The organism is Luteibacter sp. 9135 (assembly GCF_000745005.1).
Classification (GTDB): domain Bacteria; phylum Pseudomonadota; class Gammaproteobacteria; order Xanthomonadales; family Rhodanobacteraceae; genus Luteibacter.
The window spans coordinates 2,531,539-2,646,881 of record NZ_JQNB01000001.1 but is presented as its reverse complement, the minus strand read 5'-3'; the positions used below and the strand labels follow the sequence as shown (position 1 = coordinate 2,646,881).

Genomic DNA, 115,343 nt, shown 5'->3' with positions numbered 1-115,343 from the left:
CGACGGCATCCGGCTGCCGGTCGACGCAGCGCTCGAACGCCGTGTGCAGGCACGTATCCGGGTAAGCAACATCGGTCGCGTTCCAGGCCGCCAACTGCGTCCGTTCGCCCGCGAGCACGACGGGTATCGAGGCCAGCGGGGCGTGGGCGTCCGCGAGCAGCGCCTCCATGAAGACGATGAACCGCTCGCGCAGCGTGGCGATCTCACCATCGTCGAAGTACGCGCGACCGAAGATGAAGAACATCGTCGACTCGCCGGCGCCCAGGTCGTCGCGGACACACAAACGAAGCGGCGTGCCCTCGTGATCGTTCGTGCACTTCACGACGAGTGCGCGGACCGTGCCGAAGAACAGCTCGGTGCCGCCATGCTCGTAGGAGATGGAAAGGTCGTAGAGCTGTGCGCGATGGCTCCGGAAAAGGTCCAGGCCCTCGTTCAACGCGCCGACGGGGAAACGCTGGTGTCGATACGCCTGGCGCAAGGCCGGCGCGATGGACGCGATCAGGGCGACGAACGAATCGCTCGTATCGAACGCCAGGCGCATCGGCAGGACATTGGTGAACATGCCGGCGGTGCGCCGCGCCGCGGCGTCCTTGCGGTTCAGCACGGACATACCGACGATCAGCTCGTCACGCTGCTCCAGGCGCAGGAAGAACGCCTGGAACAGGCCGAGAAATACCTGGAATCGCGTCGAACCATGCGCGGCGACCAAGGCGTCGATCTTCCCGTCCAGATCGCGCGACAGCCGCCACGAACATTCACCGGTCAAAAAAGGCTGGCCGACGACCGTGTCCCGATGGCGCGGCGAGAGCAACGGATCGGGCACGTCCGGGTAGGTACCGAGCCAGTGACCGCGATCCCTGGCGAACGACGTGGATGCCAGGTAAGCGGCATCGTTGGCTACGAACGCAAGATAGGACGGTGCCTCGATATCCGGCGCCTCACCGTTCTCCAGCGCGCTGTACAGGCTGGCGACGGACTGGATGATGGTATCGATGCCCCAGCCATCGACGGCGATGTGGTGGGCGCAGATGAACCACTGGAACCGGTTTTCCGAAAGCTTGATGAGCGCGCAGCGAAACAGTGGCCCGTCGAACAGATCGAACGGCGTGTTGATGCACTCGCGAATCCACGCCCGCGCGTGCTGCTCGGGCGCCTCGTGACCGGAAACATCCAGCAAGGGCAGCGACATCGCAAGTTCTTGCGCCATGACCTGCCCGGGTGTGTCATCGCCCCTGGAAACCAGGCGCAAGCGCAGGCAATCGTGCTTGCGCACCGCGAGCTGCAAGGCCTTTTCGAAGCGTACCGCGTCCACGCCACCGAAGAGGTCGACGTACCCACCGATGTTGTACGTGGGCGTACGGCCCTTCATCAGTTGATCGTGGTAGATATCCCGTTGCGGGCTGGAAAGCGGATGGACAGCCGCGCTTTCGCATGCATGGCGCGATTCAGCCGATGACATGATGCATTATCCTGCGTGGGAAATGCGCAAAATAGTACACAGCGGTGATGGGCCAATTGTGATGGCAGCGGGCATCGCGTCGCGCAGCGCCCTCGCACACAGTTGCACCGGTTATGCAAGATTGAACGTGTGACGGCGAAGCCGGACAATCGCCGCTGTGTTCCACAAGCCCTCCCCCCCATGAACGAACGTATCGGCACGGAAAGCGATTTTTACCTCAAGGCATTCCAAGGCCTGGACTATGCCGAAAGCACCCTCGCCTCGCTCACCTTCGAGGAATGCACGTTCACCCGCTGCGCCTTCAGCGAGGCAACGTTCGACCATTGCAAGTTCATCGACTGCACCTTCGCCGCGTGCGACCTGAGCAACATGAAGATCAAGGCCAGCAAGTTCCAGGGCGTGACGTTCAACGAATGCAAGGTCATCGGCGTGGACTGGACCCGCGCCGACTGGCCACGCTATGCCGCGCCGGCCAAGCTCGCTTTCCGCAAGTCGGTGGTGAACTACTCGTCATTTTTTGACCTCAACCTGCAGGAGCTGGTGCTTGAAGAGTGCAAGGTCCGCAACGTCGACCTTCGGCAGGGCGATTTCTGTCGGGCCAACTTCACTTACTCCGATTTTGCCGAAAGCCTGTTCGGTAAAACGAAACTGATCGGCGCGGACTTCACCGAAGCCACCAACTACGTCATGGACATTCGCGAGAACCAGGTCAAGGGGGCGAAGTTCACGCGCACGGAAGCGGCCGGACTACTGCACGGCTTGGGCATCGAGCTTGTGGATTGAGTAGAGCCCCGATAGCGAAGCATCGAATCGGGTCATCCCAGGCTATGGCCGATGCTGCTCGGTGCGACCCGATTTCAGGAACATAACGGTGAACAGCGCAACGGTCAGAACGACGGTGCTTGCGCCGATTAGCCAGGGGTGGGATGCCCCGGCCATTATTCGCACCGCCATCATCATCACCGTATAGATTGCGATGACCAGCCAGCCTTGCCAGCTTCGCGGGCCGATGCCCCAGCCGATACGCTTCTTGCCGAACCAGGCGTTCGTGTTCGCTTTCATATGAACATCCATGGATGCCAAGCGATCAATCTACTCCCGACTCATCGAAATAAGTTGCGATAGAGCCATGCGCTACGAGCAAGAAGCGCCCCGCGATGAGCGGCTTTCCGACAGGCCACGTGGCACGGCTTTGCGCACGCTTTGCCGATAACGCGTCCGCAGTACACCTACGGACCGCGAAGATAGTGACTGCGCTTCATAGTCCTGCCCTATGGATTCGATAGGATCAATCAGTTTCCGAACCGTCATAGGGTCAGCGTACACTCCTTCACAGGTCTTCCACAGGTCGCGTCATGCCCCTCGCCCGTCGCGCTCCCGTCGCTGTTGCCACGCTTCCCGCAAGCGATGCAGCGGCGCCCTGGTCGGCCTCTCGGCAGCTCCGCTGCCCACCATCGTTGTCCCCGTGGCGCATTGTCGCCGCACCTCCGTGCAAGCCCGACGCACCGTAATGCCAGCCATTGGGACTATCCCAAGGAGAGAGAGCGCATGACCAACGAAGCCAAGTGCCCGTTCAACCACACCGCCGGCGGCGGCACCACCAATCGTGACTGGTGGCCGAAACAGCTGCGTGTGGACCTGCTGGCCCAGCATTCGAACAAGTCCAACCCCCTGGGTGGCGACTTCAACTACGCCGAGGCCTTCAACAGCCTCGACCTGTCGGCCGTGAAAGCGGACCTGACCCGCCTGATGACCGATTCGCAGGAATGGTGGCCGGCGGACTTCGGCCATTACGGCGGCCTGTTCGTCCGCATGGCCTGGCACAGCGCGGGCACCTACCGCGTCGGCGATGGCCGTGGCGGTGGTGGCCGCGGTCAGCAGCGTTTCGCCCCGCTGAACAGCTGGCCCGATAACGTCAGCCTGGACAAGGCGCGTCGCCTGCTCTGGCCGATCAAGCAGAAGTACGGCCAGAAGATTTCCTGGGCCGACCTCTACATCCTCACCGGTAACGTCGCCCTGGAGAGCATGGGCTTCAAGACCTTCGGCTTTGCCGGCGGCCGCGAGGATACGTGGGAACCCGACCAGGACGTTTACTGGGGTAACGAGAAGACCTGGCTGGGCGGCGATGTGCGCTACGGCAAGGGCAAGGCCGGCGATGACGACGACGGCGGCGTGCTCGTGGCCGATGCCGAGAAGCACGGCGAGGAACAGAGCCGCACCGACGGCGGTCGCCACCTGGAGAGCCCGCTCAGCGCGGTGCAGATGGGCCTGATCTATGTAAATCCGGAAGGCCCGGATGGCAACCCGGATCCGGTCGCCTCGGCGCACGACATCCGCGAGACGTTCGGACGCATGGCGATGAACGACGAAGAGACCGTCGCGCTGATCGCCGGTGGACACACCTTCGGCAAGACGCACGGTGCCGGTCCCGCCGACAACGTGGGTGACGAGCCGGAAGCCGCGGACATCGCGAACCAGGGCTTCGGCTGGAAGAGCAGCTTCGGCAGCGGCAAGGGCGCGGACACCATCACCAGCGGCCTGGAAGTGACCTGGACGAGCACCCCGACCCAGTGGGGTAACGGTTTCTTCGAGAACCTGTTCGGCCACGAATGGGAACTGACCAAGAGCCCCGCTGGCGCGCATCAGTGGGTCGCCAAGGACGCCGAGGAGACCATCCCGCACGCCTACGATCCGTCGAAGAAGCTTCGCCCGACGATGCTGACGACCGACCTCGCCCTGCGTATGGATCCGGCTTACGAAAAGATCTCGCGCCGCTTCCTCGAAAACCCCGACCAGTTCGCGGATGCGTTCGCCCGCGCGTGGTTCAAGCTGACCCATCGCGACATGGGCCCGCGTGCCCGTTACCTCGGCCCTGAAGTCCCGGCCGAGGTGCTCGACTGGCAGGATCCGATCCCGGCCGTCGATCACGCCCTGGTCAGTGACTCCGACGTGGCCTCGCTCAAGGAAAAGATCCTCGCATCGGGTCTGTCGGTTGCCGAGCTGGTCACCACGGCCTGGGCGTCCGCCTCCACCTTCCGTGGCTCGGACAAGCGCGGCGGTGCCAATGGCGCTCGTATCCGCCTTGCCCCGCAAAAGGACTGGGAAGCCAACCAGCCCGAGCAGCTGGCCAAGGTGCTGGGTGTGCTCGAAGGCATCCAGAAGGACTTCGAAGGCAGCGGCAAGAAGGTCTCGCTGGCCGATCTGATCGTGCTGGCCGGTAATGCGGGCATCGAGAAGGCCGCACGTGACGCCGGCCATTCCGTGGATGTCCCGTTCGCGCCGGGCCGTGGCGATGCCACGCAGGCGCAGACGGATGTCGAATCGGTGAACGCGCTGGAGCCCAAGGCCGATGGCTTCCGCAACTACCTCAAGCGCAAGTGGAACGTGCCTGCGGAAGCCCTGCTGATCGACCAGGCGCAGCTGCTCACGCTCACCGCACCGGAGATGACCGTGCTGGTCGGCGGCCTCCGTGTACTGGGTGTGCGCACCGGCAACGACACGCATGGCCAGTTCACGCAGAAGCCGGGCACGCTGACCAACGACTTCTTCCGCAACCTGCTCGACATGGGCACGGAATGGCGGGCGATGTCCTCGGCGCAGGACATCTTCGAGGGTGTCGATCGCAAATCGGGCGAGCGCAAGTTCACCGGTACGCGTGTCGACCTGATCTTCGGCTCGCACGCCCAGCTGCGCGCGCTGGCCGAGGTGTACGCCACCGAAGACGCCCAGCCGAAGTTCGTGAGTGACTTCGTCGCGGCCTGGACGAAGGTGATGAACCTGGATCGGTTCGATCTGAAGAAGTAAGTCTCAGCGTTACGCACTTGGAAGCCCGTCGCGACTACGTCCGGCGGGCTTTTCTTTGCAAGGCGAACTGTGGCGCTGAGATCCCACGTGTTCAAATCGATGGCGAGACACCGCGTGATGCCGCCATCAGGTACGAACGACACATCACCGGCAACTGCGCGCGCAACATCGCCATCGATGGCGGCGAGGCATCGGTCTCCAGCACGGCGCGCACCGTGCCGACCAGCAGCGTGCGCAATGCGAAGGTGACTGTCGGCAAATCGTCGAAGGTCGTGTCGCGGGCGCTTGCCAATACACGTGTCAGGGCGCTGTCGACGCGTCGCATGACGTCGCCTATGAGATCGGCCGTGTCGAGTTCCGCCGCCACCGCATAAAGCGCGCGTGAGCCCGGCATATGGCGCAGCTTTGCCTCCAGATACGCATGCGCAAGACCATCAGCGATCTGGTGTAGCGGTTCGCCCTCGTGGCGCAGGCAGGCGTCCTCCAGCGCCACCACCACTTCCTCCAGATAGAGGTCGAGCAAGGCGTAAAGCAGTGCCTGTTTGTGCGGGAAGTACTGGTACATCGTGCCGACGGACACGCCGGCCCGCTCGGCCACGCGAGTCGTGGTCAGGCGCACCAGGCCATCGGTCAGCAGAACCTGAAACGTCGCTTCGAAAATCGCCGCTACAGTAGCCGCCGAACGGGCCTGACGTGGGGTTTTACGCGGCTTCAAGGGGTCGGAGGGGATCACGGACATATGCGAATTCAAAAGCCGAAGGATGGTTCATATATTAAACCCAGTCCCACTCTCCAGCGTCATCACCAAGGAACACCATGACCACTCCAGACCGTCGCATCTCCCTCGTCACCGGCGCCAACAAGGGCATCGGCTTCGAAGTCGCCCGTCAGCTCGGCCAGGCCGGCCATCGTGTCCTGCTTGGCGCCCGCGATGTATCACGCGGCCAGAAGGCTGCGACGATCTTGCAGGCCGAAGGCCTCGACGTGCGCTACATCGCCCTGGACCTCTCCGATCCCGCCTCGCTGACGGCCGCTGCCACCGACATCGAAGCCAACGAAGGCCGGCTCGATGTACTGGTCAACAACGCGGGGATATCCCTGCAGGGCGACGGCCTGCCGGGCACCGCCGACCTGGCGGTCGTGCGACAGATCTTCGAGACCAACTTCTTCGGCGCCGTCGCCGTGACGCAGGCCCTGCTGCCGTTGCTCAAGAAATCGCGCGCCGGCCGTGTCGTCAACGTCTCCAGCGGCCTGGGCTCCATCACGCTCAACAACGACCCGACCTGGGACTACGCCGCAGTCAAACTGCTCGGTTACAACGGGTCGAAGGCCGCGATGAACATGTTCACCGTGTTGCTGGCGGCCGAACTGAAGGAACACGGCATCAAGGTCAACGCCGCCAACCCGGGCTACACGGCCACCGATTTGAACGGCCATAGCGGCCCGCAGACCGTCCCGGAAGGTGCCGCCGAGACCGTTCGCCTCGCCCTGCTTCCGGACGACGGCCCGACCGGTAGTTTCTCCGCCAACGAGGGCGCCGAGCCTTGGTAAAAAAATTGATCAGCCAGCCGGCCCACTGCCGCTGAACATCTCGACCAGGCTGTCGGGTGCGCGATCGCCGAAACAGACCTCGCGAAGGGCGACGGCATCCGCTGCCGCCAGCCCGCTACGCCGGAACAGTGGCTCCTCGTAATGCGCGAGCGCCGCTTCGACGTCGCCCGGCTGCGCGACCAGCGCATGCGCCAACTCGGCCCCGTCCCACATCGCCAGGTTGGCGCCCTCGCCGGAGGGCAACATGACATGGGCCGCGTCGCCGAGCAACGTCACGCCCGGCACGCGTTCCCATCGATGATCGGCTGGCAGGGCGTAGAGGCGCCGGATCACCGGCGCCGTGTCGCTGTCGGTCACCAGTGCCCGGAGGCTTTCGTCCCAGCCGTCGAACTCCGCGGCGACACGGGCGATCGTCGTCATCGGATCGTGGCTGTCGAGGTGGGACATCCACGCCTCGGAACGCACCAGGGACACGTAGCAATGCAGGATGCCGTCCGGCTCACGGTGGGCGAGGATGCCCTTGCCCGGTGCCACGGCGAACAGCGCGCCGCCGCCGACGGTAGCGGCGCTGGACGCATGACGATGGTCGACGTCCTTCAGCCACGTCTCCACATACGACATCCCCGTGTAAACGGGCATCTCGGCGGAGAGTAACGGCCGCACTTTCGACCATGCCCCATCGGCACCGACGAGCAGGTCGGTGGTGACGATCGAGCCGTCGGCGAAGCGAAGCTCGTGCCGGCCGTCACCCGACGACACGGCTTGCGTTAGCTTGCTGCCCCAGCGGATCGTCCGCGCCGGCAACGCATCGATCAGAAGGCGCCGTAGTGAACCTCGGGGCACTTCCGGTCGATCGCCGGAACCGTCGTCCCCGTTGGCGAACAGCACGGTGCCGTCACGGCCGACGACACGGGTTGCCTGGCCACCGGGGTGAACGAGGTCCAGGAAGGACTCGTAAAGCCCGGCCGCCTTGAGCGCCAGTTGGCCGGTCTCGCCATGGATGTCCAGCATGCCGCCCTGGCTGCGAACGGTGGCCGAGGCTTCGGCTTCGAAAACCGTCGCGGCCATGCCGTGGACATGGAGAACGCGCGCCAGCGTGAGGCCGCCGAGACCGGCGCCGATGATTGCGATGGAAGGAGGCATGGTTGCTCCGGGAGTTGTTTTGAGAGGCCGACCGAACCGCAAATGGAACGTCGTTCCAGATTGGAACGCCATTCCATTTATGTCAATATGGGCCATGGTCGATTCGTCCTCCCGCCCCCCGCGACGCGAACGCTCCCTCACCCGGGACCGCATCATCGACGCCGCCATTGCCTTGCTCGACAGCCGCGGCGAGGGCGGCCTCACCTTCCGGGCATTGTCCGAGCGCCTGGCGACCGGGCCCGGGGCCCTCTACGGGCATATCGCCGACAAGGACGACCTACTGACCGCGGCCTGCGACGCCATCGTCGCTCGCACGCTGGATCCCGCGACCGACGGCACAGCACATCAAGCAACGACACCCGGCGACAGGATTCGAGCCATCGCGCTGGGCATGTTCGACGCCATCGACCGGCACCCGTGGGTGGGCACCGCCCTGGGACACAGCCCGGGGCAGCTGCCAGGCATTCGCCTGCTGGAAGCGCTGGGTACGCAGATCCAGGCGTTAGACGTACCGCCGGCGGCGCAATGGTCCACCGTGCTTGCGGTATGGAGCTACATCCTCGGCGTGGCCGGGCAGAACGCCGCCAATGCACGCTACGGCCAGGCACGGGGAGTCGACCGCGAGGCCTTCCTGGCAACCATCGCAGCCACCTGGACCGCGCTGGACCCGGCCGCCTACCCCTTTACGCGCAGCATGGCCACGGCGTTGCACGCCCATGACGACCGTGCCGACTACCTGGCAGGGATCGATCTGCTCCTCAACGGTATACGGTCGCGAAAAGACATCATCCCTGGCCCCGGCTCTGTATAATCGTTCGCAGCAACACCCGGTGGGAGAAGCGGAAGGACCCGCTGCCGAAGGCGCAACGCCCGTAATCGCTCAGGCTCCCATGACCACCGACGTGCTTCATCACTCTGGAGAGACCGGTTAGATCCGGCGCCGAAGGTGCAAGAGGCCACACGCCTCCAAACTCTCAGGCAAAAGGACAGAGGGGCGCCCCACGTGCCGGCACGGCACGTTCTTCCGGATGCCTCCAAAGCCATGAGCCAGAAAAACTCTCCGTCGCTGCGCGAACTCGAGAACCACGGTGCGTTCATCGAGCGTCACATCGGTCCGAACGATGCCGAGATCGACGCCATGCTGGCCGTGGTCGGCCACGCCAGCCTCGACGCCCTCACCGACGCCATCGTGCCGGGCTCGATCAAGTCGCCCGCGCCGCTGTCGCTGCCCACCGCTGTGACCGAAGAGGAAGCGCTGGCCAAGATCCGCGCCATCGCCGACCGCAACACGGTGTTCCGCAGCTTCATCGGCCAGGGCTACTACGGCACCCTCACGCCGAACGTCATCCTGCGCAACGTGCTGGAGAACCCGGCCTGGTACACGGCCTATACGCCGTACCAGGCTGAGATCTCGCAGGGCCGCATGGAGGCCCTGATCAACTTCCAGACCATGGTCACCGACCTGACCGGGATGGACATCTCCAACGCCTCGCTGCTGGACGAGGCCACGGCCGCGGCCGAGGCGATGACGCTGGCCAAGCGGTCCGCCAAGTCGAAGTCCAACGTGTTCTTCGTCTCGAAGGACGTCCATCCGCAGACGCTGGAAGTGCTGCGCACGCGCGCCGACGGCATCGGCATCGAACTGCATGTGGGCGCGGACGGCGACGCCGGTTCGGTCGACAGCTTCGGCGTGCTGCTGCAGTACCCCAACACCTTCGGGCGGATCAACGACTACACCGCGCTGGCCGACGCCACGCACGCACGCGGCGGCATCGTCTGCGTCGCCACCGACCTGCTTGCCCTCACCCTGATCGCCGCGCCCGGCAGCTGGGGCGCGGATATCGTGGTCGGCAACACGCAGCGGTTCGGCGTGCCCTACGGCTTCGGTGGCCCGCACGCGGCCTACCTCGCCTGTCGCGATGCCTATAAGCGCTCGATGCCGGGCCGCCTGATCGGCGTCTCCGTCGACAGCGAGGGCAAGCCGGCCTACCGCCTCACCCTGCAGACGCGCGAGCAGCACATCCGCCGCGAGAAGGCCACGTCCAACATCTGCACCGCGCAGGTGCTGCTCGCCGTCATGGCCAGCATGTATGCGGTCTATCACGGCCCAGACGGCCTGGCCCGCATCGCACGCCGCACGCACCGCCTCACCGCCATCCTCGCCGACGTGCTGGGCAAGGCCGGTGTCACGGTGGGCAACGATTTCTTCGACACGCTGCACATCACGGGCGTGGATGCCGCGGCATTGCACGCCAAGGCTGCGAAAGCCGGCCTCAACCTGCGCGCGATCGATGCGGGCAGCGTGGGCATCAGCCTCGACGAGACCACCACTCGCGCGGACATCGCGGCGCTGGCCGGCGTGTTCGGCGCAGAACTGGGTGACATCGACGCGCTGGATGCGGCCACGGCCGACGCGCTGCCGTCTGCCCTGCTTCGTGACACCGCCTTCCTGCAGCACCCGGTGTTCAACACCCACCACAGCGAGCACGAGCTGCTGCGTTACCTGCGTGGCCTGGCCGACAAGGACCTGGCGCTGGATCGCACCATGATCCCGCTGGGCTCGTGCACCATGAAGCTCAACGCCACCGCGGAGATGATCCCGGTGACGTGGCCGGAGTTCGCCAACATCCATCCGCTGGCCCCGGCCGACCAGGCCCAGGGCTACAAGCAGCTGATCGACGAACTGGAAGCGATGCTGGTGGAATGCACCGGCTACGACTCGGTCAGCCTGCAGCCCAATTCCGGTGCCCAGGGCGAATACGCCGGCCTGCTGGCCATCCGCGCGTACCACCGCTCGCGCAACGAGGGCCACCGCGACATCTGCCTCATCCCGGAATCCGCGCACGGCACCAATCCGGCCTCGGCCCAGATGTGTGGCATGACCGTGGTGGTCACCCGCTGCGACGCCAACGGCAACGTGGACGTCGACGATATCCGCGCCAAGGCCGAGAAGTACTCCGACCGGCTTGCCGCCATCATGATCACTTACCCCTCCACGCACGGCGTGTTCGAGGAAGACGTGGTCGCCATCTGCGACGTGGTGCACCAGAACGGCGGCCAGGTGTACACCGACGGTGCCAACATGAACGCGCTGGTCGGTGTGGCCAAGCCCGGCAAGTGGGGCTCGGACGTCTCGCACCTCAACCTGCACAAGACCTTCTGCATTCCCCACGGCGGCGGCGGCCCGGGCGTCGGCCCGTGTGCGGTCAAGTCGCACCTGGCGCCGTTCCTGCCCCGCGGCTTCGGCAACGAGGGCGACGTGGGCATGGTGAGCGCAGCCACGTTCGGTTCGGCATCCATCCTGCCGATCTCGTGGATGTACATCACGCTGATGGGCACCGAGGGCCTGCGCAAAGCGACCCAGGTCGCCCTGCTCAATGCAAATTACATCGCGCGTCGCCTGGCCCCGCACTACAAGACGCTGTACACCGGCCGCAACGGCCTTGTGGCGCACGAGTGCATCCTCGACCTGCGCCCGCTCAAGGACGCCACCGGCGTGGGCGCGGAAGACGTCGCCAAGCGCCTGATCGACTTCGGTTTCCATGCCCCGACCCTGAGCTTCCCGGTCTCCGGCACGCTGATGGTGGAGCCGACCGAAAGCGAATCGCAGCACGAGCTGGATCGCTTCATCGACGCCATGATCCAGATCCGTGAAGAGATCGCCGCAGTGGAAGATGGCCGTCTGGATCGCGAGGACAACCCGCTGCGCCGTGCCCCGCACACGGCCGCGATGGTCACGGGCACGGAGTGGACCCACGCCTACCCGCGCGAACTGGCTGCCTTCCCGCTGCCCTCGTTGAAGTTCAGCAAGTACTGGCCGCCGGTATCCCGCGTGGACAACGTGTACGGCGACAAGAACGTGATGTGCGCCTGCATCCCGATCGATGCCTACAAGGAAGACGCGGAGGCCTGAGCCCCCGGATGGTGCGCGGGTCCGTCCGGTATATCCGGACGGTGCGTCGTAGGAGCGCACGATGTGCGCGACATGTTTTGAGGCCATGCCTCCAACCTGGCGCGTGAACCCGGTGGGGTCGACGCGAAACCATGTCGCGCACCGCGCAATGATTTCGCGCACATCGTGCGCTCCTACACCCGTCACCGTCACCGCCGCCGCCACCACCCCCAACCCCGCTCCTGCGGGTTTCCATACCCGCGCGAATTTCTTTGGCCTCGTGTTGTCCTAAACTGCGTGCCGGACAGCCGCCCGCCCGGGCGGCGCACTTACCAAGGCCATGCGCATGACCCAGGAAACCCCACGTAACGAAAGCCTGCTCGGCCTTCTCCGCGGCGTCGAGGACTTCAGCGACAAGGTCTTCCCGGAACCGGGAAACCGCAAGCTTTTCGGCGAACTGGCCGAGGGCCAGAGCCCGCACACGCTTTTCATTACTTGTGCCGATTCCCGCGTCGTTCCAGAGATGATCACGCAGACCCAGCCGGGCGAGCTGTTCGTCTGCCGCAACATCGGCAACATCGTTCCCGGCTACGGCGAAATGCTCGGTGGCGTCTCCGCGGTGGTCGAGTACGCGGTGGCGGTGCTGGGCGTGCGCCACATCGTCATCTGCGGCCATACCGACTGCGGCGCGATGAAGGGCCTGCTCAACCCCGAATCCACCCGCGACCTGCCCACCGTGGAGGCCTGGCTGCGCAACGCGCAGGCCGCTCGGAGCGCCGTCTTCGCACGCAAGCTGGAAGGCGCCGAAGCGATGCAGGCCGTGATCGAGGAAAACGTCCGCCTCCAGCTCACCCATCTGCGCACCCACCCGGCCGTGGCCGCCGCGCTGGCCAACGGCACCATCGCCCTGCAGGGCTGGGTCTACGGCATCGGCGACGGCAAGGTGGCCGTGCTGGACGAAGACTCCCTCAAGTTCATCCCCCTGGCCGAGGCCATCCAGCGGGAACACAACGCGTGATCCTCCCCGGCCGGGCCCATGTGGGGCACATCCTGCGTTACGTGGGCAAGCCGCTGATCTGGCTGCTGGCCTGGGATGTCGTGGTCACGGCATTCTGGTACGTGATCCATCCCCGGCTCACCGCGGAATTTCCGGCCCTGCCGCTCACCCTGCTCGGCTCCGCCGTCGCGGTGTACCTGAGCTTCCGCAACACCACGGCGTACGCGCGCTGGTGGGAGGCCCGCACCTTGTGGGGCGCGATGGTGAATGCCTCGCGCACCCTGGCCCGCGAAGCCGGCACCATGCTGCCGGATCGCAGCGTGGGTGCCACCGTGGCGCATCGCCAGATCGCCTATGTGCACGCGCTGCGCATGCATCTTCGCCGGCAGGCGCCGTGGGACGAGTTGACGCCGCGCCTGCCCGCCGACGAGATCGAACGGCTGCGCCACGTCACCAACTTGCCCAATGCCATCCACGCGCGCACGGGCGTGCTGATCGCCGACGCGCGCCCCGACCCGATCCTGCTGGCCAGCCTTGCACGCACTCTGTCGGACATATCCAACGCGCAAGGCGGCATGGAGCGGATCAAGAACACGCCGCTACCACAGCAGTACGCCACCTACCCCGCCATCTTCACCCACGGTTTCTGCATCCTGTTGCCGCTGGGCCTGGTCGAGACACTCGGCCTGTATACCCCGCTGGGTTCCACGATGGCCGGCTTCCTGTTCCTCGCATTGCTGCAGATCGGTAACGACATGCAGAACCCGTTCGAGAACCTGGAAGACGACGTACCGCTCACCACGCTCACCCGCGGCATCGAGATCGACCTGCGCGATTCGCTCAACGAAGCGCACGGGCTGAAACCGGTGCAGCCGGAGAACGGCATCCTCTGGTAAGGATTGCTGCGCTGCATCCATGACCCCTGGCACAGGTCCGCACGCGCGATAGGGATTTCAATCGATATAAATATCGATCCGGAGATCGGCCCTTGCGCGTGATGCCCCCGCTCGTCCTTGCCCTCGCCCTGTCGCCCGTGGTGGTTGCCGCGACCTCCAGGCCCGCCGACCTGGTCAATCCGCTGATCGGCACCACCAACGGTGGCAACGTGTTCCCGGGGGCGGTAGTGCCTTTCGGAATGGTGCAGTTCAGCCCCGAGGCCTCGCCGTTGCCGGGCAAGAAGGCGCCCATTGCTGCGCCCGGCGGCTACGAGTACCGCGCCGGGTCGATCCGCGGCTTCAGCCTGACCAACGTCGAAGGCTGGGGGTGCGCGGGCGGCTCGGGCGATGTACCGCTCATGCCGATCACCACGGAGGTAACGACCTCGCCCTCGGCCGACTACCGCACCGCGTACGCATCCACGTTCAGCCACGCGAAGGAGGTGGCCAAGGCGGGCCATTACCGGGTGGCGCTGGACAACGGCGTCACCGCCGACTTGACCGCCGCCCTGCACTCGGGCGCCGCGCGCTTCGCCTACCCCGCCGGCAAGCCGGTCAACCTCCTGGTGCGCGCGTCCGATTCCGAAGTGGGCTCGGAGAAGGCCAGCGTGGTGGTCGACAAGGCGAACCGGCGGGTCACCGTCGAGGTCACCAGCGGCAACTTCTGCGGCTATATCAACGAGGCCGACCGGCGCAGCTATTACACCGTGCATGTGGTGGCCGAGTTCGACCAGCCATTCGCCGCCACCGGCACCTGGACCGACGGCACCGTCACCCGCGGCGGGACGAAAGCCGCTGGCGGCACCGGTTACGGCGAGGGGTTCCCCGATGCGGGCCACGGGTCCGGCGCGTGGCTGGGGTTCGCGGCGGGCACCCGCGAGGTCAACGTGCGCGTCGGCGTCTCGTACGTCAGCGCCGCCAACGCGAAGGCCAACCTGGACGCGGAAAACCCGGCCGGCACCGCCTTCGAGGCACTGCGCGACAAAGCCGTGCAGGCGTGGAACACGCGGCTTTCGCAGATCGCGATCGAGGGCGGCACGACCGACCAGCGCACGGTGTTCTACACCGCGCTCTACCACGCGCTGATGACACCCAACGTCTTCAGCGACGTCAACGGGGAGTACCGCGGATTCGACCAGCAGGTCCACACGGTAACCGGGAAGCAGAAGGCGCAGTACGCCAATTTCTCCGGCTGGGACGTCTATCGTTCGCAGCTGCCGCTGGTGGCGTGGCTGGATCCCGGCATCGCCAGCGACATCGCACAAAGCCTGTACAACCAGGCACGACAGAACCACGGCGTGTGGGATCGCTGGACGCACAACAACGGCGGCACGCACGTGATGAACGGCGATCCGTCCGCCGCCGCGCTGGCAGGCATGTATGCCTTCGGGGCACGCGACTTCGATGCCGCCGGCGCACTCGCTTCGCTGGTGCATGCCGCCGATCACCCGACCGCGCTGGATACCTCACACGACGGCTGCGAGGTGGAGTGTGTCGGCCAGCGCCCCGGACTGGACGCCTGGCTGAAGCTGCATTACATACCGGTCGGCGCGCCCGCATGGGGACCCGCCGCGGACACGCTGGAGACCGTCGCGGCGGAATTCGGCATCGGCACACTGGCCGGGCGCCTGGGCGACGCGGCCACGGCGCAGCGGTTCATGGCGCGGGCACAGTACTGGCGCAACCTGTTCGACCCGAAGGCGACGCCGGAAGGCGGTTATATCCGCAACCGCAACGCGGACGGTAGCTGGGCCCTGGTGAAGGACGACGACGCCCAGCCACCCCACGCGTTCACACCATCCACCGAGGACGGCTTCGTCGAAGGCAGCGCCGCGCAGTACGTATGGATGGTGCCCTTCAACGTGGCCGGCTTGTTCGACGCCATGGGCGGCCGGGACAAGGCGCGTGCACGCCTGGACGCGTTCTTCTACCAGCCCGACGGCGCGTTCGCCGTCACCAAATCCGGCCCGCTGCATGCCGAACTGGACAACGAACCGTCCATCGGCACGCCCTGGCTGTACAACTTCGCCGGCCAGCCGTGGAAGACGCAGGAGCTGGTGCGCCGCGTGCTCGACACCCTCTGGCTCAATGAGCCCAAGGGCATTCCCGGCAACGACGACCTCGGCCAGATGTCATCCTGGTACGTATTTGCCGCGCTGGGCGTCTATCCGTCCATTCCCGGCCGCGCGGAAATGGTCGTGGGTAGCCCGCTGTTCACCCGCGCCACCATCCACCGCGCCGCTGGCAACATCGTGATCGAGGCGCCGGATGCCGGGCCGGGCAAGCCGTATGTCACGGCGTTGCGCGTCGACGGCAAGGCGTCGTTACGCGCTTGGCTGCCGGAGTCGTTCGCACTCAAGGGTGGCACGCTGCGGTTCGATCTCTCGGCCACACCGGACAAGGCCTGGGCCACCCGACCGGAGGATGCCCCGCCGTCGTTCGACGCGCCTCGCTGAACACGGGGCACGTTGTCAGATCGGCGCACGACGAAGCCGCAACGCGTTGACCACGACCGAGACGGAGCTGAGGCTCATCGCCAGCGCCGCGACCATGGGCGACAGCGTCCAGCCGGTCAGCGGGTACAGCACGCCCGCCGCGACCGGCACGCCCACGCCGTTGTAGACGAAGGCGAAGAACAGGTTCTGCCGGATGTTCCTCACCGCGGCATCGGACAGCGCACGCGCCCGTGCGATGCCGGCCAGGTCGCCCTTGAGCAGGGTGACCGACGCGCTACGGATCGCGATGTCGCTGCCGTTACCCATGCCGATACCGATATCGGCCGCGGCCAGGGCCGGCGCGTCGTTCACGCCGTCGCCGGCCATGGCCACCGTGGCGCCGGCAGCCTTCAACCCGGCGACGATGCGCGCCTTGTCTTCCGGTGACGCGCCAGCGTGCACCTCGTCGATCGGCAAGGAGGCGGCCACGGCGTTCGCCGTCGCCGCGTTGTCGCCGGTCAACATGACGCAGCGTACGCCAGCCTCGCGCAGCGCCTGCAGCGCGGGTTGCGACGAGGCCTTGATCGGGTCGGAAAGCGACAGCACCGCGGCCAGCCGGCCGTCGATCGCCAGGTACATGGCGGTCGCACCCTTGGCGCGTGCCTTCGCGGCCACCTCCTGCGCCGCGCCCAGTTCGACCCGCTCGTGGTCCATCAGCCGGCCGTTGCCGACCATGACGTCGTGCCCATCGACACGGCCGCTGACGCCGCGCCCCACGTAGACCTGGAAGCCGGACATCGCGGGGATCGCGAAGCCCTCGGCTTCCGCCGCCGCGATGATCGCGCGCCCCAGCGGATGCTCGCTCGCGCGCTCGACCGCCGCGGCCATGCGCAGCGCCGTCCCCCGGTCGCCGCCAAAGGTGCGCACCTCCGTCAGCATGGGCCGGCCTTCGGTCAGCGTGCCCGTCTTGTCGAAGACCAGCGTATCGATGTCGCGAAGCGTCTCGATGGCGGTGGCATCGCGGAACAACACGCCGGCCTGCGCGCCCCGCCCGCTCGCCACCATGATCGACATGGGTGTGGCCAGACCCAGCGCACACGGGCACGCGATGATCAGCACGGAGACGGCGGCGACCAGGGCATGCGCCGGCACCGGTGCCGGCCCGAAAACCCACCACGCCGCAAACGCGACGATCGCCGCCACCACGACGAGGGGTACGAACCATGCCGCCACGCGGTCGGCCACGCGTTGTAGCGGCGCGCGCGATCGCTGCGCGTCCGCCACCAGGGCGACGATGCGGGAGAGCACGGTGTCCGCACCGAGATGGTCCACGCGCAGGGTGACGGCCCCGTGCCCGTTGAGCGTACCGCCGGTCAGCCGGTCACCGGCACGCTTGGCCACGGGCACGGCTTCGCCCGTAAGCATGGCCTCATCGACGTGGCTTTCGCCGTCCAGCACCGTACCGTCCACCGGTACGGTCTCACCGGGACGCACGCGCAGCGTATCGCCCACGCGCAGGCTGTCGATGGCGACATCGCCCTCATGGCCATCCGGGTCGATACGCCGCGCCGTCTTCGGCACCAGGCCCAGCAACGCCCGAAGGGCCTCGCCCGTGCGGCGACGGGCCCGCAACTCCAGCAGATCGCCCAAGGTCACGAGCGTGACGATGACAGCGGCCGATTCGAAATAGACGGCCACCTGGCCATGCATGTCGCGCATGGACGGCGGGAACGCCGACGGCACCGCGAACGCGATGGCGCTGTAGAGCCAGGCCACGCCGCTGCCAAGCGCGATCAGCGTGTACATGTTCGGCGACCAGGGTCTCAGCGAGCGCCAGCCGCGTGCGAAGAACGGCGCGCCACCCCACAGCACCACGACAGATGCCAGTAGCGCCTCCGCCCACCCCAGCAAGGCCGCCCACGGCTGGTGCCACGCCTGCCCGGCCACGTGGGGAATCATGGCGATCAGGAACACCGGTAGCGTCAGCCCCACCAGCGATGCCAGGCGCCGGCCGAGCGCCCGGGCTTCGCCGCCGTCGTCGTCATCCAGGCTCGGCATGGCCGGCTCCAGCGCCATGCCGCACTTCGGGCACGCGCCTGGACCTTGCTGGCGAACCTCCGGATGCATCGGACAGGTGTAGATCGTCCCCGCGGGCAGCGGTGCCGACGTTGCCGCCGTCGCGTGCGGGGTCGGGGCGCCGTGGGAGCAGCAATGGCTCATGCGCCCGGCTCCGCCAATGCCTTGAGGATCGGGCAATCTTCCGGGGCGCCATGCCCGGGGCAGGCGTCGACCAGTTCCGACAACCCGCTGCGGACTCGCTGCAGCTCGGCGATGCGCTCATCGATCGCGTGCAACCGCGCGGCGGCGCGCTCGCGCACCCCTTCCACGCCGCCATGGCGGTCAGCCGACAGGGCGAACAGCTCACGGATCTCCTCGAGGGTAAACCCGAGGTCTTTCGCGCGACGGATGAAACGGAGGCGGGTCACGGCGGACTCGTCGTACTCGCGGTAGCCCGAAGGCCGGCGCTTTGGCGCCGGCAGCAGGCCTTCTCGCTCGTAGAAGCGGATCGTGTCGATGGCGACGCCGGCGCTGTGGGCGATGCGGCCGATGGTAAGGGAGGTGGATGAGGTCATAACGTAAGTCTAGACCCTTTATCCAGGTCTAGAGTCAAGCCCGCATGACACGTGCCTAGCGAACGACCATCCGGTAGATCACGCTGCCGAGGAACACGCCAAAGGCTCCCAGTATCCCGGTCAGCGTCGGCGGCGCCGGCAGCGGCAGCTTCAACCATGAGAACAACATGCCGACGGCGAGGCCGGCGGTTACGGCAAGGATCGGTTCCATACGCGCACCTCGTGGGTGGTCAGACCGTCGCATCGGTGACGATGCCCGAGACGAAGCGCGCCAGATGCCGGCGCAGGAAGACCTGCGACGCTTCATCGGTCAACAGGCCCTCAGTCACTTTGGACCCGATGTGCGGGAACACGATCTCCGGCGACGGCGGAAGCTGGCACAGCATCGACGACAGCGTTTCACGAAGCTGACCCTGTGCCCGCACACCACCTAGCGCCCCTTCGGACAAGGTCATGAAGAGCACCGGTTTGCCGACCATGCCACTCTGAAAGGCCGGCCGGGACAGCCAGTCCAGGGTGTTCTTCAACACCCCCGGTATCCCGTGGTTGTACTCGGGCGTGACGATGATGACCGCGGCAGCCGCGGCGACGGCCGCCCGTGACGACGCAACGTATTCGGGCAAGGCCTCGCGCTCCAGGTCTTCGCTGTAATGCGGAAAGCGGCCGATATCGAGGGCGCGTCCGGCGAAAGGCAATGGGAGGTCGTGGAACACCGACCGCAGCACGGCCTGCGAATACGAGGCTTCGCGAAGGCTGCCTGCGATGCCGATGATGTCGAGATGGGTCATGGTCGTGGGCCGTCGGCGTGGAGTGGGTGTATGTTCCACGAAATATTTACCGATTTCTTTCGTCAAAATGCCAACTGATTTTGAGGAACCGCCATGCGAGTCGATAGCGCCGTGGGTACCGGCCCGGACGCCGAACCGATAGCCGCAGCCCGCATCGACCATCCGGCCGGCAGCACGGTCGCGTCCCACCACCACGCCTCCGGCCAGCTTTCCGTCGTGCGGCAAGGCACGATGACCGTGACGGCGGACGAGGGCTGGTGGCTTGCGCCGCCAGGACTGGCCATCTGGGTGCCGCCCCACCTGTCGCACGGTGCGCGTTATAGCGAATCGTCCTCGCTTATCAACGTCCACATGCCGGTCAGCCTTTCGGGCGGCCTGCCGGTGACATGCGAGGTGCTGCCCGCCTCGGAACTGCTGCTGCAACTAGCCCTCGAAGCCGAACGGGTGACCCGGGCCGCCGATGCTTCCACCCACCGCCCCATCGCGGTCCTGATCGGCGCACTGATGGTGGAGCACCTGCGAGCGCCATCGACGCGCCCTCGCCTCTTCGTACCCCATGGCCACGACCGACGCCTGCGCGCTGTCACCGACCTGTTGCGCCTCCATCCCGGCAGCGACTGGACGCTGACCCGGCTGGCCGCCCATGCGAACACCAGCGCACGCACGCTTGCACGGCTTTTTATCGAGGAAACCGGCATGCCGTTCGGCCGCTGGCGCGAGCACCTTCGCATCGTCATGGGCGTGGACATGCTCGCGCGCGGCGAGACGATTACGACGACGGCCATGGCGCTGGGCTATGCCAGCGCAAGCAGTTTCACGACGCTTTTTACCCGCTTGCTGGGTGCACCACCGCGCCGTTATATGGCATCGGTCACGTCGTGAAAGGGCCACGGGATGCACGGACGGCCATCAAAAGTCCATGCATCCATAATATATCAGTAATAGTGAATAACTAAGATCGAGCCGCGTTTGCAGCTGCAAGCAGGTGTGGCACTCAACCGCGCATGAGCAAGTTATCGCGGCTCATGCGTCGACCGACTTTCTGTTATTCACCATGAGAAAAGCCCATGAAACCCTACACACGACGTCGCGTGACGGCAGCGCTTGCCCTGTTCATCGCCGCGGGATCCCTTGCGCAGGCATCCCATGCGGCATGCGCCCCGACCAGCACCCGGATGGCCATGCTGCTGAAAACAGTACCCACCCATCAGGTATCCGTACTTGCACATCGCGGACTCTGGGGCAAGTTCTCCCCCAGCGGCGACACCCCGGAAAACTCACGGGCGGCACTGCAGCAAGCTGACGACCAATGCATGGACGCGGTGGAACTGGACGTCAAGATGACGTCCGAAGGTGTTCCCGTACTGATGCACGACATGAACCTCGGCCGCACCACGGACGTCTATACCGCGTTCCGTGGCGGCACGAAGTACGACCCGAACACCAACGTCGGCACCAACCCCAGCGTCGCCTCAGTCAGCTGGAACACGATCCAGAACCTCCACCTGCTCAGCCCGGGACGCACCCAGGTGACCGGCTACTTCGTACCCGATGTCACGGGCATCTTCACCTACTGGAACCAGCACGGCCTCCGGACACCGATGATCTTCGACACCAAGACCAAGGATGCGGTCAAGGCCATCGACCGCCTCGCGCAGGAAAATTTCTCTGCACCATCGCGTGTCGTCGGTGCGAAGGTCAACGCCACGCTGTATCCCTCGTACTCGGCGTTCAAGGCTGATGCCCCCACGATCGTCGGTATTCCCGTGTTCACCACCAACATGCTGACGATCATCGACGTGCCTGCCGTGCGCCGAGCGTGGACCGGCTCCCCCGCGGTCGAGATCAACGTCAAGCAGCCGAACGGCTTGCTGCAGGGCCAGCTGGACCTGGCAAAGGGTGACAAGAAGGCCGTGGGCGTGTTCAACGCCCTGCCCGATGCGCCGGGCAACGGCAATTTTTACAAGAACACCGGCGTGTGCTGCTACACGCTGGCAAGCATCTACTTCTCCTACCCCGGCGGCAGGGATACCGCAGACGACCGCGGCGACTGGAACTATCTGGTCAAGCAAGGCTTCACCTTCATCACCACGGACGATCCGAGGGGCCTGATCGGCTTCCTCAAGTCACGCGGACTGCACTGACGTAGCCGGAGGGGGATGCAAGACATCCCCCTCTTCCGCTGCCGCCTTCTTCCACAGGGTCATGCCACCATGTCCATCCGTTATCGCTTCACCACCGCTGCGCTCGTCCTCGGCGGCGTACTTTCTACGTTGCCAGCGGTGTCCCAGGCTTCCGTACCGACACCAGCCCATGCCGCACACGCGATCACGCCGGCTGCCCAGTTCCCGACCGAAGCGTCACCAGCGAAACGCGACCGCATGCGGGCTTCGGTCACCATCACGCCCGACGACGTGAAAAGGAAACTATCCGAGCATCCCTATGCCTACGACGAGTTTTCGTTGAGCCACATCTTCGTGGCCGTGGGTCCCACGCGGGATGGCAGCCAACGATCGGAGGGCGAAGCGCTCGCCAAGGCCAACGCGCTCCGGGCAAAGCTACTGGCCGGTGCGGATTTCGCGGCCGTGGCGCAAGCGGAGTCCGACGATGCGCAGACGGCCGGCGATGGTGGCGAACTGCAGCCGATGCTCGGCATGTACGTTGCCGCACAGTTCATCTCCGCCGTCAGCCAACTGCACGAGGGAGAGGTCTCCGAACCCGTACGCGGTCCGCAGGGTTACCACCTGATCCTGGTGCAGCAGCACGTGATCGCCACCTATGAAAACTCGCACAAGATCATCGAGGCCCTGCTTCGCGACGAGGCCGTGGACGCCATACTTGCGAAGTCGGCTGTCCCGACAGTGGGCGCATCGGGCAAAGCGCCCTCCGGCGCGCCGGGACGTCGTTAGTCGTGCGCTCCATTCTTCTCCGTCGCCACGCGACCTACCTCGGGGTCGGATCGATCGCCGCGGTCGGGCTGCTTTGCGCCGTCGTGGGTTTATCGCACCCGCACCCCATGGAAAAGGTCGGCAGGCTTCGAGGGGCAGTGGGCGGGGCTTCGCGCTCCCCCATGCAGCTACGGCCGACCGAGAGCACCCAGCCGGTCGCCCCGCCGGGCCGTTCAAGCGGCGACTCCGCAAACAGCGCCACCGCTCGAGCCGAAGCCGACGCCACCACCGGCCTGTTGTGCCGGCAGCTCGCGCGGCAACAGGCAGACACGGCGGGAGATGCAGGTACCGACCATGACGAACCAGGCGAGCCTCGGCGCCGATGGATCGCGACGTGCGCAAACCAGCCGATCGCCTCCGATGACGACGTGGATATCCTGCTGCGTACGGCGGCGGACGCGGGCAGCCCCCGTGCGAGACGCGAGCTGCTGGAAGCCAGGCTGAGACAGGATGAACAGGACACCGATGCGGTGACACCGGGTCTGCCCGATCCCGACCGTGCATCGGTGCGTGCGTACTATGCCGACGATGTGCAGGCGATACGCGAGCTGGCACTGAAAGGCGACACCGAGGCGGCGAACGTCATGGCGCAGCTTGCGGACGACGGCCGGCTGGTCGATGGGGACCCCATCGCCGCCGCGGCGTGGCGGCTGTTCGCGAGTGCACTGGCCGCGCGCTCGCTACCGGGCGACGCGACCCTCTCGACCGACCCCGCGCTCGACGACTTCGGCGATCGGGAACGCGCCATGGCCGTGGCGCAGGCAAAGGATCTCTACGCACAGCGGCACTGATCGCAGCGCCGCGTCAGGCGGTCCTTCAATCGCGCCTGGGCGGCAATGCCCAAAGCAGGCCACGGGTAATGACGGCCGGGAAGACGGTCATATGGTCCTCATCCGCCACCGTGGTCATCTTGATATGCAGCCCCGGATAGTGCTTCGCCTTCAGCTCGGCCACGAACCGCTGCGCATTGGCGACCATGTCCGTGCTGTGGTTGAACCGGGGATCGGACGAGCCCGGCGAAAGCGCCTCGTAGCCGCCCAGCACGATCAAGACGTTGGCCGGCAGGTCGCGCAGCCTGGCGGTCGCCTCGTGGAGACGCGCGAACTCCACGTCGTTGCCGAACTGCAACGACGGGCTACCCAGGATGTAGTACTGGAACATGCCCGGGTCGTGGATCAGCATATCGATTCCCAGCAGCCCGCCGTACGAGTGGCCCGCGTAGATCTTCCGTTGCATGTCGGCGCGGTAGTGCTGCGCGATCAGCGGAAAGACCTGATCCTTGATGAACCGGGTATAGACCTCACCGCCGCCGTGGACCACGGCGCGGCCGGGCATGTCCGAGGTCAGCTCCGGATCGCCATCGGGGGTCGGGGTGTAATCGCGGCGTCGACTGTACTCCGGGGTGTCTCCCACGGCATACGACAGGCCCACCAGGATGAACGCCTCGGTGCCGCCCTCGTGCTCGCCCACGCGACGCGCGATGCTGCGAATGAGCGGGAACGCATAGTTGGCGTCGGTGACGAACAGCACGGGGTAGCGACGCTCGGGATGGTCCGCGTAGTCACGCGGCAAGCTGACGAATACCTGGTAATCGCGATCCGTACCATCGGCATGCAACGTACGCACCTCGGTACCCTCGAGTACGTAAGGTTGCGGCATGGCTTCGGCGGGCGCCGTTGGCGCCATCGCCAGCGGGGCCGTAGACGCGGGGGGCCGGAGGGGTGTCGCCGATGGCTCGGCACCGGGCCGTGAGCAGGCAATCATCACGGCGCACAGCGCCAGCAGTCCAAACGTGGTGCGATAAGCCATCCGTTGCATTTCCCCTGATCGACAGCGGCCATTGACGCACGAACGGCGCAGCCTCGGCAACCGACGCCGCTCGGTGCTATCCATGTCCGTCGCAAGTAGAGTCGTTCGAACAAGCTTGCCGACGGCAAGCGAAACTACATGCCTCGAAGGAGAGCCGCACGGCGACGGTCTTTATCCCGACCGAACAGATGGAGCACGCGTCGCAGTTCCGCCGGTGAAGGCAGGCGAAGACGCGCGGCGTGCCCATCCAGGGGGCACGACTCATCGATGCGCACGGATTGCCACGCGTCCTCCACACACACCTCCAGGCCGCCCATGATCTCCACCGGCATCGCCGTGAACGCGTAACGCGCGAAGCGCGAGCGAAACAACCCGCCGTCCGACGGCAGGTAGTCGTGCAGTCGGCGGGACTGCCACACCTGTTCCAGACGCCTGGCATCGTCGGTCGTGGTGAGGATATCCAGGTCGGCGACGTCGATGTCCGCACCGACGAGGCATACGGCGGCGCTGCCGATCACGAAGGCATCGCTTGTCAGTTGTCGGCCGAGGTCGTGTTCGATGTCGGCGAGCGCGGCGCGGATACGCATGTCGTTGTTCGTCATCGCGTCAGCTTAATGAAGTGAGCATCACGTCGCACTTTTCATGCGTGATTTTTTGCGGCGCAGCGTGACACGCCAACACTTTGACGGCTTAATTCCTGCCAGGGGATTTAGATCGATCCAATTAAGAGAACTCGGGCCATGTCGTGAAGACGGGCCCGCGGGTTTCGTGCAGGAAAAATTTCGTCGGCAACACGTGTCGCAGGTGCCGCCTGTCGCTCGGGATGTTGTCGGGTTGTCGGTTCGGGTCCGAAAGGACAAGGGGGAACGCGTGCAGACATAGGTCATGTACAGGGCATTGATGATCGGGGGATCTCCACGCCGCCGTCGCGGCGCACACGACTCGAGGGAAGTTCATTCACATGACCTATATGCCACGCTTGCTCACGCGCAAGCCGCTTTGCGCCGCCTTAGCCACTGCCACACTGTCCGTCGCCGGCTGCCTTGTCCTTCCTGCGCCGGCGTTCGCACAGGCATCCACGCCATCTGCCGCACCCAGCAAAGCACCGGCGCAGGCAAAGCCCAATGACGACACCCGCAAGACGGATAAACCCAAAGCCGGCGAGCCCGGCAGTCCCACCACCATGGATGCCGTGGTTGTCACCAGCTATCGCCAGTCCATCGACCAGAACGTGCAGGACAAGCGCGAGGCCAACTCGATCGTCGAGGTGATCAACGCGCAGAACATCGCCCAGTTTCCCGCCAAGAACATCGCCGATGCGCTGGCACACGTGCCCGGCGTGGTCATCAGCCGCGAATCCGGCGAAGGCAAGACGGTGAGCATCCGCGGCCTCGCACCCGAGCTCACCCTCACCCAGTTGAACGGCAACTATGTCGCCTCGGCCGACACCTCGGCCGGCCTCACACGCTCGTTCAACTACACCTTGTTCCCCGCCAACATGTTTTCGGACATCAAGCTCTACAAGAGCCTGGAAGCCCGCCTGGATGAGGGCGGCATCGGCGGCAACGTGGACCTGCGTACGCGGCGCCCGCTGGAAATGGCTGCGAACGAGGGCTTCGTGACCGGCACCGCCGCGGGCTCGGACACCAGCAGCAAGCTGGAACCGCAAGGCTCCGCGCTGTGGTCGTGGAAGAACAAGGACGAGACCTTCGGCGTGTTGGTGGCCGGCTCGTACCAGAAGCGCCATGCCACCACCCACTCCGCCGACGCGGGAAGCTGGCACTGGTGGTCGGACAACTGTACCGACCGCGATGCGTGCACGCAGCCGCCGCGCAACGTCCATGGCGGCACCTACGGCGCGGACGTCAACTCGAACATCGACCTGTGGCCGGGCGGTGGCGTGGTCGACCAGGCCGGCAACGTGTCCAACGGCTTCTGGATGCCGCAGCAGTTCTCCACCACCCGCAACGAGCTGGACCTGAAGACCAAGGGCGCGCAGGCGACCATGCAGTTCAAGCCCAGCGACCATTTCCTGCTGACCGGCAACTACTTCCGCTTCGAGCGCCAGCAGACCCAGATCACCAACACGCTGGAAGTGCCCGAGTGGGGCCTGCCAAGCAGCAGCAACTACGCCGACCAGCAAGGTCGCCTGCTCGCCCCTGAAGGGCTCACCTTCGACCCCTCGCACACGATCGTCACCGGCGCCAACTACCGGCTGCCCGCCGCGGGCGTGGGCTGCAACGCCACCGTCAATCCGTCCACCGGCGCGATTCGCCAGGCCGTGGACGTCTGCAACACCGAGATTCCGTGGTTGAACGGCAACTACTCCGTCGAGAAGGCCACCTCGCAGACCCTGAACCTGGAAGGCGAGTGGGACAACGGCGGCAGCCTCAGCGGCTCGTTCAATGTCGGCCGTACCTGGGCCAAGGGGGGCCCCTCGGTAGAGCTGGGCATGGCCGCCAAGCCGCGCAACTTCGTCGACGGCCAGTGGGTCAACGGCAGCAACGGCGCCGCGTGGACGCTCAACGGCAAGCCGACGCTCAGCGCCGACGGGCAGACGCTGCAGAACATGCAGAACGGCGCCGGCCAGGTGGACCTGGGCTCCACCGGCTCCAACATGGTCAACACCACCAACTCGCAGAACTTCGCGCAGGCCGACTTCACCTGGGCCTTCGACTCGCACTGGATGCAGTCGCTGCAGTTCGGCGTGAAGACCTCCGATGCCCATGCCGAACAGCAGAGCAACGAAGTGCGCTGGTACTGCAAGGGCACCACCTCGCAGTTCCAGACCTGCGACCCGAACGCCGGCCAGCTGCCGCCGGGCTTTTTGCTGGCCAACTCGCTGGACGGCAGCAGCGAGGCCTACAATGACAGCACCTTCCCGGCGATCAACTTCCCCGCCTACTACAACCATCTCAACTCGACGTACGACCGCGTGCTCTACAACAAGCCGCAGAACAAGTCGTCGATCGGCGAGAAGATCGCCGCGGCCTACGTGCAGGCCAACTTCGATACGGGCACCGTGCGTGGCAACGTGGGCGTACGCTTCGTCACCACGAAGCAGGACCTCACCGTGGCCAACCAGGTCACCACCAACAACGCGGTGTATTACCACAACGCGGCGGGCAACATCCTGATCTGCCCCGCCTCGGGCGTGAATGCGGGCGGCGGCGCCTGCGCACCGGGTGATTTCCAGTACCTGCCGCGGGAGGTAGCGGTCATCGAGGACTTTACCAACTCCAGCACCACCAAGCGTTACAACAAGTTCCTGCCCAGCTTCAACGTCGCCTGGACCGTCGCCGATGACATCATCATCCGTGCCGCCGGCTCGCAGGCCCTGGCCCGTGCCAACTACACCGACCTCGCGAAGCTGGGCAGCCTGACCAACAACACGCAGGACTACTACAACGACCGCAAGCAGTTCGGCGCCCCGCTGCCGGGCTGGTACGGCAGTGGCGCCAACGCGGACCTGAAGCCGTTCACGGCCACGCAGTTCGACCTGGCCGGCGAGTGGTACTACGCCGAGCACTCGGTGGTCGGCATCGACCTGTTCAAGAAGGAAGTGAAGAACTTCGTCGTACCGGTGACGGTGAACAACGTCGACGTGAACGTCGGCGGCACCCAGACCAACTTCATGCAGTACAGCACCAATGCCAACGGTCGCTCGGGCACGTCCAAGGGTATCGAGCTCTACACGCAGCACACGTGGGACTCGGGCTTCGGCTACATCGGCAACTACACGCTCAACAAGACCAACGAAACACCGGTCTCGCTGGGCGACACGCAGGTGGGCAAGTCCGAGCTGATCGGCAGCGCGAAGTACGCAGCCAACGTGTCGGTGTTCTACGAGAAGAACGGCCTGCTGCTGCGCGCCAGCGAAAACTGGACCGGCCGCACGATGCAGGGCCTGGCCTCGGGCCTACCCATCTACGCGCAGCCCTACCACCAGATCGACGTGAACGGCGACTACGAGTTCAACAAGCACTTCATGGTCACCGCCTCGGTCATCAACCTGACCAAGTCCACGCCGCATACCTACCTGGGCGGCGATACCCGCGCCCGGCTGGTCCAACTGCTGTATCCCGGACGTCAGTACTACGTAGGTGTGACTTACAAGTTCGGTGCGGATAGCTGAGCACGATCGTACGAGCGGGGCCGGTGCGTCATGCCCGGCCCCGCAACCGTTTCGCCTGCCTGGACCCGACCATGATGCGCTCCCCTGCATGCCCCCGCGGGCCGTTTCCCCACGGTCGCACCCTTATGCTCCTGATGCTGGCGGGCCTTGCGCCCGCCGGCATCGCCGCGAACCGAACCGCTGTCCAACCGCCCGTGACCGCACGGGTCACCCAGGCGCCGGCCCCCTCGCCCGTGGACCTGGCCAACCCGCTCGTCGGCACCGCACCGCTCGATCGGCAGGACCTGATCGGCAATGCGCCACCGCCGGGCGAGCCGCTGTACACCGGCATGACCACGCCCGGTGCCAGCCTGCCGGAGAGCGCCACGGAGGCTGCGCCGGTCAACATCAACACCGACCTGGGTTTCGCCACCGGCGTACCCGTGGCCTACGATTACCGTCGTCCCACCATGATCGGGTTCACCGGCGGCGGCTCCACGTACGGGGCTCGCGGCGCGCCCGTGGTGATGCCCGTGGTCGGCGACTGGACCGTGCCACCGGACTACGCCACCGCCGCGTACGACAAGTCGACCGAGAAGGCGTCGCCCGGTTACTACACCGTGGACCTGGATACGTTCCACACGAAGGTCGAGCTGACGGCCACGCAGTGGACCAGCCTCATGCGTTTCACCTTCCCCGAGAGCCACCGCGCCAACGTCGTGCTCAACCTGCGCAGGGACGGCGGTGACGTGGAGGTGATCGGCGATCGCACGATCCGCGGCGTGGCCAAGGCCGGACGGCACGATCGCGACGCGGACGGTCCGTTCTTCGTCGCCGAGTTTTCCCGCCCGTTCACCGTCTTCGGCAGCTTCCACGCCGAGGTGAACCACCAGGGCGAGGGGCTGGGACGCGAGGATGTGCAAGCCGGCCGCCGCACGGTTTCCGGCGACTATGCCGGCGCCTACGTCACCTTCGACACGAAAGCCGGTGACCAGGTGGTGCTGCGCATCGCCCATGGCCACAGTGCGGCCGAAGCCGAACAGCGCCTGCATGCGCAGGACAGCGACACGGATTTCGACCGTGTGCACGCGAAGGCACGCGAGATCTGGGCACGCCTGTTCGATCGCGTGCAGGTGGAAGGCGGCACGCCGAAGCAGCGCATGCTTTTCTATTCGACGCTTTATCACTCGTTTGCAAGCCCGCGGATGATCGCGCGCAAGGGCGAGCACTACACCGATAGCACCGGGCACGACCGGCTCGCGACGTACGACCAGTACGGCCCCGTGCCGTTCTGGGATACCGGACGCAACCAGGTCGCCCTGCTGATGCTGCTCCAGCCGGAGGTGGTGAAGGACATCATGCGCTCCGAACTGGATCGCGCGCGCGAACGGGGCTACATGAACACCTCGTTCCACGGCGATCATGCGGTGTTGCTCTACGACGGTGCCTGGCAGCGCGGCATCGATTTCGACTACGCCGCCGCGTACGAGTACCTGCGCAAGAACGCCACGGACCCGAAGGGGCCACGCGGTTACCTGGCCGAATACGATACGCAGGGCTGGATCGCCGACACCGTGCCGGAAGGCAGTCCCAGCCCGCCGTATGCCGGCGGCAAGGCGGGCGTGGCTACCACGCTGGAATACGCCTGGGACGACCACGCGCTGGCCGACGTCGCGCGCCGCCTGGGCAAGACCGACGATGCGGCGATGTTCAAGCGGCGCGCGGGCAACTACCGCCACGTGTTCGATCGCTCCACCGGCTTCTTCCGTGGCCGCACGGCCGATGGCGCCTGGATCGCGCCGTTCGATCCCGGCGAGCCCTATTACAACTTCATGATGAAGGAAGCCTCCGGCTGGTCCACGCTGTGGCTGGTACCGCACGACGTGCAGGGGCTGGTGGACCTGCTGGGCGGCCGTGACGGATTCAACGCGAAGCTCGACGCATTCTTCGCCACGCCTTATACGGCCAAGGGCATCTGCCGCGATTGCACCGGCCTGATCGGCCAGTACGTGCAGGGAAACCAGCCGGACCAGCAGGCGGCGTATCTCTACGCCTGGAGTGGCCAGCCGTGGAAGACCCAGGCCATGGCACGTCGCATCCTCAGCCAGATGTACGGCAGCGACGCCACCGGCTACGGGTATCCCGGCATGGACGACCAGGGCTCCACGTCGTCGTGGTACGTGCTCGGCGCGATGGGCTTCTATCCCGTGGATCCGTCGCGGCCGGAGTACATCATCGGTAGCCCGATCTTCGACCGCGTGCGTCTGCGCCTGGGCAACGGCAAGGTGTTCGAGATCGTCGCGCGCGACAACACGGACGCCAACCCGTATATCCAGTCCGCCACGCTCAACGGCAAGCCCTGGAACAAACCCTGGTTCAGCCATGCGGATATCGCCGACGGCGCCACGCTGGTGCTGACGATGGGCCCGAAACCGAACACCGCCTGGGGCAGCGATCCCGGGGATGCGCCACCGTCCATGAGTGCCACGGGCGCCAAGGCCGCCACATGGAGCGGCAAGGTGCCGCCGCTGGCGACACCTTGGACTGCGGAGGTATCGCCTGACAACGCGCTGCCCGAGTACCCGCGCCCGCAACTGGCACGCCCGTCACTGGAGCATCCGCAGTGGTCCAGCCTCAACGGCCTCTGGGAGTACGCGGCGAGCGACGTGGACACACCGCCCGTGTTCGGACAGGCACTGAAGAACCGTATCCTGGTGCCCTACCCCGCCGAGTCCGTGCTCTCCGGCGTGCAGAAACATGCGGACTTCATGCAGTACCGCCGCCTCGTGGACGTGCCGGCCACGTTCTCGGCGAACGGCCAGCGCGTCCTGCTCCATTTCGGCGCAGTGGCCCAGGACGCCACCGTGTACGTCAACGGCACGCAGGTAGCACGACACACGGGCGGCTATACGTCCTTCAGCGCCGACATCACGGCCGCTCTGAAAGCCAGGGGCCCACAGGAGATCGTCGTCACCGTGCACGCGCCCGTGGATGGCGCCAACGTCATGGTCGGCAAGCAGCGGCTGAGGCCCGAGGGTATTTTCTACACCGCCGCCTCCGGCATCTGGCAGACGGTGTGGCTGGAACCGGCACCGGCCGTCCACCTGGCACAGCTGGATATCCTGCCGGCCACCGGCCTGGACGCCTTCACCGTGAGCGCGACGCTCGCGGGTGACGCGGCAGGCGCCACGTTGCACGTCACCGCCTATGCGGACGGCGCGCCGGTGGGCGAGGCCAGCGGACCCGCCGGCACACCGCTGCGCCTTGGCATCGCGCACCCTCGGCCGTGGAGTCCTCAGGACCCGTTCCTCTACACGTTCAAGGCCACACTGGTCGCGGGCAGCACGCGCGACGACGTAACCAGCTATGCCGGCCTGCGCAGCATCGGCATCGCGACGGTGCATGGCCGCCAACGCGTGGTGCTCAACGGCAAGCCCACCTTCCTGCTGGCAACGCTGGATCAGGGCTACTGGCCCGACGGTATCCACACCGCGCCGACCGACGAGGCGCTGCGGTTCGACATACAGAAGACCCGCGATCTCGGCTTCAACACCATCCGCAAGCACATCAAGGTGGAACCGGCACGCTGGTACTACTGGGCCGACCGCATCGGACTAATGGTGTGGCAGGACATGCCGGCGCTACCGAACGGCCACAACGATACCTTGAGCGAGGCCGACAAGGCCGGCTTCCGCCGCGATGTCGACGCCATCGTGGACCAGCTCAAGGGGGAAACCTCGATCATCGGCTGGATCCCCTTCAACGAGGGCTGGGGACAGTGGAGCGTGCCCGCCGCGGCCGAACTGGCCGCGCAGATCAAGCAGCGCGATCCGTCGCGCCTGGTCAACGCACGCAGCGGCGCGAATTGCTGCGATACCAAGGGCGATCCGATGGCGGGCGACATGATCGACATCCACGATTACCAGGGCCCCGGCCTGCCCGCGCCGGATGCCACCCGTGCCTCGATGGACGGCGAGCATGGTGGCCTGACCCTCGGCGTACCCGGCCATGTCTGGCCGAACACGCCGATCAATCCGTACGGCGAGGTGAAGGATGCCGCCGCGTTGAACGACGGCTACGTGGCCAACACCGCGGTGCTGCGCGACAAGGGCCCGGGTATCGGCGTGTCGGGGGCGGTGTATACGCAGATCACCGACGTGGAAGGCGAGCACAACGGCCTGTTCACCTACGACCGCAAGGTCGAGAAGGTGGACGAGGCCCGTGTGCGCGCCATCAACGAGGCCACGATACGCGCGGGCAGTTCGCCCTGACGATCGGGCCGGCGACGCCCGTCTCCATCAAATCTTGAAGATCCATGAAGGTCATCTTGACGATCGGCGCCTAGCCTCACGGTTGCCCTCCCCCTCAGGAACCCTCCATGACATCGCCAAGAACCTTCCGTGCCGCGCGCACCCTCTCCGCGCTCGGCCTGGTCACCGTGACGACCTTCGTCGGCGCGCAGGACGCCGCGCCGGCGTCCTCGCCCGATTCCAACGCGCTGCAGGCCGTGTTCGGCGTGGCGGCGGTATCCGCACCGCGCTATGCCGGGTCCAGGCGCGACCGCATCCAGGTGCTGCCCGTCGTCTCGATCGCCAAGGGCCCGTGGTTCATCGACACGCTGCGCGGCGTGGGCGCGCAATACCAGACGCAGGGCGGCTTCTCGGTCAGCGAGGCCCTGCACTACGACTTCGGCCGCCGCGACCGCGACGACGGCCTGCGACCGGGCGCGGACGAACTACGCGGCATGGGCGACGTGCCCGGCTCCGTGGTCAGCCGCACCATCGTGGCCCAGCAGTTCAGCCCGGTGCTTTCCACCAGCGCCGAGGCCGAGTACTCGCTGAGGGACGGCACCCACCGCGCCCGTTTCCGCGCGGGGCTGCAATGGGCGCTGATCCAGCGCGACAGCGACATGCTGACCTGGAACGCGGACATCCATGCCGGCAACGCCTCGTTCAACCAGGCCTACTTCGGGGTGTCGCCGTTTCAGGCCACGCGCACCCGCTTCACGCCTTACCGCGCTGCGGGCGGCGTTTATGCCTACTCCAGCACGCTGACCTGGACCCACGTGTTCAGCCCACACTGGTCGACCAGCGTCACGCTGAGCGGGCTGCGCTACACCGGCAAGGCCTCCGACAGCCCCATCGTGGCGCGGCGCACCGCGGTGACCTCCGCCGTGGCGATGAACTACGCGCTGTAACCGCCGCGCAGGGGCAACGCGACCGTCACCCGCAAACCGCCGTCGGCACGGTTGGTGGCGAGGATGGTGCCGCCGTGGGCTTCCACCACCACGCTGGCGATGGACAAGCCCAGCCCGCTGCCGCCCGAATGACGGCCGCGGGAGTGCTCCGCGCGCCAGAAGCGGTCGAAGATGCGCGGCAGCTCGTCGGGCGGCACGCCCGGACCGCGATCCTCGACCGCGATGCGTGGCGCGCCGCCTTCGTCCGTCAGGCGGATGGCCAGCGACCGCCCCGTGGCCGCATAGCGGATGACGTTCTCGATCAGCACGGAAATGACCTGGCCCAGGCGGTCGCGGTCGCCGTACCAGCGCAATGAGGCAGGGCCGTCCACGCTGCACGCGATACCGGCCTCATCGAGTGCCGGTGACGACCAGGCCAGCCGTTCGGCGATCAGATCGGCCAGGTCGAAGCGGTCTTCGCTCAGGCGCAGTTCGCCCGCCCGTGCCACCGAGAGAAAATGCAGGTCGGAGACCAGGCGGTTCAGCTGCACCAGCTGGCGCAGGATCATGCCCAACTGCTCCGGTTCGGGCTCGAAGACGCCGTCGAGGATGCCTTGCAGGCGGCCCATCGCCGCGTTCAGCGGCGTGCGCAGCTCGTGCGCGAGGATGGCGCTGGAGTCCAGCACCTCGCGCTCGTAGCGCGACAGCTTCTCGCACATGGCGTTGAAATCCGCGGCCAGCCGGTTGAGCTCGTCCGGCGCGTTGGGCACGTGTTCGGCCCGGGCGGAGAAGTCGCCCTGGGTGACCCGTCGCGCGGTCGCGGCCACGATGGAAAACTGGCGGGACAACGGCCGCGACGCGACCAGGCCCAGCAGCACGATCACCGGCACCGAGGCCAGCACCAGCGCATAGAACAGCAGCCAGTCGGTACCGACCAGGCCGGGAACCAGGTCCTGCGGCCGGTAGTACTGGCGCAGGTAGCCCCATAGCTCGGCCTCGTGCCGTTCCGGCGCCTCGCTGAGCACGGCGATGCGATCGCGTGTGGCGGGGGGGATACGCCGCTCGATCGTGTAGGCCTCGATGGCGAACCGCAACCACATGCACAGCGCGATGGTCAGCACCACGCCCAGGGCGAGCAGGCTCATCCGCACCGCCACCCAGCGCCATAGCGAGCGCCCGCGCACGGGCTTCAAGCGATCGGTGTCCTTCATCGGTAGCGGTAGCCGACCGAGCGCACGGTGACCAGCACCCCGGTGACGTCCAGGGCCTCGAGTTTGCGGCGCAGGTTGTGCACGTGCGTATCGACCACGCGCTCCAGCGCATCGCTGTCCGGCAGGCAGGCCTCCAGCAATTCGGCGCGGGTGAACGCCTTGAACGGTGTGCGGATCAGCAGCGCGAGGATGCCGAACTCGGTGGGAGTGAGATCCAGGACGACCGTCCCCCGTTGCGCATGGGCCACGGTGGCCATCACCGATTCGGTATCGACGGTGACCGGGCCCTCCACATAGGAGGCTACCGTGGGCGACACCGGCACTGACCGCCGCAGCACGGCGTGCACGCGCGCCACGACTTCCCGCGGACTATAAGGCTTGACGATGTAGTCGTCGGCGCCATAGCGCAACGCGCCGATCTTGTCGGGCTCGTCGCCGAGGGCCGTGAGCATGATCACCGGTGTCTGGCTGCTGCGACGGATGGCCGAGAGCACGTCGGTGCCGCTGACCAGCGGCAGCATGACATCCAGCAAGACGATGTCCGGATGCCACTGCGCGTGGGCCTCGATGCCGCGCTGGCCGTCGGGTGCGATATGGACGTCGAAACCATCCTTGAGCAGATAGGCCTGCAGGATGCTCGCGCTGTCGGCATCGTCTTCCACGACGAGCACACGTCGCACCATGGCGTTCTCCCTTGATGAAATCTTGAAGAAAGGCCGATGAAGCCTTGAGATACGTCTCTGACAATGCGCCCAGCTTATCAGCCCGGGAGCATGCAGTGCGTTGGTCATTCCGTCAGGATCGAATCCTCTGGCCCCATTCCGTAGCACTCCTGCTGCTGGTGGTGGCGTGCCTGCCGTTTTCCGCGTGTTCGCTGGCGCCCGCGTACCAGCGACCGTCGGTCGCCATGCCGGCGACGCTCGGCGAGCGCGTGGTGCCGAAGGCGCCGACGACTACCGGTGCCACACCGTCCACGGCGGCGCTGTCGATGGAGGAAGCCCGTTTCCTCGGCGCCTTCGCGCCGGACGCCGAAGCGACCCGCATCGTCACCACGGCACTCGCCGCCAATCCGGACCTGCGTGCCGCCGCGTCGCAGGTGGCCGAGGCCCGCGCGGGCGTCGCGGGGCAGCGCGCCGCGCTGTTCCCGCAACTGGGCGCCACCCTGCAGCGCGACAAGACGCAGATGGACGATCCCACCGCCGCGGCGATGCTGAACCGCGATTTCAAGTCGGCCACGCTGGACGGCCGCTTCGAGCCCGACTTCTTCGGCCGCCTGCGCAGCCTGTCCGACGCGGCGTCGTACGACTACCTGGCCAGCGAGGCCGGGCAGAAGGAGGCACGCGGCGAACTGATCGCGTCCGTGCTCTCGGCCTACGTCGATGAACGCGCCGCCGTCGAGGTGGCCGGCAAGCTGGTTTACGCCGACCAGGCCGGTGAAGCGCTGACCGGTCAAGCGCGCAAGCAGTACGCCGTGGGCACGATCTCCGCCGACGACCTGCAGGAACGCATCGACCAGACTTCGCGCGTGCATGCCGCGCGGCTGGACGCACAGCGCCGGCACGACGACGCGCTGCGCTACCTGCAATCGTTGACCGGCTACGCGCTACCCGCGCCGGTGATGGACCTGGACCGTATCGGCCGCACGGATACCGCCGCCGACTCGCTGGCATCGCTGCCCTCCACCGTGCTGTTGCAGCGACCCGACGTGGTGCGCGCCGAGGAGCGCCTGCGCGCGGCCAACGCGAACATCGGTGCGGCGCGTGCGGCCTTCTTCCCGTCGATCCAGCTGTCGTCGTCGGTGGGCCATGTGTCGTCCAGCCTCGACAGCTTGTTCGGTGCGGCCACGGGCGGCTGGACGTTCCTGCCGCAGCTCACGCTGCCGTTGTTCGACGGCGGCGCAAGGCGCGCCGACCTGGACCTGGCCAAGGCACGCAAGGACACCGCGGTGGCCGACTACGAAGCCACGGTGCAGCGGGCGTTCCGCGATGTCGCCGATGCGCTCGGCGCCCGCGATGCGCTGGCGGCACGCGTGCAAAGCCTCGATACCGCCTGCGCCGCGGATAGCGCACGCCTGGCCAAGGCCTATGCGCGCCACCGGCAGGGCCTGGAAGACCCCTCCCAGGTACTCGTCCACACCATCGACACGGCGCAGCTACAGATCGATTGCCTTTCCGCGCGACGCGACCAGGCGCTCAACCGCGTCGCCGTCTTCCGCGCCTTCTACGGCGTGACGCTGCCCGATGCCGCCGGCGCGTCCACCTTCCACGGAGCTTCGTTGTGAACACACGTTTTTCCCTCCTGGCCGTCGGCCTGTTGCTGCCCTGCCTGCTGGCCGCGTGCAGCGAACCGCATCGCGAAACCGTCGTGCCGCGCACCGTGCTGCTGGCCGATGTCGCCCCCGCGCCGGGCGCGACCTATACGGTCACCGCCGAAGTGCGCCAGGCGCAGCGTGCCCGGCTCGGCTTCGATGTGGCCGGCCGCATCGCGAGCATCGCGGTCAAGCCCGGTGACGCTTTCATCCAGGGCCAGGTGCTGGCCCGGCTCGATCCCGAGCCGATCCGCCTGCGCCTCGTCCAGGCCCGCGCGGAAGCCGCGTCCGCCCATGCCGAAGCGGCCGACCGCGCGGAGCAGCTGCGCCAGCAGGTGGCCTTGTTCGACGACGGCGCGGCCTCGAAGACCACGCTGTCCATGGCCAAGGCCGCCGACGACGCCGCGCGCGGCAAGGCCGCCGCCGCCGATGCCGCCGTGGCCCTGGCCGCGCGCGACCTGACCCATGGCGACATCGTCGCCCCGTTCGCCGGACACGTGGTGTCGCGTGCGGAGGAACCCAGCCACGATGTCGCCTCGGGCCAGGTGGTGCTGACCCTCGATGGCCAGGGCCAGTTCGAGGTGGTCGCCGCGCTGCCGGCGTCGCTGCGTGCGTCGCTGGCACCGGGTGCCGCGGCGACGCTCGTGGCCGCCGACACCACGCCGGTCACGGTGCATCTCGCGCAGCTGTCCGACCACGAAGACAAGGGCGCGACGGTGGAAGCGATCTTCCGCACCGACGGCGCGCCACCGGCCCTCACCGCCGGGCAGTTGCTGCCGCTGCGCCTGGGCGGCGCTGACGCCGGTCGGCTGTCGATGCCCCTCACCGCGCTGGTCCCGGGCACCCGGGCCGGCGACGACGCCGTGTTCGTCTTCGACACCACCCACGGGCAAGTGCATCGCAGGAAGGTGGTCGTCGGCGGTCGCTCGGGCGATCGCGTGCTGATCGGCGCCGGCCTGGTCGCGGGCGATCAGGTGGTCGTCGCGGGCAGCGCGTTCCTGGTCGATGGGCAGGCGGTGCACGCGTTCGAAGGCGCCAGCCTGCTGGAGACCCACTGACATGTTCCTGACCCGTTCGGCGCTCGGCGCCAGCCGCCTCACCCTGTTCATCGCCGCACTGATCCTCGTCGCCGGCACCTGGACCTTCCTGCACTTTCCCTCGCAGGAAGAACCGTCCGTCACCGTGCGCGACGCCGTCGTGTCGATCAGCCTGCCCGGGCTGGATACCCGCCAGGCCGAAGATGTCCTGGCACGTCCCGCGGAAGAACGGCTGCGCGAACTGGGTGGCCTGAAAACCATCGCCACCACCGTGCGGCCCGGTGCCGTGGTCATCCAGCTGACCGCGTACGACACGGTGACCGACCTCGATGCACTCTGGCAGAAGGTGCGGTCCAAACTGGCCGAGGTGGCGCCCACGTACCCGCAGGGCACCATCGGCCCGTTCCTCGATGACGATTTCGGCCGCGTGTCGGTCGCGTCCATCGCGGTGACCGCGCCGGGTTTCTCGCTGGCGCAGATGCGCGAACCGCTGAAGCAGTTCCGCGCGCATCTGTATGCGCTCAAGGGCGTGGAACGCGTGGCGTTCTACGGCCTGCAGGATACCCAGCTGTATCTGCAGTTCGACCGCAACACGCTGGCCGCCCTGGGTCTGACGCCCATGGACGTGGGCCGCCAGCTGGCCGCCGTCGACGCCATCGCCTCCGCCGGGCAACCGTCGGTCTCGGGGCTGGGCCTGTCGGTCAGCGTCGACGGCGCGATGCACTCGGTGGACGACCTGCGACGCGTCACGCTCGCGGTGCCCCACGAGGGCGGCGCTCGCGACGTGACGCTGGGCGACGTGGCCGTCATCCGCGCGATGCCCACCGATCCGCCGCAAAGCGCGGCCGTCTACCAGGGCCAGCCGGCCGTCGTGGTCTCCGTGTCTATGGCCAAGGGCCTGGAAATCGCCAGCTTCGGTCGTGCATTGAAGGCCACCCTGGCCACGGCGGGCCAGTCGCTCCCGGCCGGTTTCGCCGCGCACGTGGTGACATTCCAGCCTGATGTGGTCACGCGTGAGATGGGCAAGATGCACCACGTGATGGGCGAGACCGTGGTGATCGTCATGGCCGTGGTCATGCTGTTCCTCGGCTGGCGGATGGGCCTGGTGGTGGGCGCCATCGTGCCGCTGACCATCCTCAGTTCGCTGCTGGTCATGCGCGCGTTCGACATCGAGCTGCAGATGGTGTCGATGGCGGCGATCATCCTCGCGCTGGGCCTGCTGGTCGACAACGGCATCGTCATCGCCGAGGACATCGAGCGGCGACTCAAGGCGGGCGAGGAACGGCGCTCGGCCTGCATCGAGGCCGGACGCACGCTGGCCGTGCCGCTGCTGGTATCCACGCTGGTCATCGTGCTCGCGTTCTCGCCGTTCTTCCTCGGCCAGACCAGCACCAACGAGTACCTGCGCTCCCTGGCCATCGTGCTGGCGGTGACGCTGCTCGGCTCGTGGTTCCTCGGGCTGACCGTGACGCCGCTGCTGTGCTTCTACTTCGCCCGTGTCCATGCGGACGCCGCGGACGACATCGCGCACGAGTCGCGCTTCTATCGCGGCTACCGTCGCGTGATCGGCTGGGTGCTTGCACACAAGCTGCTCTACGTGGGCGTGATGCTGGCCCTGCTGGGCGGCGCGGGGTGGACGCTATCGCGCTTGCCCTACGACTTCCTGCCGCGTTCGGACCGCCTGCAGTTCCAGATCCCGTTGACCTTCCAGGCCGGCGTGGACGCACGGCAGACCCTGGACGATGTCACCCGCATCAGCCGTTGGCTGGGCGACCGCAAGGCCAACCCCGAGGTGGAGGACAGCATCGGGTATGTCGCCGATGGCGGTCCGCGCATCGTGCTCGGGCTGAACCCGCCGTTGCCCGGCCCGAACATCGGCTATTTCACCGTCTCCGTGCGACCCGGCACGGATATCGATAGCGTCATCGCGCGTTCACAGCATTACCTGGCCGATCGCTTCCCCAACCTGCACGCCGAACCAAAGCGTTTCTCGCTGGGTGCCACCGAAGCCGGTGTGGCGGTCTATCGCGTCACCGGAGCCGACGAGGCCACGCTGCGCCGGCTGGGCGACCAGGTGGCTTCCGTGCTGCGCGCCCTGCCCGGCACGGTGGACACACTCGACAGTTGGGGACCGCGCGTGCCGCGCTACCGGGTCGTACCGGACCCGGCGAAGATGCATGCCGTCGGCATCACCCGCGAGGACGTGCTGCACGCCCTGCAGTTGCGCTATAGCGGCTACCAGGCCACCGCCATCGACGACGGCGGCACCAGCGTGCCGGTGGTCCTGCGCGGCAGCGCCACCGAACGCGCCTCGGATGCCGATCCCGGCGATACGGTGGTCTATCCGTCCGACGCCCAGGCGAACGGTGGGCCCGTACCACTGGCCGCCGTGGCGTCCGTCGTGCTGGACTCCGAGCCAGGTGTCGTGCAACGGCGCAACCTGAGCCGCGCCATCACGGTGACCGCACGCAACCCGTCGCTCACCGCGCAGGAGATCGCCGACCGCCTTGCGCCCGCCATCGCGCGCATCGCCCTTCCGCCGGGCTACACGATCGATCTGGGCGGCGAGATCGAGGACTCCGCGGAAGCCAACGCCGTGTTGACCCAGTACATGCCGCTGGCCCTGGGCGGGATGCTGCTGCTGTTCGTCTGGCAGTTCAACTCGTTCCGCAAGGTGTTCATCATCGTCGCCAGCATCCCCTTCATCCTGATCGGCGCGACGCTCGCGCTGGTGGTCAGCGGCTATCCATTCGGCTTCATGGCCACGTTCGGCTTGCTTGCCCTGGTCGGCATCATCGTCAACAACGCCGTGCTGCTGCTGGAGCGCATCGACGCGGAGATCGCGGAGGGCCTGCCCCACCACGACGCGGTGATCGAGGCCGCGGTCAAACGCCTGCGCCCCATCGTAATGACGAAGCTGACCTGCATCGTCGGGCTCATACCGCTGATGTTGTTCGCCGGTCCGCTGTGGACGGGCATGGCCATCACGCTGATCGGCGGCCTGCTGCTGGGCACGCTGGTCACGCTCGGCCTCATTCCGCTGCTCTACGACGCGCTGTTTCGCACCTGATTCTGTCATCCACCCCGCGGAGAATGTCACCATGCGCGAACACCACGACACGCCGGTACGTATTCTTTACCTGGACATGGACCCCGGGGTGCAACCGCCCGGGTACGAGACCGTCTACGCCATTCTCGACCCGACCCCTTCGCCACGCTGGCGAGCCGCGTTCCGGCGCTTCGCGCGCAACGGCCCGCCGTTGCTGCGCGGGGTGACGATCCAGACGTTCCAGCGCAAGGCGGCCGTCCGCGTCGCGGTGCCCGAGCAGAACATCGCGGCCGCGCTGCAGGGAATAAAGACGCTGGTCGCCGATGTGAGCGGACGCACGGGGCGTGTACGCGCCGTGCCGACGACGGAACAGGATGGGCTCAGTGCGGCCCGGCGCTCGCCTTGACGCGGTCGGGAACATCCGAGGAGGGATCGAGGGTGTAGGCATAGGCGACCGGCGGCCGCAGGAACGGCGTGCCGACGGCGGACTGGCCGGTCGTCGTCCGATAGACGTTGTCGCGCTCGTAGAACGCGTGAGCGTCGCCGGGCTTGTCCAGGCCGATCTCGTTGCTCCGGTGGGTTCCCATGAAATAGTTGGCTTCCGAATACACCACCGCACCGCTGCCGACCTGCAACGCCGTGTACTGCCCCGCACCGGCCCGCGCGGCCGGCCCGGCCGATGGCGGCGATGCATTGTCGAAGTAGTTGTCGTAGGCGTGGATCCAGCCGCGCAACAACGGACGGCCCTTGACCAGCGGACCGAACCAGTCGTGGTGAAGCGTGACGTGCAGCGCGTGCGACCCGTAGCTGTAGGAGTCCGAAGGGTTGGCGCCGACGATCATGGCCAGCCGTTCGTTGGCCAGGTCGCTATAGCGGCCGACCCAGTTCCACAGCGGATCCGGATCCATGGTCAGCCAGGCCTGGGTGAAGTAGAAATGGTCATACGACAACGTGACGTCGTCGGAGCCCAGGGTCACGCTCAGCAGGTCGTCGCTGGTGTCATAGAACGTGCAGTGGTCGATCCATGCATTCACCGTCCGCCTCAACGACACACCCTCGTAATTGATGCCGATGTTGTCCGGCGTACCGAAGACCTGGGGCGGCAGGGCCTGCAAGTCCGCAATGCGGCCGTGGAAGGTGATGTTCCTTACCACGATGTTGTCGATGGCCTGACCCACGGGCAGTTGTTCGCCGTCGAACTTCAGCTGGATGTTCTCCAGCACCGCCTTGCCGCCGGGCGCGCCTTCGATCGTCGTGTCGTTCCACGCCGTGCTGCCGAAGAGGATAGTGACCGGTACCGGACCGCCGTAGATCGCTCCGTCCACGACGATATGGTGACGGGAGGCCGCGACCGCAGCACGAAGCTGCGCCAGCGTCGTCACCGTGGTCGCGGGCTCGCCGGAGCCGGTCGCCGTGGAAAATCCACCCGTGGCAGCCTGTTCCACGTGTCCTTCGTGCACGGCGTGCCCGGCATGCGTGGCAGGTACCGGCAAGGGCAGAACGATGGCGACGGCGATGGCGAGGGCCCTCAGCGAAAGCGTTCGTTGGATGGTCATGCGTGGGCGTTTCCAGGGGTGGTCGGCAGGGCGGTCGCCGATCCGAGATGCAACGTACGGTCCGCGATCGTCGCGACGTCCGCACGATGCGAGACGACGATCAGGATGGTACGCGGAAGACGGTGTTTAAGGCGCTCCAGCACCGTTCGCTCGGAAGCGGCATCCAGTGCGCTGGTCGCCTCGTCCAGTACGGCCAGCGCCGGTTGCCGCAGGATCACCTGGGCCAGCATGAGCCGTTGCAGTTCACCGCCGGACAGGCGGCTGGACGACCCGTGCAAGGCGGTATCCAGGCCGTCGCTCGCACGCGCCAGCCGCACGTCCAGCCCCACGTCGGCCAGGGCGTCGCGCAGGGCGCCCTCGTCCGCCGTCGGCGCCGCCCACAACAGGCATTCACGCACCGAGGTCTGCCATGGCCGCACGTTCTGCCCGACGTAGGCGCCGTGCCGCACGACATCGCGGTAGCGTCCGAACGCCAGCGAGCGACCGTCCAGCATCGCCTCGAACACCTCGGGCTCGGCCATGCCGGCCAGCACATCGACCAGGCTGCTCTTGCCGATCCCCGAATCGCCGAACACCAGGATCATCCGGCCGGGCACCAGGTCCAGGTCACGCACCTCCACGCCCTCGGCGGGCGGCACGACCCGCAGGCGAACGATCCGCAACGTGCCCGGCGGGCAGGCGGCGACCGGTGCCACCGCGTCAGCGCCGAGCCGCGCGTAGCGTTCCCACAGTTCGAACGCCGGCACGGCGGACCGCAGCTGCTGGAAGCTTTGCCGGCTGGACACCATGTACGGAAACAGGCGGCCCAGCAACAGGCAGACGGCGATCAGCGACGCCGGATCGATCCCCTGCCAGTGCCGCGCCAGCACGAGCACGGTGGCGATGCCGAAGGCGCCGACGAGTTCCAGCAGCATCCGTCCGGAAGCGACCAGCTCGACCTGGCGCGCGTAGCCATGAGCCAGGCGCGCTGAAATCGCGCCGTAGCTAGCCTTTTCCGAGGCCTCGCGCCCGAACGAGCGCACGTGGCGCAGGCGGCGCGGAAAATCCTCGCTGTGCCAGAACAGCGTCGTCATGTCCGTCACGTATTGCCGGCTGACCCGCGCCTGCTCGCGCCCGAACAGCCGCGATGCGGCCATGCCCACCGCCATCAGCAGCGGCATGGCCAGAACCAGGCCAGGCGACAGCCAGAACGCGAACGCGAGGCTGACCGCCGCGGTGACGCCCGCTACCAGCAACTGCTGCAACGCCGTAAAACCCTGCACCACGATCTCGATGTTGTAGGTAAGCACGTTGGCGATCTCCGCCGACGTAGCATCGGCGAGCGACGCCAGCGGTGCATCGACGAGGCTGGCATGAACACGCCGGCGCAGGTCCAGGCCGTAACGCCCCACAAGCCGTGCGCCGACGCGCGCGGACTGCCAGCGCAGCCACGCGAACGACGCGGTGGTGGCAAGGAACGCGAGCACCAGCAGGTCGGGGCGTGGCCGCCAGGCGATGCCCCATTCGCCCAGGGGCGCCGCCTGTCCGGGCTGGATCAGCGGCACCAGAAGCAGGGCGGCAAGACTGCCCAGCAGCGCCGACCCCAGCGACAGCGCGACGTACACCGCCAAGGCGAGGCGATCGCCTCGCGAGAGCGAGGTGAGCAGCGAACGCAGCGGCCCGCGCGAACGGTCCGCGCGAGGCATCAGCAGGTCGCCATGTCGTGCGTGCGCAGGAAGGCGCGCAAGGCATGCACCGATTCACGGGGGTGGCGACCGCGACGCAACTCGTATCCACCCAGCGCAACCATGCCTTGCAGGAAGCGACGCCAGCCATGCTGCCCGGTGGCATAGGGCTGGTCGGCTTCCAGGCGCGCCGCCACCTCGTCATCGGGCAATGCGGTCAGCAAGTGTCCCGGATCGACCGCCTGGCGGTCGGAAACGAACACGGCGCCGAGCAGGGCCAGCGCGCTACCCGGCGGTCGCGAACGCCCGGCGCGCAGGTCGGCCTCGAATTTCTCCACGCCACTGCGCCGGCGGATGACGGGTGCCGTGGCGATCCACTCGCGGGTGGCCTCGTCGTCGACGAAGCGCAACGCATCCGCGCGCACGTGCAGGAAGTTGGCCACGCCCGTGGCCAGCATGCCCGACGGCTGCACCAGCACCGCGTCCTCAGACACGAGATCCATGCCCTGTACGAGGCACTGCAAGGCCAGCGTCGACTTGCCTGCCCCGCTGCCGCCCAGCAGCAACACGCCGTGTCCATGCTTGCCCACGCACGCACCGTGCAGGGGCACCAGTTGCATGCCGCGCGCCGCCAGCAGGTAGACGGCGAACTCGATCATTTCGTAGCGCACATGGTAGGGGTGCGCCAGCATGTCCGCCGACACCACGACCAGCGCGTGGTGTCGCTCCGGCGAGACGACGACATAGTTGGACTCGTCCATCACGCCGCAAAGCAAGCCCACGCCCGCCTGCGTACGCATGGTCGGCGGTGTCCAGTCGCCTTCGCGCGCCCGATGCGGCGTCAGCCGCAGTTCGACACGGAACACGGGCGGCACGTCGTGACGCCGCTGGGCGGGCAATCCGCCGTAGGCCGCCTCCACCAGGTCCAGCAACGCCTCGCTGGCGCTGTCGAACTGGAACCGTCCGCCGAGCAGCTCCTTGCATACGGTGAACGGCAGCACCGTGTGCTCCGAGAAAGGGTCGCTCACGCCGGGGTCGTGCTGGTAGGTCAAGGCCATCTCGCCGCTCGTTGACCGGGGCCGCGCCGTAACACGGACGACGCCACGGTCGGAATAGTGCACATGAGTGCGCCTCGGGACGGCAAAGGTTGCCGGTGCAGAAAAACACAACCCATCTCCGCTCCGACGGCACTCACGAGGCAAACCGCGCACAGGCTCTCAAAGCGATGCTCACGATCCAGGTCGGCCATTCCTACTTCCTTCGCGACGACCGGAAGCAGTGGGAACGCGGCAAGCCCTATCCCCCGCTGGCCACGATCCAGATCGCGGCCCTGCTGCGCGATAGCGGCCACGCGGTGTCGCTGTTCGACGCCATGCTGGCCGAGGGTGTCGGTGACTATGCGCCGGCATTGAAGGATGCCGCGCCCGACCTGGTCGTCTTCTACGAGGACAATTTCAACTTCCTCACCAAGATGTGCCTCGGCCGCATGCGCGACGCGGCCTGCCGGATGATCGGCGAGGCACGCGCGGCCGGTGCCCGCGTGATCGTCGCCGGATCGGACGCCTCCGATCATCCCGACGCGTTCCTGGACGCCGGCGCCGATGTCGTGCTCGTGGGCGAGGGCATCGCCGCCCTCGTCGCCCTGAGCGAACGCCTGGCGGCGCAGCCGGACATCGACGCCACGAGCTGGACTGACGGCGTGCCCGGCATCGCCACGCGGGTGACGGGACAGACGCAGGTTCACCGCACCGGCATCCTCCCGCCGGATGGACGCCTGGTCGGGCAACCGGCGTGGGACCTGATCGACATGCCGCGCTACCGCACGTTCTGGCGCGAGCGGCACGGTTACTTCAGCCTCAACATGGCCGCATCGCGCGGTTGCCCGTTCCGCTGCAACTGGTGCGCGAAACCGATCTGGGGCAACCACTACAAGCAGCGCCCCGCCGAGGACGTCGCCGCGGAGATGGCGTACCTGAAGACGACCTACGCGCCGGACCACATCTGGATGGCCGACGATATCTTCGGTTTCCACGTGGACTGGGTCACGGCGTTCGCCGAGCACCTCGAGGCGAACGACGGCTCCATCCCCTTCATGATCCAGACGCGCGCCGACCTGGCCAGCGAGCGCATGGTCACCGCGCTGGCGCGGGCCGGCTGCGCCGAGGCGTGGATCGGCGCGGAGAGCGGCAGCCAGCGCGTGCTGGACCGCATGACCAAGGGTACGCACGTACCCGACCTGATCGCCGCGCGCGAACGACTGGGCGCGCAGGGCATCCGCGTCGGCTTCTTCATCCAGCTGGGTTACCTGGGCGAGGCGCTGGACGACCTGCTCGCCACCCGTGACCTGGTGGTGCGCGCCGCACCCGACGATGTCGGGGTGAGCGTATCCTATCCCCTGCCCGGGACGCCGTTCTACGAGGAAGTGAAGGCCCAGCTGGGCCAGCAGACACACTGGGAGGAAAGCGGCGACCTGTCGATGATGTTCCGCGGCGCCTACGATTCCGCGTTCTACCGGCACGTGCGCGACCTGCTGCATGAAGAAGTCACGCTGCGGACCGCACCGGCGGCACAGCGCGATGCCCTGGACGCCCGTTGGGATGCCCTGGTCGCCAGCGAGCACTTGCACCGCAACGAAAACCCCACGCCGGTGCCGCGCGAGGCGAGGCGACGTATCGCCTTGACCCAGCTTTGAGCACGGGCCTGCCGCCACTGTCGTCCATCCGCCGGGGACTGCGGCACGCGACCGAAGCATTGGCCGAGCAGCTGGCCACGCCGGCACCGGAAAGCACCACGCCCGACTGGACCGACCTGCAATGGCGGCTCGCCCTGGCCGCGGCCGCCGCGCACGGCGTGTCGCCCCTGCTGGCTGGGCGCACGGGCTGGCGGCACCCGGACTGGAACCCGTTCCTCGCCGAACAGCGCGACCATGTGGAGGCGCGCCACCGGCGTATCGCGACGCTCCTGGAACGCATCGATGCGGGCGCGCGCGCGGCGTCGGTCTCCCTGGTGGCGCTGAAGGGCTCGTCCCTGCATGCCCTGGGTGTCTACACGCCCGGCGAGCGACCGATGGCGGACATCGACCTGCTGGTTGCCGAGGCCGACCTCGACGCTGCGGCCGGGCTGTTGAAGGACCTGGGCTATGTGGAATCCTTCGCGCACTGGCGGCATCGTGCGTTCAAGCCGGCCGTGGGTGCGCCGACGGTCGGCCTGGGCGAGCATCGCGATACGCCGGTCAACATCGAGCTGCACACGCGCATCCAGGAACGCTTGCCCATTGCCACGGTGGACATCACTGCCCGCGTGCCGCTGCACGCACCGGGCATCCAGCCCTACCCGTCGCACGGCGCCCTGATGTGTCACCTGTTGCTGCACGCCGCCGGCAACATCTGCGGCCGCAGTATCCGGCTGCTGCACCTGCACGACATCGCCCTGCTTGCCACACGCATGGATACGGCCGACTGGGACGTGCTGTGGACCGACGGCTCCGCATGGTGGGCGTTCCCGCCGCTGGCGCTGGTCTCGCGGTATTACCCCGGGGCGATCCCGTCCGCGGTGGTCGCACGGCTGGACGGCGAGTGCCACGGCTGGCTACGGCGCACCTCGCGCCGCCGCACGCTCACGCAACTGTCGTGCTCCGCGCTCTGGGCACAGGCGCTGCCCGGGATCGAATGGGCACGCACGATGCGGGACATCGGGCGCGCCGTGCGCAACCGCTTCCGCCTTACCGAGGAAAACATGCAGGAGCGCGCCGACCTGGCGCGTACGCAGCTGTGGCTGCAAGGCCAGGCCTGGGTGAAGCGCAGCCACGGGCGGCGGATACTCACCCGGCTGACCCGGCCTGTGCCGCGCATGGACACGCTCTACGTCGTACGCGCCGCACTCGGCTACGGCGTCAGACGCCCGGGCTGACCGCGCCACGGCGGGCGCGCACCTCACGATAGAGCGTCTCGAACGCGAGTGCCGTCATATCGGCATCCTCGGCTACAGCGCGCTGCTGCGCTTCCCTGGCAAGCCGCAGCCGCAGGTCTTCGTCGTCGAGCACCTGCTGGATGCAGCCGGCCAACGCCCCGGCGTCGTTCACCGGCACCGCCAGCGCCGCGGCCGGTGCCCACTCCACGAGATGACCCACGGCGGTACCCACGGCGGGCACGCCAGCCACGGCGGCTTCCAGCACGACCAGCGGGCCGGCCTCGTGCAACGACGACACCAGCAAGAGGTCGGCCGCCACCAGCAGCGGCTGCAACTGCCGCTGTGTGCGAAAACCCAGGAAATGCACGCGGTCATCCAGTCCCAGCCGTTGCGCCAGCGCATGGATCTCGCCGTCCAGCGTATCGACACCGACGATATCCAGTACGAACGGCGGGGCCACCCGCGCCAGGGCATGCAGCAGCGTGGTCTGGTCCTTGACGCGGTTGAGGCTGGCCACGTGGATCAGCCGCGCCGTGCCCTGCGCGCGGCGGCGCGGTGCCCGCACCGGCCATGCATCCAGGTCCACGCCCAGCGGCAGGCGCCGTGCTGCTACCCCCAGACCGCGCAACGCATCGATGATCGGCGCACTGGCCGCGGTCACCGCATCGGCGAAGCGCAGCACGAAGGCTTCGCGCAGACGACCCTTCCAGTCACGGCGGCCGCCGTAGCCGATGGCATGCAGCGCCACCAGTTCCCCGCCGGCCACGTGGACCGCGCTTGGGCGAGCGATCAGCATCGCCGCGACCACGGCGATCAGTCCGCAATCGCCGGAAAAGATCGACTGGACCAGGTCGAACGGTGCGATACGGTGTTCCGCGCGGATCGCCGCAACGGCGCGCAGGCGCGATCGCCGCCGGCCGATGTTGTGGATGTGCGCGCCGACCAGTCGCCACGTGGCCGGCAGCGGCTCCTGGTACAGCACGAACACGTGCACCTCGTGTCGCCGGGCCAGCCGCTCGATCAGCGCCAGGAAAACGGGAATCACCCGACACTCGCCGGAGCGATCGACGCCCCCGGGAAGCACGATGGCCAGCTTCATGCCCTGCCCTCGTATCGGGCGCCCACGAGCGCCGCATACGCCGCGGCCCACTGCCGGCCCACGGCCTCGAACGACAACGCCTTGTCGAAATGCGCGCGCACACTGGCCGCGGAGGGTCGCCCGGCCGACGCGCGCACCAGTGCCGCGGCCAGGAAACCGGCATCGCCGACCGGCCAGAGCTCGCCGATGCGCCCGAGCGTCAGGGCGCGAAACGCGGGAATATCCGTCACCACGGGGGTGACACCGCACGCGAGCGCCTCCAGCAGCGCAAAACCGCAGCTTTCGGCGCGGCTGCCCGAGACGAACAGATCGGCGGCCTGGAGCGCGGTCTGCACATCGGCGTGGACCAGCTGGCCGAGCAGGTGCACGCGTCGGGCGAGACGCCCATCCTCGGCCACGCACCGTTGCACCTGCGCCAGCATCGGGGCGCTGCCGGACGCGATCCAAAGGTGCGCGTCCGGCAGGTGCTGTGCGGCCCGTGCGAAACCTTCCAGCACGGTGAGCGGATCCTTGCCTTCGGCGAGATGGCCGATCGAGAGGATGCACGGGCTGCCATGCAGGCCGCTTTTCGCACGTGCCGTCGCCATGTCGCTCGGAACGAACCGGCTGCTGGATTCCGGGATGGCGAACACGCGCGTACCGGGCCCGAACAGGCCAGCCGAGGTGAAAGGGATGGACAGCGCCGCCGAGGTGAAGGCCACCCCCGACGCCGCGGAATACCAGCGGCGGTATGGCAGGCGCAGCCAACGGGCCGGCGGCGGGTCGGCGTGGTCCTGGATGAGGATGGGCAGGTCGGGCAGCCGTCGGTACAGCTCGAAGGCATCGTGCGCGAAGCCCAGGCCATGCAGGTGGAGCACGTCGGGCGACAGCCGGTACAGCACATCGGCGAAGCGCACCGCGCGCGTCGCCGCCGACGTCCTGCCGCGCAGATCGACGAAGTGGTAATCGATGCCCTGCCGGGTGAGATGCAGGTCGCACGCCGCGGCCTGGATGACCGAGACCCGTGTGCCGGCGGTGGCCGTCGCCTCGGGGATGTCCGCCATCGACGGCCAGCGGGCGAACAGCTCCTCGGGGCTGCACGCCGCCGGCATCGGCTGCACATTGATCTGCGCGACGTGCACGCCTACAGGCCGGAAACCTGTGGCAGGCGCAGGCGCACCAGGCGGTTGGCAAGGTTGAGTTCCCACGGCCGGTCGTAACGACCCTGCCGGTAGCGACGTGCGGCCAGCGCGCTCAGCCCGCGCTTGGCCCACGGCGGCGAACGCAGGTCCTGCACGGTGGGGAAGCGGCAACGCAGCACCGTGACGAAATCCTGGATGTGCCGGCGCAGGTCGTCGGTCAGCCAGGGTGCGTCGGCATGGCAGGCGTAATCCACCCAGCGCTTCCGCATCCACTCCTCCGGTGAGGTCGGGAAGACCACGGGATCGCCATTGAGGTCGCGCAGCGCCATGCCCGGTCGCTTGCCGCGATCCTTCTCGTGCTTGCTCGACTCCGGCAGCGGCGTGTAGATGTAGACGATGATCTCGGACGCCGGGTTGATCTTCTTCAGCTCACGGATGAACTCGAAGGTCTGCCGGGTCTCTTCCTCGGTGTTCTCCGGGGGCGCGACCATGAACGACAGTTCCGGGATCACGCCGTGCCGGCGGCACAGCTCCGCCACTTCCAGCGTCTGGTCCGGGCGCGTGCCCTTGCGGATTTCCTTCAGCATCTGGCCGTTGGGCGACTCCGCGCCGATATACGCCATCTGCAGGCGGCTCTTGCGCACCAGCTTCCACGTGCTCTCGGACAGTTTCAGGAGCGCGTCGGAGCGGGCGTAGCACCACCAGGGCATTTCCAGCTTCGCCATCACTTCCAGCAGCGGGATCATGTCTTCCTCGCGATCGAAGAAGTTGTGATCGAAGAACTGGACCGAGTCGGCCCCCAGTTCGTGCTTGAGGTAACCCAGGTCGCGTTCCAGCCGTGCCGCGGTCGGCAGTGCCGTGGTGCCGCCGAACATCGCGGCCACGCCGCAGAACGTGCAGCGGAAGCGACAGCCGATCGCCGCCTGGTGCGCGACGGTGCGCCGGCCCAGGAACGTGCGCGCGAGGTAGCGACGCGGATCGCCCAGCTTGTCGTAGGGCAGCACGATGCCGCTGTCGCCGAGCGAAAAACGCCGGTTGGGGTTGTGCACCACCACGCCGTCCCGCTTCCACGACAGGCCGCCGATGGTCGCCATGTCACGCCCCGGCGTGGTCAGTGCGGCCATCAGTTCGGGCAGGCTTTCCTCGCCCTGCCCCCGGATCGCGTAATCGACGTAGGGTGCCGCCAGCGCGGTATCGGTATACAGCGTGGGGAAGTAACCACCCCACACGATCGGCAACTGCGGGAAACGCTCGCGGATCGCCTTCGACACGGCGATGGACGGCTCGATCTGCGGACCGCCCATGACGCTGATGCCCACCGCGTCGAAGCGTTCGTGCGCCAACACATCCAGCGTGGCGCCGACCACGTCGCGGTCCACGTTGCCATCGACGATCCGGCTGTCGCCGTGTCGGTCCAGCGCGGCGGCCAGGTGCAGCAGCGACAACGGAAACCGCGCGCTCGAGGGCGAGGTGATGGTCGGGTTGACCAGCAACGTCCGCGCGCCGGCGGGCGTGGTCTCGAAAGCATTCATGGAAGGCGCCTCAACTGGAACACCAGGGCGACGGGCACGTGCAGCGCCGCCGGATCGAATCGTGCGCCGGGGGGGATATCGACGGGATCGAGCATCGGCTCGACGACCCGCTCGATCGCCAGGCCCAGCGTGGCGCACGCCGCGTGCCAGTGGCTGTACAGGTGACGCGCGTGGCGAACGGCATAACGCTCGCCGCCCGCGCGGAAGTCGCGCTGCCAGCCGAGCGCCGCGCCGATCGGGTGGAAATCGCTGCACACCACGCGGCCTCCCGGACGCGTCACGCGATGCAGTTCGGCCAACGCCGGGTGCAGGTCGGGCAGATGACCGACCACCAGCCCGCATACCGTCAGGTCGGCCGTCTCCGCGGGGGCCGGCAGCGCGGTGAGGCTGCCTTCGTGCAACGCCACCCGCCCGGCATCCGCATGCCCGGCCAGCGCACCGCGTGCACGCTCCAGCATGGGCGGCGACAGGTCGACGCCACGGACGTGGGCGGCGCCGCGGGCCAGCGCGTGCAGCACGTAGCGGCCGCTGCCGCAGCCGGCATCGAGCACCCGCATGCCGTCCAGGCGCCCGGGCAGCAGCGCGAGCATCGCGCGCTCCTCCGCCAGCATCACGGGGTTATGGGCATGGGGCGGATAGCTGTCGGCCCAGAGGGCGTAGGCTTCCGAGGGGTCGAGCACGGGGACGCTCAGCATGCGCGTTGCCGCGAGCGCGCTTCGACCCGCGCCAGGCCCGGCTCCAGGGCCAGCACGGCGGGATCGGCCAGCGTGCGGTCGAGCAGCTTCGGCCGGCCGTCCAGGGTGACCGCCACCGTCTCCACGCCGGCGGCGGCGAACCAGCCGGCGAAATCGGGATCGGCGATGCGCGGCAGGCCGCCACGCACCACGGCGCGCAATTCCGCCCGCGAGGCGTTCAGCAGACTGCGCGCGGCCGGGCCGCCACGATCCTCCACGATCACCATGTCGGCGTGCGCGCCATCGACCAGTTCGCCACGCCCCGGCGTGCGCAGGATACGTGCGGCATCGGTGGTCACCAGGGACAGCAACGAGGAGGCGGTCAGGCCATCGCGCGACGCGGCCACCCGCAGTTCCTCCAGCAGGTCGCGGCTGCCGCTGACGCGTGAATCGGTACCCAGCGCCAGGCGGCCGGCCTCGTGCAGACGGCGCGGATCGAGCGTGCGCCCGAGCAACGCCCGGTTGCTCGACGGGCACCAGACCACGGCCGCGCCTGCGGCGATCACGCGATCCACGTCGTCCGTGCCGAGGCCGACGCCGTGGATCAGCACCGTGTGCGGCGCCAGGCAACCCAGCGCGTCCAGTCGTGCCAGTTCCGCACCGGCCACGTCGTCCGTGCCTTCGGCCAGGTGGATCACCCAGGGGCGATCCGTGGCGCAGGCCGCAAAGCTCTCGCTCACCGGCGGGCCGTAGCCGGGGCCGGCCAGCGCATAACTCCAGCCAAACCCGCGCAGCACGCCGACGGGAAAATCCGGCGCGTCGAACACGGCATCCGCCGGATCGTGGTGGGCGACGAAGGTGGTGCCGGCCAGCAGGTTCTTCAGCGCCCCGTGACGCAGGCGCACCGCCTTGGGTACGGCGAGCGCGGCGGCCACCGCGGGATCGGCGAAGTGAGCCTGGAACGCCTCGATCCACGCGTAGCTGCTCGGAAACGGCGCGGCGTGGCGCAGCGGCGGCACACCGTTGATGTGCAAGTGATCGTGCGCGTTGATCAGACCCGGGAAGACGAGGTGGTCGCGCAGGTCCACCCGGTACGACGTGGCGCCCGCGGCGACAACGACGCGCCCGGCGCGCATGCCAAGCGGCAGGCGCGATACACCCTCCGGCGACACCGCCACCGATCCGCACAGGTCCACGTCCGAGCGCCGTCGCATCACCGTCATGGCCTTATCGCCGGTGCATGACGATCAGGAAGTGATCGCCCATGTCGCGCAGCAGCGGCACCTCGCCGAGGCGATCGTCCCAGCGGCCCAGCCGTTCGTAGCGCGCGGGACGACGCCGGTAGCGGTCCACGAGATACGGCGGCGGCATGAACAGGCTGAGTGCGCGATAGCTGCCCAGGGTGAACGACGGCGCGAACGCGCGGTAGAACTCCCGCGGCAGGTAGTAGTACGTCCAGATCGTGTGGTTGTTCATGCCCACCGCGGTGGCGCCACGCGCCGCACGGACCGCGGCCCGGCGGAACCGGCCCCGGCGTGCGTAGTGCGCCACTTCCCAGGGGCAGATCCGGCCCATCACCGAGAACACCAGCGTACCGCCCGGCGCCAGCAGCCGTGCGCATTCGGCGGCCACCGCGGGCAGGTCGGGCGCGCAGTTCAGCGGGCCGAAGTTGGAGTAGATGGCATCGAAGGTGCCCTCCAGCCGGTCCAGTTGCTGGATGCCCAGGTGCGTGGCCGTCACCCTTGAGGTAAGCGCCGCGGCTTCGGCACGTTCGCGCGTACGGGCGATCATCTGCGGCGACCAGTCCGTGGCCACCACGCGGAAACCGCGTCGTGCGAACTCGATGGCGTCCAGGCCCGTGCCGCAGCCCAGGTCGAGCAGGCGCGCACCCGCGGCCACCTGCGCATGCACCGTGTTCCACAGCGTGACGCGCATGCGCTGGATCAGCTCGTTGTTGCCGCGCGGGCCGTCGTAATCCGCCGCCACGCTGTCGAAGGCCTGCTGCGTTTCCAGCAGTTGTGTGTCATCCAGTGTGTGCCGACCGCTCATCTGTCTCTCCTGCCCGGACCCGTGAGTGCCGTATCGGCCGCATTCGGTTCAACGCGGCGTGCCCGAACGGCGGCATCGCGGGCCACGGCCACCCCGCAGCCCAGCAGCAGGCCGATCACCAGGCCGATCGCCCAGATCATCAGCGGATGCGGCGAGACCTTGTCCGCCGGCACGTAGACCGGCCATGGCATGGAGGTGTCGAAGGTGTAGTTGGGAATCAGCCGCGCCACCATGTCGCTCTCGGCCTGCTGCAAGCCGCGGATGTCGTCGTCCTTCCTCGACAGCGCGATGGCCGCCATACCGCCGCTCGTGCCGCCCGCAGCCGCTTCGCGGGTCAGGCGGTCACGGTCGTCCAGCGCGATGCGCAGATCCTTGCGGATATCGTCCAGGTGCTGGTGCGCCATGCGCAGCGGCAGTTCGCCGATCTGTCGGTGGACCGCCGCCAGCGCATTCGCCGTGGCATAGGCCAGGTCGCCGGCCTGGCGCGCGGAATAGCCACGCACCTTTATGCGGATCAGGTTGGCATAGGGCTCGGGATCGAACTTGAGGCTGGCGCGATACAGTGACGCCTCGGGCGAGGTCACGGCCAGGCCCGCACCGGTGGTCACCGCATCCTGGAACGCACGGGTCTGCAGGCGTTCGATGGTCCGCAGCAGGGTCTCGATCTTGGGATCCTGGCCGGAGGGCGTGGGTGCGATCTGGCCGATCTGGATCCAGCCCGACGCCTCCCACTGGCTGCGTGCCACGCGGGTGTACGCGAAGGTCAGGCCCAGCACGAGCACCAGCGTGCCGAGCACCCAGCGCCAGCGACGGCACAGCAAGCGCCACAGGTCGATCAGGTAGATGTCATCCGGTTCCATGGGAACTCACTTCGAGGGGTGTGGGAAAAGCGCGCTCACGGCGATCGGGCAGCCAGGCGGCGAACAGCTGCATCGCCAGGCACAGGACGATGAAACCGACATGGGTAAAGGTGTAGGCCTGCGGCGCGAACGGGCTCATCACGGCCACGTACGCCACGCGCAGGAAGATCAGCAGCGGAAAAAGCGAAGCCCCGCGCAGCAGCCAGGCGCTCCAGCGCAGCATCACGTAGAGCCCGACCATGGCCGCCACGGCGCCGAGCGGCCCCATCGCCATGGCGAAGGGAAAGAACTCCGTGCCGATGTTGATGTTGGAGGCATCCAGCGGAATGTCCGTGCCCGCCGTGGCCACCGAGCCGTTGAACGGCACCAGCTGGTTGACCAGGAAATCGGCGTTGACGTAGTGCCGGGCCAGGATGCCGCCGAAGTTGTAGGGCCCCGCGCTGGTGTACAGCAGCAGCCACTTGATCGCCTGCGGCATGGCCAGGTACAGCGAGCCGAACGGCAGCGTGACATGCTCGATCGAGCCCGAGCGCAAGGTGCCCAGCACGGAGAACGCCACGCCGCCGGCCAGTGCCAGCAGGCCGATGATCTTCCAGGGCAGCGGTCGGGCCTCGTCACGCCGGAACACGATCACCAGGCCCATCGCGATCAGGCCGGCGAACAGCCGGTTGCGGTCGATCACCAGGATGGGAAAGACCACCCCGACGAGGATCAGCGCGTTGCGCAGCCAGCAGCGCCGTACGCAGAGCAGGCCGATCGACGGCAGGGTCCAGCACATGTCCGAGATGTGCCGCACGTGCTCGCGGCCGTTCTCCATCGTGGCGTACGAGGCCGGGTTGTCGATCAGCGGGATGGAAAACGCGGTGAGGTCGACCAGGCACGCGATCACGACCACCGCGGCGAAAGCCAGCGCCACGAACGCGTCGCGCGTGCCCGCGTAGCGATGCCGACGGAACGACGCCATCGCCGGCAGCCGCGTCGTCGAGAAGGCATCGACGAAGAGGATCGCTGCCGCCGTCGTCATCAGCAGCAGGATGCCGGCCAGGTAGCCGTCCGGCAGGTCGTAGGTCAGCAGCGTCAGGCCGCAGGCCAGCAGGATCGGCAGGCCCAGGTAGGCCGAGGGCCAGCGCAGCAGCCGCATCACGTGGCCTGCTCCGGACGATGCGGCGCGGCGAAACGCAGGCGGGACGCGACCACCAGGCCGGCATACACCGCGAGGTGCAACGCCACTCGCGTGTAGCGCTTGTGCAGGAAGGCGACCTTCGCGCCGAGGTACTGCGATTCCGCGCGAAGCAGGCTGCGATACGGTTCGTCGAACAGTTCGGCGCGGCGGATCGCCACCTGCCGTGCCTCGGACAGGTTGATGATCCGCGTGGCCACGTGCGTGGTCTTGCTCAGGTTGGTCTCGTGCAGCCGGTAGGCGCATACGCCCACGTCGATGAAGCCCAGCGCGTCGTGCGCGGCCAGGCGCAGGAACAGGTCCCAGTCGTCGATCCGCAGGCCTTCGGTCCAGCGCGACACCGTTTCCAGGGCGTTCTTGCGGATCAGCGTCACCGGGCCGCCCACGGCCCAGCGGGTGATCACCGCACGGCGAATACCGTCGTCGGTGCGGTACAGGCGCTTGTCCGCCTGGTGCAGGTCGCACATGCCGCTGTCGTGTAGCTTGCGCCCCTCCTCGTCCACCACGATGGAATCGCCGATCACCGCGCCCTTGCGCGGATGCGCCAGCAGGTAGCGCACCTGGGCATCCAGGCCGCCCGGCAGCAGGTAGTCGTCGCTGGAGCCCAGGCGCAGCATCTCGCCCCGCGCCCGCGCCACCAGCTCATTGAGCGTGGCGGTGATGCCCTTGTTCGCCCGTCGCACGAATTCGATCGGCAACTCGCCTTCATGCAGGGCCACCCACGCGGCGATGCGATCGGCGGTGCCGTCGGTCGAGCCATCGTCGATAACGACGATTTCCTTGGCCGGATACGGGTCCTCCAGCACGCTGTCGAGAAAGCGCTCGACGAAGCGTTCGTGGTTGAACGCCGGGATCAGCACGGAGACCAGTGGCATCGCCGCCACGTTCCTTACCGGTTGCGCCGCCATGGTCACAGACCTCCCAGGTAGCGGCGCACCACCACGATATTGAACACGAGATAGGCGCCGTAGTTGATCGCGAACGCGTACATGGCGCCGACGACGCCGAACCGCGCGGTGAGGATGAAGACCAGCGCCAGGTAGCTGGCGGCGAACACGCATTCGGAGACGACGAACAGCCGCGTCATCGCCTTGGCCAGCATCACGTACGACAGGATGAACGAGGCGATCTTGACCACGTCGCCCACCAGCTGCGGGCCATACAGCGGATTGGCCGGGGCGAAGGCGTCGGTGAACAGCAGTTGCGTGATCCACACGCGCAGCACGTAGACCGCCAGGGCGAGCATCGCCACCACCGGCACGACGATGCGGAAACCCTGGCGCAGCTCGCGCACCAGCGCGCCGCGCTCGCGCGTCGAGGCCAGCTTGGGCAGGTAGTAGATATTGATCGCCGCGGTGAGGAACAGCAGGTAGGCGTCCGACACGCGGGTCACCGCCTGCCAGTAGCCCACCTGCTCCCAGCCGAACGCACCGGCCAGGCGGTTGCGCACCACCAGGGTGACCAGCGGCGGCAGCAGCGCCGAGCTGAGCGTCATCACGGAGAACCGCGCCAGCCGCAGCACCATCTCGCCGTCGAAGCGCCAGCGCAGCATGCCGCGGTAGAAGTACGGACTGGTCCACCATGTGGGCACCGCCACCGCGAGCCAGAGCACCTGGCCCAGCACCAGCGCGAGCAGCGCACCGTACAGGTGCCACTCGCGCGCGAGCCAGAGCGCCAGCGCGATCCCCAGCACCGAGCCGGTGACCTGGATCAGGGCCAGGCGGCGCACATCCATGAAACCGTTGACTACCGCCAGGATGTAATTGAGCAGCGCGATGCCTACCTGCGCCAGCGCAAGGATGCGGATCAGGCCGGCGTACCCCGCATCGTCCAGCAGCCAGGACGCCAACCCACGGGCGAAGATCAGCGCGGCCACGCCCATGAACAGGGTCGCGCACAGCGAATACCACAGCGCCGCGGCGAGAAAACGCGCCACCCGCTCGGGATCGTCGCGGAACTCGGCCACGTACTTGACGATGGCCGAACCGATGCCGCCCCCGGCCAGCACGGCCAGCACGGACATCAGGCCCATGAACTGGCCCAGCTTGCCGACGCCCTCGGGACCGGCGTACGCCGCCACCAGCTTGATGACGACCAGCGCCGCGATCAGCCGTGCGCCCGTGCCCAGCGCCGAATAGAAACCCGTGCGGACGAGGCTCATGCGGATCCGTCGAACGACGCGCAGGCGGCGATCACACGGTCGATGTCCGCATCGCCCAGGGTGGGGCCCATCGGCAGGCTCAGCACCTCGTCCTGCAGGCGTTCGGTCACCGGCAGCGACAACACGCGAAGCGAGGCGTACGCCGGCTGCCGATGCGGTGCCGTGGGGTAATGCACCTGGGTCTGGATGCCCCGCGCGCGCAGGTGGCGCTGCAACGAGGCGCGCAGGCGGCAGCGCACGACGAAAAGATGCCAGACATGGCGGCCTTCCTCGGGCGTGGACGGCACCAGAATCTGCGGATGGCGCAGCCCCGCGCGGTAGCGTGCCGCCACGCGGCGGCGCACGGCGGTATCGCTGTCGAGGTAACGCAGCTTCACGCGGAGCAGCGCCGCCTGCATCTCGTCCAGGCGTGAGTTCACGCCCTGCTGTGGATGCACGTATTTCTCGACGGAACCGTAGTTGCGCTGGGCCCCCACGCACGCCGCCAGCTGGGCGTCGTCGGTCACCACCGCACCCGCATCGCCGAGTGCGCCGAGGTTCTTGGTCGGGAAGAAACTGAACGCCGCCGCGTCGCCGAAAGCACCGGCGCGACGACCCTGCGCGTCCACCGCGCCGTGCGCCTGGGCGGCGTCCTCGATCAGCAACAACCCGTGCCGGCGCGCCAGCTCGCCCAGGGCGTCCATGTCGGCCAGCTGGCCGTAGAGGTGCACCGCCATGATCGCGCGCGTGCGCCGCCCGATGGCGGCCGCCACGCGCTGCGGATCGAGGTTGAAGGTGAGCGGATCCGGCTCCACCGGCACGGGCACGAGGCCGTTCTGGCTGATGGCGAGGAAGCTGGCGATGAAGGTATTGGCCGGCACGATCACCTCGTCGCCGTCGTGCAGGATGCCCAGCTGCTTGTATGCGCGCAGGATCAGCGACAGCGCATCCAGGCCGTTGCCGACGCCCACCGCGCAGGCCACGCCGCAATAGTCGGCGAACTCGCGCTCGAAGGCGGCCAGCTCGTCACCGAGGATGTACCAGCCCGAATCGATGACGCGCGCCGCGGCAGCCTTCAGTTCGTCGGCGAACCGGGCATTGATCTGCCCCAGCGGCAGGAAAGGAACGTCGCTCACGGTGTCCACTCGTAGAAATCGTGCACGACGGCGCGCGCCCCGAAGGATTCCTTCTGCGCGACCAGCCCGGTATTGAGTACCTGGCCGCCCTCCTCCGTCGATATGCCAAAACTGAAGTGCTGGCGGTCCGCATAGGTGTCGCGGATCAGGTGCTCCAGCGTCAGGCTGAGGGCGCCCAGCGCCCGGCCCTGCTCCGAAGCCGCCATGTATTGGGTATGCACCACGCGGCCGAAATCGTAGACCAGCACGCCGGCCAGCAGCTCCCCGTCACGGCGTGCCTCATGCAGCGCGATGGCCTCGGGAAACCGCGAGTACAGCCGCTGCAGTTCGTCCAGGCGGTGTGTCGGCGAGGCATCGTGCCTGTGCAGCGCGTCCGTCAGCAGGGCGTGGAAACCGGTCAGGTCGTCACCCGCAGCCACGTCGATGCCGGCCTTGCGCGCCTTGCCGATGTCATGCCGGCGACCTTGCGAGAACGCGAACGGTTCGCGCAGCGCGATCGCCGACGACAGGTCGCGCCGTACCAGCCGCGCACCGAGCCGGTGCAGCGCGTAGAGGTCTTCGTCCGCATGCCCCGACTGGAAGACGCGTGGCACCGCCTTGTAGAGAATCCGCGATACACCGCGCCCACGGTAGTGCGTGCCGATCGCGGCGAACGCATCGAGCATGGCTTCGGCGCGCAGCGCGGCCGTGGAAATCAGGCCCGCATAGGTCAGCCCGCCATGGCTGACGATGCCGTCGTCGTGCGCACTGGCCGGAAACACCCCGACCATCTCGCCCGCCTTTTCCACCACCAGCGACGCGTCGATAAAGCGGTCCGCGTGGTAATCCATGTAGCCGCGCCGGTGCAGCAGGTTGCCGTTGCGCGAGCGCGCGACCAGAGCATCCCAGTGCGCGGCATCCTCGGCGACGTAAGGCCTAACCGCAAGCACGGTCCGCCTCCTCGTGCCATGCATCGTGGGCATGCGCCACGCCGAAACCGTCCACGCCCATGTCGTTGCCGTTGTAGAACATCCACAGCGTGTCGCGCTGGCGGATCAGGGCGGGATAGCAGACCACGCGCGAATCCCAGCCGGTATCGGCCAGCGCCAGGCCCAGCGTCTCGTCGCGTCGTGTCCAGGCCAGGCCGTCGTCGCTATAGGCCACGCCGGGGAAGTACTCGCCGGTGACGTTGCCACGCGTGAAATACATCACGTAGCGGTCGTAGAGCCGATAGACGCGGGGCCGACCGATGCGGTATTCGGTGCCCTGCGGCAACAGGCAGACATGGTCCTCGCGCGGCAGCCGCGTGAGGTCGTCCGTCTCGGCATAGCGGATGTGGTAACGCGGAAAGTCGCAGCCGTCGATGGACTCCCAGTCGTCGCCCACCGCGTACCACAGGCGCCAGCGTCCCTCTTCGTACAGCGCGGTATGCACGGCGCCGATGGTGCTGCGCCCGTGGGCCCGATCCAGGATCGGGGTTTCCTGCGTGCGGAAGAAACGCTGGCCGCCGTCGATCGAACGCGCCAGCCCGGTGAAGGCCAGGAACTTGGCCTTCGCTACGCGCTGAAAGCCGACGTAGAACATGTAAAGGCCACCGGGCCCGTCCACCACGTCGCCCAGGATCACGCCGTTGTCGTCGAAGCAACCGTCCCGGCCGATATCCAGCACCGGCGCGGTGCTGACGCCCAGGATCACCGAGGGATCGTCCGCCCGCACATCCACGTAGCCGATCCGGCTGACGCCTTCCTCGTCGCGAAACCCCGCGTAGACGCGGATGCGCTCGTCGTCCAGGCGATACGGCGTGGGGGTGAGCGCGGAGTGCCGCATCCAGCCGCCCACGCCCTGCCGCGCCGTGTCGAACACCAGTCCCTTCCGCGTCCACACGAACATCGGTCGCCTCAGAGCTTCGCGTCGAGACTGGACTTGCCGGGCACGGCACGGGCCGGCGAGCCGACGTAGATCCGGCCGGGCTCGGTGTCGCGGGTGACAAGCGCGCCGGCTCCGATGAGGTTGTCGGCGCCCACGGTCACATGATCGTTGAACGTGCTGTTGACGCCGATGAAGCTGCCCTGGCCGATGTCGCAGTAGCCCGAGATCACCGCGTGCGAGGCGATGAAGACATGATCGCGCACCACCGTGCGGTGACCGATGTGGTTACCGCTCCACAAGATGCAGTTGTCACCGATGCCGACGAAGGGCTGGATGACATTACCCTCGAAGATGAAGCTGTTCTCGCCGATCTCGGCGGTGCGCCAGACGAAGGCGCGCGAACTGACATAGGTGGCGAACCGGTAGCCCCGGGCCTTGGCCTCCATGTACAGGCGCATGCGCAGGCGGTTGAGCTGGCTGGCCGGAATGGCCACGAAGACATCGAAGTCGCCGGGCGGATGGCTCTGGGCCAGCGTCTCGAACGGCACCACGGGCCGGCCGGCCAGCACCGGCTGCGCGATGTAGTCGCGTTCCACGCTGAAGGCCACCACGTCGCGATCGCTGTCGTGCTCGAAGTATTCGCAGGCGATCATCGCGAACTCGCCGGCACCCACCAGCACCAGGGGGCGACTCATGCGGCACCGCCTTCGGCATAGGCCACGCCGTTGATCTCGCGCAGGAACGCATCGTAATCGACGATGTAGTCGTCCACGTCGTAGTACTGGTCGGCCAGCACCATCAGCACGCAGTCGTCGCTGAAGTCGTAGAGCTCGCGCCAGACCATGCTGCCCAGGAGCAACCCGTGCGCCGGATCGTCCAGGGTCACCCGTGCCGGGCCGGTGCCGTCGTCGAGCAGGAAACTGACCGAGCCGCATACCGCGACCGCCAGCTGGTTGAGGTGACGATGCGCATGCCGCCCACGATGCACCCCGCCCTTGGTGGCGAACAGGTAATAGACGCGGCGGATCTCGAACGGGACATTCCGCTCCTGCTCCAGGGCAACGAGCATGCCACGGTGATCGCCGTGCGACTGCAACGGTATGCGTTCGATTTCCATGCTCAGGACCAGGCCAGTGAGTGAGTACGTCCCACGAGGCTGAGTGCCACCCCGCATCGAAAAGGTTGCGACGGTCGTCGTGTGCCTGCGGCGCAACCTTTCGCCGCGGTCGCGGCACTCAAGGCGTATGAAGCCACCTTCCCACCTCTCGCCCGACTTGCCTTATCCGCGCCGCGTGCAGGTGCTGCACTGGCTGACCGTCGCCGCGCTGATCTCGGCCGCGGCTTTCATCCTCACCCGCGACGAGCTTTCCAGCCGCGCCTGGCGTGGCTGGCTGATGGAAGGACACCGGCACGCCGGCCTGATCGTGCTGCTGCTGTTCGTCGCACGCCTCCTGGTTCGCCTCGGCCTGCCCAGGCGCCCGCACGATGCCGGCACGGCGTGGCCGCTGCGCATGGCGGCCGCCGCCACGCACGTCGTGCTCTACGCGATGCTGCTGGGCATGCCGCTGCTGGGCTGGGCGCTCAGCAGCGCCCAGGGCAACCCCGTGCACTTCTTCGGTCTCACCCTGCCGCCGTTGATCGGCGAGGACGAAGACCTGGCCGACACCTTGCAGACCTGGCACCTGAATGCCGCATGGGTGCTGCTGGGCGTGATCTGCCTGCATATCGGTGCCGCGCTGTGGCACCACTTCGTGCTGCGCGACGGCGTACTTCGCCGCATGTCGCGCAGCGCCCGCCCATGAACGACGACGCCACCCCAGGAGTTTCCATGCTGCCTCCCAGGCACCGCCAGGCCATGCGCCACCCGACCCACCGGCCGCTCTGGCTGGGCCTGCTGATGCTGCTGCTGGTCGTCTTCGGGCCGAGCGCGCATGCCATTCCCGCCTACGCGCGCCAGACCGGCTCGGCCTGCGCGGACTGCCACGCCGGCGCGTACGGCCCTCAGCTCACGCCCTACGGCATGCGCTTCAAGCTCAATGGCTACACCGATACCGACGGCAAGGGCACCAAGATTCCCCTGGCCGCACAGTTGACCGAAACGCACACCGCGCCGGCGCGCGGCGACAGCACCACCCGGCTGACCGAGGGCGACCTCTACCTGGCCGGTCGCCTCACCGACAACGTCGGCGGCTACGTCAAGGTGGAAGCGGACCATACCGGTCACAACACCTACAACACCAAGCTGAGCAACGTGGACCTGCGCTTCGTCGCCAAGGAACTGAAGCTGCGGGGCAAGGACCTTATCCTCGGCGTCAGCGTCAACAACAGCCCGGGCTTCCAGGATCCGATCGCCGCCCTGCCCAATGCCGCGCTGATCGGCCCGGCCGGCGTCACCGGCTCGCTGCTGAACCCGTCCAGTCCCAACACGCTGACCGACCGCGTGATCGGTGCCACCGTCTACGGCCTCTACGACAACAACTGGTATGGCGAAGCCGGCACCTACCGCTCGCTGCCCACCTCGCAGCAGGACCACTTCGGCTATAACGTCGCCGGCGATCCCGGCAAGCTCGGCAACACCGGCTATGCCCGCTTCGCATACATGAAGGACATGAAGTACCAGTTCTTCTCGGCCGGCGTGGTCGCCCTCACCACGCAACGCCAGCTGCCGCGCTCCGGCCCGCACGACGACCTCACCGACCTCGGCTACGACCTCACCTACCAGTACCTGGGCAACCGCGAGCACATCGTCCAGGTCAGCTACGTCAACATCCTGGAACAACGTCATTACGGCGCCCGGCTGCTCGGCCCGCAGGGCCAGCTGGCGCAGAATCGCGCGGCGATCCACGACCAGACGGCCAGCGTGTCCTACACCTTCCGCCAGACCTATGGCGTGATGGTGACCCACATGCTCAGCAGCGGCCCCCACGACGCGGTGCGTTACACGCCCTACGGCGATCCGAACGCCACCACCAACCTGTTCACGGTGTTCTGGGCACCGTTCGGCAAGGACGATTCGTACACCACGATCGCCAACGTCAAGCTATCCGCCAACTGGTTCCGCTTCACCCGCTTCAACGGTCGCGCCAACGACATCTTCGCCGCCCCGCCGGGCTCGCGAAAAACCAACGCCGGCGACCTCAACGCGTTTTCCGTTTCCGCCAGCCTCGCATTCTGACCAAGGGAGCATGCACGTGACCGATTCTTTCCTGAGCCGCTTCGGCCGACCGCTCGCCGTCCTCGGCCTCCTCGTCGGCTGGCTGCTGGCCTCGCCGCTGGTCATCGCGGGCGACGTCACGGCCGGTGCGGACGTATTCAAGGCCGAATGTGCCGAATGCCACGCCGCCAAGGAGGGCCGCAACAAGAAAGGTCCCAGCCTGTTCGGCGTGGTCGGGCGCAAGGCGGGCAGCATCGGCGACTACGACTACTCCGACGCCGTGCGCAACAGCGGCTGGACCTGGACGCCTGAACAGCTGCACACGTATCTGTCGCAGCCGGCCAAACAGGCCAATCCGGGCACGAAAATGAAATACGATGGCCTGACCAACGCCAAGGACCTCGACGACCTGCTGTCGTACCTCGGCAGCCTCCACTAAGGTCAACGCCCTATCGATACGCGCCCTGTCCGGGCACCGGCGGCGATCCGCCCGGGGCCATGCCCGCTCCAACGTCACCACGCCTTGCCGCCGCTCCTCGCGCCGGCAAGGCGTTCGCGTGTCTGGCAGGGCTGGATCGGCGGCGTCGGACTCGCCCTGGCCATCGGGCTTGCCGGACCTGCGCAAGCGCAGTCGGTCGTTACCAGCGGCACCGTGGCGCTCAGTTCGCAGCTGGTCGATCGCGCCGTGGCACTCACGCCCGCCACGCCCATCCTGCAGGGGTCCGTGACCTGGACCACCCCCACCGGGTGGTCGCTCGGGCTGGCCGCCAGCACCCGGCTGCGCGCACCCGGCCGGCTGGCGGAATCGTTGGCGCAGGTGGCACGCTCCTGGACCCTGTCCGATGACTGGCAGGTGCAGGTGCCGCTGGTCTATTACCGTTACCCGCCCAACGGATCGTGGCACGTCTACGACCGGGTGGAACTGGCGGTAGTGGGCATCTACCGCGACACGCTGACCATCGGGCTGTCGGGCGCCCAGCTGGTGCACGGGGCCAACCGCGGACCGCGCGGCGCGGCCGACCTCGGCTTCCTCTGGCCGCTCGCCGACCACCTCACGCTGTCCCTGGGCGCCGGCATCGCCCAGACCCTGATCCGGCCGCGGCACGTCTACGACTCGGATTCCGGGCATTATCTCTACGGCCAGGCCGGCGCGATATGGGACACTGGCCCCTGGCGGTTCCAGCTGGCGCACATCGTCAACGGCCAGCACGGCCAGGGCGGCCCGTCGCGCATCGCCCCCTGGACGGCCACGCTGTCGCGCTCGTTCTGACGTCCAGGCAACCTTTTGGCCCCGATCGGGCACTTACCTGCTCCACCACACGGTCGCCGCGAGCCCATGAGAGACCCCGAGAACGACACCGAGGCCACCGATCGCCTGCTGCTGCAGCGCATGGCGGCGGGCGATCGCGTCGCGCTGACCGTGCTCTACCGCAGCTACCACGACCGCCTGTGCCGGTTCCTGTCGCGCCTTACCCGGCGGCCGGACATCATCGAGGAAGTGATCAACGACTGCTTCTGGATCGCCTGGCAGAAGGCCGGCGGCTTCCACGGCGACTCCCGCGTATCGACCTGGATCATGGGCATCGCCTACCGTTGCGGCCTGAAAGCGTTGCGCCAGCATGGCAGCGAGCCGGTGGACGAGGACACCATCCCCGAGAGCATGATCCCCTCCCACGACCCCGACGACGACCGCGAGCTGCGCGACTGGTTGGGCAAGGGCATGGACCGGCTTTCGGTCGACCAGCGCGTGGTGGTCGAGTTGGTCTACGGCGTCGGCCACAGCCTGGACGACGTGGCGGTCATCATGCAGTGCCCCGTGGGCACGGTGAAGGCCCGCCTCTTTCATGCGCGGGTCAAGCTGCGCAACGTACTTCCCGGCCTCGCCGGGGAGCCCCATCGTGCCAGGGAGAGCGCAACATGACCGTCTCGACGGAAAACGGCAGGGAGTGCAGCCGCGTGTGGGAAGCCATGCCTTCGGTGGTGATGGGTACCGCGACACGCGAACAGGACACGTGGGTGCATGCCCATCTGGCCGAATGCGACAACTGCCGTGAAGAATTCACCCAGCAGGAGCGCCTGCGCCATGCCATGGCGCTGCCTTCGGATGTCCATCTGGATGCCAACGCGGGCCTTAAACGCCTGCTGACACGGCTGGATGCCCCGGCCGAGGAAACGGTGCGCGTGCGCACGTCATCCTGGCTGACCCGCGCCCTGGTCGCCGCCGTGCTGGTCCAGGCCCTGGGCCTGGGCGCCCTGGCCCTGCGCCTGCATGGCGAACGCCCCGCCTACCGTACGCTGAGCCAGGTTTCGGCACCGGTCGCCGCCGGGGCGATCCATGTCGTGCCCGATGCCACGATGGCCCTGGCCGACTGGAATGCGCTGTTGCAGGCGCATCACCTGCAGGTGGTGGGCGGCCCGAACGAAGCCGGTGCCTATACGCTGGTGTCCACTGACCCGGCCTCCCCGCCCGACCAGCTCCTGCGCGAACTGCGCGCGTCACGCGGCATCCGCTTTGCGGAACCGGTCATGCGCACGCCATGACACCACGCGACATCGTGCTCGCCGCCTGCCTGGTCGCCGTGGCCGCATGCGCTCCCACCCATTCCACGCGTCCCGATCGCGCGGCCAGCGGTATGGCGGCGTCGACGGCGGCACCGGCACCAGCGTCGACGCCTGCCGCCGGCGCCTCGGCCATGGACAGCCGGCGCGACATCGTGCTGGCGGTGGCCAACCCGCTGGCGCCGATGTCCACCCACGCCGGTTCCAACGTGCTGGGTTACGCCTCCAGCGGCCACTACGGCGCGGGGCAGCGCGCCGCCGGCATGCTGGCCGAACTGAAGAAGCACTACGACCTGCAGGAAGTGGCCGGCTGGCCGATCACGGCGCTGAGCCTGTACTGCATCGTGGTGAAACCCGCCGTCGGCGTGGATCGTGACGCGGTCATCGCCGCACTGGCGAAGGACGATCGCGTGCAGCTGGCGCAGCCGTTGCAGGATTACGCGGTCTACACGGAGCCGACGCCGCCCGATGCGCACCGCTACAACGATCCCTACGTGGACCTGCAGCGCGGTTTCGTCGCCACGGACGCCGCGCTGGCGCACACGGTGAGCCAGGGCGACGGCGTGCGCGTGGCCGTGGTCGACACCGGTGCGGACCTGACCCACCCCGACCTGCAGGCCCGCATCCACGATACGCAGGACGATGTCGGCACCGATGCCGGAGCCTTCGACCGCGACGCGCACGGCACCGAGATCGCCGGCGTCATCGCAGCGGTGGGCGACAACCACCAGGGCATGGTCGGCATCGCGCCCAAGGCCACGCTCAGCCTCTACAAGGCCTGCTGGTATCCCCCCGGTGGCCACGACGGCGCACGCTGCAACTCGTTCACCCTGGCCAAGGCGCTGGCCGCGGTCAACGACACGGACGCGCGCATCGTCAACCTCAGCCTGGGCGGCCCGGCCGATCCCCTGCTGGGCAAGTTGCTGGAGCACCTACTCGGCCAGGGCCGGATCGTCGTCGCCGCCTTGCCGCCCAACGGCAGCGAACGCGGCTTTCCCGACAGCGCCGATGGCGTGATCGTGGTCCGTGCCGGCAGCACCACCGCCGCACCCCCCGGCGTGCTCAGCGCCCCCGGTAACGACATCCTCACCACGCAACCCGGCGGCAGCTACGACTTCAGCTCCGGCTCGTCACTGGCCGCCGCCCACGTCAGCGGCATCCTCGCCCTGCTACTGTCGATCGAACCCAACCTCGACGCCCGCACCGCCCACGACCTGCTCCTGCGCAGCAGCAAGCTGACCAACGGCGTCCTCGAAGTCAACGCCGCCCTGGCCGTCCAAACCCTCCGTCACGACCACCCCCGCCGTTAACCCCTCGCCCCCCATCCACCACGTAACGACGTCGCCTCGTCACGACGAACGGTAGGAGCCCACGATGTGGGCGATCCACGCTGCCGCGGTCGATCCACATTGCCGTGTCGAACGAAAGCAACATGCGCGGTGGAGCAAGAGCCGGCGGGTAGCCCCCTCGGGGCCACGCCTACGGCGACCCGCTAAGGAAGGGCCGCTCCGCGGCCGTATATCTATTGCCCTACGGGCCCGGGTCGGGCTTCGCACAGGGGTTTTCGACTCGACATCCTGTCTCGCGAAAACGGCCGGCCGTCCGGGCCGGCCCCCTTCGGGCCTGATCTGTGCGAACCCCTCGCCTGCGGCTACCGGCCACGAGGGAGCTACCCGCCGGATCTTCCAACGACTGAGGCACGTTGTGACGCGAGCGGTCGCAGATGTGCAGGGTATGGCGTCAACGCTTCGTTGGCTTTTCGCCCACGTCGTGGGCTCCTACCCCACGGGTAGGGCAGGTTGTGGCATATCCAACGCGTGGTCTGCCGTCCGGGGGTAGGAGCGCACGCACGTGCGCGAACCCTCGACGTATCTAAGGCGACCGATGCGATGCAAAGCAGGCAAGCGAGCGTTCCCAGCCACGAAGCGAAACCAGGCTCTTCGCTCTCCCCACACGCAACCGCAGTCTTGGAAAGAGCCGGCGGGTGCCACCCTCGTGGCCGGTAGCCGTAGGCGAGGGATTCGAACGGACAAGGCCCGAAGGGGGCCGGCCAGGACGGCCGGCCGTTTCCGCTGAGACAGGATGTCGAATCGGAAACCCCCGTTCGAAGCCCGACCCGGCCCGAAGGGCAATCAATAAACGGCCGCGGACGCGGCCCTTCATTGACGGGTCGCCGCAGGCGTGGCCACGAGGGTGGCACCCGCCGGCTCTTGCTCCAAGACGCTAAGGCTTAGAGCGAAACGCGAGGCCGAAGGCGAGCCCACCCACAAAGCCCAACAAAGAAATGGGCGGCGCCGGCGCATCCAGCGGGAGCGCCGCCCGGTCCACACAGGGGGAAGTGGACGGCTGAATCATGCGGTGTCCACCACGTCACAAGTGTGACGCAGCGCACCGCTGCGCGTAGTTGCCGCAAACGCGGCTATCCCATCGGCGAACCGCGACGTGGATCACCCGGCCACGTGACCGGACGGGCGTCTGGACGTCCTTACCAGGGCACCGTCCGCCCGAGGTAGTCCAGGTAATGCAACCCCGGCATGCCCTCGTGCGCGAGCATCGTATCGACCAGGCGGGGGATGCTCTCGGCGATGGTGAGCCGCGCTTCCGGCCCGCCCATGTCGGTGCGCACCCAGCCCGGTGCCATCAGCAGCAGCGTGCGCGCCTCGTCCTTGTGCCGTGCCGCGAAGCTGCGCATGAACATGTTCAACGCCGCCTTGCTGCCCCGATAGACCTCGTACTGGCCGTTGGTGTTGTTGGTCAGGCTACCCTGCCCCGACGACATCACCCCGATGGTGCCCTTGGGCGACACGCACGCGTGCAGCGCCTCGATCACCCGCAGCGGGCTCAGGGCGTTGGTCACCATCACGCGGACGAACTCCTCCGTGGATACCTCGGCGATGCCTTCCCAGTCGGCGTTCTTTGTGCCCGCGTTGACGAACAGCGTATCCACCCGGCGTGGTACCAGGTGTGCGTGGAGGTCGGCGATGCCGGCGGGGTCGGTGATGTCCAGTGTCATCACCTCGAGGGCACCCGCCGATGTTTCGGCCAGTGCATGGAGCCGCTCCATCGAGTGGGCACGCCCGGTGGCGATAACCTGCCAGCCGCGACGGAGGTAGTCCTCGGCCAGGGCAAAACCGAGTCCGCGCGAGGCGCCGACCAGCAGGATGGTCTTGCGTGGGGATGAAGGTGTCATGCGATGCTCCGATACAGAGGCTGCCCTTCGCGGGCGGTCCATGCAACGTAGTGTCCCTGGACATGGGGCGGAAGGCGCGCGAACGGAAACGTATAGATGCACCGGACGCCTTATCGAGGCCTAAGCCACGCTACGATGCGCCATGGACGAGCCCGACCTGAACCTGCTGATCGCGCTGGACGCCCTGCTCGCGGAAGCCAGCGTGGCGGGCGCGGCGCGCCGCCTCGGTCTGAGTGCATCGGCGATGAGCCGCACGCTCACGCGCCTGCGTGCCGCCACTGGGGACGAACTACTCGTACGTGCCGGACGCCGCATGGTGCCGACACCGCATGCGGTAGCGTTGCGCGAGGTGACTCGTGGCCTGGTGGAAGACGCGCGACGCGCGCTGCGGCCCGCCGTGACGGAACAGGACGTGGCAGGCCTGCGACGGGATTTCACCCTGCGTGCGAACGACGGCTTCGTCGAGGTGTTCGCCGCGCTGCTGATCGCCGACGCCCGGCGACTCGCCCCCGGGGTGCGCCTGCACTTTGCGTCCAAGGCCGAGAAGACACCGATGCACCTGCGCGAAGGCCTGGCCGACCTGGAGGTGGGCGTCGTGGGCGGCATGGGGCCTGAGGTACGCACACAGGCCCTGTTCCGCGACCGTTTCGTCGGCGTGGTGCGGCGCGGTCATCCACTCGACGATGGCAATCCCGTGACGGCCGGGCGCTATGTCGCGCACGGCCATGTCGTGGCCTCTCGCCGCGGTCAGGCGACAGGTCCGGTCGATACCGCGCTGGCGGTCGCCGGGCTGGAACGCGAGGTGGTGGCGGTGGTGCCGGCCTTCCACGCGGTACTGGCGGTGGTCCGTGCCTCCGACCTGGTCGGGCTGGTACCCGCGTCGTTCCTGGCGACACCAACGGAGGGTATCGCCGTCTTCGAGCTGCCGGTGGTGACACCGGGTATCACCGTGTCGCAGATGTGGCATCCGCGACTGGACAACGATCCCGGCCACCGCTGGCTGCGGCAGCGGGTGCTCGCGCTATGCCGCGAGCACCTGCGCGCCTGAGCCGTCGCGGGCGTCGCCTCGGTTCAACCGTCCAGCGAAGGCGCGACCAGCTTCACCACGCTCGAGAAATCCAGCCCGCCGCGGCCGGCCTTGCTGTTCAGCGCGTACAGGTTGCGCGCCAGTTCGCCCAGCGGGATGGACGCGCCCACGCCCACCGCCGCCTCGGTCACCAGGCCCAGGTCCTTCAGCATCAGGTCGGTACCGAAGCCGCCGGTGTACCCACGCGACGCGGGTGCGCCGGGCAGCACGCCGGGCCAGGGGTTGCAGACCTCCGTGGCCCAGCTGCGTCCGGTGCTGACCGCCATCATCTGCGACAACACGGCCGGGTCCAGTCCATGCGCGGCGCCGAGGGCGATAGCCTCGCCAGTGACGGCCATGATGACGCCCAGCGCCATGTTGTTGCACAGCTTGGCCACCTGGCCGGCGCCGTTCGCACCGACATGGAAGATGTTCTTGCCCATCGACGCCAGCAACGGCCGTGCGCGTTCCAGCACCGCGGCGTCGCCGCCCACGATGAAGGTGAGCGTGCCGGCCGCAGCACCGGCCGTGCCGCCGGACACCGGCGCGTCGAGCATCGCCAGCCCACGATCGGCCGCAGCCCGGGCCACCTGCTTCGCCGTCTCCGGGGCGATGGTGCTGCAGTCGACGACCAGCGCGCCGGCCGGAATCGCCGCCAGCAGGCCCGCGTCGCCCCGATAAAGCGCGTCCACGTGACGGCTGGCCGGCAACATGGAGATCACCACCTCGGCGTCCACCACGGCGTCTACCGCGCTGACGGCCGCGGTAGCGCCGAGCGCGACCGCGGCCTCCACCGCCGTTGGCACCAGGTCGAACACGCGCAGGCGGTGCCCGGCCTTGAGCAGGTTGGCGGCCATCGGGCCGCCCATGTTGCCCAGTCCGATGAAAGCGATGCGACTCATGGCGAGGATTCCGTGGAGGCACCCAGGTCGGCCAGCGGATGATCCGCGGCGGCCCATGGGGCGTGGAAGAAGGTTTCCGCCCAGGCCGGCGTGGCCTCGGCGAGGGTGGCGGGGTTCCAGCGCGGCTGGCGGTCCTTGTCGATGAGCAAGGCACGGATGCCTTCGGCGAAGTCGCCGTGGGCGGCGCAATGCAGCGACACGGCGTATTCGAGGCGGAAGGTATCCGCGAGCGACAGGTCGGCGGCGCGCCGCTGCAGTTCGAAGCCCAGCCGCGCCGATCCGGGGGCGCCGGCGAGCAGCGTGGTTTTCGCCGCCTGCAACCACGCATCGTCGGTGTCGAGGGCGATGATGCCGGCGACGACCTCGTCCAGGTTCGACGGTGCGCACAGGCGCTCGATGAGCGCTGCATGCTGCTGCAATGGACCGGCGGACGCAGGCTGCGCGAACGACTCAAGCAGGGCCGAGAGCGTCGCGTGGTTGTTCGTGGCGGCGTCGGACCATGCCGTGTCGATCAGCCTTGCGACCACCTCGTCGTGACGCGACGACTCAACGAAATGATCCGCCAGGCGCGCATGGATCGCGTCGCCCGCATTCAGCGGTGCGCCGGTCAGGGCGAGGAAGAGGCCACCGTGTCCGGGCACGCGGCGGAGCAACCAGCTGCCGCCCACATCGGGGTAGAGGCCCACCGTGATCTCCGGGAACGCCAGCTTCGAGCGCTCGGTGACCACGCGGTGGCTGGCGCCGGCCATCAGGCCGATGCCGCCGCCCATGACGATGCCGTGACCCCAGCACAGCACGGGCTTGGCGTAGCGGTGGATGCGGTAGTCGAGTCGGTATTCCGTCGCGAAGAAGGCGGCGGCAGGCGTATCGCGCGCGATGTCGTGGTTATCGACGCGATGGTCGAGCATGCCCCTGTACAGGCCATGCAGGTCGCCACCGGCGCAGAAGGCCTTTTCCCCCGCTCCCTTCAAAAGCACCATGACGATGCCGTCGTCGTCGGCCCAGGCACCCAGTCGTTCGTCAAGCAGGCGGGCCATCGGCAGCGACAAACCGTTCAGCGTCTTCGGCGCATTCAGCGTGGCGATGCCGATGCGCCGGCCGTCGCGCGTCGCACGCTCGTCGAACAGCACCGGTGCGTTGTCGGGCGTTTCCATCGGCGTCGCGCTCATGCGTTCTTCCACTGCGGGCTACGCTTTTCCAGGAAGGCGTGCACACCCTCGGCCTGGTCGGCGCTGTCGAACAGGTCGACGAAGGCCTCACGCTCCGCCACCAGCGCGGCCGCGTGGGTCTGGGTGCGGGTGGCCTGGACCAGCCGCTTGCACGCCGTGACGCTGGTCGGACTTTGCGCGTGGGAGCGTGCGGCCCAGGCCAGGGCCGTGGCCAGCCCCTCGCCGGTGGGGACCACCTCTTCGACCAGACCGATCCGCAGCGCGGTGGGCGCGTCGACGCGCTCGCCGAGCAGGATCATCCGCTTGGCCCAGCCTTCGCCGACCAGGCGCGGCAGGTTCTGCGTGCCGCCCGCACACGGCAGCAGGCCCACGCCGGCCTCGGGCAGCGCCATCTGCGCGTGCGCCTCGGCGATGCGCAGGTCGCACGCCAGCGCGCACTCCAGGCCACCGCCCATCGCATAGCCGTTGATCGCGGCGATGCTCACGCCACGGAACGCTGACAGGGCCTCGAAGGCCTCGCCGAAGCGACGGGCCGCTGCGCGCGCCACGGCGCGGTCGCCGTCGGCGAACTGCTTGAGGTCGGCGCCGGCGCAGAAGAACTTGCCGCCCTCGCCCGTGACGACCAGGGCGTAGATGTCGCGATCGGCGTTCAATGCGCCGACCAGATCACGCAGTGCCGTCAGGCTGTGCACCGTCCAGGTGTTGGCCGGCGGGTTGCGCAGGGTCACGACGGCCGTATGGCCCTCGACCTTCAGCGCCAGTCCGGTCCAATCGGTGTCCTTGTAGCCACTCATCGCAATTCCTCTTCGGTGTTGAGCAGGTGGCGCGCCACGATCACGCGCATGATCTCGTTGGTGCCTTCCAGTATCTGGTGCACCCGACTGTCGCGCAGCAGCCGCTCGATCGGGTACTCGCGTATGTAGCCGTACCCGCCATGCAACTGCAAGGCATCGTTGCAGATGGCGAAACCGGCATCGGTGGCGAAGCGCTTGGCCATGGCGCACCACACCGTGGCGTCGTGGCTGCGTGCATCGAGCTTGCGCGCGGCGGTGTGAACCATCTGCCGTGCGGCCACCAGTTGCGTGGCCATGTCGGCCAGCTTGAATTGCAGCGCCTGGAACTCGCCCAGCTTGCGGCCGAACTGGCGCCGCTCACCCAGGTAGCGGCGGGCCGCATCCAGCGCCCCCTGCCCCGCGCCGAGCGAACACGCGCTGATGTTGATACGGCCACCGTCCAGTCCCTTCATCGCGATGCGAAAGCCCTCGCCTTCCTCGCCCAGCCGGTTCGTTGCGGGGATACGCACGTCCTCGAACGTGATGCCGCGCGTGGGCTGGCTGTTCCAGCCGAGCTTTTCCTCCTTGCGGCCGTAGCCGATCCCCGCGGTATCCGCGGGCACTGCGAACGCACTGATGCCGCGCGCGCCGTCGCCGCCGGTGCGAGCCATCACCACCAGCATGTCGGTGGCGCCGGCCCCGGAGATGAACGCCTTGCTGCCGTTGATGACGTAATGGTCGTCCTCGCGCACGGCGCGCGTCTGCAACGAGGCCGCATCGGAACCGGCGCCCGGCTCGGTCAGGCAATACGACGCGAGACGTGTGCCGCTGGCCAGCGGTTCGCCCCATGCCTGCAACAGGGCCGGCTGGGCGTAGGTGGTCAGCATCCAGGTCGCCATGTTGTGGATGCTGATGAAGGCGGCCGTGGAGGGATCGATCGCGGCCAGTTCCTCGAACACGATGGCCGCGTCCAGCCGCGTCAGGCCGGTACCGCCGGCCGCTTCGTCCACGTAGAGGCCACAGAAGCCCAGTTGCCCGGCCTTGCCGATGACCTCGCGCGGAAAGATGCCTTGCGCGTCCCAGTGCGCCGCATGCGGCGCCAGCTCCGCCTGGGCGAAGTCGCGCGCCGCCTCGCGGAACGCATTCTGCTCGTCGCTCAGGCCCGCGGCCTGCACCGTCACCGGAATGTCCATGAGGGGCGCCCTCACTTCAGGCTGATGGTGGTGTTGACGCCCTGACCCGTGCCGCCGTCGTCGAACCAGCGCGAGGTGACCGTCTTGGTCTGCGTGTAGAACATGACCGCCTGCTTGCCGTACGGACCGAGGTCGCCCAGCTTCGAGGCGCGCGAGCCCGTGAACGAGAACAGCGGCACCGGCACCGGGATAGGCACGTTGATGCCGACCTGCCCCACGTCGATGTCCTCCTGGAAACGACGCGCCGCGGCGCCGCTGCCCGTGAACAACGCCGTGCCGTTGCCGTTGGGGTTGGCGTTGACCAGCGTGATCGCCTCATCCAGCGTGTCCACCGTGAGCACGACGAGCACGGGACCGAAGATTTCCTCGTCGTAGATGCGCATGCCGGGGCGCACGCCGGAGAAGATGGTCGGGCCGACGAAGTTGCCCTGCTCGTAGCCCGGCACGCGGCAATCGCGGCCGTCCAGTTCAAGGGTGGCGCCTTCGGCCACACCGGCATCGATCAAGGCGTGCACGCGATCGCGCGCCGCGCAGGAGATGACCGGGCCGACATCCGTACCGGCCTCGCTGCCCGCATTGACCTTCAACGTCTTCGCGCGGGCCACCAAGTCGGGCAGCCACTCGCGCGCGGCGCCGACCAGTACGGCCGTCGAGGCCGCCATGCAGCGCTGGCCCGCCGCGCCGAACGCCGCGCCGACCATCGCGTTGAGCGTCTGCTCGCGATGGGCATCGGGGAGCACCACGGCGTGGTTCTTCGCGCCCATCATGCACTGTACGCGCTTGCCGGCCTGCGACGCGCGATGGTAGACATGGGTGCCGACGCGGGTGGAACCGACGAACGACACCGCCTTGATCTGCGGGTGGTCGCAGATCGCGTTGACCACGTCCTCGCCACCGTGCACGACGTTGAGCACGCCGCGGGGGATGCCCGCTTCCACGGCCAGTTCGACCAGGCGCATGGTCACCATCGGGTCCTGCTCCGACGGTTTCAGCACGAAGGTGTTACCCGTGGCGATCGCCATCGGGAACATCCACAGCGGAATCATCGCCGGGAAGTTGAACGGCGTGATGCCCGCGCATACGCCCAGCGGTTGCAGCAGCGTGTAGGTATCCACACCGCCGGCCACGTTGTTGGCCAGCTCGCCCAGCTGCAGGTTGCCGATGGCCGCCGCGTGTTCCACCACCTCCAGGCCACGGAACACGTCGCCTTCGGCATCGGGCAGCGTCTTGCCCTGCTCCGCCGTGAGCGTCGCGGCCAGTTCGGCCATGTGCTCGCGGATCAGTTGCTGGTACTTGAGGAAGATGCGCGCCCGCGCACCGATGGGCGTCTTGCGCCAGGTGACGAAGGCGCGGCGCGCGGCATCCACCGCCGCCTCGACTTCCGCCGGCGTGGCGAAGGGCACGCGTGCCAGCACCACCTGCGTGGCCGGGTTGACCACGTCACGCCATTGCGTGGTGGCCGATTCGACGAACTCGCCGTCGATCAGCAGCTTTACCGTGGCGACATGAGTCGCGGCCGGGTTCATCTCGTTCATTGTCCAGTCTCCAGATCGCTCACCCGCGAAACCGGGCGTGCGAGGGACAAGACAAGTGATTCGAGACAACGGACGCCGCGTCGAGTCAGCTCATCCGGTTGCCCACCGCAACACCCGAGGAAGACACCGCATGCGATGTCCACCACGGGCCGGTCTCCGGGCTTGCGAGCGATGCGGCATGCATCAGCCCGACACCTTCCCGCGTTGCCGCAGTGGTTCTGAGTCGGGTTTTCTCGCCTACCGTTGCGGGGGCAGCGCCGGCATCGGACCGGCTTCCCGTTTCACCCTGCGCACCGGAATGGCGGCGGCAGGACACCTGTGGCCCATCGATTGTAGGCGGCGCAACGCATGGGGACACGCTGCGATGCAGTAAACGGCGCGGTGGCGGCGTCGAGAGCCGGTGGCATCAGGGCTTGTGGTACGAGAAGATCTTGGCCAGTTCCGCGTGGTGCCCCTTGTCGGCGACGAGTTCGGTCATGGGATGCGCACGCACGATGCTGCTGCCGCTCTTGGTCGTGGTCTCGCCGGGGTGCTGTCCGCCGAAGGGTCGCCCGGGCACGCCGGTCAGCGCACTGTGCGAGCCCAGGTTGTCCTTGAACATCTCGCCGCAATGGAAACACACCTGATTGGGGAAGCTGGCGAACGTGGCCACAAGGCCCGTGTCCTGGGCCATGGGCGTGTGTCGGTGCGTGTCGTGCAGCGTCACCGCCATCGGCTCGGAATGGTGGTTCTGCGCCGGGTTGCTCTTCTTGCCCCGGCGTTTCGCCGACTTCACGCTTGGCGCGTACAGCGTGGACGGCGCACCGCTGGCGGTCTTGTCCAGCCCCTTCGCGGAAACACCCATGGCATAGCTGCCGTCGATCCACGCGAAGCGGGCGGTGCCGTGGTCGTAACGTACCTTGCCGACATCGGAGAGCACGGTGTTGATCGTCTGCTCGGTGCCCTTGCTGTTGAGCGCGGGCGTATACAGCCGCTTTGCGCTCTCGTCGAACGCGCTGACGAACGGCTTGGACGCTGACGCATCACGAAGCGCCTCGGTGGTGGGCAACGAGTGCAGGCGCCAGCCCTTGACCGAGCCATCCGGCATGTTGGACAAGCCGACGATGGAGCCACGTCGCGAACGGTACATGGTGTTGGTTTTTTTCGAAGGCGACGGTACCGCGCCCCAGTCCTGCGTACTGAACAACGGGGTGAGTCCCGTATCGGCCCGGTAGTCGGCTACCAACGACGGCGCGAGCCGCACCGCGCCGTCGGAAAGGGTCTTCGACACCGGGAACGCAATGTTGGAAAACGAATGAAAGCGCGGCGCATCGGCCGACGTCCCGGACAACATGCTCTTTCCCGAGAACGCGGTGTGAGAGAACTTCAGCGGCACCTTCGCCCGCGCCACGTGCGGGTCGAGCGGCGCCGGGCCGGACGCCTTGCGTTTACGCGATACCTTGGGTGCGATCATGGCGTACTACCTCGCGAAAGCCCGGTCGGGCGACAGATCCAGCGGATCGAAGGGACAGCCGATGGCGAAGCAGAGCTGGCGCAAGCCGTCGATCGATGGCGACGCGCCCTTTCCCAGCGCCTGCTGGAAGAACAGCAGGTCGTCGTCCGGCGGCGCCGCGTGCGCCGCCATCGGCTGGAAACCCAGCGCGTGCAGCGCGGCGATCGAACGGGTGTTGTCACGGTACGCCGAGGTGTAGAACACATCGATGCCCACCTCTACCGCCTGCCGGGCGAGCAGCCGTGCAGCCCGGCGCCCCAGCCCGCGGTTCTGGTGGTCCGCGCCGATCCAGAAATGGAAATACCCCGCGCTTCCGGCGTGCTGGTAGCCCACCGAACCGACGAAGCCGTCCGCCCGGTCGACCAGGGCGAAGCAGGCGCGCTGCGGATCGGCCTGCTGGAAGGCGATCCACTCGCGCACCGCGTCCACGTCCTCGAGCGCGGGCAAGCGGGTCACGATACCGATGTGCGGATCGCGATACTGGCGCAGCCACGACGGGGCGTGATGCCAGGCCAGCGGTTCCAGGCGCAGTTCCCCGTCCACCGCATGCGCCGCAGCGAACCACGGCAACGCGCGGCAATAGCGTACGTGGTCGCGGATATAGGTCTTCCATGCTGGCTCGTCGTCTTCCGGGTTACCGAGCATGGCCTGCGCCGCCGTGACATCGCCGGCATGCAGCAACGACCAGGTGAGCCGGTCGGCCACGTCGTCGACCAGCGATGCCTGTAGCGGCGCGAGCACGTCCACGGCGAGGCCCCACAATCCCAGGTCGGCCGCGCAGGCGCCCACGCGCTGGCAGGCATCGGTGGTGGTTTCGTCACGCGCCAGCTCCCCGCTGCATTGCAAGGCATCCCGCCAGTGCGAGCGCGCGAGCGCATCCCCTTCCTCGCGCAGGCCACGCAAAACGAGCGCATGCGGATCGAAGGCCGCTGCCCGTAGCACGGCGAGGGTGACCGCCGCGGGCGCCTCGTCCGACAGCCAGCGGGCCTGCTCGCGCAAGGCCAGCGCGGTGTCCATGCCGCCACGAAGCGGCGCAAGCACCCGGGTGAATGCATCGGCTGGTTCGTCACCGGCCATCGTCACCTGCAACAGCGGCGAGGCGGCGGTGGTCCTCTCGTATGCCACCCGCGCATCCGGCTGGGCGCAGGCCAGCGCATGGAAGTTCACCGGCATCGCGGAACTGCCGTCGATCCATGCCGAAGGCAGCGCCAGGCCGCCGTCGGCGATATCGCGAAGGTCGGCGACGCCGTGATCCGCGGCAAGCAGCAGGTAGCGCCCACCCGTCAGCGAGGCCATGGCGCCCACGGCGCGAATACCCGCCGAGGGCAGGTTCAGCACCGCACTGGCCAGCTTGTCGCGATAGCGCGCTTCCAGCGGGCCATCGCCGACACCGGGCGACCATGCGCCCTCCACGGTAGTGACGCCATCGGCTTGCGGGGGTGACACCGTCATGCATCCATCGAACCACTGCGCGTAATGCGTCGCGCACAGGTCGACGTCGAGCCCCTGGAAGTAGCCCATGCCGAGGAATGCGACGCGATCGCGCAGCACGGGTGGACGGTCGGTGCCGGAGGGATCCCATCCGTGCAGGCAGACCTGTCCGTGCCGTACCCCGTCGCGCACGCGGCGGTGACGCAGCAGCGACGACGCATCGCCGCCGCACAGGTACAGCCGGATGTCCGGCGCGCGACCATCGCGCACGGCAAGGCGATCCATCGCCCTCAACAGGCGCGCCGCGAAGACACCGCCGGCGGGCGACAGGTCCACGATGTCCAGCGTGTCCCCGGCATAGCACCACAGCGCCTCGGCCACCTGTTCCACGAACGCAGGCAAGGCCATGGCATCGGCAAGATCGATGCGCCGGACGAGCGGCGTCGGCGTGTCGTCGCGGCGATCCGCGGGCGCGGGTGAAGAACGGGTGGCCAGCATCGTCATCGTCCTGGATACGTGGGAAAAGACATCACTCGGAGGTCGTACCGTCGGTGATGCCGAGTATGTCGAGCATGTCGAGGCGTCCGCCTCCCTCCACGAAGATGGCGTGGTAAAGCTGCGCGGAATTCATGCCGCCCCACAGCACGGCGCGCCGCAGCAGGTAGGGCACAGGGCTATGCGGTTCGATGCGCGCAAGGAACGCGGCGATGTCCTCGAGGACGTCGTAGGCGCGCTGGCGTTCGGCCACGGGGTCGAGCGGCTCGTACCCGGGCGATGTGTCGTCGTCCGACTCGTCGTGGTCCGTGCCGGCATGACCGTCGCCCGCTCCGGCATCGCTATCGGCAGCGGCATCGCGCCCGGCGGCCACGACATCGTCGCCGCCCGCATCGACGGACGGCGCCTGCTCGACCGGCACCTCTTCGGGCTCGCGCAGCGCCACGCCACGCTGCGCCAGTTCCTCGCGCATGGGCGACTGCATGCGCTCCAGCAACCCACGCAGTCGCGACAGCGAGGGCATGTCCGACGCCTGCGCGCGCAGGCTGCCCTCGAAGGCGAGGATCGCCGCATGGGCCGTGTCCAGATCGACGACGCGTCGACGCAAGTGATCCGTGGACTGCCGCCCTACCAGCGCCGCCAGGTCAGCCAGGGTGGGTGCTTCCGCGGCCTCCTCGGGCAGTTCGCGCTGCACGGCCTTGATCCGCTCGAAACGGCGCGCCATTTCCCAGGCCGACCAGCTCACCGCCTGCTCGTTCTCGCCGACCAGCGGTGCCAGGGACAGCGCCGGCATCAGCTTGTCGTCGACCCAGCGCACCACGTTGCCCAGGGCCTCGAAACTGGCGTCGTCGGTGCGCGGATAAAGGCGCTCCCAGAACGTTTCGCACAGCGCCTGCATCAGGGCGATGCACGGCGCCACCGCGATGTGGCCGCGCTCGTGGATCTCCGACTCCAGCAGCCATGCGGCAAGCTGCAGGTCCTTGGTTTGCTCGGATAGCACCGATACGATGATCCGCGAGACGCGTGGCCAGTTGGAACGACGCAGTTCGGCCGCCCACGGGCCCATCGGCAACGACGGGTCGTCGCCGCGCCGCGCTTCGGACAGGGCACGGTAGGCCGAGGTGCCACGTACGGGCGACCCGGTGGGGTCGTGCCCGGGGATGGGCGCCAGCAGACGCTCCAGCGAGCGACCGAAGTGCGTTTGGAAGTAGCCGCCCTCGAACGAGGCGGGCGTGGGATGGGCTGGCGACATGGCATGTCCTCCTGGGAAGTCATTACGGCTCCGGGGCCTGTTGCGGGAACACGGGTACGTGCAGCGGCAGTGCGGAATGCGTGGTCGGATCGTTCGCCGAAAGCCGCAGCGTGATGTACAGCTGCGCCCTGGCGATCGCGTCTTCGCCGGCCAGCGGCGCGGTGATAACGGTGGGCACGTCGAACCCGAGCAGCACCGCATCGGGGTCCAGGCCGCCGGCGGACGGCACACGATGCGCTTCGATGAAGTGCAGCAGCGCCCAGGGGCCGTCCGCGCGATACACGGCATGGTGGCCGTTCACGCCCAGGTCCGCCTGCGCCGGATCGGCCACCGGCGTGTAGCGCGAGCTGTCCGCCCAGGCCAGGTCGAGGGACACCGGCTGGCCGAACGTCCACGCCAGCGTCGGCGCCACATCGGGCCAGTTGGCCTTGCCGGTGCCGCTGGACAGCGTCCAGCCCACCAGCTGGTTGCTCAGCGGCGAATCCTGCGGGCGCGCACGGAAGGTCACCTCCATGGACAGCGGCGCACCGACCGGCACCACCGAAAGGTTGCCGGCAAAGAAGGCCTGCACGGCGTCCAGCTGCGCGATGAACGTCTTCATGCGGGCGGCGCGGTCGCCCTTGGCGGTGGCCAGCCAGGTCGTCAGTTCGACCTTCTCCTTCGCGTAGTACACGAAGAACGCCCGTACCGTATCCGGCGTTACCTCGTGCGCATCCGGCGGACCGAACGGGTAGCGCCCGGCCACCTCGCTGTTGAACAGCATGGCGATGCGATAGAAGTGTAGTTCGGAGCCGGCCTTGCCCTGCGCCGTACATGCCAGCGTGGCCTGGCGCAGCATCGCCTCGCGTCGCGCCGAGAACAGGTCGTTGCCCCCGGCCGGGCCACGATAGGCCGACAGCGCCGCATCGCACGTGGCATAGGTGAGCGTGGCCAGCTGCTTGAGGAACAGGTCTTCCAGCCCGGCCACCTGCCCCGCCGGATCGGCGAACTGCACGGCGCGATTGAACTGGTCGATCGTGCCGTCCCAGTAGACGTCGGTCTGCGCGTTCAGCCGATGGGTATCGCTGGTGCCGCGCGAGTTCTTCAACAGCGTGACGAAGGGCGCGGCGTAACCGGACAGCACCTGAGCGCGCGCCAGTTGCCGTTGCAGGTACGCCTGCAGCACCGGGGTGCTGCCCAGGTCGAACATCGGCGCGTCGCCCGCCTCGTTCGCCGCCTGCACGGGCGGCGCGTATAGCTGGCTGGCCGAGGCCAGTCCGGAGACGTCCATCAGCATGCCCGAGGCGTAGTTGCGCGCGCACTGGCCGACGCTATCGGCCAGTGCGGCGAAACGCAGCTGGCGCAGTTGCTGCAACGATTGCAACATCGGTCCGATGGACGCCGACAGGGCCGCGCTTTCCGTCGACAGCTCCCGATCCAGGGTCGAGACCGCGTCCAGCCCCGGCGAATCGCCCTCGCCGACGCGCTGGCGCTGGTTGCGCGCCAGGCTGTCTTCCAGCGTGCGCGCCAGCTGCGCATGCGCGATGCGCTCGTACAGCGGCTCGGTGCCTTCGGCCACGGGATGCGCCTGGCGCTCACGCGTGCCGAACGCCTGGTAGTCGCGCAGTTCACCCAGCACTTCGTCGAACGCCCCCGCGCGGAACCCACCGGCCGAGCCGTTGCAACTGAACGCCTGCATGGAAGCCACCTGCATGAAGCCCATGCCGGCCAGTCCATGCAGGCCGCTGGCCTCGGCGGCCAGCCCGGGGCTGATGCCCTGCAACTCACCCGTGGTCGCGTTCACCGTGAACAGCGCGCCGTAAGGCGGCACCGAGGCCTGGCGCAGCGTGGCCACCGCGGGCAGGTAGCAATGGGTCGTGTCGAAGTGGCCCAGCGTGTCGCGCAACGAGGCATCGTAACCATGCTTGCGGATCAGCACGTCGATACCGGGGCGCAGGGCATCCACCTCGCGTGCGCAAGGATTGGACGCGGGCGTGGACAACACCCAGCCCGTGCCGACCCAGCGCAACCAGTCGTCGAAGGCACGCAGGGTGGGAAGCACCGGCGGCCGGTCGTCCTTCAGTTCGGCCAGCAGCGCGGGGCCCGAGGCCACGCGCCGGGACAGGTCGCTGGCGGCTCCTTCGGCCATGGTGTCGAAACGCTCGATGAGCTGGCGCTGGCGGTCGTGGCCGATGTCCGGCGCCGACCCGTAACGGGCCGCGAGCAACGCCTTGCCGAGCATGCCGTCGGCTGCCAGCGCATCCCTCGGCACCGGCTTGCCGTGCACGTAACGCGACACATCGGCGAACGCCGCCAGCAACGCACGCACGCCGCCCTCGTCCGCGGGGTGGCCCAGGGTACGGAAGCGCGCCAGCGCATCCTCCAACGCCGCCAGGTGCGACAGCTGAGCGTCGAGTTGTGCGTGCGCGCGCTCGAATGCCTGGTCCGGGGGCACGTCGCCACCGGCCGGCGCCAGCACCGCCGACGACAAGGTATCGATACGCTTCTGCAACTCGCAGGCCAGCGACGGCAGCAACACCTGATCCAGCGCCTTGCCCGAGACGGTGCGCACCACCCCGTCGGGAATGCGCCGATCGACCCATGAAGCCGGGATCGCGAGGTAACGGGTGCGCGTGTCCAGCCGTGCGATCTGCCCGACCAGTTCGTTGAAGCGCCGTGCATCCAGGCAGCCGCCACGGGCCAGCGCATCGCTGCTGGCCGAGACATCGACGACCATGTCGTGCAGGGCCTTGCCCCGCGAGGCCACGTGCCATGCCGTCCAGGGCAGCGCGACGACCCCTGCCAGCGCCGCCGCCGCGACGCCCAGCTGCAACCCGCGCAGCAGGCGGTTGCGCGCGAGGATGCCTTTGCGCGTGCGCTGCGCCAGGCCCTTCTCGCCGAACACCTTCTCGGCCAGCAGGTCGCCCAGGAAACCGACGTCCCGGCGTGGTGCGCTGGCCGCCGCGCCGTCGCTGCCATCCGGCCCGACGAAATAGATACCGCGACAGAACGCCCGTGTCTCGTACATATTGGGCTTGAACACGACATCCAGCACACGCTGCAACGGCACCTGCAGGCGCCGCATGTGCTGGGGAAACAGGAAGAAATCGTCCGCGTCGTCGATATGGTCGCGCGCCGCCGCGCTGGCCAGCACCAGCGTGCGCAGGCCGTCCAGCAGCTTGCCGAAGGCCTTGGCGATCCATTCCGCCGGTGTGCCGTTGTCATCGAGAGTGGAACTGGACCAGCCGACGATCTCGCGGCGCAGGGCCGGGTCCTGCGCCGCCCAGAACGCATCGAAGCCGGGCACGGCGTCCATGCGTGTCAGCACCAGGTACACGGGCAACGCATACGCGTAGCGCTCCTGCACCGAGTACACGCGCGTGAACATCGCCTGGGCCAGTGCATCCAGCGCGGCATCGTCGGACGACAACAGGCGATCCGCGGATAACGCCCAGACCAGGCCGTCCACGGCACGGTCCGGACGCAGGCTTTCGATATCGCCGAGCAGGTCGTGCCAGTGCGCCTGCCCGGCCACCTCGGGCGCGGTGGTGGCATCGGGGTCGAGCAGCACGCCGCTGTCGAGGAAACGCCACTGCGCACGCGGCACCGAGGCCCGCAGCCAGGCCTCGTTGCGGAGGTCGGCTCCGCTGGGTCGGCGCAGCAGGTCGTCGGGCACCGACGCGGCGAGACTGCTCTTGCCGTCGCCGGCCATGCCCAGCAGCAACAGCCAGTTGCTGCGATAACGCCAGTCGCGTCGCGCCAGGAGGTAGCGCACCGCGCGCTCCACCACGGCGTAACGCCGGCGTGCCGCGTCGCGCAGCGTGACCCAGCGACCGTGCCCCGCCACCTTGCGCGGCACGCCGCGTACCGCGGGCACCGCGGGTGCACGGCGCGCACGCCACAGCAGCACGACGATCAGCAGCAGCGCGACCAGCGCCAGCACGAGGCAGACGACGAAGGCGCGGCTCACGGCGCGGCTCCGGCGGTGCGCTGGAGGGTGTCCAGCAACGACCAGGTCAACACCAGCCACACTACGGACGAGACGACCAGATATCCCAGCGCGCCATACAGCGCGCCACGCACCCACGGCATCAGCGCCGTGCGGCTGTTGTCGCGATCGGTGGTCACGGTGTGCTTGTACGCCTCGTCGAAGGCATGCCGGCGCGCCACGCCCAGGTCACCCTGGCTGGCAAGCTTGTACAGCTTGCCGCGGAAGGCGGCGATCGTGGCCTCGCCCGAAGGGCCGCGGTAGCGCCCCTTGAAACCCAGCTGCAAGGCGAGCAGGAAGACGCCGGCCAGATCCGCATCCAGCGGCGCCGGCGCCCGCGAGTCCACCAACGCCTGGGCCAGGTCGAAGAACCGCCGGCCGGCAATGCGGCTGCGCTCGATGCGGTATTCCAGCAGGTATTCCGGCCAGTGCTCCGCACCGGGCCAGGCCAGGTCGAGGATGAAGATCTCATCGGCCAGGGCCAGCATCGCGTAGCGAGCGCGCACGTAGATGGCCAGTTCCGCTTCCGTCGCCGAGGCCACGACCTCGTGTTTTTGCTTGTCCAGCACGTCGAGCAGGTAGGCGGACACGCGTGCGGCCAGGTCGTGTGCGGACAGCGCCACATGGGGCGTATCCGGCTGCAACAGCCGCTCCAGGTCGCCACGCTGCGCCGCCAGTTTCACCTCGGCCACGGTCTCGTAGAACGCGGCGAAGCGTCCCAGCAGCGACACGTAGACGGGCGAGGCGGCCGCCATCGATCAGTGCCCCGCCGCCACGCGCGGCACGTACAGCGTGATCGCGGTGGGCACGTGGCTGCCCGGCTCGCCCAGGATCACCAGCGTACGGCCGGCCACCAGCAGCGCGCGCGGCGGTCCCGTTTCCGGGTCGATCCGTCGCTGCGCCACCGTGTACACGAACGAGCCCGCCGGAAGGTTGAGCGCCGTCACCTGTCCGGCATCGGCGGGCATCACCGGTGCCCCGGTGTCGCGGCGGCGGACCAGGGTGGAGACGAGGTCGTCGGTGCCGATGGCCGCCGTGTTGATCCAGTCGTGCAGGGTCTGCGCGGTCTCGCCCACCGCCGGCCGCAGTTCGATGAGCAGGCGCGCGGTATCCATGCCGGCCGGCAGCACGCACTGGAATCCCGAGACGCCGACGCGGCGGAACTCGTAGACCTCGTAGTCGGCGTTCAGTCGCGCGAGCTGGGCATCGATGTAGCGGAAGGCGCGTTCGAACTGCGGCAGGCAATCGTCGTGGTCGTAGCCGCCCAGGGCGGGCGGCTGCGGGGCGCCGTCGCTGGCGGCCAGCACGCCCACCAGCCCGGCCAACGCCTTGTACGCCTCGAACGGATGCACCCCGCCCGATTGCAGCAGCACGTCCAGGCCGGGCAGCACGGTGACCAGGAACCGCGCCGCGCGCACCTGGGCATGCGACTCGCTGGCAAGCCGGCGCTCCGCGCGATCGCCCGCGGCACCCATCAACTCGCGATACTTGGCCCACAGCAGCACGGACAGCCGCTTGAGCCGGGCATCCAGCCCGCGCTCGCCGTGGAAGGCGGCGGCTTCCAGCCGCAGCAGCGGCGGATGGAACGACGCCAGGCTGACACCGCGTGCATCGCCGGTCAGGCGCAGCAGCGGGAACGAACTGTAGGACCTCGGTACCGCGTCGCCCGCCATCAGCGAATACACCGGACGCAGCCGATCCACGGCGATCTCGTCCCTGCCCGTGTGCTCGTCGGCCACCAGGTCGCCGGCCACGGTGGTGTAGCGCTGCATCTCGCCGTGGACATTGGCGGCGCCCTTGCCGCGCACGGGCACGCACAGGTGCACGGTGACATTCGGCTCGGCGATCCAGCCGTGGCCGGAGAGGTCCAGCTGCAATGGCGACGCACCCACGGCTTCCACGTGGTCCACCAGCAGGCCGTCGTGCATCACCCCACGGACGCGGGTCACGCGCACCACGCCCCTGGCCAGCTCGGTCGGGTCGATCGCCAGGTCCAGCAGGCCCCAGCCGCGCGGCTGCACGGTGGACAGGCGTTGTTGCAGCAGGGCGTGCCAGTAGATGTCGTTCTGCTGGAAATGCTGCGGCGACAACAGCATGCCTTCCGACCAGGAGACCGCTTCCGGCACGTCGGGCAGGTTGTCCGTGAGGGTGTTCATCGGCATGTGTCCTAGGGGTCCGTGACCGTGATGCGCGACTCGGTGAGCCACAGCACGGGGTTGCGGTATCGGGTGAGGTCCAGGCGTCCCTGCCCTGCCGGCGCGACGTAACGCGCGAAGCCGTAGACGGCCACGGCCTTGGCGTGGCGCTTCGGCAGCGGGAAAGGCACGATGAGCTTGTCGGGTACGACGCCGATCGGCGCCACCTGCAGCGCGGCGCCACCGCCCGCGACGATGTCCTCGCGATGTGCGAACCACTCCGGCGAGGTCTTCGGCAGCAGCGCCGCCGCGTCCGCGCTGTACGCGAACACCAGTTCCAGCTGCGTGGCCGAATTCAGGTTGGCCCCCGGCGGCGCGGCGATGCGCACGCTGCGCAGCGAGGTGGTCTCGACGTGGCCCGGCACCAGCTTGCCGAGCGCGGCGCAGCCGGCGATCGCCGCGGTGAACGACAACAACGCGATGAGGGCGACCCGGCGCATCAGCTCATCACCAGCACGGTGACCTGCGCCGGCGTCAGCGACACGCCGACCATGTTCGGCAGAAGGCCGTTCTGGCCGACGATGCCCAGCATGTGCGTGCACGGCATGGCGCCCATGAACACCTTGACGCTGCCCAGCAGCGATCGGAAGGGCCCCATGATGAGATGCGACACCACGCCCCCCTCCAGGCCCACCTGGTCGCCGTTGCTCAGGGCGCCCACGGTGATGAGGTTCTCGGCCAGCCCGCCACCCACGATCACTTCGAACTGGGTGGGGATATCCGCCGTGGACAGGGCGATGTTGGGAAACGGCAGCGGCGTGGGTATGCCCAGCACCGGCACGAAGCACACGTCCGGGAAAGCGAAGTCGAGCACACCGAGGTTGGTATTGACGAACATCGGGTCAGCCCAGGGTGATGCGTTCGGCATCGATCTTGACGTCCTGCCGCGCATCCAGCACGGCCTGCTCGCCGTCCAGTCGCAACAGGTGACGCGCGCTGACCAGGAACCGGTCCACCTTGCTCACGTAGGTGGCCGCGGTATGCACCAGCGACTCCGAGGCGCTGGCGAAGAGGTTGCGTGCGGACAGCATCAGCGACCCGCGTACGGCGGTCAGTTCGATGCCCTGCCCGGCACGCAGTGCGATGTCCGTCGTCGCCATCACGTCGACCCTTTCCTGGCGCAGCGAGAGTCGCTCCGCACCGGGTACGCTGAGGCAGGCGCTGCGACGGTCCCTGCGATCCAGCACATGCAGCACGAACAGGTCGTCGTCGCTGCCGTACACGAGCACGCGATCGCCGGGTTCGGGAGTGACCAGGCACGACACGGCTTGGCGCGCCAGGCGCCCGTCGGCCAGTCGCCAGGTGCCCGCCTCGGCCATGTCGCGCACGGTGGCATCGACGCAGGGTGCGGCAGTGCGCGCACGCGGAAAGGAGCGGGAATGGGCGGCAAGCATCAGTGGATCTCCAAGGCAAGGGCACGCGCTTCGGCGGCCAGACGCAGGGGTGACGTGCCGCGCACACCGTCGCGGCGGACACCGCGCTCGTCGGCGTCGTGCAGGCGCAGGTTGTGGGTGCTGGCGTGGCGCAGGTCGGTCCCGCGAAGATCGACGGTGCGGGCCGTGGCATGGTCGAGGCGGGCGTGGCAGAGCGTGGCCCCGGCCAGGCTGGTGTCGTCGAGCGACGCGTGGTCCCACACGCTCCCGGTGGCCCGTGCACCGTCCAGTCGTACGCCGCGCAGCACCGCCGATTGCAGCAGCGCCTCTTCGCAGCACAGGCCACGCGCGTCCACATCGTCCAGCGTGGCTTCGAGAAACAACGTGCGCGTGGCGTCCACCTCGCGCAGGTCGCTGCCGACGAAGCGCGCCTGGCGGCAGTTGGCCTCACGCAGGCGTGCGCCGCGCAGGCGGGTACCGACGAAGCTGGCGCCGTCGAGCATGCAGCGTTCCAGGCAGATGCCGTCCAGCACCATGCCATCGAACACGCCCTGGTTGAACACGGCGCCGCGCGCGAGGAGTCCGTCCAGCACGGTGCTTCGGAAGTCCGCCTGGGCGATGACGCTCTGGTCCAGCGTCGCACCGCGCAGCGACAGGCCGTCGATGCGGCACTGCGCCAGCACGCTGCGCTGGAGCATGGCGCCGTCGAAACCGGCCCCGCGCAGGTCGCCCTGCGCGAACACGGTCAGGAACAGCGATGCGCCCGGCCAGCGGCTTCGATCCATGTCGCAACCGGTGAACGCGACGCGTGACAGCTGCGCGGCGTCCCAACGGCTGTCGGCAAGCAGGCAGCGGGTGAAGCTACAACCGTCGAGCACGGCGCCGCTGAAGTCCGCATCGCGCAGGTCGCAGTCGAGGAAGGTCACCCGCGACAGGCGGGCTTCGCGCACTACCCCGCCGCGCCACGTCACCCGGCTGGCGACCAGGTCGTCCAGGGTGCGGCCGCAGCCGTCCAGCGCGCCCAGGTCCACCGCCTGCAAGGGGCGGCCCAACCGGCGCAGTGCATCGATATCGTTCCAGCCGGTCATGGCGTCAGCCTCCGGCCGGGTTCGATCCGCACGTCGTCCAGCAAGGCGCGCTCGAACGTCGCTTCCGCACAGTCGGCCTGCACGAAGTTGGCGCCATACAGGTCGGCGTCGGTGAAATCGCCGCGGCGGCACATCGCCTGGTAGAAATCGGCACCGCCTGCGCGGCAGCCGTGCAGCACGCTGCCCATGAACAACGAGCGATAGAACAGCCCGCGTTCCAGCGTGGCTTCGTCAAGACGCGCCCCGCTGAAGTCGCATTCGCGGAACGAGCCCTCGCCCAGGTCGGCCAAGCGCAGGTCGGCATCGCGCCAGCTGCTGCGATCGGCGCTGACCTTGCCCAGGTCGGCACGACTCCAGTCCGCACCGCCGGTCTGGACGCGCAGCAGGCTGGCACCGCTCCAGCGGCTGTCGGTCAGCGCGCAGGCCATGAGCACGCTGCGCGTCAGCCGTGCTTCGGTCCAGTCGCTGCCGGCCAGGTGGGCCCCGAGCGCGACGCTGCGCTGCCAGGTGCTGCGTTTCCACCGGCTGTCTGTCGCCTTGGCATGCAGCAGGACGCAGCCGACCAGCGTGGTGTCGTCGAGGCAGGCCGCGTCGAGCACGATGTTCGGCGCGATCCATTCCTCGAAGCGGGCGCCGGCCAGGTCGGCCTCGCGCCAGTCCGCCTCGCTCGCCTGCACCCTGGTGAACGAGGCGCCACGAAAGATCGCCCGGTGTGCGCGGCTGCCGGCCAGGTTGGCACCGTCGAAACGCGCCTGGGTGCAATCGGCGTCGTCCAGCCGCGCGCCGGTGAGGGCCACCTCGCGCAGGTCGGCACCGTCCAGGCGTGCGCCGCTCAGATCGGAGGCTTCCAGCAGCGCCCCGCGCAGGTCGGCGCCCGACAACGCCGCGCCACGCAGGTCGGCGCCGGCCAGGTCGCAGCCGTGCAGCGAACCGCCGTCGCGTACGCGGGCCAGGGTCCAGGCACCGATCGCCTCGGCCACCGCGGGCGGCAGCGGTCCGGCCGGTGCCGTGGCGCTCGGCGCGGCCAGGCGAGCCTGGCGCTGCATGTCCTGGAGCTGGGCGACATCGACCGTGAGCGATGGATCGTTGCCAGCCAGTCCGATCAGGTCGGCCAGTCCGGGCGAACGACCCGAAGCACGCGCCAGTGCGCGCTCCACCGTGTCAGCCACGGGCCGTGCGGCGGGCGCCTGCGCGGCCAGCGTCTCCGCAGCCTGCTGGCGGCGGGTCTCGCCCAGCGCGCGGGCCTGCTCGCCGATCCGCGTCGCGCTGTCGATCAGCGGACCGAGGTCCACGTCGCCGCGCTTCAGCGCCGCCGTGGAGGGTATGTCCAGCGGCTCGGGAGCATCGGCCGGCGGCACGATGGCCGCACCCGGCACGCCGCCGGCCGCCACGAACTCGGCGGTCAGCGTAGCTTCGCGATACTGTCGCGCCGCATCGGCCGCGTCGCGCTCGGCCTGCTCTTCCAGCACGCGCGCGACGCGGGTGGCCGCATCCGGCGCGGGCGTCAGCTGCGCCTCGTTGAACACATGCCGCGCCGCCGTGTCGCGGTTCGTGCGCAGCGCCAGCACGTCGCCGTAGTAGCCGGGCGTGCGCGGCGTATCCAGCGGATGTTCGTAGGCAACCATCAAGGCCTGCACATCGAGCGCGAGGCTGTCGGTTACCGGCACCTCGCCACGATGAATGGCTACGCCCAGTTGCACATCGGGGAAGAACCAGACCGTGTCCCAGGCCAGCGGCACCTCGTCCACGGCATCGCAGGGGCGACCCTTGCGACACACGAACGCCCGCGGCCGGTAGGTCGGCAACGTGCCCTCGATCAGCGGCTGTTCCGGATGCAGGCCTTCCAGCCGATAGGTTTCGCCGCCCTGGAAGTGTCCCGCGATGCGCTGGTCCTCCGGCGCGGCGTTGAAGAACGCCGGGTCGGTGTCGTCGGCCAGGCCGGGAAACGATTCCGCCTGCCAGCGTGGGCCGTACGTGCCGATACCGCGACGGCGCGGCATCCAGCCCACGTCGAGCGCGCCGAAGCCGGCCGGTGCGTGGCGGCGCAGGTGGCCGCGTACGGGGTCGCCGGGCAGCTCGATGTTGGGCATGGGCGCCTGGTTGCGACCCAGGAACGCGGCCAGCGGATTGGGCACGTAACCGCGACCTGTGGGATTGCCCGGGTGGCCCGGTCCGCCGTAGGCACGGCTCCAGTCCAGCGGCATGCGCTCGAACGGCGCCGGCGCGGTCACCCGGAAGAACGGCAGCAAACCGTACGACCACTGGCGATCGCCCAACACGCGCAGGCGCTTGTCGATCGGGCCGAGCTGCAGCCGTACCGTCTGCTCCGTGGTCGCCATGCCGTTGGCCGCATAGGCGCTGCCGGCCAGCAGCACTTCACCGCGCGTCTTCGGCATCAGCTCGTCCAACGGACGCCCATGCGGCAGCTGCGCCGCCACCTTGCGCCATTGCAGGTTGTCGCGCAGCAGCGGGCCGTCGCGCTCGCCGAGCGCGAAGAAGCCGACGGTGGCCACGAGCAGCCGGTGCGAGCCCTGCCACAGGTAAGGGCGGTGCATCAGGCCGAGCGTCATGGGTTTGACGATCTTCATGCGCGTCCTCAGACGAAAAGGTAAATCAGCGGAAGGCTGATGTTCTCGCTGCCGATGTCGATCGACAGGCGCGATCCGATGGACAGCGACAGGCCGTCGCCGGTCAGGTCGATCGACGTGGACGTGCCGTGCACGCCCACGCGCGACTCGCTGCCGCTGACGCTCACATCGGTACTGCTGCCCGTCACGTTGATGCCGGTGCTCTCGCCCGTGACGCTCATGCGCGTCACCGTGCCGACGATGCCGATATCGGACGTCGCGCCGGTGATGCTGGTCTGCTGGGTAGTGCCGGTCAGCGAGACGGACACGCTGGAGCCGGTGACGCTGGTCTGTTCCGACACGCCGGTCACCGAGGTGTTACGGCTGGTGCCGGTGGCCTGCGTGTTGTCGCTGATACCGGTAACGGAAAGACTGGTGGACGCGCCGGTCAGCGAGGTGTCGTTGCGCAGGCCGGTCAGCGCGGTCTGCGTGGCCATGCCCGTCGTCGATGCGCCGATGCTCAGGGCCACCGCGGAGATCACGCTCGACATCCCCGTGGTGTCCACCGCGCAGGTGAGGCCGGTGGTGTTCGCGCTGGACTGCATGCCCGTGCTCGACGTGCTCGTGGCCATGGCCTGCGAGGACACGCGCGTGGCCGTGCCGGTCACCGTGTCGTCGCTGTAGGAGTCGCCGACGGTGCTGGTGCTGGAGGTGTGCAGGCCCTCGAACGTGCTGTACGTGCAGCCCAGCGACTCGGACCGGCTGAGCAGGCCCGCGGCGCCGTTCTCGGAGGTGCTGTAGCTGTAGCTCGCGCCCTGCGAATACGAGGTATCGCGATACTCGCCGCCCGCATAGTGGTCGTTGACGATACCCACGGCGCGATCCAGGTCGTACGCCGAGCCGCGGCCGAAGCGGATGCTCTGACCGTCGCCGTAACTGGTGGAGTAGCTGCTGCCCACGTGCGTGTTCGCGGTCCAGCCCGACGGCGTGACCACCAGGCTGCCGTTGGCCTGCACGATGCTCTGCACCTCGGGCAGCTCGGACTCGTCGTTGGCCCGCGAGACCATCACCATCACGCCGATCTCGGGGACCGTGGTCATGTGCGCGGCCAGCTTCACCCACACCGGCCCGGCGTCGGCGCCCGGCGTGGAGAAGCGCACATAGACGCCGCGCGCCATCAGGTCCTGCGGCGTCGCGCGGGTGTCGCGCAGGCGGCTGGACTGCGGATCGAAGTTGGTCGGGTCGTAGAAGCGCCAGTCGTTCGGACGGCGCCCCTGCGTGTCCACCACCTGGGCCAGCAACGTGCCCTGCTGCGTATCCTGCACCGAGAACGCCGTGAGCAATGCGCCGGCGTCGGTCGCCTCGAACGTGTTGGTGTAGCCGCCGTCCGCGCTGGCCTTATGCTGCACACGGGACAACACGAAACGCCGACCCTCCAGCGAGGGGCGCACCGGCGCCGGGTAACACCCCGCGGCCATCTCGCCCCTGAGGCTGAAGCCGTGGCCCGCGGCGAACGCGGAACACGTGCTGCCACCGGTCAGCTGTTGCGCCGACGCGGCAAGGCTGGACGCAGTGTTCTTCACGTAGTGCCGCACCTCGTCCTCGCTCAGGCCGTACTGGTAGGTGCGGTACTGGTTGAACGGCAGCTCGCCCGGATCCGCGGGCGTGAACGCGCTGAACGCCTGGAAGGTGGGAATCGCATCCACCTGGGATGCGCTCTGCTCGTGCGCGAAGCCACCGTTGACGCCGGTGGCGGTGAGCGAGAGCCGGAACCCGTACTCGAACACGATGTCGTCCTGGGACAGGCCGATCTGGTCGATCGCCGTATGCGTATAGCGCAGCGGACGGTCGCCGCAGGCCGGCGGATAAGCGGGACGGTTGGCGAACACCACGGTGTGGCCGTTGCCCGTGTGCCGGAAGTAGTAATAGATGTGTGCCTTGCCCATCAGCCGGCGCAGGAACTCGTAGTCGCTCTCGCCGGCCTGTAGCCAGTCCTGCGTGCGCGCCAGGGCGATGTCGTCGTCGCCGGACACGCCTTCCAGCGAATAATCGATGTAATGCGTGCGCATCAGTTGCGCGATCACGCCGCGGATGGTCATGTGCGGATAAACGGCGTAACGGTTGGTCAGGGTCAGCTTCCACAGCGACGGCTTCATGTCCAGCCGGTATACCCCGGGCTCCGCCATCGAGAACGACGCGACCACGCCGTTGCGTAACACCATGTCGGCTGCCGTGCCCTGCTTCAGCGCCGACGCGAAGCGCGCCGCGGCATCCGGTGCCCCGCCGCCGTCGGGACGATTGATGCCGACCGTGACCGGACGCCCGATCACAGCGGTGAAATCCAGCGGCGGCTGCGCACCGGGCGAGGTGTTGCCGCGCAGTTCCAGCTGGTAGCCGAACGGCTCCGAGATCGACTCCTCGCCCTCGAACGACAGCAGACGGAACGTCTCGTCGCCCAGCCAGCGGTTGCCCGCCAGGGCGATGGCGGCATGCAGGTACAACAGCGGCGAATCGGACTGCCCCTGGCTGCCGATGGCCCGCAGCGCCGTGCGACCGGCACCGGCGACGGCCAGCGTCATGCTGCCACCCCGGATGCGCCGGCGTGCACGGTGAAACGCACCTCGCGGGGCGCGCGCCCCCTGCCCCGCAGCCAGGCCGTCTGACCCAGGCGCGCGCCATACCCCGCGCCGCCGGCGGGTCGGCGCGGCAGGGAAACGACGGCCGACGGAACATCGCGGGGATCGACCCGCACCGTGACATGCACGTCCACGCGGCGGTCGAACAGGTAGCGCAGCATCGCGCACAAGCCCGCATGGCCGTTGCCGAACGGCGGCAACCCGTCGCCGGACGCACCGGCCTGGCGGTCAGGCAGCCACTGGCAGAGGCGCGCGTACGACACCGGCCCGAGGGTCAGCGCGATGCCCGCATGCGGCACCCACACGCGACGGCCCAGCGGTGCCACATCGACCAGGCGTCGCCGGCCCAGCCGCGTACGGTCGCGTGGCTCGATCGCTTTCCAGTCGCCGACCATCTGATCGATGCGCAGGGGCGTGCCCAGGTACACGCGCAGCACGGTGGCCGCGGTGGCGATGCTCTTGCGACCGTTGCCGACCACGCCGGCCAGGGCCAGCAGCGCGCGCCGCGGCATCGGCATGCCCTGGCGCAGGATGGCGTCGCCCTCCCCTTCGAACGCGGACAGGCCCATGAGCGCACCCGCGGCGGCGGCGTACGCGGTGCGTTCCGGGCGCAGCGCGTCGAAACCAAGCGCGCTGGCGGCCTTCAGTTCGTAGCGCAGTGTGCTGATGCGGTGGTTGAAGATATCCAGGAACTCGGCCATGCCCGAGTCGCGCTCGCCCAGCCGTTCGCGCACCCACTCGGCGAAGCTGTCGGGCATCGGTCCCAGCACGCCCAGCAGCGAAAAGTTGCTGACGAACAGTTCAAGCCGCGTCGCCGTCGCCGCGCCGTTGCGCTCGGCCAGCAACCGGCCATGCGATATCTCGCTGCCCGGAAACGCCGACGACAACTCGCCGCGAAAACGCACCTGCGAGCCGACCCGCCGGGCGCCCTGTGCCTTGAGCTCGTGGCCGAGCGAACGCTCCACGGTGAGCGACGCCTGCTCCACCGTGTCGGAACGGTGGACGGGATCGCGCGGCGGCCAGGACGCCAGGCGCACCCATTGGAAGAACTCGAAACCGGCCGGCCGCGTGCGCAGCCGGCGGTCTAGAGACTCGCCTGTGCGCCAGTCAACGGTGCCCATGATTTCAGTTCTCCTCGGCGATCGGACGATTCGAGCGTGAGCTCGACCAGGGTGTTGACCTCGGCATACAAGGCCAGGAAACGATGCAGCACGGCAGCGAACAGCACGGCGCTGCCGCCTTCGAAATGAACCGGGTCGACCTGCACGCGCACCTGCAGGCAATCGGCGAAACCACGCCATGCCTCCGTGCGCGGCACCCGCCGCTGGATACGCCGCGTGCTCAGTTGGCGCAGGCCGTCGACCTGCCGGTGCCCGGTGACGCTGGCCGTGCCCACGTGCAGGCGCAGCATGTTGCGCAGCACGGCGGGGCCCTGGCCACCGTCCACCAGCGACAGGTGGTTCAGGCACAGCTGCGATACGAGCGCCCACGGGCGTTCACCCACCATCTTCGGCGACTGGTGCGGCGTGGGCTTGCTGGCCACGCGCAGCGTCGCCACCGGACCCGCGCCTTCCAGCAGCAACGAGTCGCCGATCACCAGCTGGGACGGCAGGCGGCGATTGGTGCACAGCGCACGGCCGCCGATCATCTCCTCGGCGGGCTGGGTGGTTTCCAGGTCGGGGTCAAGGAACGACACATAGGTCTCGGTGCCGTGCACCGTGCCGTTCTGGTTCACCTCACGCCGTGCCGCGAAGAAATAGTCCTGCTGCTCCAGCAGGTGGAATTCGTCCAGCGAGAAATACGGCGCGATCGGCCGCGGGCTGCGGTCGGGCCGGATCGACACCAGTTCCTCCAGCCGGTAGATCTCGCAGTACCGGTGGTTCTGCTCGTCGCCCATGATCCGGTATTCGTAGCGCTGCTGGTCCAGCACGAACGGTTCGATGCGCTGCGGATACAGGTTCACCAGCGGCACGCAGTTCAGCCGCAGCAACCCGCGATCCAGCACGTCCGTACGCGAGGGCGGCATCGACAGCAGGAACAGCAGTTCGAACGCCTCGCCCACGCCGGTGACGTCCAGGTCGTGCACTTCGAAGAACATGAATTTCTGCGGGAACGCGAAGTACTCCTGCAGCAGGCGATAGCCGGGGTGGGTCAGCGGACTGGCCTCCAGCATCGCCTCGTCGTCGTCGAACCCGCACCAGCGCAGGCGATCGGCATCCAGGTAACGCAGTTCGGCACTGCCGGGCACGCGTACCGCCATCCGCACCAGGTTCAGCGCCAGCGCGTCGTGGATCGCGTACGACTGGTCGTCTTCGCCGAGGATGCAGAAGCGCAGGAAACCCGGCTTCAGCGCATGGATCGGGTCCTTGCCGCTGCGTTCGATGGACACGCGCAGGACCGACAGCGTCCGCGTGTCGGCGGGGTCCAGCGCGTAGGTATTGGGCGCCACCAGGTCCAGCGCCGAGACGCGCAGCGGCCACAACGGAGTGTGGAAGCTGGTCCGGAACCGGCAGCGCACCGCCTGGCCGAAGTCGTTCTGCAGCGAGGCGTAGGCGAAGCGTCCGCGCTCCAGCGCCGCGCCGTGCACGAAGTTGGCGCCTTCGGGCTTGACGTCGATCTCGCCGATCAGCATCGAGGGCAGCGGCGCTTCCAGGTGCGGGTAGAGCAGCCCGAGCAAGGCGTTGGGCAGCACCGCCTGATCGGCTTCCAGCTGGTAACGCAGGCGTCCCGCCATCCAGGCGAACGACTGCACCAGCAGCTCGACATGGGGATCGGCGCTGCGTCCACCGCTGAGAGCGAGCGTCCTGGCCAGGGCCGGGAACGCGGTGCCGAACTCCACCGCCTCCGCGCGCAGCGACGCCAGTTCCTGTTCGTACCACAGCTTCAGCCGCGGCGACTCGGTGTTCACGCCGCCATCCCGCCATCGGCCAGTTCGAAGCGGAACGGGCCCGCATCGCCGGTCAGCTCACCGACCACGACCAGGGTGCGCGGGCTCAGGGCCCGACCCGACGGCGTCCATGCCACGCTGACATTGCGCAGGCGCGGCTCATAGCGCTCGATCGCCCGGCGCAGCAGTGCGCCGTAGGCTTCCAGGTCCACCCGGCCGCCGCCCAGCTCCACGACGCTCGGCATCCCGAAGTCGTTCAGCCGCACGCCCGAGGCCACCTGGGGACGGCACAACACGATCCGCTCGACCTGCGCCGCCACGGCGTTCGCCAGATCGAACGGCAGCGCGGTGCCCAATACGGCATCGACGCGGCGAACCAGCTTTTCCATCAGGTATTGCACGGCCGGTCAGGTGAACTGGCCGATCGGACGGTTGCGGGCGACGCTCCATCCCGTTGCCACGTTGCCGGCCGTGGTCATGTCGCTCTGCTGCACGGTGTATGTCCACAGCACTTCGGTGAAGTTGAGCTTGAACTGCTCGGTGGGCATGTCGTCGGCATTGGACTGGAACTGGATCTCGCTCAGGATGGCGTCGCGCAGCGCGATGGTGATGATGTTGGCCGTCATGCCGCCGGAGTTGCGCGCGATGTAGATCTTGGTCGGTTGCTTGCCGCCCACGCCCAGGGGCTGCGCGCGCAGGCAGTATTCGTAGAACTTCACCGACGTCTTGTCCACGTATTTCACGCAGGTGAACTCGGTGATGATCGGGCGGCCGGACGTGCGCGCGGAGTTGCTGACGTCGGTGGTGATCTGCTGTTTCATGCCCTGGTGGATCGACACCAGCTCGATGCACTGGCCCAGCTTCAGCACCTCGTCGCGCCATTGGTCGTCGATCAGGCTGCCGCCGCCTTTCCAGTCGTTCTTCGAGCCACCGAAGATGGTGTCGTCGCCGGGTTGCAGGAGAATCAGGTCCATGGTCTTGTTCCTTGATGGGTTCGTCGTGGCGTGCGGCGGCGATCAGCCTGCCGGCAGGTCGGCGACGAGGCGTATGGAGGTGGTCAGTTCCTCCAGCTGGAAATGCGGCTTGATGAATACCGTGGCCTTGTAGGCACCCGGCGAACCCGGCACGTCGGTGACGTTGAGCTGGGCCGCGCGCAGGGGGTAGCTCGCCTTCACGTCCTGCGGCGCGTTGTCGTCGAGCAGCACGTACTGCGCGATCCAGGTGTTGAGGTAGGCCTCCACGTTCGAGCGCGTGAGGAACGCGCCGATCTTCTTGCGCATGATCACCTTGATGTAATGGGCGAAGCGCGACGCGGCCAGCATGTACGGCAGCATGGAGGAAAGCCGCGCGTTGGCATTGGCGTCCTCGCTGATGTACTGGCGCGGCAGGTTGGTGGTCTGCCCGCCGAAGAACGCCGCCTGGCCCGTGCCCTTGCAGTTGCACAGGGCGATGAAGCCCAGGTCGTTGAGTTCCTTCTCGCGACGGTCGGTGATCGACACCTCGGTGGGACAGATCATCGCCGGCAGGCCGGCGTCGTCGCGATAGGTGTACACGGGCAGGCCGCCGACCAGGCCACCGCCCTCCTCGCCACGGATCGCCGCGGTCCAGTGGTAGAGCGCGAAGGCGTTGGTGATGCGTTCGGCGAGCACGTAGGCCGCATTGCCCCACAGGAACGCGCCGTGATCGGGGCCCTGCTCGCCCGTCACCGTTTCCTCGTAGCGCAGGCCCTCGGCGGGACGCGAATCCTTGCCGTAGGGCAGGCGCAGCAGCACATGGGGCAGCACCAGCGCCACGTAGCGCGAATCCTCGCTGCCGCGGAACTCGTTCCACTGCGCCAGTTCGGGCGATTCGAACAGCTGGGCCAGGTCGCGCGGATTGGCCAGCTTGTCGTAACCGTCCAGGTGGAACAGCGACGGCGACGCCGCCGCCACGAACGGCGTATGCGCCGACGCGGCGATCCGGGTCATGCTTTCCAGCAGCTGGATGTCGTTGGCCGAGCGGCCGAACTCGTAGCCGCCCACCAGCAGGCTGTACGGCATGCCGCCGTAGGTGCCGTACTCGTGCTCGTAGATCATCTTGAAGATGCAGCTCTGGTCGAACTCCGCCGCCTTTTCCAGTTCCTTGCGCAGTTGTTCCTTCTCCGCGTTGAACACGCGAAGCTTCAGCAACTGGCCGCTTTCGGTCCGCGACACGACGTAGAACAGGCCGCGCCAGGTCGCCTCCAGCGACTGGAAGCTGTTCGAATGCATGATGACGTCCAGCTGGCGTCCGATCTGCACGTCGATGCCGCCGGTGCGCTCGTCGATCAGGCCGTTGGCGCCGAGCACCACCTGGGTCAGCTGCTTGTCGCCCAGTGGCGCGATGATCTCGTGCGTGTACCGGCCGGCAAGGCGACGCGCCTTCGACAACGGATCGATGGACACGAACGCCTCCTGGCGCCGGGTCACCGTATCGGCCGTGCGAACGGCCGCATCCTTCGCCATCGCAGCCTTGGACTGCGCCGCCAGCAACGCGGCATCCGCGACTTCCCTGGCCTTGCCCGCATCGGCGATATCGGCATTGGCCTTGGCCACGGCCGCATCGCCCGAGGCGGCGGCCAGTGCGTTGGTGGCGGCGGTCAGGTCCGCTTCGGCCTTGGTCGCGGCATCCTGTGCCGCCTTCGCGGCGGCGGTGGCAGCGGTGTTGGCATCGTCAGCGTTCTTCTTCGCCTCGTTGGCCGCAGCCAGCGCGGTGCGTGCCGTCGCGGCGGCATCCGCATTGGAGGCCATCTGCCCCTTCAGTACGGCGATCAGCGCCTTGGGTACGTCGGCACCGGCGACCGGCGAAGGCAATGGCGCGTCCGCATCGATATCCAGGGCATACCAGCTGTCGGTGGTCTCGCCGGCGAAGGTGGTCTTGAGTGCGCCCATGGCCGCGGCGTCGCGCGTGGACAGGTCCAGCAGCGCAGCCAATGCGTCGTTGCTCTCGGCCATCGACTGCAGGGTGCGCAGGTCGCCCCTGGCGTCGTAGCGGCTGCTCAGGCCCGGCACGTTCTTCACCACCGACAGCGGTTCGAAGTCGGCCAGGCAACGGAAGCCGAGCGTGCCCTGAAGTCTGGCATCGTTGCCCTTGATGAGGTCGGGCAGCCCGTGCAGCGTGGCGACCGGACCCACGTCGGCCATGACGCGATCGAACGAATCCGCATCGATGTCACGCATGCGCCGGTCTTTCATCGCGGGAAGCGAGTCGATGTCCACGTCGCCGGACAGGTTGGCGAACATGCCCACGATGAAGGCCAGTTCGATCTTCTCGGACGAGCCGCCCGTTTCCACGTCGTAAGTAATACGAACGCGCGGCGGACGCACGCGCAACAGCTTTTGCTGGATGCTCTCGGCACTCATCGGACTTGGCCTCTCGGTAGGATGGTCGGCAGGCATACGTGGCCCGCCGCCGCAGGTGAGAGTGTCTAAACACGATCCGTGCCAAGGCCACGCAGGTGCCGTGCAGCGCGGTGCGAAGCGGTTTCGAAGGGCTCGTTTGCCCCGCTACCGTGTGCGATTCCACACGGTGGATGCAATGCTGCGCACCGGTGCCATCCGTGTGGCAGGCGGGTATACCGGGAGTTGGTTACCGTGTGCGGAAAAAGACACGGTGTGTGTTCCGTCACCCTGCGTCTAGGGCGCGGGGTCTCAGTCGGAACCGCCGTGCGTGACGCGAAGGCGCCATACCGTGCAGCGGATGAAGGCGTGACGCTCGATCCGCCCTTCGGCTTCGAGCAGTTCGAGGGCGCGTTGCGTGATCTGCGGCGTCACGCCGGGCGATGGCGAAGCCACCCACCATTGATGAATGCCCTCCAGCGTGTCCGCCGCACGCGGATGCTCACGCAGGTAGGCGATCAGACGGTCGGCCACGTCGCGCACGAGCGGTTCGGTCATGGGCCCTCGCTGGACGAATGCAGGCATGGGAAATCGGGGACGGGAGGCCGGTCAGTGTTCGACCGTGTCCGCGTCCCGTTTGTCCTTCGCCCCGTATTTGCGCACGAGCTTGCTGAACGCACTGCGATCCTGGCCCGCCATGCGGGCCGCATGCGAGACATTGCCCTGCGCCATGGCCAGCGTGCGCGTCACGTAGCCGCGCTCGAATTCCTCGATGGCGCGCGCCTTGGCGTCCTTGAACTCGCCTTCCGTGGCCAGGCCCACCGCATCGCGCCGCGTGCCCTGCCCGGCCGTGGCGCGGATCTCGTCGCCGTCGCACAGCAGGAACTCCCGGTGGACAAAGTGTTCAAGCTCGCGGACGTTTCCCGGCCACCCATGCCCGGCCATGACGTGCAGCGCATCGGTATGGAAGCGCTTGGACGAGACCTGCCCACGGTATTGCTCGTTCAACCGGGCAAGGAAGACATGGGCCAGTTCGACCGCGTCGTTGCCGCGTTCGCGCAGTGGCGGCAGGGTGAGCGTCAACACCTGCAAGCGATACAGCAGATCGCGCCGGAACCGGCGCGCCTCCGCCAGCGCACCCAGGTCGGCGTTGCTGGCCGCCACCAGGCGCACGTTCGCCGTTCGCTGCTGCGAACCACCCACGCGGCGATAGGTGCGGTCCTGCAGGAAGCGCAACAGTGCCGCCTGGGCCTTGGCCGGCAAGGCGTCCACCTCGTCGAGGAACAGGGTGCCGCCGTCGGCCTCGGCGATCAGGCCCAAGGTGGCATTCTTCGCGTCGGTGAAAGCACCGCGCTCGTGGCCGAACAACTCGCTTTCCACCAGCGATTCCGCCAGCGCGCCGCAGTTGATGGGAATGAACGGCATACCGGCGCGCGCGCTGAGGTAATGCACCGCCCGTGCCGCCAGTTCCTTGCCGGTGCCCGTCTCGCCGCCGATGAGCACGGTGACGTCGAAGGCCGCGAATCGGCGCAATTGCGCGAGTACATGGTGGAACTGGGGCGACGACCCCAGCAGCTTGGCACCCAGTACGTCTTCCACACGGACCCCCTGAAGGCATGCAGGGGACGGCAAGGCGGGCGCAAGAAACTACGGTCGGCATGACCGTGGTTTGCGTGTCTTCGACTCCCCTGGGCGCGAAAATCTAATACGCCACGCATGCGCTGGCAACCATCGTTTTCGGCTATCGTGGTTTCGTCTCGCGGTGTGTCGCGGGCACGTCACAACGGAAGGCTATCGTGTTCATCCGCCTGGGATTCCTGCTGCTCATCGTGGCGTTCGGCCTGTGCTGTTTCGTGGCAGGCGTGCTCGCGCCCGACGGCTGGAAGACCGGTCTGGCATCCTGGTCGGCACCCGCGTTCGGCCGTCCGTCCGCAAGTGTGCCGAAAACGTCCGACGATTCCGCCAGCCACCCCACGCCACCCGCGGCGGCGTCCCCCGCGCGCCCGTCCACTGCACATCCACCCGCCACGGCCAGCCTGCTCGTCGACACCGACGTGGCGCAGCCGACGCCTGCGCAAGGCCAGCCCGTGTATGCGCTGCAGCTGGGCCAGTACGTCGACACCACGGAGGCCACCACGGCGTTGCGGCGCATCGCCGGACGCACCCAGGGGCTGGCGCTGGCGCAACTGGATACCGTGGATGCCGCGCAGCGGCACTGGTCGGTCGTGGCCATCGGCCGTTATGTTTCCGCGGACGCGGCCCGGCGTGCCGCACCACGTGTGCAGGCGATACTCGGCGTGGACGATCTTCCCGTGATCCGCCTGCCCGCCACGCCACCGTCGCCGGCCGCCGCACCCTAGGCCGTCCTGTCCATCCGATCGTTCACCGCTTGCCGGAGACGCCACCATGCCATCGCTGCCTCCCCGTTCCGGCCGCGGTCCGTATACGCGGATCGCCGTGCTCAAGCCCGAATCCGCGGGACGGCCTGTGCTGGGCAGCTTCCAGCCACTGGAAGACGATCGTCGTGCCCGCGCCGCCACGCAATGGGGTACGGGACACACGGTGCCCCGGGGCACGCCCCCGCCCAGCCTGGAGGCACCGCTGCCGACCCGCGTGCGCACGCTGCTGTCGCACGGCGTGGAGCCCGAACTGGCCGGTCAACTGCGCGGCGGTCCCGCGCACTCGCCCGGGTCGCGGCGCGACACCGAGCGCAAGCTGCAACGGGTACTGGACGCCGGCAGCGACGGTGTCTACCACGACGATCCGCTGGCCTCGCCCAACCTCTCCGGGCGCTCCGATCGCGGCGAACGTGGCGATGTCACCCCGATCATTGATGAATCCACGACATAGGACCAAGCGTGTTACCCCGCTTAATCGCTGGGTGGAGGGTGGCTAGCATGGTGGCCTGTCTTCCCTCATCCCCGGAGATTTGCCATGCACACACGAATTCTCGGTAACAGCGGCCTCGAGGTGTCGGCACTCGGCTTCGGCTGCATGGGCCTGAACTTCAGCTACGGCCACGCCCTGGACACGGACGCGGCCATGCGGCTCATCCGCGACGCCGTCGACCTCGGCGTGACCTTCTTCGACACCGCGGAAGTCTATGGCCCGTTCACCAACGAAGCGATCGTCGGCAAGGCGCTCGCCCCCGTGCGCGACCGCGTAGTCATCGCCACCAAGTTCGGCTTCGCCTTCGAGGCCGGCAAGCAATCGGGACTGGACAGCCGCCCGGCGTCCATCCGCAAGGCGGCCGAGGGTTCGCTCTCGCGACTGGGTATCGAGCAGATCGACCTGCTCTACCAGCACCGCGTCGATCCCGCCGTGCCGATCGAAGATGTCGCCGGCACGGTCCGGGACCTGATCCAGGAAGGCAAGGTGAAACACTTCGGCCTGTCCGAGCCGGGCGTGCAGACGCTGCGCCGCGCGCACGCCGTGCAGCCGGTGGCCGCACTGCAGAACGAATATTCGCTGTGGACGCGCGATGTGGAAACCAACGGCATCCTCGATGCGTGTGAGGAACTCGGCATCGGCCTGGTCGCCTATAGCCCGCTGGGCAAGGGCTTCCTCACCGGCGCGATGAACAAGGATACGAAGCTCGGCGACGGTGACTTCCGCAAGGCGCTGCCGCGCTTCGCTCCCGAGGCGATGGAGGCCAACGAGGCCCTGGTCGGGATGATCCGCGGCATTGCCGACGGCAAGGGCGTGACGCCGGCGCAGATCGCCCTTGCCTGGCTGCTGGCACGCAAGCCGTGGATCGTGCCCATCCCGGGGACGACGAAGGTGCATCGGCTGAAAGAGAACATCGGCGCGGAAGCCGTGTCGCTCGATGCCGACGAGCTGGCCGGGATCGAAAAGGCGGCCGCCGCCATCGACATCGAAGGCGGACGCTATCCGCCGCACCTGCAGGCCATGATCGGGCGTTGAAACCGCCGCGAGCGCGGAGGCCCGGGTGCTACGATCCCGGGCATTTCCATCGGGGCATCGCAACGCGTGCGTAAAGACATCTACGACATGATGGCCTTCCTCGCCGTGGCCCGCGAGCGTAGCTTCACGCGGGCCGCGGCGAAACTCGGCACCTCGCAGTCGGCGCTGAGCCACACCATCCGCGGACTGGAAGCACGCTTGGGCGTGCGCCTGCTCACGCGCACCACGCGCAGCGTCTCGCCCACCGAGGCGGGCGAACGGCTGATCGGCAGCGTGGGGCCGCGCTTCGACGAGATCGAGGCGGAGATCGAGGCCCTGGGCGAGCTGCGCGAACGCCCGGCAGGCAACCTGCGCATCACCACCGCGGAGCATGCCGCGCAATCCATCGTCATGCCTGCGCTGGAACGGTTCCTGCCGCAGTACCCGGACATCCATGTCGAGCTGAGCGTCGATTACGGGCTGGTGGACATCGTGGCCGAGCGCTACGACATCGGCATCCGCCTGGGCGAGCACCTGGCCAGGGACATGATCGCCGTGCCGGTTGGCCCGCCCATGCGCATGGCCGTGGTCGCCACGCCCGGCTATTTCGAGCGGCGCACGCTCCCGCGCACGCCACAGGACCTGACCGGGCACAACTGCATCAACCTGCGCCTGCCGACCTACGGCAGCCTGTACGCCTGGGACTTCGAGAAGGACGGCCGCGAAGTGAAGGTGCGGGTGGAGGGCCAGTTGATCCTCGACGGCATGAACGCGATCGTCCGTGCGTCCCTGGCTGGCCTGGGCCTGGCCTGGGTACCCGAGGACGTGGTCTCGCGGCATGTCGAAGCGGGAACACTGGTGCGTGTGCTGGAGAACTGGTGCGAACCCTTCGCCGGCTATCACCTCTATTACCCCAACCGCCGACAGCCCGTGCCGGCCCTTACCTTGCTGGTGGATGCACTGCGTTACCGAGGCTAAATCGTCCACCAAACCTTGACATATGGCCGATTGACACGACCTCCTGTGTAGCCGAGGATCGTTTCAGGCCGCGCCCGGGTCCCGGTGCCGCGCAGCACGCAGGAGAAACACCATGAGCCAGCGCCACCTCATCCTCGCCGCATGGTTGGCCCTGGCCGTCGTGTCGTATGTCGCCGGGTCGGTCACCGGAACACTGCTGCTCGTCGGTGCAGGCGTGGTCACGGAAACGCTGTTCTGGTTCAACCTGATGCAGCAGCGGCGCATGCAGCGCGTGCGTGTGGTTGCCCGTCGGCGCTGAGGGTTGTGTGGATCGCCCACATCGTGGGCTCCTACGTAGGTAGTCGGCGCAACGTGTACCTGTAGGAGCGGACGATGTCCGCGATCCACTCCCGCGACCACACACCCGCAAACACGCCCTACCTTCCCAAGCAACAACACGCAATTTCACGTCACGGCAGATGACCCGGCGGCGATAATACGGGCATGACCCGACGCAACGCCCCGCCTACTATTCCCGTCAACGTCCCCACGCCCACCGACACCCGCGGCTTCGTCCGCGTCCGTGGCGCACGCGAACACAACCTGAAAAACATCGACGTCGACATCCCGCGCGACGCCCTTGTGGTGTTCTCCGGCGTTTCGGGCTCCGGCAAATCCTCGCTCGCCTTCGGCACGCTCTACGCCGAGGCGCAGCGGCGCTATTTCGAATCCGTGGCCCCCTACGCGCGACGCCTCATCGACCAGGTGGGCGTTCCCGATGTGGACGACATCGAAGGGCTTCCGCCGGCGGTGGCGCTGCAACAGCAACGCGGCACGCCGGGCACGCGCTCGTCGGTGGGCAGCGTCACCACGTTGTCCAGCCTGGTGCGGATGTTGTACTCGCGCGCAGGCTCGTACCCGCCGGACCAGCCGATGCTGTTCGCCGAGGACTTCTCGCCGAACACGCCGCAGGGCGCGTGCCCGCATTGCCATGGCCTGGGGCGTGTCTACGAGGTGACCGAAGCCTCGATGGTGCCCGACCCCACCCTCACCATCCGCGAGCGCGCCATCGCCTCGTGGCCGCCGGCCTGGCACGGGCAGAACCTGCGCGACATCCTGGTCACGCTGGGCTACGACGTGGACATCCCGTGGAAAGACCTTCCGAAGAAACAGCGCGACTGGATACTGTTCACCGAGGAAACGCCGACGGTACCGGTGTATGCGGGCTTCACCCCCGCCGAAACGCGTGCCGCGCTCAAGCGCAAGGCCGAGCCGAGCTACATGGGCACGTACATGGGCGCGCGTCGCTACGTGCTGCACACGTTCGCGAGCACGCAAAGCCCGTTGATGAAGAAACGCGTGTCGCGCTACATGATCGGCAGCCTGTGCCCGCTGTGCGACGGCAAGCGGCTCAAGCGCGAGTCGCTGGCGGTGACCTTCGCCGGCCTGGACATCGGCAGCCTGTCCGCGCTCTCGTTCGATGCGCTGGTGGACACGCTGCGGCCCATCGCCGAAGGCCGCTTCGAAGACGACTTAGGAACCAGCACGCGCAGCCGCGCCGCAGGCAAGCGCGCCGACGCGAAGCGCGTGGCCGGCGGTGGCGCGGCGCACCAGGGCTCGTCGGACGTGCGCCGCACCTCGCACCTCTCGCCGGAGAAACGCATCGCCGCGCAGCGTATCGCGCAGGACCTGCTGGTCCGCACGGGCACGTTGCAGTCGCTGGGTCTGGGCTACCTGTCGATGGACCGCGCCAGCCCGACCTTGTCGCCGGGCGAATTGCAGCGCCTGCGCCTGGCCACGCAGATACGCTCCAACCTGTTCGGCGTGGTCTACGTGCTCGACGAACCCTCCGCCGGCTTGCATCCCGCCGACAGCGAGGCGCTGCTGTCCGCCCTGGAGCAACTGAAGCGATCGGGCAACACCCTTTTCGTCGTCGAACACGACCTGGACGTGATGCGCCGCGCCGACTGGCTGGTCGATGTCGGTCCAGATGCCGGCGAGCACGGCGGCCGGATCCTCTACAGCGGCCCGCCAGCAGGCCTGGCCGACGTGGCGCTGTCGCGCACCGCCCCCTACCTGTTCGGGACGACGCGCCCGCGCGAACGGTCGACGCGCATACCTTCCCGCTGGCTGGAACTGAAAGGCATCACCCGCAACAACCTGCACGCGCTGGATGTCGCCTTTCCCCTGGGGTTGTTCACCGCCGTGACCGGTATCTCCGGATCGGGCAAGTCCAGCCTGGTCAGCCAGGCCCTGGTCGAACTGCTCGGCGACCACCTGGGCCATGAGCCCGCCGCCGTCGACAATGAGACCGACGACGCCACGCCCGCCATCGTCACGAAAACCGGCGGTCGCATCCATAAGGGAGCGGACAGCATCACCCGCCTGGTCCAGGTCGACCAGAAACCGATCGGACGCACGCCGCGCTCCAACCTGGCCACCTATACCGGACTGTTCGACCACGTGCGCAAGCTGTTCGCGGCCACGCGCGCCGCCAAGGCGAAGCGCTACGACGCGGGGCGTTTTTCCTTCAACGTGGCCAAGGGCCGCTGCGACACCTGCGACGGCGAGGGCTTCGTCAGCGTCGAACTGCTGTTCATGCCCAGTGTCTACGCCCCCTGCCCTACTTGCCACGGCGCGCGCTACAACGAGGCCACACTCGCCATCCGCTGGAACGACAGGAACATCGCGGAGGTGTTGCAACTCACGGTGGAAGAAGCCTGCGAGTTCTTTGCCGACGAGCCCGCCGTGATGAAACCGCTCATGCTGCTCTACGACATCGGCTTGGGTTACCTGCGCCTGGGCCAGCCGGCCACCGAGCTTTCCGGCGGCGAGGCGCAACGGATCAAGCTGGCCACCGAACTGCAGCGTTCGCAGCGCGGCAGCAATTTCTACGTGCTGGACGAACCGACCACCGGCCTGCATCCGTCGGACGTGGACAAACTGGTCTCGCAGCTGCAGGGGCTGGTCGATGCGGGCAACACCGTCGTCGTGGTCGAACACGAGATGCGCGTCGTCGCGGGTGCCGACTGGGTGATCGACGTGGGTCCCGGTGCCGGCAGCGAGGGCGGACGCATCGTCGCCAGCGGCCCGCCCCGCACCGTGGCCGCCGAAAGCGCCAGCCGCACGGCTCCCTACCTGGCGCGTGTCATCGGCTGATCAACCGCCCTCGGCGACCCGCAGTTCGTTGACGTCACGCACGCTGTAGACGTCTATCGCATAAGGCTGCCGGGTATCGCCGGTGGCCTTGAAGCGACCGAACACGGTGGCGTCGGCCCGCATACCCTTGGCAGCGACGGTCCGCCGGAACGACGACACGTCACGCTTGCCCATCGCTTTCTCGTCCATGGCCAGCGCCACGGCGCCCTTGCACTGCGCGTCCGACAGCGTGGTGACCTTGCCCTCGCTGCTGGCGATGCCGCGCACGGTCACGGTGGTGTTGAGATAGCGCGCCGCGCCGTCGAGCACCGCACAAATCGAGTCCGGCGGCGTCTCCGGCGCCGCACGCGCGGTCAGCGGCGCGACGGCCAGCACCCATGCCACGGCGACGGCGGTCGCCCCTCCCAACATCTTGGTTTTCATTGGTTACCCCCAGTTCCCGGCCCGATGCGGGCCTGGCCGTATGGACGGCCGAGGGAAGGACACCGCGTTTGCGGCGCCGCGTCAATAAGAAAAATGGTCAGTTGAGGACATCGGGAGGGTTAGCGGCGGCAAGAGCCGGCGGGTGCCACCCTCGTGGCCACGCCTGCGGCGACCCGTCAATGAAAGCCGCTGCGCGGCCATGTATTGATTGCCCGTCGGGCCGGGTCGGGCTTCGCACAGGGGTTTTCGACTCGACATCCCTGTCTCGCGAAAACGGCCGGCCATCCGGGCCGGCCCCCTTCGGGCCTGATCTGTGCGAATCCCTCGCCTGCGGCTACCGGCCACGAGGGTGGCACCCGCCGGCTCTTTCCAGCGCTGAGGTTGCGTGTGGGGAGAGCGAAGAGCTGGGCTTCGCTTCGTTGCTGGGAACGCTCGCCTGCCTGATGCGCATGGCATCGGTCGCCTTAGATACATTGAGGGTTCGCGCACATGCGTGCGCTCCTACACAGCCAGCGGATCACGCGTCGAAGATTCCACAGCCTGCCCTACCCTGTGTAGGAGCGCACGATGTGCGCGAAAAGCCAACAAAGCGATGACGCCGTACCCTACCTCTGCTCGTTCACCGCCACTCGCTGCTCGCCCAACAACCCACCTCAGTGTCGACAAGAGCCGGCGGGTAGCCCCCTCGGGGCCGGTAGCCGCAGGCGAGGGATTCGAACGGAAAAAGCCCGAAGGGGGCCGGCCAGGACGGCCGGCCGTTTCCGCTGAGACAGGAGGTCGAATCGGAAACCTCCGTTCGAAGCCCGACCCGGCCCGTAGGGCAATAGATAGACGGCCGCGCCAGCGGCCCTTCCTTAGCGGGTCGCAGCAGGCGTGGCACCGAGGGGCTACCCGCCGGCTCTTGCTCGAACGCCGCGACGCTCCAAGCTCCAAGCCCCAACGCGATGCCGAAGGCGAGCCCGAACCAAACGTCCAATCCCAAAACTCAGGCCTTGCCCGCCGCCACGTTCACGCTGATCGCGATGATGAAAACGTTGAAGAAAAAAGCGATAGCACTGTGCATCAGGCCCACACGGCGCAGGTAGCGCGTGGTGATCTGCACGTCGGAGACCTGGAAGGTCATGCCGATGGTGAAGGCGAAATAAGCGAAATCCCAGTAATCGGGTTCTTCGTCGCCGGGAAAGTCCAGGCCCTTGTGCGGCTCGCCGAATTCGCCGTAGTAACCGTGCGCATAGTGCAGCGAGAACAGCGTGTTCATGAACGTCCACGCCAGGATGATCGTGCTTGCCGCCACGGCGATCGCCATCACGCCGCCCTTGTCGCTGGAGTTCAGCTCGGTGGTGACCGCGCCCAGCACCACGGCGGACAGCACGACGCCACTGAGCAGGGTGGTCCAGCGCCCGGTGTCCTGCTGCGAGGCCTGCCGGCGCATCGTGGCCGGGTTGGCGCCGACGAAGATGCGCAACAGCAGCACGAAGTACACGACGGCACCGATATCGAAACCGATCAGCAACGGCAGCGAACGCGGCAGCCCGCTGAATTCCAGCACCACCGCAGCGACCACGGCGGCGGCCGCACCGACCAGCAGGCGCGGGCGGGCATGCGCGTAACGGATGGGTGCCCACACCTTCTTGCGATGCGACCCGTGTTTTTGCGAGGTGTCGTTCATGCCTGCATCCGCCTTGAGAGTGCGGCGGACTATAGCCGAGTGCATGCCCGATGCACCGGAGGGGCGCGACTGCCGCCCCTCCGGCGACGTGGCACTACGGTTTCCGCCCCGCCAACAAGACGGTCGCTCGCTGCAAGGCCTGGGTCGCCTTGCGGGTCGCCTCCACGGTCAACGCCGTCTCGTCGCGTGCCTCGTCCCACGCTTTAGCGTCGATCGCATCGCCGATTCCCGGCAGGGGGGCGACATCTTCACCCTCCTTGCGACCGGGTGCCTGCAACAGGTGGCGATACGCGCGCCGCTGCGGCAGACCCTCCGTCTGCAGGTAGGCGTCGCCAACCTCGCGCAGGTGACGATTGATCCGGATGGCGTCCGCGGGCGGGATGTCCGCGCTGGCGTCGGCCGCCGCATCGTAAGCGGCCGCTGCCGCCAGCAAGTCACGCTGCGCCGCACGCAAGGCGTCCAAGTCCACCGGCTGCCATGCGTCATCGACCCGCGAAGGCGGCTGCAACTGCCGGTAGGCCACCTCCGCCAGGCGGTACGACCCGTCCGCCACCAGCGCGTTGTGCCGCTGCGCTTCGTCGTGGGCTTTCGTCGCGCCGGCCTGCACCCGATCGATATCGCGACCCAGCGCTTGCGCGAAGACGGTGAATCGCCAGGGCAGCACGTCGGCATTGGCGACACGCAAGGCCAGGCGGGCATTGGTTTTCGCCAGCAGACCGACATAGGCCAGGCCCGGGTCGCCGAAGCGCTGGTAGTGCGCATACGTGTCGTAGAGCGAGTGGTAGACCGGCACGCTTTCCTCGTCGCCGTCGCGGTCGTAACCGTAACGAACATGCAGCGAGGGCACGCCGAATCGATGGGCGAAGGCCAGGTAATCGGAACCGGTGCCCAGCCGAGGCAGGACCACGGGGCCGGCAGGTACCTCCCTGCCCTTCTCGTCGGCGTGCACGGCGCGCTTGGCAAGACGGCGTGCCTGCACGCTCGCTCCCGTCTCCGGATCGCGCAGGTCGGCGGCGACACCGTCCACCAGTGCACCGATCGACGGATCGCCCTGGGCGGCCAGCAGGCCGCGGCCGGTGGTGTCGTTGTTGAGATAGAACACCGCCTTTTTGGCGAGTTCCGCAGCATGGCGTTCCGTCCACGCGCGCGAGCCCAGGATGCCCAGTTCCTCGCCGTCCCAGCTGGCGAAGACCAGGGTGCGCTTGGGTCGAACCCCCGCCTTGGCCAGCTCACCGATGGCTTTCGCTTCGGCCAGCAGCGCCGTGGTGCCCGCCAGCGGGTCCCAGGCCCCGTAGACCCAGGCGTCGTGGTGCACGCCACGGATCACCCACTCGTCCGGGTAGCGGCTGCCGCGGAGTGTGGCGATGACGTTATGCAGCGTGCGCCACTCCCACGGCGAACGGACTTCCAGATGGACACGTGCCTCGCCACCGATGTGATACGTGAGCGGCAGTCCACCCTGCCAGCGGTTCGGCACGACACGACCGCCCAGCGCGCGCAGGAAATGCTCGGCATCACCGTAGCCGATGGTCACCACCGGGATCGACAGGTCGTCGGTATGCCTGGCCGCCTGGATCGTCTTCGCGCTGGCGGCATCCAGCGCGCTGTCGATGCCCAGCGTGCCCCGCTGCACGGTGCGCGGCGTACGCCATGCACCGGTGGGATAGACCTCGCCCTTGGTGAAGCCGTCGGCCTGGGGATCGGAATAGATGACCACGCCCACCGCGCCATGCTGCTGGGCAAGCCGCGGCTTCACCCAGCGACCGGCGCCGCTGGACTTCACCAGCACCACCTTGCCCACGACGGACTGGCCCGTGCGGGCCAGGTCGGCATAGTCCTTCGCCAGTCCCTCGTTGACGTAGATCATCGGCGCGTCCACCGCGCCGTCGGGACTGTACGCCTCCATGCCCGGCAGCACGCCGTCACGCCGCGCGGTGTCGGCATCGCCGGCCACCGCCGGCTCGGTGAAGTCCGCCGCGTAACCGTCGCCGTCCAGCAGGGCAAGCTTCTGCACCGTGGGATAGGCGACGAGCACGCGGGTGGACTCCACCTGTACGTCCCAGCCCCACTGACGCAGGCTGTCGGCGATGAAGCGGGCGTTCTCGTCGTTGTGCGGCGAGCCGACGTGGTTGGGCGCCGAGGTGAGTCGGCGCAGCCAGCCGTCCAGGTCGGCGCCAGCCAGAGCGGCGTCCACGCGACGCTCCGTCTCGCGTTCGGCAACGGACGATGCGGGTGTGAAACCGACCAGCGGTGCGTCCGCGGCCGGCGTGGCGACCGCCGCGGTGACGGTCAGCGACAAGGCAAGCAGAAAGGCACGCATCGACATCAATCCCACCGGTAGGTCACGCTGGCGTAGTAGTAACGGCCGTTCCAGCTCAACGGCGAAAACAGGCTGTACTTGAAGTTGCCGCTGGTGGAGTTGGCGTACTTCACCTGCTCCGGCCGCGCATTGAACGCGTTGTCCGCGCCCGCGGTGAACGTCCAGCGGTCGAGGTTGTAGTCGGCCGATACGTCGAGCGTCCAGCGATGGTCGAAGTCCTGGTCCAGCGCCGGGCCGCTGTTGCTGTAGACGGTGTAGCTGCCGTAGCGCTGCACGTTGGCGTGTGCCGCCCAGCGGCTGTGCAGGTAGTCGAAGCCGACATCGAGCTTGGTCCGCGGATTGGTATCGCCCAGCAACCCCAGTCGCTCGCGGCGCTCCACACGCTGCACCGCCACCCCCAGTTCGTCGAGGATCGCCGGGTTCGGCTTCACCCGCGTCACCTTGTTCTCGTTGTATGCCCAGCCCACGGTGGTGTTGAGGCGATCGCCGTTGGCAAAATCGAAACCGTACTGGCTGACGATGTCGAGCCCGCGCGTGCGTGTGTTCACCGCATTGGTGAAATAACGGATCGACTG

94 protein-coding genes and 2 riboswitches (2 of these 96 only partly in view) are annotated in these 115,343 nt (G+C 68.0%); of the genes, 35 read left to right on the top strand and 59 right to left on the bottom strand.

What is annotated here, in order from left to right:
* A protein-coding gene (locus FA89_RS11395; protein WP_081916493.1) for a non-ribosomal peptide synthetase crosses the window boundary here: on the bottom strand, window positions 1–1,459 show its beginning. Its footprint begins 9,317 nt before the window's first position; 1,459 of the gene's 10,776 nt are visible here — the first part of the coding sequence; the start codon lies at window positions 1,457–1,459; its stop codon lies beyond the left edge, outside the window.
* 180 nt (window positions 1,460–1,639) lie between these two features.
* Here FA89_RS11395 and FA89_RS11390 point away from each other — a divergent pair, with 180 nt between their 5' ends.
* On the top strand, window positions 1,640–2,242 hold the full coding sequence (locus FA89_RS11390; protein WP_036140710.1) for a pentapeptide repeat-containing protein: 603 nt from the start codon (window positions 1,640–1,642) through the stop codon (window positions 2,240–2,242).
* 42 nt (window positions 2,243–2,284) lie between these two features.
* Here FA89_RS11390 and FA89_RS11385 read toward each other — a convergent pair whose 3' ends face one another.
* Window positions 2,285–2,521 (bottom strand): hypothetical protein, encoded by a 237-nt coding sequence (locus FA89_RS11385; protein ID WP_036140709.1) that lies wholly within the window; start codon window positions 2,519–2,521, stop codon window positions 2,285–2,287.
* Window positions 2,522–3,007: 486 nt separating this feature from the next.
* On the opposite strand from FA89_RS11385, the gene katG reads away from it, so the two are divergent.
* Window positions 3,008–5,263 carry a catalase/peroxidase HPI gene (katG, locus tag FA89_RS11380; RefSeq protein ID WP_036140708.1) on the top strand — a complete coding sequence of 752 codons (2,256 nt, stop codon included), beginning with the start codon at window positions 3,008–3,010 and terminating at the stop codon, window positions 5,261–5,263.
* A gap of 91 nt (window positions 5,264–5,354) precedes the next feature.
* On the opposite strand, the gene FA89_RS11375 is transcribed toward katG, so the two are convergent.
* Complete coding sequence (locus FA89_RS11375) at window positions 5,355–6,002, bottom strand: TetR/AcrR family transcriptional regulator (RefSeq protein ID WP_036140707.1); 648 nt, start codon at window positions 6,000–6,002, stop codon at window positions 5,355–5,357.
* A gap of 77 nt (window positions 6,003–6,079) precedes the next feature.
* On the opposite strand from FA89_RS11375, the gene FA89_RS11370 reads away from it, so the two are divergent.
* Window positions 6,080–6,814: an SDR family oxidoreductase gene (locus FA89_RS11370; RefSeq protein WP_036140706.1), complete on the top strand. Its 735-nt coding sequence runs from the start codon at window positions 6,080–6,082 to the stop codon at window positions 6,812–6,814.
* A gap of 9 nt (window positions 6,815–6,823) precedes the next feature.
* Here the strand turns inward: FA89_RS11370 and FA89_RS11365 are convergent, their stop codons facing one another.
* Entirely contained in the window at window positions 6,824–7,957 is a 1,134-nt protein-coding gene (locus tag FA89_RS11365; RefSeq protein WP_036140705.1) for an FAD-dependent oxidoreductase, read from the bottom strand.
* Window positions 7,958–8,051: 94 nt separating this feature from the next.
* Between FA89_RS11365 and FA89_RS11360 the strand changes: the two genes are divergently transcribed.
* The 5 genes from FA89_RS11360 (at window position 8,052) to FA89_RS11340 (ending at window position 16,237) form a co-directional block, all read left to right on the top strand.
* Window positions 8,052–8,768: a TetR/AcrR family transcriptional regulator gene (locus tag FA89_RS11360; protein ID WP_036140704.1), complete on the top strand. Its 717-nt coding sequence runs from the start codon at window positions 8,052–8,054 to the stop codon at window positions 8,766–8,768.
* Between the two features lie 94 nt (window positions 8,769–8,862).
* A riboswitch (glycine riboswitch) is annotated at window positions 8,863–8,957 on the top strand.
* Window positions 8,958–8,999: 42 nt separating this feature from the next.
* Window positions 9,000–11,870 carry an aminomethyl-transferring glycine dehydrogenase gene (gene gcvP, locus FA89_RS11355; protein WP_036140703.1) on the top strand — a complete coding sequence of 957 codons (2,871 nt, stop codon included), beginning with the start codon at window positions 9,000–9,002 and terminating at the stop codon, window positions 11,868–11,870.
* A gap of 325 nt (window positions 11,871–12,195) precedes the next feature.
* Window positions 12,196–12,867 (top strand): carbonic anhydrase, encoded by a 672-nt coding sequence (locus tag FA89_RS11350; protein ID WP_036140702.1) that lies wholly within the window; start codon window positions 12,196–12,198, stop codon window positions 12,865–12,867.
* The gene (locus FA89_RS11345; protein WP_051938707.1) at window positions 12,864–13,742 is read left to right on the top strand and encodes a bestrophin family protein; all 879 of its coding nucleotides are present in this window, start codon (window positions 12,864–12,866) and stop codon (window positions 13,740–13,742) included. The genes FA89_RS11350 and FA89_RS11345 overlap by 4 nt, the downstream gene beginning before the upstream one ends.
* A 101-nt stretch (window positions 13,743–13,843) precedes the next feature.
* Window positions 13,844–16,237 (top strand): GH92 family glycosyl hydrolase, encoded by a 2,394-nt coding sequence (locus FA89_RS11340; protein ID WP_036144171.1) that lies wholly within the window; start codon window positions 13,844–13,846, stop codon window positions 16,235–16,237.
* A 15-nt stretch (window positions 16,238–16,252) separates the two neighbouring features.
* Here FA89_RS11340 and FA89_RS11335 read toward each other — a convergent pair whose 3' ends face one another.
* The 4 genes from FA89_RS11335 to FA89_RS11320 are packed head-to-tail and all read right to left on the bottom strand — an operon-like array spanning window position 16,253 to window position 19,637.
* The gene (locus FA89_RS11335; RefSeq protein ID WP_081916491.1) at window positions 16,253–18,436 is read right to left on the bottom strand and encodes a copper-transporting P-type ATPase; all 2,184 of its coding nucleotides are present in this window, start codon (window positions 18,434–18,436) and stop codon (window positions 16,253–16,255) included.
* Window positions 18,433–18,849 carry a heavy metal-responsive transcriptional regulator gene (locus tag FA89_RS11330; protein ID WP_036140701.1) on the bottom strand — a complete coding sequence of 139 codons (417 nt, stop codon included), beginning with the start codon at window positions 18,847–18,849 and terminating at the stop codon, window positions 18,433–18,435. The genes FA89_RS11335 and FA89_RS11330 overlap by 4 nt, the downstream gene beginning before the upstream one ends.
* A 55-nt stretch (window positions 18,850–18,904) precedes the next feature.
* Window positions 18,905–19,060, bottom strand: coding sequence for a XapX domain-containing protein (locus tag FA89_RS11325; protein ID WP_036140700.1), 156 nt, complete (start codon window positions 19,058–19,060; stop codon window positions 18,905–18,907).
* Between the two features lie 19 nt (window positions 19,061–19,079).
* Window positions 19,080–19,637 carry an NADPH-dependent FMN reductase gene (locus FA89_RS11320; RefSeq protein WP_036140699.1) on the bottom strand — a complete coding sequence of 186 codons (558 nt, stop codon included), beginning with the start codon at window positions 19,635–19,637 and terminating at the stop codon, window positions 19,080–19,082.
* A 93-nt stretch (window positions 19,638–19,730) separates the two neighbouring features.
* Between FA89_RS11320 and FA89_RS11315 the strand changes: the two genes are divergently transcribed.
* From FA89_RS11315 to FA89_RS20190, 4 genes are all read left to right on the top strand, one after another.
* On the top strand, window positions 19,731–20,519 hold the full coding sequence (locus tag FA89_RS11315) for an AraC family transcriptional regulator (protein ID WP_081916489.1): 789 nt from the start codon (window positions 19,731–19,733) through the stop codon (window positions 20,517–20,519).
* Window positions 20,520–20,812: 293 nt separating this feature from the next.
* Window positions 20,813–21,781, top strand: coding sequence for a glycerophosphodiester phosphodiesterase family protein (locus tag FA89_RS11310; RefSeq protein ID WP_036144166.1), 969 nt, complete (start codon window positions 20,813–20,815; stop codon window positions 21,779–21,781).
* Between the two features lie 69 nt (window positions 21,782–21,850).
* Entirely contained in the window at window positions 21,851–22,546 is a 696-nt protein-coding gene (locus FA89_RS11305) for a peptidylprolyl isomerase (protein ID WP_185754324.1), read from the top strand.
* A 407-nt stretch (window positions 22,547–22,953) separates the two neighbouring features.
* Entirely contained in the window at window positions 22,954–23,376 is a 423-nt protein-coding gene (locus tag FA89_RS20190; RefSeq protein WP_185754323.1) for a hypothetical protein, read from the top strand.
* Window positions 23,377–23,401: 25 nt separating this feature from the next.
* On the opposite strand, the gene FA89_RS11295 is transcribed toward FA89_RS20190, so the two are convergent.
* Both FA89_RS11295 and FA89_RS11290 read right to left on the bottom strand, forming a co-directional pair.
* Window positions 23,402–24,244, bottom strand: a complete 843-nt coding sequence (locus FA89_RS11295) for an alpha/beta hydrolase (protein ID WP_221174294.1) — start codon at window positions 24,242–24,244, stop codon at window positions 23,402–23,404.
* 284 nt (window positions 24,245–24,528) lie between these two features.
* Window positions 24,529–24,981, bottom strand: coding sequence for a hypothetical protein (locus FA89_RS11290; protein ID WP_036144159.1), 453 nt, complete (start codon window positions 24,979–24,981; stop codon window positions 24,529–24,531).
* Window positions 24,982–25,355: 374 nt separating this feature from the next.
* Between FA89_RS11290 and FA89_RS11285 the strand changes: the two genes are divergently transcribed.
* From FA89_RS11285 to FA89_RS11270, 3 genes are all read left to right on the top strand, one after another.
* Window positions 25,356–28,529 (top strand): TonB-dependent receptor, encoded by a 3,174-nt coding sequence (locus FA89_RS11285; RefSeq protein WP_036140698.1) that lies wholly within the window; start codon window positions 25,356–25,358, stop codon window positions 28,527–28,529.
* Window positions 28,530–28,654: 125 nt separating this feature from the next.
* Window positions 28,655–32,779: a GH92 family glycosyl hydrolase gene (locus FA89_RS20470; RefSeq protein ID WP_081916483.1), complete on the top strand. Its 4,125-nt coding sequence runs from the start codon at window positions 28,655–28,657 to the stop codon at window positions 32,777–32,779.
* Window positions 32,780–32,886: 107 nt separating this feature from the next.
* Complete coding sequence (locus tag FA89_RS11270) at window positions 32,887–33,705, top strand: MipA/OmpV family protein (RefSeq protein ID WP_051938703.1); 819 nt, start codon at window positions 32,887–32,889, stop codon at window positions 33,703–33,705.
* Here the strand turns inward: FA89_RS11270 and FA89_RS11265 are convergent.
* Window positions 33,693–34,895, bottom strand: a complete 1,203-nt coding sequence (locus FA89_RS11265; protein WP_036140697.1) for an ATP-binding protein — start codon at window positions 34,893–34,895, stop codon at window positions 33,693–33,695. The genes FA89_RS11270 and FA89_RS11265 overlap by 13 nt on opposite strands.
* A complete protein-coding gene (locus FA89_RS11260) occupies window positions 34,892–35,578 on the bottom strand; it encodes a response regulator (protein ID WP_036140696.1) in 687 nt (228 codons plus the stop codon). The genes FA89_RS11265 and FA89_RS11260 overlap by 4 nt, the downstream gene beginning before the upstream one ends.
* 95 nt (window positions 35,579–35,673) lie before the next feature.
* Here FA89_RS11260 and FA89_RS11255 point away from each other — a divergent pair, with 95 nt between their 5' ends.
* From FA89_RS11255 to FA89_RS11240, 4 genes are read left to right on the top strand one after another with little or no spacing between them, the layout of a single operon-like run.
* Entirely contained in the window at window positions 35,674–37,176 is a 1,503-nt protein-coding gene (locus FA89_RS11255; protein ID WP_036140695.1) for an efflux transporter outer membrane subunit, read from the top strand.
* Window positions 37,173–38,261, top strand: coding sequence for an efflux RND transporter periplasmic adaptor subunit (locus FA89_RS11250; protein ID WP_051938702.1), 1,089 nt, complete (start codon window positions 37,173–37,175; stop codon window positions 38,259–38,261). Before FA89_RS11255 ends, FA89_RS11250 begins: the two co-directional genes overlap by 4 nt.
* A 1-nt stretch (window position 38,262) precedes the next feature.
* On the top strand, window positions 38,263–41,310 hold the full coding sequence (locus FA89_RS11245) for an efflux RND transporter permease subunit (protein WP_036140694.1): 3,048 nt from the start codon (window positions 38,263–38,265) through the stop codon (window positions 41,308–41,310).
* Window positions 41,311–41,341: 31 nt separating this feature from the next.
* Window positions 41,342–41,695: a hypothetical protein gene (locus tag FA89_RS11240; protein WP_036140693.1), complete on the top strand. Its 354-nt coding sequence runs from the start codon at window positions 41,342–41,344 to the stop codon at window positions 41,693–41,695.
* On the opposite strand, the gene FA89_RS11235 is transcribed toward FA89_RS11240, so the two are convergent.
* From FA89_RS11235 to FA89_RS11225, 3 genes are read right to left on the bottom strand one after another with little or no spacing between them, the layout of a single operon-like run.
* Window positions 41,670–42,845, bottom strand: coding sequence for a pectate lyase family protein (locus FA89_RS11235; RefSeq protein WP_240003887.1), 1,176 nt, complete (start codon window positions 42,843–42,845; stop codon window positions 41,670–41,672). The two genes, FA89_RS11240 and FA89_RS11235, sit on opposite strands and share 26 nt — an antisense overlap.
* Window positions 42,842–44,530 (bottom strand): ATP-binding cassette domain-containing protein, encoded by a 1,689-nt coding sequence (locus FA89_RS11230; protein WP_051938701.1) that lies wholly within the window; start codon window positions 44,528–44,530, stop codon window positions 42,842–42,844. The genes FA89_RS11235 and FA89_RS11230 overlap by 4 nt, the downstream gene beginning before the upstream one ends.
* Window positions 44,530–45,567 carry a serine kinase gene (locus FA89_RS11225; protein WP_051938700.1) on the bottom strand — a complete coding sequence of 346 codons (1,038 nt, stop codon included), beginning with the start codon at window positions 45,565–45,567 and terminating at the stop codon, window positions 44,530–44,532. The genes FA89_RS11230 and FA89_RS11225 overlap by 1 nt, the downstream gene beginning before the upstream one ends.
* 89 nt (window positions 45,568–45,656) lie before the next feature.
* Here FA89_RS11225 and FA89_RS11220 point away from each other — a divergent pair, with 89 nt between their 5' ends.
* The gene (locus FA89_RS11220; RefSeq protein ID WP_441295038.1) at window positions 45,657–47,201 is read left to right on the top strand and encodes a B12-binding domain-containing radical SAM protein; all 1,545 of its coding nucleotides are present in this window, start codon (window positions 45,657–45,659) and stop codon (window positions 47,199–47,201) included.
* Window positions 47,198–48,418: a nucleotidyltransferase family protein gene (locus FA89_RS11215; RefSeq protein WP_441295037.1), complete on the top strand. Its 1,221-nt coding sequence runs from the start codon at window positions 47,198–47,200 to the stop codon at window positions 48,416–48,418. The genes FA89_RS11220 and FA89_RS11215 overlap by 4 nt, the downstream gene beginning before the upstream one ends.
* On the opposite strand, the gene FA89_RS11210 is transcribed toward FA89_RS11215, so the two are convergent.
* The 15 genes from FA89_RS11210 to FA89_RS11140 are packed head-to-tail and all read right to left on the bottom strand — an operon-like array spanning window position 48,402 to window position 63,174.
* Window positions 48,402–49,517: a glycosyltransferase family 4 protein gene (locus tag FA89_RS11210; RefSeq protein WP_036140691.1), complete on the bottom strand. Its 1,116-nt coding sequence runs from the start codon at window positions 49,515–49,517 to the stop codon at window positions 48,402–48,404. The genes FA89_RS11215 and FA89_RS11210 overlap by 17 nt on opposite strands.
* Window positions 49,514–50,608, bottom strand: coding sequence for a glycosyltransferase family 4 protein (locus FA89_RS11205; protein WP_185754509.1), 1,095 nt, complete (start codon window positions 50,606–50,608; stop codon window positions 49,514–49,516). The genes FA89_RS11210 and FA89_RS11205 overlap by 4 nt, the downstream gene beginning before the upstream one ends.
* A gap of 32 nt (window positions 50,609–50,640) precedes the next feature.
* The gene (locus tag FA89_RS11200; RefSeq protein WP_036140689.1) at window positions 50,641–52,170 is read right to left on the bottom strand and encodes a B12-binding domain-containing radical SAM protein; all 1,530 of its coding nucleotides are present in this window, start codon (window positions 52,168–52,170) and stop codon (window positions 50,641–50,643) included.
* Window positions 52,167–52,865: a class I SAM-dependent methyltransferase gene (locus FA89_RS11195; protein ID WP_036140688.1), complete on the bottom strand. Its 699-nt coding sequence runs from the start codon at window positions 52,863–52,865 to the stop codon at window positions 52,167–52,169. The genes FA89_RS11200 and FA89_RS11195 overlap by 4 nt, the downstream gene beginning before the upstream one ends.
* Complete coding sequence (locus tag FA89_RS11190) at window positions 52,859–54,067, bottom strand: amidohydrolase family protein (protein WP_036140687.1); 1,209 nt, start codon at window positions 54,065–54,067, stop codon at window positions 52,859–52,861. The genes FA89_RS11195 and FA89_RS11190 overlap by 7 nt, the downstream gene beginning before the upstream one ends.
* 4 nt (window positions 54,068–54,071) lie before the next feature.
* Complete coding sequence (locus tag FA89_RS11185) at window positions 54,072–54,893, bottom strand: class I SAM-dependent methyltransferase (protein ID WP_036140686.1); 822 nt, start codon at window positions 54,891–54,893, stop codon at window positions 54,072–54,074.
* Window positions 54,890–55,753, bottom strand: a complete 864-nt coding sequence (locus tag FA89_RS11180) for a Wzz/FepE/Etk N-terminal domain-containing protein (RefSeq protein ID WP_051938698.1) — start codon at window positions 55,751–55,753, stop codon at window positions 54,890–54,892. The genes FA89_RS11185 and FA89_RS11180 overlap by 4 nt, the downstream gene beginning before the upstream one ends.
* Complete coding sequence (locus tag FA89_RS11175; protein WP_036140685.1) at window positions 55,740–56,897, bottom strand: hypothetical protein; 1,158 nt, start codon at window positions 56,895–56,897, stop codon at window positions 55,740–55,742. Before FA89_RS11175 ends, FA89_RS11180 begins: the two co-directional genes overlap by 14 nt.
* Window positions 56,894–57,841, bottom strand: coding sequence for a glycosyltransferase (locus FA89_RS11170; RefSeq protein ID WP_036140684.1), 948 nt, complete (start codon window positions 57,839–57,841; stop codon window positions 56,894–56,896). The genes FA89_RS11175 and FA89_RS11170 overlap by 4 nt, the downstream gene beginning before the upstream one ends.
* 2 nt (window positions 57,842–57,843) lie before the next feature.
* Window positions 57,844–59,094 (bottom strand): O-antigen translocase, encoded by a 1,251-nt coding sequence (locus tag FA89_RS11165; RefSeq protein WP_036140683.1) that lies wholly within the window; start codon window positions 59,092–59,094, stop codon window positions 57,844–57,846.
* Window positions 59,091–60,218, bottom strand: a complete 1,128-nt coding sequence (locus tag FA89_RS11160) for a DegT/DnrJ/EryC1/StrS family aminotransferase (protein WP_036140682.1) — start codon at window positions 60,216–60,218, stop codon at window positions 59,091–59,093. The genes FA89_RS11165 and FA89_RS11160 overlap by 4 nt, the downstream gene beginning before the upstream one ends.
* Window positions 60,206–61,138, bottom strand: a complete 933-nt coding sequence (locus tag FA89_RS11155) for a GNAT family N-acetyltransferase (RefSeq protein ID WP_036140681.1) — start codon at window positions 61,136–61,138, stop codon at window positions 60,206–60,208. Before FA89_RS11155 ends, FA89_RS11160 begins: the two co-directional genes overlap by 13 nt.
* A complete protein-coding gene (locus FA89_RS11150) occupies window positions 61,125–62,078 on the bottom strand; it encodes a hypothetical protein (protein ID WP_051938697.1) in 954 nt (317 codons plus the stop codon). Before FA89_RS11150 ends, FA89_RS11155 begins: the two co-directional genes overlap by 14 nt.
* An 8-nt stretch (window positions 62,079–62,086) precedes the next feature.
* A complete protein-coding gene (locus FA89_RS11145; protein WP_036140680.1) occupies window positions 62,087–62,752 on the bottom strand; it encodes an acetyltransferase in 666 nt (221 codons plus the stop codon).
* Window positions 62,749–63,174, bottom strand: a complete 426-nt coding sequence (locus tag FA89_RS11140) for a sugar 3,4-ketoisomerase (protein ID WP_036140679.1) — start codon at window positions 63,172–63,174, stop codon at window positions 62,749–62,751. Before FA89_RS11140 ends, FA89_RS11145 begins: the two co-directional genes overlap by 4 nt.
* A gap of 127 nt (window positions 63,175–63,301) precedes the next feature.
* Here FA89_RS11140 and FA89_RS11135 point away from each other — a divergent pair, with 127 nt between their 5' ends.
* The 7 genes from FA89_RS11135 to FA89_RS11105 all read left to right on the top strand — a co-directional run bounded on the left by FA89_RS11135 (window position 63,302) and on the right by FA89_RS11105 (window position 69,080).
* A complete protein-coding gene (locus tag FA89_RS11135) occupies window positions 63,302–63,859 on the top strand; it encodes a cytochrome b (protein WP_036140678.1) in 558 nt (185 codons plus the stop codon).
* Window positions 63,860–63,885: 26 nt separating this feature from the next.
* Complete coding sequence (locus FA89_RS11130) at window positions 63,886–65,232, top strand: hypothetical protein (RefSeq protein WP_036140677.1); 1,347 nt, start codon at window positions 63,886–63,888, stop codon at window positions 65,230–65,232.
* A gap of 16 nt (window positions 65,233–65,248) precedes the next feature.
* Window positions 65,249–65,650 carry a c-type cytochrome gene (locus tag FA89_RS11125; RefSeq protein WP_441295036.1) on the top strand — a complete coding sequence of 134 codons (402 nt, stop codon included), beginning with the start codon at window positions 65,249–65,251 and terminating at the stop codon, window positions 65,648–65,650.
* Between the two features lie 84 nt (window positions 65,651–65,734).
* Window positions 65,735–66,481 carry a hypothetical protein gene (locus FA89_RS11120; RefSeq protein WP_051938695.1) on the top strand — a complete coding sequence of 249 codons (747 nt, stop codon included), beginning with the start codon at window positions 65,735–65,737 and terminating at the stop codon, window positions 66,479–66,481.
* 66 nt (window positions 66,482–66,547) lie between these two features.
* Window positions 66,548–67,132, top strand: a complete 585-nt coding sequence (locus tag FA89_RS11115; protein WP_036140676.1) for an RNA polymerase sigma factor — start codon at window positions 66,548–66,550, stop codon at window positions 67,130–67,132.
* Window positions 67,129–67,752, top strand: a complete 624-nt coding sequence (locus FA89_RS11110) for a zf-HC2 domain-containing protein (RefSeq protein WP_036140675.1) — start codon at window positions 67,129–67,131, stop codon at window positions 67,750–67,752. Before FA89_RS11115 ends, FA89_RS11110 begins: the two co-directional genes overlap by 4 nt.
* Window positions 67,749–69,080: a S8 family serine peptidase gene (locus tag FA89_RS11105; protein ID WP_036140674.1), complete on the top strand. Its 1,332-nt coding sequence runs from the start codon at window positions 67,749–67,751 to the stop codon at window positions 69,078–69,080. The genes FA89_RS11110 and FA89_RS11105 overlap by 4 nt, the downstream gene beginning before the upstream one ends.
* A gap of 1,175 nt (window positions 69,081–70,255) precedes the next feature.
* Here FA89_RS11105 and FA89_RS11100 read toward each other — a convergent pair.
* Complete coding sequence (locus FA89_RS11100) at window positions 70,256–70,960, bottom strand: SDR family NAD(P)-dependent oxidoreductase (protein WP_036140673.1); 705 nt, start codon at window positions 70,958–70,960, stop codon at window positions 70,256–70,258.
* A gap of 142 nt (window positions 70,961–71,102) precedes the next feature.
* On the opposite strand from FA89_RS11100, the gene FA89_RS11095 reads away from it, so the two are divergent.
* A complete protein-coding gene (locus FA89_RS11095) occupies window positions 71,103–72,008 on the top strand; it encodes a LysR family transcriptional regulator (RefSeq protein ID WP_036140672.1) in 906 nt (301 codons plus the stop codon).
* Window positions 72,009–72,031: 23 nt separating this feature from the next.
* Here FA89_RS11095 and mmsB read toward each other — a convergent pair whose 3' ends face one another.
* From mmsB to FA89_RS10975, 24 genes are all read right to left on the bottom strand, one after another.
* The gene (gene mmsB, locus FA89_RS11090) at window positions 72,032–72,928 is read right to left on the bottom strand and encodes a 3-hydroxyisobutyrate dehydrogenase (protein WP_036140671.1); all 897 of its coding nucleotides are present in this window, start codon (window positions 72,926–72,928) and stop codon (window positions 72,032–72,034) included.
* A complete protein-coding gene (locus FA89_RS11085) occupies window positions 72,925–74,097 on the bottom strand; it encodes an enoyl-CoA hydratase/isomerase family protein (RefSeq protein ID WP_240003886.1) in 1,173 nt (390 codons plus the stop codon). Before FA89_RS11085 ends, mmsB begins: the two co-directional genes overlap by 4 nt.
* Window positions 74,094–74,891 (bottom strand): enoyl-CoA hydratase, encoded by a 798-nt coding sequence (locus FA89_RS11080; protein ID WP_036140670.1) that lies wholly within the window; start codon window positions 74,889–74,891, stop codon window positions 74,094–74,096. The genes FA89_RS11085 and FA89_RS11080 overlap by 4 nt, the downstream gene beginning before the upstream one ends.
* Window positions 74,888–76,063, bottom strand: a complete 1,176-nt coding sequence (locus tag FA89_RS11075) for an acyl-CoA dehydrogenase family protein (protein ID WP_036140669.1) — start codon at window positions 76,061–76,063, stop codon at window positions 74,888–74,890. The genes FA89_RS11080 and FA89_RS11075 overlap by 4 nt, the downstream gene beginning before the upstream one ends.
* A gap of 11 nt (window positions 76,064–76,074) precedes the next feature.
* Window positions 76,075–77,589, bottom strand: a complete 1,515-nt coding sequence (locus tag FA89_RS11070; protein WP_036144132.1) for a CoA-acylating methylmalonate-semialdehyde dehydrogenase — start codon at window positions 77,587–77,589, stop codon at window positions 76,075–76,077.
* A gap of 139 nt (window positions 77,590–77,728) precedes the next feature.
* Window positions 77,729–77,933, bottom strand: a riboswitch (cobalamin riboswitch).
* A gap of 71 nt (window positions 77,934–78,004) precedes the next feature.
* Window positions 78,005–79,051 carry a hypothetical protein gene (locus tag FA89_RS11065; protein ID WP_036140668.1) on the bottom strand — a complete coding sequence of 349 codons (1,047 nt, stop codon included), beginning with the start codon at window positions 79,049–79,051 and terminating at the stop codon, window positions 78,005–78,007.
* 6 nt (window positions 79,052–79,057) lie between these two features.
* Window positions 79,058–81,019, bottom strand: a complete 1,962-nt coding sequence (locus FA89_RS11060; protein ID WP_036140667.1) for a GNAT family N-acetyltransferase — start codon at window positions 81,017–81,019, stop codon at window positions 79,058–79,060.
* A 31-nt stretch (window positions 81,020–81,050) separates the two neighbouring features.
* Window positions 81,051–82,268 carry a type VI secretion system protein TssA gene (tssA, locus tag FA89_RS11055; protein WP_036140666.1) on the bottom strand — a complete coding sequence of 406 codons (1,218 nt, stop codon included), beginning with the start codon at window positions 82,266–82,268 and terminating at the stop codon, window positions 81,051–81,053.
* A 22-nt stretch (window positions 82,269–82,290) separates the two neighbouring features.
* On the bottom strand, window positions 82,291–86,217 hold the full coding sequence (locus tag FA89_RS11050; RefSeq protein ID WP_036140665.1) for a type VI secretion protein IcmF/TssM N-terminal domain-containing protein: 3,927 nt from the start codon (window positions 86,215–86,217) through the stop codon (window positions 82,291–82,293).
* Complete coding sequence (locus tag FA89_RS11045) at window positions 86,214–86,990, bottom strand: DotU family type IV/VI secretion system protein (RefSeq protein ID WP_051938694.1); 777 nt, start codon at window positions 86,988–86,990, stop codon at window positions 86,214–86,216. Before FA89_RS11045 ends, FA89_RS11050 begins: the two co-directional genes overlap by 4 nt.
* A 3-nt stretch (window positions 86,991–86,993) precedes the next feature.
* A complete protein-coding gene (tssK, locus tag FA89_RS11040; RefSeq protein ID WP_185754321.1) occupies window positions 86,994–88,391 on the bottom strand; it encodes a type VI secretion system baseplate subunit TssK in 1,398 nt (465 codons plus the stop codon).
* A gap of 11 nt (window positions 88,392–88,402) precedes the next feature.
* The gene (locus tag FA89_RS11035; protein ID WP_051938693.1) at window positions 88,403–88,870 is read right to left on the bottom strand and encodes a hypothetical protein; all 468 of its coding nucleotides are present in this window, start codon (window positions 88,868–88,870) and stop codon (window positions 88,403–88,405) included.
* Entirely contained in the window at window positions 88,870–89,298 is a 429-nt protein-coding gene (locus FA89_RS11030; protein ID WP_221174293.1) for a DUF4150 domain-containing protein, read from the bottom strand. The genes FA89_RS11035 and FA89_RS11030 overlap by 1 nt, the downstream gene beginning before the upstream one ends.
* On the bottom strand, window positions 89,273–89,824 hold the full coding sequence (locus FA89_RS11025) for a DUF3540 domain-containing protein (RefSeq protein ID WP_051938692.1): 552 nt from the start codon (window positions 89,822–89,824) through the stop codon (window positions 89,273–89,275). The genes FA89_RS11030 and FA89_RS11025 overlap by 26 nt, the downstream gene beginning before the upstream one ends.
* Window positions 89,824–90,891 (bottom strand): pentapeptide repeat-containing protein, encoded by a 1,068-nt coding sequence (locus tag FA89_RS11020; RefSeq protein ID WP_036140662.1) that lies wholly within the window; start codon window positions 90,889–90,891, stop codon window positions 89,824–89,826. Before FA89_RS11020 ends, FA89_RS11025 begins: the two co-directional genes overlap by 1 nt.
* Entirely contained in the window at window positions 90,888–93,479 is a 2,592-nt protein-coding gene (locus FA89_RS19235; protein WP_051938691.1) for a DUF2169 family type VI secretion system accessory protein, read from the bottom strand. The genes FA89_RS11020 and FA89_RS19235 overlap by 4 nt, the downstream gene beginning before the upstream one ends.
* An 8-nt stretch (window positions 93,480–93,487) precedes the next feature.
* The gene (locus tag FA89_RS11010; RefSeq protein ID WP_051938690.1) at window positions 93,488–96,037 is read right to left on the bottom strand and encodes a contractile injection system protein, VgrG/Pvc8 family; all 2,550 of its coding nucleotides are present in this window, start codon (window positions 96,035–96,037) and stop codon (window positions 93,488–93,490) included.
* Window positions 96,034–97,215 carry a type VI secretion system baseplate subunit TssG gene (gene tssG, locus FA89_RS11005; protein ID WP_036140661.1) on the bottom strand — a complete coding sequence of 394 codons (1,182 nt, stop codon included), beginning with the start codon at window positions 97,213–97,215 and terminating at the stop codon, window positions 96,034–96,036. The genes FA89_RS11010 and tssG overlap by 4 nt, the downstream gene beginning before the upstream one ends.
* The gene (tssF, locus tag FA89_RS11000; RefSeq protein WP_036140660.1) at window positions 97,179–99,002 is read right to left on the bottom strand and encodes a type VI secretion system baseplate subunit TssF; all 1,824 of its coding nucleotides are present in this window, start codon (window positions 99,000–99,002) and stop codon (window positions 97,179–97,181) included. The genes tssG and tssF overlap by 37 nt, the downstream gene beginning before the upstream one ends.
* Window positions 98,999–99,370: a GPW/gp25 family protein gene (locus FA89_RS10995; protein WP_051938689.1), complete on the bottom strand. Its 372-nt coding sequence runs from the start codon at window positions 99,368–99,370 to the stop codon at window positions 98,999–99,001. Before FA89_RS10995 ends, tssF begins: the two co-directional genes overlap by 4 nt.
* 18 nt (window positions 99,371–99,388) lie before the next feature.
* Window positions 99,389–99,955, bottom strand: a complete 567-nt coding sequence (locus FA89_RS10990; protein ID WP_036140659.1) for an Hcp family type VI secretion system effector — start codon at window positions 99,953–99,955, stop codon at window positions 99,389–99,391.
* A gap of 42 nt (window positions 99,956–99,997) precedes the next feature.
* Entirely contained in the window at window positions 99,998–102,361 is a 2,364-nt protein-coding gene (tssC, locus tag FA89_RS19645) for a type VI secretion system contractile sheath large subunit (RefSeq protein WP_081916473.1), read from the bottom strand.
* Between the two features lie 288 nt (window positions 102,362–102,649).
* Window positions 102,650–102,895 (bottom strand): hypothetical protein, encoded by a 246-nt coding sequence (locus FA89_RS10980; RefSeq protein ID WP_051938688.1) that lies wholly within the window; start codon window positions 102,893–102,895, stop codon window positions 102,650–102,652.
* Between the two features lie 51 nt (window positions 102,896–102,946).
* A complete protein-coding gene (locus FA89_RS10975; protein ID WP_036140658.1) occupies window positions 102,947–103,936 on the bottom strand; it encodes a sigma 54-interacting transcriptional regulator in 990 nt (329 codons plus the stop codon).
* 197 nt (window positions 103,937–104,133) lie between these two features.
* Between FA89_RS10975 and FA89_RS10970 the strand changes: the two genes are divergently transcribed.
* The 6 genes from FA89_RS10970 (at window position 104,134) to FA89_RS10945 (ending at window position 110,356) form a co-directional block, all read left to right on the top strand.
* Complete coding sequence (locus tag FA89_RS10970; protein WP_036140657.1) at window positions 104,134–104,697, top strand: hypothetical protein; 564 nt, start codon at window positions 104,134–104,136, stop codon at window positions 104,695–104,697.
* A gap of 46 nt (window positions 104,698–104,743) precedes the next feature.
* Complete coding sequence (locus tag FA89_RS10965; protein WP_036140656.1) at window positions 104,744–105,187, top strand: hypothetical protein; 444 nt, start codon at window positions 104,744–104,746, stop codon at window positions 105,185–105,187.
* A gap of 84 nt (window positions 105,188–105,271) precedes the next feature.
* Window positions 105,272–106,261: an aldo/keto reductase gene (locus FA89_RS10960; RefSeq protein WP_036140655.1), complete on the top strand. Its 990-nt coding sequence runs from the start codon at window positions 105,272–105,274 to the stop codon at window positions 106,259–106,261.
* Between the two features lie 87 nt (window positions 106,262–106,348).
* Window positions 106,349–107,218 carry a LysR family transcriptional regulator gene (locus tag FA89_RS10955; RefSeq protein WP_036144116.1) on the top strand — a complete coding sequence of 290 codons (870 nt, stop codon included), beginning with the start codon at window positions 106,349–106,351 and terminating at the stop codon, window positions 107,216–107,218.
* A 112-nt stretch (window positions 107,219–107,330) separates the two neighbouring features.
* Entirely contained in the window at window positions 107,331–107,516 is a 186-nt protein-coding gene (locus FA89_RS10950; protein ID WP_036140654.1) for a hypothetical protein, read from the top strand.
* A 185-nt stretch (window positions 107,517–107,701) separates the two neighbouring features.
* Entirely contained in the window at window positions 107,702–110,356 is a 2,655-nt protein-coding gene (locus FA89_RS10945; protein WP_036140653.1) for an excinuclease ABC subunit UvrA, read from the top strand.
* Here the strand turns inward: FA89_RS10945 and FA89_RS10940 are convergent, their stop codons facing one another.
* From FA89_RS10940 to FA89_RS10925, 4 genes are all read right to left on the bottom strand, one after another.
* Window positions 110,357–110,779, bottom strand: a complete 423-nt coding sequence (locus tag FA89_RS10940; protein WP_036140652.1) for a hypothetical protein — start codon at window positions 110,777–110,779, stop codon at window positions 110,357–110,359. It abuts the gene before it with no gap.
* 985 nt (window positions 110,780–111,764) lie between these two features.
* Window positions 111,765–112,448, bottom strand: a complete 684-nt coding sequence (locus tag FA89_RS10935; protein ID WP_036140651.1) for a DUF1345 domain-containing protein — start codon at window positions 112,446–112,448, stop codon at window positions 111,765–111,767.
* Between the two features lie 94 nt (window positions 112,449–112,542).
* Window positions 112,543–114,768: a M28 family peptidase gene (locus tag FA89_RS10930; protein ID WP_185754320.1), complete on the bottom strand. Its 2,226-nt coding sequence runs from the start codon at window positions 114,766–114,768 to the stop codon at window positions 112,543–112,545.
* A gap of 5 nt (window positions 114,769–114,773) precedes the next feature.
* Window positions 114,774–115,343, bottom strand: partial view of a TonB-dependent receptor plug domain-containing protein gene (locus tag FA89_RS10925; RefSeq protein WP_036140649.1) — the 3' portion only. It continues 1,839 nt past the right edge of the window; the window shows 570 of its 2,409 coding nt (coding positions 1,840–2,409); the start codon falls outside the window, past its right edge — the gene reads right to left on this strand; it ends in the stop codon at window positions 114,774–114,776.

What these genes read in the sequence shown, in the direction of transcription:
- FA89_RS11105 (WP_036140674.1), top strand. Translation starts at nt 67,749, where the DNA reads ATGACACCACGCGACATCGTGCTCGCCGCCTGCCTGGTCGCCGTGGCC.
- FA89_RS11305 (WP_185754324.1), top strand. Translation starts at nt 21,851, where the DNA reads ATGTCCATCCGTTATCGCTTCACCACCGCTGCGCTCGTCCTCGGCGGC.
- FA89_RS10950 (WP_036140654.1), top strand. Translation starts at nt 107,331, where the DNA reads ATGAGCCAGCGCCACCTCATCCTCGCCGCATGGTTGGCCCTGGCCGTC.
- FA89_RS11135 (WP_036140678.1), top strand. Translation starts at nt 63,302, where the DNA reads ATGAAGCCACCTTCCCACCTCTCGCCCGACTTGCCTTATCCGCGCCGC.
- FA89_RS11065 (WP_036140668.1), bottom strand. Translation starts at nt 79,051, where the DNA reads ATGATCGCACCCAAGGTATCGCGTAAACGCAAGGCGTCCGGCCCGGCG.
- FA89_RS11375 (WP_036140707.1), bottom strand. Translation starts at nt 6,002, where the DNA reads ATGTCCGTGATCCCCTCCGACCCCTTGAAGCCGCGTAAAACCCCACGT.
- FA89_RS11075 (WP_036140669.1), bottom strand. Translation starts at nt 76,063, where the DNA reads ATGGACATTCCGGTGACGGTGCAGGCCGCGGGCCTGAGCGACGAGCAG.
- FA89_RS11290 (WP_036144159.1), bottom strand. Translation starts at nt 24,981, where the DNA reads ATGCGTATCCGCGCCGCGCTCGCCGACATCGAACACGACCTCGGCCGA.
- FA89_RS11245 (WP_036140694.1), top strand. Translation starts at nt 38,263, where the DNA reads ATGTTCCTGACCCGTTCGGCGCTCGGCGCCAGCCGCCTCACCCTGTTC.
- FA89_RS11100 (WP_036140673.1), bottom strand. Translation starts at nt 70,960, where the DNA reads ATGACACCTTCATCCCCACGCAAGACCATCCTGCTGGTCGGCGCCTCG.
- FA89_RS11315 (WP_081916489.1), top strand. Translation starts at nt 19,731, where the DNA reads ATGCGAGTCGATAGCGCCGTGGGTACCGGCCCGGACGCCGAACCGATA.
- FA89_RS11070 (WP_036144132.1), bottom strand. Translation starts at nt 77,589, where the DNA reads ATGAACCCGGCCGCGACTCATGTCGCCACGGTAAAGCTGCTGATCGAC.
- mmsB (WP_036140671.1), bottom strand. Translation starts at nt 72,928, where the DNA reads ATGAGTCGCATCGCTTTCATCGGACTGGGCAACATGGGCGGCCCGATG.
- FA89_RS11080 (WP_036140670.1), bottom strand. Translation starts at nt 74,891, where the DNA reads ATGAGTGGCTACAAGGACACCGATTGGACCGGACTGGCGCTGAAGGTC.
- tssA (WP_036140666.1), bottom strand. Translation starts at nt 82,268, where the DNA reads ATGTCGCCAGCCCATCCCACGCCCGCCTCGTTCGAGGGCGGCTACTTC.
- FA89_RS10935 (WP_036140651.1), bottom strand. Translation starts at nt 112,448, where the DNA reads ATGAACGACACCTCGCAAAAACACGGGTCGCATCGCAAGAAGGTGTGG.
- FA89_RS11130 (WP_036140677.1), top strand. Translation starts at nt 63,886, where the DNA reads ATGCTGCCTCCCAGGCACCGCCAGGCCATGCGCCACCCGACCCACCGG.
- FA89_RS11270 (WP_051938703.1), top strand. Translation starts at nt 32,887, where the DNA reads ATGACATCGCCAAGAACCTTCCGTGCCGCGCGCACCCTCTCCGCGCTC.
- FA89_RS11360 (WP_036140704.1), top strand. Translation starts at nt 8,052, where the DNA reads ATGGTCGATTCGTCCTCCCGCCCCCCGCGACGCGAACGCTCCCTCACC.
- FA89_RS11295 (WP_221174294.1), bottom strand. Translation starts at nt 24,244, where the DNA reads ATGCCGCAACCTTACGTACTCGAGGGTACCGAGGTGCGTACGTTGCAT.
- FA89_RS11265 (WP_036140697.1), bottom strand. Translation starts at nt 34,895, where the DNA reads ATGAAGGACACCGATCGCTTGAAGCCCGTGCGCGGGCGCTCGCTATGG.
- FA89_RS10940 (WP_036140652.1), bottom strand. Translation starts at nt 110,779, where the DNA reads ATGAAAACCAAGATGTTGGGAGGGGCGACCGCCGTCGCCGTGGCATGG.
- tssK (WP_185754321.1), bottom strand. Translation starts at nt 88,391, where the DNA reads ATGAACACCCTCACGGACAACCTGCCCGACGTGCCGGAAGCGGTCTCC.
- FA89_RS11200 (WP_036140689.1), bottom strand. Translation starts at nt 52,170, where the DNA reads ATGAATGCTTTCGAGACCACGCCCGCCGGCGCGCGGACGTTGCTGGTC.
- FA89_RS11260 (WP_036140696.1), bottom strand. Translation starts at nt 35,578, where the DNA reads ATGGTGCGACGTGTGCTCGTCGTGGAAGACGATGCCGACAGCGCGAGC.
- FA89_RS10945 (WP_036140653.1), top strand. Translation starts at nt 107,702, where the DNA reads ATGACCCGACGCAACGCCCCGCCTACTATTCCCGTCAACGTCCCCACG.
- FA89_RS11180 (WP_051938698.1), bottom strand. Translation starts at nt 55,753, where the DNA reads ATGGAACCGGATGACATCTACCTGATCGACCTGTGGCGCTTGCTGTGC.
- FA89_RS11020 (WP_036140662.1), bottom strand. Translation starts at nt 90,891, where the DNA reads ATGACCGGCTGGAACGATATCGATGCACTGCGCCGGTTGGGCCGCCCC.
- FA89_RS11385 (WP_036140709.1), bottom strand. Translation starts at nt 2,521, where the DNA reads ATGAAAGCGAACACGAACGCCTGGTTCGGCAAGAAGCGTATCGGCTGG.
- FA89_RS11205 (WP_185754509.1), bottom strand. Translation starts at nt 50,608, where the DNA reads ATGCCGGCGGCGTGCAGCCCCGAGGAGCTGTTCGCCCGCTGGCCGTCG.
- FA89_RS11045 (WP_051938694.1), bottom strand. Translation starts at nt 86,990, where the DNA reads ATGGCGGCCGCCTCGCCCGTCTACGTGTCGCTGCTGGGACGCTTCGCC.
- FA89_RS11235 (WP_240003887.1), bottom strand. Translation starts at nt 42,845, where the DNA reads ATGACCATCCAACGAACGCTTTCGCTGAGGGCCCTCGCCATCGCCGTC.
- FA89_RS10960 (WP_036140655.1), top strand. Translation starts at nt 105,272, where the DNA reads ATGCACACACGAATTCTCGGTAACAGCGGCCTCGAGGTGTCGGCACTC.
- FA89_RS11035 (WP_051938693.1), bottom strand. Translation starts at nt 88,870, where the DNA reads ATGCGCCGGGTCGCCCTCATCGCGTTGTTGTCGTTCACCGCGGCGATC.
- gcvP (WP_036140703.1), top strand. Translation starts at nt 9,000, where the DNA reads ATGAGCCAGAAAAACTCTCCGTCGCTGCGCGAACTCGAGAACCACGGT.
- tssG (WP_036140661.1), bottom strand. Translation starts at nt 97,215, where the DNA reads ATGGGCACCGTTGACTGGCGCACAGGCGAGTCTCTAGACCGCCGGCTG.
- FA89_RS11185 (WP_036140686.1), bottom strand. Translation starts at nt 54,893, where the DNA reads ATGAGCGGTCGGCACACACTGGATGACACACAACTGCTGGAAACGCAG.
- FA89_RS11170 (WP_036140684.1), bottom strand. Translation starts at nt 57,841, where the DNA reads ATGGCGGCGCAACCGGTAAGGAACGTGGCGGCGATGCCACTGGTCTCC.
- FA89_RS11285 (WP_036140698.1), top strand. Translation starts at nt 25,356, where the DNA reads ATGACCTATATGCCACGCTTGCTCACGCGCAAGCCGCTTTGCGCCGCC.
- FA89_RS11150 (WP_051938697.1), bottom strand. Translation starts at nt 62,078, where the DNA reads ATGTTCGTGTGGACGCGGAAGGGACTGGTGTTCGACACGGCGCGGCAG.
- FA89_RS10980 (WP_051938688.1), bottom strand. Translation starts at nt 102,895, where the DNA reads ATGACCGAACCGCTCGTGCGCGACGTGGCCGACCGTCTGATCGCCTAC.
- FA89_RS11370 (WP_036140706.1), top strand. Translation starts at nt 6,080, where the DNA reads ATGACCACTCCAGACCGTCGCATCTCCCTCGTCACCGGCGCCAACAAG.
- FA89_RS11320 (WP_036140699.1), bottom strand. Translation starts at nt 19,637, where the DNA reads ATGACCCATCTCGACATCATCGGCATCGCAGGCAGCCTTCGCGAAGCC.
- FA89_RS11030 (WP_221174293.1), bottom strand. Translation starts at nt 89,298, where the DNA reads ATGCCGAACGCATCACCCTGGGCTGACCCGATGTTCGTCAATACCAAC.
- FA89_RS11010 (WP_051938690.1), bottom strand. Translation starts at nt 96,037, where the DNA reads ATGACGCTGGCCGTCGCCGGTGCCGGTCGCACGGCGCTGCGGGCCATC.
- FA89_RS11340 (WP_036144171.1), top strand. Translation starts at nt 13,844, where the DNA reads ATGCCCCCGCTCGTCCTTGCCCTCGCCCTGTCGCCCGTGGTGGTTGCC.
- FA89_RS10965 (WP_036140656.1), top strand. Translation starts at nt 104,744, where the DNA reads ATGCCATCGCTGCCTCCCCGTTCCGGCCGCGGTCCGTATACGCGGATC.
- FA89_RS11225 (WP_051938700.1), bottom strand. Translation starts at nt 45,567, where the DNA reads ATGGCCTTGACCTACCAGCACGACCCCGGCGTGAGCGACCCTTTCTCG.
- FA89_RS11230 (WP_051938701.1), bottom strand. Translation starts at nt 44,530, where the DNA reads ATGCCTCGCGCGGACCGTTCGCGCGGGCCGCTGCGTTCGCTGCTCACC.
- FA89_RS11060 (WP_036140667.1), bottom strand. Translation starts at nt 81,019, where the DNA reads ATGCTGGCCACCCGTTCTTCACCCGCGCCCGCGGATCGCCGCGACGAC.
- FA89_RS11085 (WP_240003886.1), bottom strand. Translation starts at nt 74,097, where the DNA reads ATGAGCGCGACGCCGATGGAAACGCCCGACAACGCACCGGTGCTGTTC.
- FA89_RS11145 (WP_036140680.1), bottom strand. Translation starts at nt 62,752, where the DNA reads ATGAGTCGCCCCCTGGTGCTGGTGGGTGCCGGCGAGTTCGCGATGATC.
- FA89_RS11310 (WP_036144166.1), top strand. Translation starts at nt 20,813, where the DNA reads ATGGCCATGCTGCTGAAAACAGTACCCACCCATCAGGTATCCGTACTT.
- FA89_RS11365 (WP_036140705.1), bottom strand. Translation starts at nt 7,957, where the DNA reads ATGCCTCCTTCCATCGCAATCATCGGCGCCGGTCTCGGCGGCCTCACG.
- FA89_RS10990 (WP_036140659.1), bottom strand. Translation starts at nt 99,955, where the DNA reads ATGGACCTGATTCTCCTGCAACCCGGCGACGACACCATCTTCGGTGGC.
- FA89_RS11095 (WP_036140672.1), top strand. Translation starts at nt 71,103, where the DNA reads ATGGACGAGCCCGACCTGAACCTGCTGATCGCGCTGGACGCCCTGCTC.
- FA89_RS10930 (WP_185754320.1), bottom strand. Translation starts at nt 114,768, where the DNA reads ATGCGTGCCTTTCTGCTTGCCTTGTCGCTGACCGTCACCGCGGCGGTC.
- FA89_RS20470 (WP_081916483.1), top strand. Translation starts at nt 28,655, where the DNA reads ATGCTCCTGATGCTGGCGGGCCTTGCGCCCGCCGGCATCGCCGCGAAC.
- FA89_RS11330 (WP_036140701.1), bottom strand. Translation starts at nt 18,849, where the DNA reads ATGACCTCATCCACCTCCCTTACCATCGGCCGCATCGCCCACAGCGCC.
- FA89_RS11390 (WP_036140710.1), top strand. Translation starts at nt 1,640, where the DNA reads ATGAACGAACGTATCGGCACGGAAAGCGATTTTTACCTCAAGGCATTC.
- FA89_RS11195 (WP_036140688.1), bottom strand. Translation starts at nt 52,865, where the DNA reads ATGCTGAGCGTCCCCGTGCTCGACCCCTCGGAAGCCTACGCCCTCTGG.
- FA89_RS11140 (WP_036140679.1), bottom strand. Translation starts at nt 63,174, where the DNA reads ATGGAAATCGAACGCATACCGTTGCAGTCGCACGGCGATCACCGTGGC.
- FA89_RS11190 (WP_036140687.1), bottom strand. Translation starts at nt 54,067, where the DNA reads ATGACGGTGATGCGACGGCGCTCGGACGTGGACCTGTGCGGATCGGTG.
- FA89_RS19235 (WP_051938691.1), bottom strand. Translation starts at nt 93,479, where the DNA reads ATGAAGATCGTCAAACCCATGACGCTCGGCCTGATGCACCGCCCTTAC.
- FA89_RS11115 (WP_036140676.1), top strand. Translation starts at nt 66,548, where the DNA reads ATGAGAGACCCCGAGAACGACACCGAGGCCACCGATCGCCTGCTGCTG.
- FA89_RS11165 (WP_036140683.1), bottom strand. Translation starts at nt 59,094, where the DNA reads ATGAGCCTCGTCCGCACGGGTTTCTATTCGGCGCTGGGCACGGGCGCA.
- FA89_RS11210 (WP_036140691.1), bottom strand. Translation starts at nt 49,517, where the DNA reads ATGAAGCTGGCCATCGTGCTTCCCGGGGGCGTCGATCGCTCCGGCGAG.
- FA89_RS11110 (WP_036140675.1), top strand. Translation starts at nt 67,129, where the DNA reads ATGACCGTCTCGACGGAAAACGGCAGGGAGTGCAGCCGCGTGTGGGAA.
- FA89_RS11240 (WP_036140693.1), top strand. Translation starts at nt 41,342, where the DNA reads ATGCGCGAACACCACGACACGCCGGTACGTATTCTTTACCTGGACATG.
- katG (WP_036140708.1), top strand. Translation starts at nt 3,008, where the DNA reads ATGACCAACGAAGCCAAGTGCCCGTTCAACCACACCGCCGGCGGCGGC.
- FA89_RS11025 (WP_051938692.1), bottom strand. Translation starts at nt 89,824, where the DNA reads ATGCTTGCCGCCCATTCCCGCTCCTTTCCGCGTGCGCGCACTGCCGCA.
- FA89_RS11335 (WP_081916491.1), bottom strand. Translation starts at nt 18,436, where the DNA reads ATGAGCCATTGCTGCTCCCACGGCGCCCCGACCCCGCACGCGACGGCG.
- FA89_RS10995 (WP_051938689.1), bottom strand. Translation starts at nt 99,370, where the DNA reads ATGGAAAAGCTGGTTCGCCGCGTCGATGCCGTATTGGGCACCGCGCTG.
- tssC (WP_081916473.1), bottom strand. Translation starts at nt 102,361, where the DNA reads ATGAGTGCCGAGAGCATCCAGCAAAAGCTGTTGCGCGTGCGTCCGCCG.
- FA89_RS11325 (WP_036140700.1), bottom strand. Translation starts at nt 19,060, where the DNA reads ATGGAACCGATCCTTGCCGTAACCGCCGGCCTCGCCGTCGGCATGTTG.
- FA89_RS10955 (WP_036144116.1), top strand. Translation starts at nt 106,349, where the DNA reads ATGATGGCCTTCCTCGCCGTGGCCCGCGAGCGTAGCTTCACGCGGGCC.
- FA89_RS11350 (WP_036140702.1), top strand. Translation starts at nt 12,196, where the DNA reads ATGACCCAGGAAACCCCACGTAACGAAAGCCTGCTCGGCCTTCTCCGC.